This window comes from Mitsuokella jalaludinii DSM 13811 (genome assembly GCF_000702905.1).
Classification (GTDB): Bacteria; Bacillota; Negativicutes; order Selenomonadales; family Selenomonadaceae; genus Mitsuokella; species Mitsuokella jalaludinii.
Genome location: NZ_JNKR01000007.1, coordinates 1 through 85,299, shown reverse-complemented (window position 1 = coordinate 85,299; position 85,299 = coordinate 1). Strand labels below are relative to the sequence as shown.

At 61.0% G+C, this 85,299-nt stretch carries 64 protein-coding genes; 5 read left to right on the top strand and 59 right to left on the bottom strand.

Annotated features, from left to right (window positions below):
* The 5 genes from T518_RS05705 to T518_RS05685 form a co-directional block, all read right to left on the bottom strand.
* The coding region (locus T518_RS05705) for a helix-turn-helix domain-containing protein (RefSeq protein ID WP_036376570.1) at positions 1-227 on the bottom strand (227 nt) is incomplete at its 3' end.
* Between the two features lie 67 nt (positions 228-294).
* Entirely contained in the window at positions 295-606 is a 312-nt protein-coding gene (locus T518_RS05700) for an ESPR domain-containing protein (protein WP_036376567.1), read from the bottom strand.
* Positions 607-917: 311 nt separating this feature from the next.
* Positions 918-1,616 (bottom strand): winged helix-turn-helix domain-containing protein, encoded by a 699-nt coding sequence (locus T518_RS05695; RefSeq protein ID WP_036376564.1) that lies wholly within the window; start codon positions 1,614-1,616, stop codon positions 918-920.
* A 122-nt stretch (positions 1,617-1,738) separates the two neighbouring features.
* Positions 1,739-2,335, bottom strand: a complete 597-nt coding sequence (locus T518_RS05690; RefSeq protein WP_036376561.1) for a hypothetical protein — start codon at positions 2,333-2,335, stop codon at positions 1,739-1,741.
* Positions 2,336-2,445: 110 nt separating this feature from the next.
* Complete coding sequence (locus T518_RS05685) at positions 2,446-3,855, bottom strand: GDSL-type esterase/lipase family protein (RefSeq protein ID WP_036376558.1); 1,410 nt, start codon at positions 3,853-3,855, stop codon at positions 2,446-2,448.
* A gap of 121 nt (positions 3,856-3,976) precedes the next feature.
* Here T518_RS05685 and T518_RS05680 point away from each other — a divergent pair, with 121 nt between their 5' ends.
* Positions 3,977-4,960 carry a site-specific integrase gene (locus T518_RS05680; protein ID WP_036376556.1) on the top strand — a complete coding sequence of 328 codons (984 nt, stop codon included), beginning with the start codon at positions 3,977-3,979 and terminating at the stop codon, positions 4,958-4,960.
* A 518-nt stretch (positions 4,961-5,478) separates the two neighbouring features.
* Here T518_RS05680 and T518_RS05675 read toward each other — a convergent pair.
* The 13 genes from T518_RS05675 to T518_RS05615 all read right to left on the bottom strand — a co-directional run bounded on the left by T518_RS05675 (position 5,479) and on the right by T518_RS05615 (position 17,982).
* On the bottom strand, positions 5,479-7,548 hold the full coding sequence (locus tag T518_RS05675; RefSeq protein WP_036376554.1) for a polyribonucleotide nucleotidyltransferase: 2,070 nt from the start codon (positions 7,546-7,548) through the stop codon (positions 5,479-5,481).
* A gap of 111 nt (positions 7,549-7,659) precedes the next feature.
* Positions 7,660-7,938: a 30S ribosomal protein S15 gene (rpsO, locus tag T518_RS05670; RefSeq protein WP_036376552.1), complete on the bottom strand. Its 279-nt coding sequence runs from the start codon at positions 7,936-7,938 to the stop codon at positions 7,660-7,662.
* 116 nt (positions 7,939-8,054) lie between these two features.
* Positions 8,055-8,993 carry a bifunctional riboflavin kinase/FAD synthetase gene (locus tag T518_RS05665; RefSeq protein ID WP_036376549.1) on the bottom strand — a complete coding sequence of 313 codons (939 nt, stop codon included), beginning with the start codon at positions 8,991-8,993 and terminating at the stop codon, positions 8,055-8,057.
* A gap of 14 nt (positions 8,994-9,007) precedes the next feature.
* Positions 9,008-9,901 (bottom strand): tRNA pseudouridine(55) synthase TruB, encoded by an 894-nt coding sequence (gene truB, locus T518_RS05660; RefSeq protein ID WP_036376547.1) that lies wholly within the window; start codon positions 9,899-9,901, stop codon positions 9,008-9,010.
* Positions 9,901-10,869 (bottom strand): DHH family phosphoesterase, encoded by a 969-nt coding sequence (locus T518_RS05655; RefSeq protein WP_036376545.1) that lies wholly within the window; start codon positions 10,867-10,869, stop codon positions 9,901-9,903. The genes truB and T518_RS05655 overlap by 1 nt, the downstream gene beginning before the upstream one ends.
* A gap of 1 nt (position 10,870) precedes the next feature.
* Positions 10,871-11,278: a 30S ribosome-binding factor RbfA gene (rbfA, locus tag T518_RS05650; protein ID WP_036376543.1), complete on the bottom strand. Its 408-nt coding sequence runs from the start codon at positions 11,276-11,278 to the stop codon at positions 10,871-10,873.
* Between the two features lie 98 nt (positions 11,279-11,376).
* Positions 11,377-13,860, bottom strand: coding sequence for a translation initiation factor IF-2 (gene infB, locus T518_RS05645; protein WP_036376541.1), 2,484 nt, complete (start codon positions 13,858-13,860; stop codon positions 11,377-11,379).
* A gap of 28 nt (positions 13,861-13,888) precedes the next feature.
* Entirely contained in the window at positions 13,889-14,206 is a 318-nt protein-coding gene (locus T518_RS05640; protein WP_036376537.1) for a L7Ae/L30e/S12e/Gadd45 family ribosomal protein, read from the bottom strand.
* A 3-nt stretch (positions 14,207-14,209) separates the two neighbouring features.
* A complete protein-coding gene (gene rnpM / locus T518_RS05635) occupies positions 14,210-14,491 on the bottom strand; it encodes an RNase P modulator RnpM (RefSeq protein ID WP_036376534.1) in 282 nt (93 codons plus the stop codon).
* 4 nt (positions 14,492-14,495) lie between these two features.
* Positions 14,496-15,632: a transcription termination factor NusA gene (gene nusA / locus T518_RS05630; RefSeq protein WP_036376531.1), complete on the bottom strand. Its 1,137-nt coding sequence runs from the start codon at positions 15,630-15,632 to the stop codon at positions 14,496-14,498.
* A gap of 65 nt (positions 15,633-15,697) precedes the next feature.
* Positions 15,698-16,150 (bottom strand): ribosome maturation factor RimP, encoded by a 453-nt coding sequence (locus T518_RS05625; protein WP_036376528.1) that lies wholly within the window; start codon positions 16,148-16,150, stop codon positions 15,698-15,700.
* A gap of 169 nt (positions 16,151-16,319) precedes the next feature.
* Positions 16,320-17,510 (bottom strand): MFS transporter, encoded by a 1,191-nt coding sequence (locus T518_RS05620; RefSeq protein ID WP_036376525.1) that lies wholly within the window; start codon positions 17,508-17,510, stop codon positions 16,320-16,322.
* A 55-nt stretch (positions 17,511-17,565) separates the two neighbouring features.
* On the bottom strand, positions 17,566-17,982 hold the full coding sequence (locus T518_RS05615; protein WP_036376523.1) for a MarR family winged helix-turn-helix transcriptional regulator: 417 nt from the start codon (positions 17,980-17,982) through the stop codon (positions 17,566-17,568).
* Positions 17,983-18,119: 137 nt separating this feature from the next.
* Here T518_RS05615 and T518_RS05610 point away from each other — a divergent pair, with 137 nt between their 5' ends.
* Positions 18,120-19,151 (top strand): aldo/keto reductase, encoded by a 1,032-nt coding sequence (locus tag T518_RS05610; protein ID WP_036376520.1) that lies wholly within the window; start codon positions 18,120-18,122, stop codon positions 19,149-19,151.
* 58 nt (positions 19,152-19,209) lie between these two features.
* On the opposite strand, the gene T518_RS05605 is transcribed toward T518_RS05610, so the two are convergent.
* The 21 genes from T518_RS05605 to T518_RS05510 form a co-directional block, all read right to left on the bottom strand.
* On the bottom strand, positions 19,210-19,641 hold the full coding sequence (locus T518_RS05605) for a YbjN domain-containing protein (protein WP_036376517.1): 432 nt from the start codon (positions 19,639-19,641) through the stop codon (positions 19,210-19,212).
* 112 nt (positions 19,642-19,753) lie between these two features.
* Positions 19,754-37,144, bottom strand: coding sequence for a leukotoxin LktA family filamentous adhesin (locus tag T518_RS05600; RefSeq protein WP_036376515.1), 17,391 nt, complete (start codon positions 37,142-37,144; stop codon positions 19,754-19,756).
* Positions 37,145-37,175: 31 nt separating this feature from the next.
* Positions 37,176-38,858 (bottom strand): ShlB/FhaC/HecB family hemolysin secretion/activation protein, encoded by a 1,683-nt coding sequence (locus tag T518_RS05595; RefSeq protein WP_036376512.1) that lies wholly within the window; start codon positions 38,856-38,858, stop codon positions 37,176-37,178.
* Positions 38,859-38,918: 60 nt separating this feature from the next.
* Positions 38,919-39,752 carry a LuxR C-terminal-related transcriptional regulator gene (locus tag T518_RS05590; RefSeq protein ID WP_036376509.1) on the bottom strand — a complete coding sequence of 278 codons (834 nt, stop codon included), beginning with the start codon at positions 39,750-39,752 and terminating at the stop codon, positions 38,919-38,921.
* Positions 39,753-39,890: 138 nt separating this feature from the next.
* The gene (locus T518_RS12205) at positions 39,891-40,673 is read right to left on the bottom strand and encodes a CYTH domain-containing protein (protein WP_051652209.1); all 783 of its coding nucleotides are present in this window, start codon (positions 40,671-40,673) and stop codon (positions 39,891-39,893) included.
* 191 nt (positions 40,674-40,864) lie between these two features.
* Complete coding sequence (locus tag T518_RS05580) at positions 40,865-42,052, bottom strand: pyridoxal phosphate-dependent aminotransferase (RefSeq protein ID WP_036376506.1); 1,188 nt, start codon at positions 42,050-42,052, stop codon at positions 40,865-40,867.
* A 281-nt stretch (positions 42,053-42,333) separates the two neighbouring features.
* The gene (gene ahbB, locus T518_RS05575) at positions 42,334-42,837 is read right to left on the bottom strand and encodes a siroheme decarboxylase subunit beta (protein WP_051652208.1); all 504 of its coding nucleotides are present in this window, start codon (positions 42,835-42,837) and stop codon (positions 42,334-42,336) included.
* 35 nt (positions 42,838-42,872) lie between these two features.
* On the bottom strand, positions 42,873-43,328 hold the full coding sequence (gene ahbA, locus T518_RS05570; RefSeq protein ID WP_036376503.1) for a siroheme decarboxylase subunit alpha: 456 nt from the start codon (positions 43,326-43,328) through the stop codon (positions 42,873-42,875).
* A 110-nt stretch (positions 43,329-43,438) separates the two neighbouring features.
* A complete protein-coding gene (gene yihA / locus T518_RS05565) occupies positions 43,439-44,113 on the bottom strand; it encodes a ribosome biogenesis GTP-binding protein YihA/YsxC (RefSeq protein WP_051652210.1) in 675 nt (224 codons plus the stop codon).
* Between the two features lie 7 nt (positions 44,114-44,120).
* The gene (gene lon / locus T518_RS05560) at positions 44,121-46,472 is read right to left on the bottom strand and encodes an endopeptidase La (RefSeq protein ID WP_036376585.1); all 2,352 of its coding nucleotides are present in this window, start codon (positions 46,470-46,472) and stop codon (positions 44,121-44,123) included.
* A 151-nt stretch (positions 46,473-46,623) separates the two neighbouring features.
* Entirely contained in the window at positions 46,624-47,922 is a 1,299-nt protein-coding gene (gene clpX / locus T518_RS05555; RefSeq protein WP_036376500.1) for an ATP-dependent Clp protease ATP-binding subunit ClpX, read from the bottom strand.
* A gap of 11 nt (positions 47,923-47,933) precedes the next feature.
* Positions 47,934-48,548, bottom strand: coding sequence for an ATP-dependent Clp endopeptidase proteolytic subunit ClpP (gene clpP / locus T518_RS05550; protein ID WP_036376497.1), 615 nt, complete (start codon positions 48,546-48,548; stop codon positions 47,934-47,936).
* 24 nt (positions 48,549-48,572) lie between these two features.
* Complete coding sequence (gene tig, locus T518_RS05545; protein WP_036376494.1) at positions 48,573-49,862, bottom strand: trigger factor; 1,290 nt, start codon at positions 49,860-49,862, stop codon at positions 48,573-48,575.
* Between the two features lie 184 nt (positions 49,863-50,046).
* Positions 50,047-50,640 (bottom strand): GerMN domain-containing protein, encoded by a 594-nt coding sequence (locus tag T518_RS05540; RefSeq protein WP_036376491.1) that lies wholly within the window; start codon positions 50,638-50,640, stop codon positions 50,047-50,049.
* A 112-nt stretch (positions 50,641-50,752) separates the two neighbouring features.
* On the bottom strand, positions 50,753-51,850 hold the full coding sequence (locus T518_RS05535; RefSeq protein WP_036376488.1) for an N-acetylmuramoyl-L-alanine amidase family protein: 1,098 nt from the start codon (positions 51,848-51,850) through the stop codon (positions 50,753-50,755).
* A 29-nt stretch (positions 51,851-51,879) separates the two neighbouring features.
* Positions 51,880-52,083, bottom strand: coding sequence for a DUF3006 domain-containing protein (locus tag T518_RS05530; RefSeq protein ID WP_036376485.1), 204 nt, complete (start codon positions 52,081-52,083; stop codon positions 51,880-51,882).
* Complete coding sequence (locus T518_RS05525) at positions 52,080-53,078, bottom strand: ComEC/Rec2 family competence protein (protein ID WP_051652207.1); 999 nt, start codon at positions 53,076-53,078, stop codon at positions 52,080-52,082. Before T518_RS05525 ends, T518_RS05530 begins: the two co-directional genes overlap by 4 nt.
* A gap of 76 nt (positions 53,079-53,154) precedes the next feature.
* Entirely contained in the window at positions 53,155-53,964 is an 810-nt protein-coding gene (locus T518_RS05520; protein ID WP_036376479.1) for a Cof-type HAD-IIB family hydrolase, read from the bottom strand.
* A gap of 26 nt (positions 53,965-53,990) precedes the next feature.
* Complete coding sequence (locus T518_RS11970) at positions 53,991-54,236, bottom strand: hypothetical protein (RefSeq protein ID WP_155948078.1); 246 nt, start codon at positions 54,234-54,236, stop codon at positions 53,991-53,993.
* A gap of 102 nt (positions 54,237-54,338) precedes the next feature.
* Positions 54,339-54,953, bottom strand: a complete 615-nt coding sequence (locus T518_RS05515; protein WP_051652206.1) for a hypothetical protein — start codon at positions 54,951-54,953, stop codon at positions 54,339-54,341.
* A gap of 88 nt (positions 54,954-55,041) precedes the next feature.
* Complete coding sequence (locus T518_RS05510; protein ID WP_081828431.1) at positions 55,042-56,883, bottom strand: acyltransferase family protein; 1,842 nt, start codon at positions 56,881-56,883, stop codon at positions 55,042-55,044.
* Between the two features lie 165 nt (positions 56,884-57,048).
* On the opposite strand from T518_RS05510, the gene T518_RS05505 reads away from it, so the two are divergent.
* Positions 57,049-58,155 (top strand): SGNH/GDSL hydrolase family protein, encoded by a 1,107-nt coding sequence (locus tag T518_RS05505; protein WP_162177208.1) that lies wholly within the window; start codon positions 57,049-57,051, stop codon positions 58,153-58,155.
* A 176-nt stretch (positions 58,156-58,331) separates the two neighbouring features.
* On the opposite strand, the gene argH is transcribed toward T518_RS05505, so the two are convergent.
* The 7 genes from argH to argC all read right to left on the bottom strand — a co-directional run bounded on the left by argH (position 58,332) and on the right by argC (position 66,647).
* Complete coding sequence (gene argH / locus T518_RS05500; RefSeq protein ID WP_036376473.1) at positions 58,332-59,759, bottom strand: argininosuccinate lyase; 1,428 nt, start codon at positions 59,757-59,759, stop codon at positions 58,332-58,334.
* Positions 59,756-60,967, bottom strand: a complete 1,212-nt coding sequence (locus T518_RS05495) for an argininosuccinate synthase (RefSeq protein ID WP_036376470.1) — start codon at positions 60,965-60,967, stop codon at positions 59,756-59,758. Before T518_RS05495 ends, argH begins: the two co-directional genes overlap by 4 nt.
* Positions 60,968-61,087: 120 nt before the next feature.
* A complete protein-coding gene (argF, locus tag T518_RS05490) occupies positions 61,088-62,020 on the bottom strand; it encodes an ornithine carbamoyltransferase (protein WP_036376467.1) in 933 nt (310 codons plus the stop codon).
* Positions 62,021-62,186: 166 nt separating this feature from the next.
* Entirely contained in the window at positions 62,187-63,395 is a 1,209-nt protein-coding gene (locus T518_RS05485; protein ID WP_036376464.1) for an acetylornithine transaminase, read from the bottom strand.
* Positions 63,396-63,426: 31 nt separating this feature from the next.
* Positions 63,427-64,314 (bottom strand): acetylglutamate kinase, encoded by an 888-nt coding sequence (argB, locus tag T518_RS05480; protein WP_036376460.1) that lies wholly within the window; start codon positions 64,312-64,314, stop codon positions 63,427-63,429.
* 32 nt (positions 64,315-64,346) lie between these two features.
* Complete coding sequence (gene argJ / locus T518_RS05475) at positions 64,347-65,558, bottom strand: bifunctional glutamate N-acetyltransferase/amino-acid acetyltransferase ArgJ (RefSeq protein WP_036376457.1); 1,212 nt, start codon at positions 65,556-65,558, stop codon at positions 64,347-64,349.
* A gap of 54 nt (positions 65,559-65,612) precedes the next feature.
* Entirely contained in the window at positions 65,613-66,647 is a 1,035-nt protein-coding gene (argC, locus tag T518_RS05470) for an N-acetyl-gamma-glutamyl-phosphate reductase (protein WP_036376455.1), read from the bottom strand.
* Positions 66,648-66,839: 192 nt separating this feature from the next.
* Here argC and T518_RS05465 point away from each other — a divergent pair, with 192 nt between their 5' ends.
* Positions 66,840-67,676, top strand: coding sequence for a transglycosylase domain-containing protein (locus T518_RS05465; protein ID WP_036376452.1), 837 nt, complete (start codon positions 66,840-66,842; stop codon positions 67,674-67,676).
* 69 nt (positions 67,677-67,745) lie between these two features.
* Here the strand turns inward: T518_RS05465 and T518_RS05460 are convergent, their stop codons facing one another.
* From T518_RS05460 to T518_RS05435, 6 genes are all read right to left on the bottom strand, one after another.
* Positions 67,746-68,312, bottom strand: coding sequence for a hypothetical protein (locus tag T518_RS05460; RefSeq protein WP_036376450.1), 567 nt, complete (start codon positions 68,310-68,312; stop codon positions 67,746-67,748).
* A gap of 626 nt (positions 68,313-68,938) precedes the next feature.
* Positions 68,939-69,817 (bottom strand): L-serine ammonia-lyase, iron-sulfur-dependent, subunit alpha, encoded by an 879-nt coding sequence (gene sdaAA, locus T518_RS05455; protein ID WP_081828429.1) that lies wholly within the window; start codon positions 69,815-69,817, stop codon positions 68,939-68,941.
* Between the two features lie 15 nt (positions 69,818-69,832).
* Positions 69,833-70,495, bottom strand: coding sequence for an L-serine ammonia-lyase, iron-sulfur-dependent subunit beta (gene sdaAB, locus T518_RS05450; protein WP_036376447.1), 663 nt, complete (start codon positions 70,493-70,495; stop codon positions 69,833-69,835).
* Positions 70,496-70,617: 122 nt separating this feature from the next.
* Positions 70,618-71,505, bottom strand: coding sequence for a 4-hydroxy-tetrahydrodipicolinate synthase (gene dapA, locus T518_RS05445; protein ID WP_036376444.1), 888 nt, complete (start codon positions 71,503-71,505; stop codon positions 70,618-70,620).
* Between the two features lie 137 nt (positions 71,506-71,642).
* Complete coding sequence (locus T518_RS05440) at positions 71,643-74,558, bottom strand: insulinase family protein (protein WP_036376441.1); 2,916 nt, start codon at positions 74,556-74,558, stop codon at positions 71,643-71,645.
* A gap of 42 nt (positions 74,559-74,600) precedes the next feature.
* Entirely contained in the window at positions 74,601-75,200 is a 600-nt protein-coding gene (locus tag T518_RS05435; protein WP_036376438.1) for a hypothetical protein, read from the bottom strand.
* 149 nt (positions 75,201-75,349) lie between these two features.
* Between T518_RS05435 and T518_RS05430 the strand changes: the two genes are divergently transcribed.
* Positions 75,350-76,132 (top strand): ZIP family metal transporter, encoded by a 783-nt coding sequence (locus T518_RS05430; RefSeq protein ID WP_036376435.1) that lies wholly within the window; start codon positions 75,350-75,352, stop codon positions 76,130-76,132.
* Between the two features lie 469 nt (positions 76,133-76,601).
* On the opposite strand, the gene murB is transcribed toward T518_RS05430, so the two are convergent.
* The 7 genes from murB to T518_RS05395 all read right to left on the bottom strand — a co-directional run bounded on the left by murB (position 76,602) and on the right by T518_RS05395 (position 84,786).
* Entirely contained in the window at positions 76,602-77,519 is a 918-nt protein-coding gene (gene murB, locus T518_RS05425; RefSeq protein WP_036376431.1) for a UDP-N-acetylmuramate dehydrogenase, read from the bottom strand.
* A 67-nt stretch (positions 77,520-77,586) separates the two neighbouring features.
* Complete coding sequence (trmL, locus tag T518_RS05420) at positions 77,587-78,078, bottom strand: tRNA (uridine(34)/cytosine(34)/5-carboxymethylaminomethyluridine(34)-2'-O)-methyltransferase TrmL (RefSeq protein ID WP_036376428.1); 492 nt, start codon at positions 78,076-78,078, stop codon at positions 77,587-77,589.
* A gap of 167 nt (positions 78,079-78,245) precedes the next feature.
* The gene (gene ilvD, locus T518_RS05415) at positions 78,246-79,898 is read right to left on the bottom strand and encodes a dihydroxy-acid dehydratase (protein WP_036376425.1); all 1,653 of its coding nucleotides are present in this window, start codon (positions 79,896-79,898) and stop codon (positions 78,246-78,248) included.
* 107 nt (positions 79,899-80,005) lie between these two features.
* Complete coding sequence (gene cobO, locus T518_RS05410; RefSeq protein ID WP_282723681.1) at positions 80,006-80,653, bottom strand: cob(I)yrinic acid a,c-diamide adenosyltransferase; 648 nt, start codon at positions 80,651-80,653, stop codon at positions 80,006-80,008.
* Positions 80,650-81,954 carry a sensor histidine kinase gene (locus T518_RS05405; protein WP_036376422.1) on the bottom strand — a complete coding sequence of 435 codons (1,305 nt, stop codon included), beginning with the start codon at positions 81,952-81,954 and terminating at the stop codon, positions 80,650-80,652. The genes cobO and T518_RS05405 overlap by 4 nt, the downstream gene beginning before the upstream one ends.
* Positions 81,954-82,631 carry a response regulator transcription factor gene (locus T518_RS05400; RefSeq protein WP_036376419.1) on the bottom strand — a complete coding sequence of 226 codons (678 nt, stop codon included), beginning with the start codon at positions 82,629-82,631 and terminating at the stop codon, positions 81,954-81,956. The genes T518_RS05405 and T518_RS05400 overlap by 1 nt, the downstream gene beginning before the upstream one ends.
* Before the next feature lie 97 nt (positions 82,632-82,728).
* Positions 82,729-84,786 carry an EAL domain-containing protein gene (locus tag T518_RS05395; RefSeq protein WP_036376416.1) on the bottom strand — a complete coding sequence of 686 codons (2,058 nt, stop codon included), beginning with the start codon at positions 84,784-84,786 and terminating at the stop codon, positions 82,729-82,731.
* Between the last annotated feature and the right edge of the window lie 513 nt (positions 84,787-85,299).

Here is an 85,299-nt window from a genome sequence, read left to right as displayed (position 1 = left end):
TTATGCGGACGACAGGCTTTCCTGCGCTGCTTGTAGAGCGCTTGCGCGGTCAACGGGCAGTACGACATAGGCTGGTCCGCAGGGGCCGCATTGCGGAGAAGCTCACGCGAGATGGTCGACTTGCTCCGGTTCAGCAGATGGGCAATCTCCGTGATGGATTTGCCCTCAGCAAGAAAAAAGAGTATCTTTTCTCGCTCAAATGGTGTAAGATGTGTGTAGTGGCACATAGGCTCTCCTTTTGTTATAGGTAGTTCTCTTCAAACACCATTATAGCAAAGAAGTCTATGTGTCATTTTAATTTGGTTGTCTAGGAGCTGTTGCACTTAGATTGTAAATCCATCTCTCATTATCCGTGACAGCGGTAGTCCCATCTTCCGATTGCAGGTTCGCACCGATATTGGATGCATCGACTTTTGCATCGGCTGCCCAGCCGACTGGCAGGCTGGTGCCCATGGCGAACAGGGCGATGAGGATGGCGGTGGTTAGTCGCTCGTGCTGGTGCTGGGCGGTGAGACTCTTTGTCTTGCCGCGGCTGTGGACTATCTCGGAGACGACTTGGTAGAGATTTCTTGCGCGATTGTAGATGACTTTATAAACTCTGTTCATATTGACCATCCTTTGCCATTGGATTTTGCTCTGGCAGGAATTGCCCTGTGCGGACTGAGTGGAAGATGCAGGGCTCTCATATTCACATCACACTTTCTCGGTGCTGTAAGATTTGCTACATCTTCCTGCCATGATGCCTATATACTGTAATTAAGTTCTATTATAACACAAATATAACACAAATTGTTATTATGTAATTACCTGTACTTCACAAGATTCGCAAAATTAGAATCAAAACAGGAGGTTTTCACATAAAAAAACATCCACCCATGCAAGATCTTTGCAAAGTGGGCGGATGTCTTGTCCGTGTGTCAGGCTGTGCGGCGCGCGAAACGGTAGCCGACGCCGCGGACGGTCTCGATGGCGTCGCTGACGGCGGGGGCGCCTTTGAGCTTGGCGCGCAGGTGGCGAATGTGGACGTCGACGGTGCGGGTGTCGCCGTAGTACTCGTAGCCCCAGATGCGCTCGAGCAGTTCGTCGCGCGTAAAGGCGCGGCCGGGATTCGTCACGAGCAGCTTTAAGAGCTCGTATTCCTTCGGGGTCAGGGCGATGGGCTCGTCGTGGAGCCATGCCTGATAGGAGGAAAAATCGAGGCGCAGGCCGCCAATCTTCAGCGTCTCCTCCCTCCCCTTCTCGCTCTGGCTGTCCTTGGCGGAGCGGCGCAGCACGGCCTTGACGCGCGCGAGCAGCTCGCGCATGGAGAAGGGCTTGACGACGTAGTCGTCGGCGCCGAGCTCGAGGCCGAGCACGCGGTCGATCTCCTCGGCCTTGGCGGTCAGCATGATGATAGGGATGCCGCTCGTCTGCGGGTCGGCCTTGAGCCGGCGGCAGACTTCGAGGCCATCGACTTCTGGCAGCATGATGTCGAGCAGCACGAGGTCCATACCCGCGGCCTTGGCGAGGGCTTCGCGCCCGTCGGCGGCCGCCGTGACCTCGTAGCCATTCTTCTTGAGGTTGAAGGTCAAGAGTTCGCGTATGGAGGCTTCATCGTCTACAACGAGGATCTGCATGATATCATCCTTCCTGTTTCTTTCTGGTTCTCTCTTTGTCAATTGGGTAGTCGGGTCTTTTCTTTGTTGTGCCGGTCAAAAAAGCGGCAGTCTCCCCGCTTCGGGGATGCTGCCGCATCTGCTCAGTAGAAATGCTCGGTCAGGTCGATGAGGTTGTCGCGGACCTGGCGCAGGAAGTCCCAGCGGTTGACGTTCTCCGCGCCGACGGAGAAGCAGACGCCGTCCTTCGTCCAGTAGGCGACGAAGGCGGACTCGCTGACTTCGGCCAGCTGGACTTCGGTGCTCCCGATGGTCATGGTCTGCCAGTTGGCGCCGTAGACGCCGCTCAGGGCTTCGGCCGTCATCTCGGACGGGTCGGCCACAGCCGTGCGCACGGTGAACTGCGCGCGCTTCTCGGGCGCACCGTAACGCGAGGCATAGCGGAGGTCTGCGACCGTGCCGCCGATGAGGAAGCGCTGCTGCAGCTCGAGGCCGGAGCTCAGCGGGAAGTAGAGCGGATGGACGCCGAGCGCCTCGGTCAGCTCGCCGTAGCTTGCGGCGGGGACCATCGGGTTTGGCATGCCGACGGCTGACTGCGCGGCTGCGCTGTCGTCTGTGGCCTGCACCGGTGTGGCGGCCATCTGCGCGGCTTCGCTCGCGGCATCGGCAAAGCTCGTGGCGGGAGCGAGGAAAATGGCACCGGCAGCAGCCAGGGCCATGAGGTTATGATGAAGATGCATCGAAATTCCTCCAGAATCAAAGTATTCATGAGTCGTACTATCAAGAAATGAGGGTCAAACGCCCCCATTTCATTATAGTACAGATGGCAGGCGTAGTACAAGTCCCCTGCTCAGTTCTCTGCACCATCCTGCGGCGTGCTCTCATATTCCTCGAGTTCCTGGTCGGCGGCGGCCTTGACTCCAGGCCAGACGCTGTTGACGTAGGCACCCATCAAGGCCTTGCCATTGGCATCGGGGTGAAGGCCGTCGAGGGCGTACTGGGTCGGCAGCAGGCCGTCCTGTGTCGGGATGGCGGCCGCCATGTCGATGTAGGTGTGCGTGCGGATGTAGGCGTTGACCGCGTCGAAGCGCTCCTGCCAGTCGTCGGCCGTCGGCTCCGCAAAGACGTGGTCGATGTTCTCGGGATTGATGGCCGGCAGTGTCACGAGAATCGGGCAGATGCCGTTTTCCAGGCAGCGCTGGCGCATGGTCTCGAGGTCGGCGATGACGGCGTCCGTGTCCTCCCCTGCCCGCAGGCTGTTGCTGCCCGTCATGATGATGAGGTAGCGCGGATGGAACGGCAGGACATCGCGGTCAAAGCGCTCCACGGTCATGCCGCTCGTGTCACCGCTCTGCGAGAGGTTGATGGCGGGGAAGTCGAGGTAGTGGAGCCAGCTGAACGAGAAGACGGCCGGGCTGTAGGAGAAGTGGCCGCCGCCGTGGCTGATGCTGTCGCCGAGCACGGCGACCTGCCAGTCGTCGGCAGGATCCGTGCGGAAGGAGCGCACGCGCGACCACTGCCCCATGGGATTGCCCTCGCCGTCAAATGAGCGCACGCGCCAGTAAAAGGGCGCGGACCCGTAATGGGCCTGCGGGTCGTAGATCTCGGCCATATCGCTCGTGAGCGTCTCAATCGGCACGGCATCGGGTTCCGCTTCGGGATTCACCGCGTAGATGGCGACTTCGTAGCTTGCGGCCGTGGTCTGGCCGATCCAGGTGTAGACGGGGTAAAGAAGCGTCTCCCCTCGCCTGCCGCCATACTCTGCCGTCAGCACGGGCGCATCCATCGGCGGCAGGTCCGGCGAGGTGTAGAGCACGGCAAGGTCGCTGTACGGCGTGTAGGGCGTGCCGTTGAAGTCGAGGGCGCGCACGCGCCAGTAGATGGGCTCGGTCTTGGAGCCGAGCTGGTCTGCCACAAATTCGCGCAGGGGCGCGTTGTAGGCGTTCTGGTAGATGCTGCGCGTGCGGAAGACGGATTCATCGGAGTTCTTGGCGGGCGACAGATGCCCGGGTTTCTTGGTAAAGAATTCGATCTCGTACATGACGGCCTCGTCGTCCGTGTCCCAGGTCAGTATTGGCGAGTATGAGAGCGGCGTCTCGGCCGTCGTCGCGCTGAGTCCGGAGGGCGGCGGCGTCAGGAGATGCGAGGATGCCTCATGGCGCGGCGTCAAGAGGAGCGCCGTGAGCACGATGACAAGGCACGAAAAGCCGAGGATGGCCGCGAAGAGATGGCGGCGGCTATGGTGATGGAGATTCTTCATGAGAGCTCCCCCCTTTCTTGTGGTAACTGTTGCATCACAGATTGCATTATAGCATAGAATTGTCCTATAATAGAAGAAAATTTACGGTATACATGAATGTACATCAGGATGAGGATGAAGTATGCGAGCAAAGAAGAATTTCCTGCTGGTCAAGAATCAGCGCATCGAGCAAAACGAGCGCCTCTCGGAGAAGGCGAAGGCGCGCCTCGGGAAGTCGAAGGCGGACAATACGCTCAAGGCGTACTGTGCAGACTGGAGTGACTTCTCGGACTGGTGCTGCTATCACGGCGAGCGCGATCTGCCGGCGCGGCCGGAGACGATCGTCAACTACCTCAACGACCTCGCGGACGATGCGAAGGCGAACACGGTGGCGCGGCGCGTGACGGCGATCTCGGAGAACCACATGGCGGCAGGCTACACGGGCAAGAACAATCCGGCAAAGGACGCGCTCGTGCGGACGGCGATGGAGGCGATCCGGCGCGAGAAGGGCACGTTCCAGCAGGGCAAGGCGCCGATCCTGATGGAGACGCTCTACGTGCTGGCGGACTGCTTCGGCGACGACATTGTCTCGCTGCGCGACAGGGCGCTGATTTTCCTCGGCTTTGCGGGGGCGTTCCGCCGCTCGGAGCTCGTGGCGATACAGGTGGAGCATCTGACGTTCACGACGCAGGGGCTCGTGATCCTCGTGCCGCAGTCGAAGAGCGACCAGCTCGGGCGCGGCACGGAGATCGCGGTGCCGTATGCGCCCGACCCGGAGGTCTGCGCCGTGCGGGCGGTGCGGGCCTGGCTGCAGGCGGCGGACATCCACACGGGGCCTCTTTTCCGGCCGTTCACGCGCAGCCATACGCTCAGGGACTCGCAGCTGACGGACAAGTCGGTGGCACTGATTGTGAAGAAGTACGCGGCGCTTGCGGGGTTCAACCCAGCGAGCTTCGCGGGGCACAGTCTGCGCCGGGGCTTCGCGACGAGTGCGGCGCAGCACGATGTGGATGCGCTGACGATCATGCGGCAGACGCGGCATCATTCGGAGAAGATGGTGCACCGGTATATTGAGCAGGGCAATATCTTCAAGGAAAACCCGCTCAACAAGATGTTCAAGAAATAAGGTTCGGCAAAGGGCGAGGGCATGCATTCCGGCTTCGTCGCTCCGTTAAATGAGCCCCATGCGACGGATGACGTATCTAGATATTTCGCCGCCCGACGCGGCGTTCTGGCATCGCTGTTTCTAGGTACGGCAGCTCGGGGCTCAGCCTGCGGCAATCACTTCGCTCCTGCAGGCGGAATGCATGCCCTCGCCCAAAGTTTATGCCTGCAGAGGAGATCTGGCTTCGTCGCTCTGTTAAATGAGCCCCATGCGACGGATGACGTATCTAGGTATTTCGCCGCCTGACGCGGCGTTCTGGCATCGCTGTTTCTAGGTGCGGCGGCTCGGGGCTCAGCCTGCGGCGGTCACTTCGCTCCTGCAGGCGGAATGCATGCCCTCGCCCTGAAGTGGATGTCTGCGGACTGAGCTTCTGCGTGGCGCGGCCGATTGCTTCGCTCCGGCCTTAGGTTTTGGGATTGTTGCTTGTACAAAAAAGGCTTCCCCTCTCATTTGAGATGGGAAGCCTTTTTATTGCGCGCTTAAAGCACGGCTTTGTGGCTGAGGTTGATGCGGCCTTTGTCATCGATCTCGACGACTTTGACCTGGAGCTGGTCGCCGACCTGGACGACGTCTTCGACTTTCTCGACGCGGTGGTTGGAGAGCTGGGAGATGTGGCAGAGGCCTTCTTTGCCTGGCAGGACTTCGACGAAGGCGCCGAATTTCATCAGGCGGGTGACGCGGCCGGTGTAGACTTCTCCGACTTCGACTTCGCGGACGATGTCTTCGATCATCTTCTTGGCTTTCTTCATGCCTTCGGCGTCGCTGGAGGTGATGAAGATGTTGCCGTCTTCGTGGATGTCGATGTCGACGCCGGTCTCGTCGATGATCTTCTTGACGACTTTGCCGCCGGTGCCGATGACGTCGCGGATCTTGTCGACCTTGATCTTGATCGTCTCGACGCGCGGTGCGTACGGGGAGAGCTCGGCGGCCGGCTTGTCGATGCACTCGAGCATCTTGCCGAGGATGAAGGCGCGGCCGCGCTTGGCCTGCTGGAGGGCGGAGGACAGGATCTCGCGGGAGAGGCCGTCGACTTTGATGTCCATCTGGATGGCGGTGATGCCTTCCGTCGTACCGGCCACCTTGAAGTCCATGTCGCCGAGGGCGTCTTCCATGCCCTGGATATCGGTGAGGATCGTGTACTTATCCCCTTCTTTGACGAGGCCCATGGCGACACCGGAGACGGGGCGCTTGATGGGCACGCCGGCGTTCATCAGCGAGAGCGTGCTGCCGCAGACGGAGCCCATGGAGCTCGAGCCGTTGGACTCGAGGACCTCGGAGACGAGGCGGATGGTGTACGGGAACTCCTCGATGGAGGGGATGACGGGCACGAGGGCGCGCTCGGCAAGGGCGCCGTGGCCGATCTCGCGGCGGCCGGGGCTGCGCATCGGGCGGGCTTCGCCGACGCTGTAGCCCGGGAAGTTGTAGTGATGGATGTAGTGCTTCGTCGTCTCAGGTCCGAGGCCGTCGATGATCTGCTCGTCACCGAGAGAGCCGAGCGTCGTGACCGTGAGGATCTGGGTCTGGCCACGCGTGAAGAGGCCGGAGCCATGCGTGCGCGGCAGCAGTCCGACTTCGCACGAGACGGGGCGCACTTCTTCGACTTCGCGGCCGTCCGGGCGTATCTTCTCGTGGGTGATCATGTGGCGCACGACGGACTTCTCGAGGTCGTGGATGGCGATGGCGATCTCTTTATCCATCTCCGGGTAGAGCTCGAGGAAGTGCTCCATCGTGTCGGTCGTGACCTCGGCGATGTGGGCGTCGCGGTCGAGCTTGTCCGGGTTGCGGACGACTGCGTCGAGGCGGTCCTTCGCGTAGTCGCGGATGGCCTCCTCCATCTCCTGCGGGACGAGGAAGAGCTTCGGCTCGCTCTTCTCTTTGCCGCAGTCGGCCTGGATGCCCTGCTGGAATTCGACGAGGCGCTTGATCTCCTCATGGCCGAACAGGATGGCGTCGAGGATGACGTCCTCCGGCAGCTCGTTGGCGCCGGCCTCGACCATCATGACGGCGTCGTGGGAGCCGGCGACGGTGAGGTTCAGCGTCGATACCTTGCGCTGCTCTTCCGTCGGGTTGATGACGAATTCATCGTTGACGCGGCCGACGCGCACGCCCGCAATCGGTCCCATGAACGGGATGTCGGAGACAGTCAGGGCGCACGATGCGCCGATCATGGCGGCGAGTTCCGGTGCGTTGTCCTGCTCGACGGAGAGGACGGTCGCGACGATCTGGACGTCGTTGCGGAAGCCCTTCGGGAACAGCGGGCGAATCGGGCGGTCGATCAGGCGCGCGCAGAGGATGGCGTCGCTCGACGGGCGGCCCTCACGCTTGATGAAGCCCCCCGGGATCTTGCCTGCTGCATACATCTTCTCTTCGTAGTCGACCGTCAGCGGGAAGAAGTCCACGCCTTCGCGCGGCTCAGCCGATGCCGTGGCCGTGACGAGCACGACGGTGTCGCCGTAGCGCACGAGCACGGCGCCGTTGGCCTGCTTCGCGAGCTGTCCGTTCTCGATGACGAGCGGGCGGCCTGCGAGTTCCATCTCAAAGCGATTCATAAAAACCTCCTTGTATCTCTACTTCATTCGTATCTCTTGTTCTATGTTTATTTTTCCAGAAAAAAAAGCGGGATTGCTCCCGCTTTCCGCTTCAGGATCGCTCGCCAGCAATCAGCGCTCAACCGTGGAACGCAGACCAAGCTTTGCGATAATCGAACGATAACGCTCAATATCCGTCTTGTAGAGGTAGCTGAGCAGACGACGGCGATGGCCGACCATCTTCAGCAGACCGCGACGGGAATGATGATCCTTCTTGTGCTGCTTGAGGTGCTCCGTCAGATAGTCGATACGTGCGGAGAGGACAGCGATCTGTACTTCCGGCGAACCCGTATCACCCTCGTGAACGGCATACTTCTGCATGATTTCCTGTTTTGCTTCCTGAGTCAGCATGTTGGTAATTCCTCCTGTATCATGTAACAATCTCCATCAGCCAAGAATACGTCGGAGTTCTTCGCAATCTGGGCTGAGGTCTGCCATTTGGCACTTTCAATAGTATATCACAGCCGTCAAGCGCTTGTAAAGCAATGGCGCCAGATTTCTTTGGCCCGCTCGCGGTCCCTGTGCATCTGCGCGACAAGGGTCGCGACTGAATCGAACTTCTCTTCATCGCGTATCTTCTGCAGGAAGCGGACTTCGAGCAGCCTGTCGTAGATGTCCTTGGAAAAGTCCTGGATGTTGACCTCGATGCGGCGGTTGCAGCCCGGGAAGGTCGGGTTGTTGCCGATGTTGGCGAGTGCAGCGTAGTCGCGGTCGCCGTAGTGGGCCGTCGCGGCGTAGACGCCGTTCGGCAGCATGACCTGGGCGTCGGGGATAGCGAGGTTGGCCGTCGGGAAGCCCAGCGTGCGGCCGCGCTTGTCGCCGTGGATGACGCGGTCGAGCACAGTGAAGGGCCGGCCGAGGCACTCCTCTGCCGCCGCGAGGTCACCGCCCGCGATCAGGCCGCGGATGCGTGTGCTGCTGACGGGGCGGCCGCCGAGCTGGACGGCCGGGCAGATCTCGGCGCGGAAGCCGTAGTCGCCCGCCACGCGCTGCAGCATGCGATGCGTGCCCTTGCCGCGGCTGCCGAAGGTGTAATTCGGCCCCGTCACGAGGATGTGCGGCGCAAAGGAGTCGCGCAGGAGCGCGAGAAAGTCCTCCGGCGTGCGGCGCGCGAGGTCCTTCGTGAACGGGATGGCCATGAGGATGTCGACGCCGAGTTCCTCGATGAGCTGGCGGCGCAGTGCATTGTTGCCGATCTGCGGCGGCACGGCCTGCGGCGCGAGGACGGCGAGCGGATGGTTGCTGAAGGTGAAGACCATGCTCTCGCCGCCAATCTCATGCGCGAGGTCGACCGCGCGCTTTATGATGCTGCGGTGGCCGCGGTGGACGCCGTCAAACATGCCGAGCGCGATGACGAGGCGCGGGTGGTCCTGTCGTAGCGTGGTGAGTCTGGAATAGAATTGCATCGCTTGTTCCCCTCTCATGGTTTTGCCGCCAGCTCGCGGTGGATGACCTTGGCCGGGATGACCTCCTGGCTCGCCCGGTCGTAGCGGCCGATGCCGAGGAAGCGCCCCCCGCAGTAGACGCGCAGCGTGTCGGTCTCCGGCACGCGCTGCCGCTCGCCCGTGCCGAGGCCGTTGCAGAAGGCCTTCTCGCGGCGCGGGTCGAGGTCGTAGCGCTCGAGGTGACTCAAAAAGTGCGCGGGCTCCAGGACGGCGCCCTCCCCCGCCCCGACGAGCTCTTCGAGCGTCAGCGCATCAGCGAGCGCAAAGTCGCCGACGCGGCTGCGCACGAGGAAGCTCATCGTCGCCGGCAGGCCGAGCGCCGCCCCGATGTCGAGGCAGAGGCTCCTGATGTAGGTGCCCTTCGAGCACTGGACATCGAGGAGCACCTTGTGCGCCTCCGGCTGATAGGCGACGAGGTCAAGCGAATGGATCGTGACCTCGCGCGAGGGGACCTCGACCTCCTTGCCCTCGCGCAGGAGGTCGCAGGCGCGCTTGCCGCCGATCTTGATGGCGGAGTGTGCCGGGGGCGTCTGGCGGATGCGACCCGTGAAGCCTGCGAGGACATGCTCGATGGCTTCCTGCGAGGGCATCATGAAGTCCGTGACCTCCTCCGTGATTTTCCCCGTATCGTCGCCGCTGTCCGTCGCAAAGCCGAAGGTCAGCTCTGCGCGGTACGTCTTGTCGGCGAGCTCGAGGTATTCGATGAGCCGGGCGGCCTGCCCTACCGCAACCGGCAGGACGCCTGCCGCGGCGGGGTCGAGCGTACCGGCATGGCCGACGCGCTTCATGCGGAGCACCTTGCGCACGGCGCCGATGACGTCGTGCGAGGACATGCCGGGCGGCTTGAGGATGTTGAGGAATCCGTCCATCATTTCGCCCCCTGGCAGTGGTAAGCGCGGATGGCCTGCGAGATGGCCTCGCAGATCGTGCGCTTGGCTTCCTCAAAGCTCATCAGGAGCGTGCAGCCGGCCGCGCGCGTGTGGCCGCCGCCGCCGAACTGTACGGCAATGGCGCTGACGTCGAGCCCCTTGGAGCGCATGCTGACGCGGCAGATGCCCTCCTCCTTCGTCTTGAGCACGACGGCGATGTCGACGCCCTCGATGACGCGGATCATGCCGATGAAGGACTCTGTCGACTTCATGCGCGCCGTCGTCTCGGCGTTGAGGAAGATGCCGGCCGCATGGCCGTCGGCGAAGAGCTCGGCGCGCTCGATGGCCTCGCCGATGTCGCGGACAGTCTGGTATGGCTTCTGCTCGAGCGCCTCTGAGATGACGTTCGGCTCGACGCCGTGGTCTAAGAGCTCCGCCGCCGCGCGCATCGTGTGCGATGTCGTGTTCGAGAAACGGAAGAAGCCCGAGTCCGTCGCGAGGCCCGTGTAGATGCACATGGCCATCGCCTTGTCGAGGTGGACGGGGAGCTCGTGCATGAGGTCGTAGATGATCTCCGCCGTCGCCGCGCGCGTCGGCGCGATGTAACTGTATTCTGCCGAGCCGTCGTTCGTCTGATGATGATCGATATTGAGGAGGTGCTCCGCATGGACTGCCTTGAGCACATCGCCCGTGCGGTCCGTGGCCGTGTCGAGCACGACGAGGAGGTCGGCCTCTACGGGTCTCTCCACCTCCGGCCTGCCAATAATATCATATCCCGGCAGCACCGAAAAGATGGCCGGGATATCATCATCGAGCAGAACGAGAGCTTCCTTGCCGAGCGAGCGCAGGATGTGCATGAGGCCGAGCGAGGACCCGATGGCGTCGCCGTCGGGGTTCTGGTGGGCCGTGATGACAATCCGCTGAGCGCTGGCCAGGATGGCTGCTGTTTCACTCAATGTCACTATCATGTCAATGTTCTTCTTTCTTGTCGTCTTCGATCTCTGTCGACTCTGTCGAATCGTTCTTCGCCTTGTCCTCGGCCTCGATCTTCAGCAGCAGCTCTTGGATGTGCGCGCTGTAGTCGAGGGACTTGTCCACGACGAAGGAAAGCTCAGGCGTGAAGCGCAGGCGGATACGCTTGCCGATCTCGCGGCGGATGAAGCCGAGCGAACTCTGCAGTCCTGCCCAGCAGTCCTTGACCTGCTGTTCACTGCCCATGAGGCTCACGTAGACCTTGGCCTCGCGCAGATCGCCCGTACACTCGACGGACGTGACCGTCACGAAACCGATGCGCGGGTCCTTGAGCTCACGCAGGATGATCTTTGAAATCTCCTGCTTCATGAGCTCCTGGACCTTCTCTACCCGGAGCTGGCTCATGGCATTCCCTCCTTTATGTCTAGTATGTCTATGTCTGTTGCGTATGTTGATTGTTGGTCGTTATCGCTTGTCGCGCCTCGCGATGTGCTTCGTGAAGCTCAGTCCTTCTCGGCGTCTTTTGCCTTGGCGGCAGCAGCCTTGGCCTGCTCTTCGCGCTTCTTGGCAGCAGCCTTGTTGGCATCGGCGATCGTCGTCGCGATCTCTTCCATCGTGTAGGCCTCGATGATGTCGCCTTCCTTGAAGTCGCGGAAGTCGACAATGGAGATGCCGCACTCGTAGCCTGCGTTGACTTCCTTGACCTCATCCTTGAAGCGGCGCAGCGAGTCGATCTCGCCATCGAAGATCTCGATGTTGTCGCGGATGATGCGGATCTTGGAGTTGTTGCAGATCTTGCCTTCGAGCACGTAGGAACCGGCGACGAGCGCCTTCGAGAACTTCATGACCTGGCGGATCTCGACGCGGCCCTGGACGACTTCCTTGTACTTCGGCTTGAGCATGCCGCTCATCGCATCCTTGACGTCGTTGATGGCGTCGTAGATGACGCGGTACGTGCGGATGTCGATGTTCTCCGTGTCGGCGAGCTTGCGCGCGTTGGCGTCCGGGCGGACGTTGAAGGCGATGATCAGCGCGTTCGAAGCCGATGCCAGCATGACATCCGACTCGTTGACGGCACCGACGCCCGAATGGACGATGGAGACGCGGACCTCATCGTTCTTGTTGAGCTTGAGGAGCGAGCTCGAGAGCGCCTCGACAGAACCCTGTACATCGGCCTTGATGACGATGTTGAGGTCCTTGATATCGCCTTCCTGGATCTGGTGGAAGAGGTCGTCGAGCGAGACTTTCTTGCTCTTGATGAGGTTGTTGCGCTGGCGCTCGATGCGGGCCTCGGCAATGGAGCGGGCCTGCTTCTCCTCGAGCACGGCGAGGATGTCGCCGGCTTCCGGCACATCGTTGAGGCCGAGGATCTCGACTGGTACGGACGGGCCGGCCTTCTTGACGTTCTCGCCGCGGTCGTTGACCATGGCGCGGACCTTGCCGTACGTCGTGCCGCAGACGACAGAGTCGCCGATGCGCAGCGTGCCGTTCTGGACGAGGACGGTTGCGACAGGGCCGCGGCCCTTGTCGAGCTTGGCCTCGACGATGACGCCGCGCGCATCGCGGTTCGGGTTGGCCTTGAGCTCCTTGACCTCTGCGACGAGCAGGACCATCTCCAGGAGGTCATCGATGCCGATCTGCTTCTTGGCCGAGACAGGGACCATGATCGTGTCTCCGCCGTATTCCTCCGGCACGAGGCCCTGCTCCATGAGCTCCTGCTTGACGCGGTCCGGATTGGCACCCGGTTTATCGATCTTGTTGATGGCGACGATGATCGGCACGCCTGCCGATTTCGCGTGGTGGATGGCCTCGATCGTCTGCGGCATGACGCCGTCGTCAGCAGCGACGACGAGGATGGCGATATCCGTGATCTGGGCGCCGCGCGCACGCATGGCCGTGAAGGCCTCATGGCCCGGCGTGTCGAGGAAGACGATCTTCTTGCCCTTGCAGTTGACCTGGTAGGCACCGATGTGCTGCGTGATGCCGCCGGCCTCGTGCGTCTGGACATGCGTATTGCGGATGCAGTCGAGCAGCGACGTCTTGCCGTGGTCGACATGGCCCATGACCGTGACGACAGGCGGGCGGAGCTTCAGCGACTTCGGATCATCCTCGATTTCCGGGATCTCCGTCGGGTCTACCTCTGGCGGCAACTCTTCGCACGTCACGCCGAATTCGGAAGCCACGAGGGCGGCCGTATCAAAGTCGATTTCCTGGTTGATCGTCGCCATGACGCCCATCATGAAGAGCTTCTTGACGACTTCGGCGGCCGTGTAGCTCATCTTGGACGCGAGATCCTTGACGGCGATCGTCTCCGGCAGCTTGATGTGCTTCGGATGCGCGATTTCGACCTTCGGCGCCTGCTGGCCGCGCTTGTTGTTGCGGCCGCGGCGGTTATTGCGGTCGTTGCGATTGCCGCCGAAGCGGTTTGTGCGGTCGTTACGGCCACCGCGCTCATTGCGGCTGCCGCCGTTGCGGCGGTCGTTGCGGTTGCCGCCGCGGTTATTGCTGCCGCCGCCATTGCCGTTGCGGTTGCCGCCGTTATTGCTATTGCCGCCATTCGTGTGGCTCGGGCGGTTGCTGCTCGACGCTGCCGCGCGGCTGTTGCCATGGCTGCCCGCGTTGCCGCTGTTGCTATTGTTGCGGCCGGCATCGCTGCGGCGGTCATGGCGGCTGTTATTGCTGTTATTGCTGTTATTGCCGCTGTTGCTATTACTGCCGCCGTGGTTCGGCTTGGCGGCCTGCGGCTTCTCGGCGCGCTTCTCCGCTGGCTTTGCGGCCGGCTTCTGAGCAGGCTGAGCGGCCGGTGCCTTTGCCTGCGGCTTGGCGCCCTTATTGTTCAGCGAATTCTTGATGGCCGTGCGCTCTTCTTCGCCGACGCTCGAGAAATTATTGGCAGCCTTGAACTTGTTGCGCTTGAGGATATCCAGAATGACTTTGCTATCCGTGTTGAACTCTTTGGCGAGCTCGTAAACTCTGTATTTGGACATTGATCCACCCCCGGTTATTATTTCATACTCATGGCTCCTTCATCAACTCGCGCAGCTTCTTCGCAAAGCCTTGGTCCGTCAAGGCTGCGACAGCGCGGTACTCCTTGCCGAGGCAGTGGCCGAGCGTCTCCCGGTCAAGCCCCTCAAGGCAGGGAACCTTGTATCGATCCGCTAGGATCGCGTAATCTTTCTTTGTTTCATCTGAGGCATCCGCGGCCACGAGGACGAGTACGGCCTCGCGGCTCTTGAGAGCCTGCTCCACAGCGAAGGCGCCGGATACGATGCGGCGCGCCCGCTGGGCCATGCTCAAAAGATTCGTGATGCGCTCTTCTCTGGTATGCGCCATGGCTCAGCCCTCAGCCTCATCCTCGAACAATTCGCGCTCGAGGAGATCGTAGACGGCCGCGTCAATCGGCGACTTGAAGGAACGCTCGAGGCCATGACTCTTCTTGGCCTTGTCGAAGCATTCGCGCTTGTGGCAGATGTAGGCGCCGCGCCCAGGCTTCTTGCCCGTGAAATCCACGGAGAATTCGCCCTCGGGGCTGCGCACGATCCGCACCATTTCCTTTTTGGGACGGCTTTCCTGGCAGCCCAGGCACATCCGCTGCGGTATCTTCTTGATCTTCATCATGCAATCATTCAACCTCAGCCGTGAAGGACTCGTCCCCCGTGACTTCGACCTCATTCATGTTGGCATCGAGCTCTTCGTCAGCAGCCTGCGACTCGCTCTTGATATCGATCTTCCAGCCCGTGAGCTTAGCGGCGAGGCGGGCGTTCTGCCCTTCCTTGCCGATCGCGAGCGAGAGCTGGTAGTCCGGCACGACGACGCGCGAGACTTTCTCCGTCTCATTGACAGCGACGGAGACGACCTTGGCCGGGCTCAGCGCATTGGCGATGAACTTGGCCGGATTCTCGCTCCACTTGACGATATCGATCTTCTCGCTGCCGAGCTCATCGACGATTGACTGGACGCGCAGGCCGCGGTGGCCGACGCAGGAGCCGACCGGGTCGACGTTCTCGTCCTTCGAGTAGACAGCGATCTTCGAGCGGTTGCCCGGCTCGCGGGCGACCGACTTGATCTCGACGATGCCCTCCTGGATCTCCGGCACCTCGAGTTCGAAGAGGCGTTTGAGGAGGCCCGGATGCGTGCGTGAAACGACGATCTGCGGTCCCTTGTTCGTCTTCTTGACCTCGACGACGTATGCCTTGATGCGGTCGCCGTGCGCGTACGTCTCCGTCGGGATCTGCTCAGCCGGCGTCAGCACGGCTTCCGTCTTGCCGAGGTCGATGTAGACGTTGTGGTTCTCGACGCGCTCGACGAGGCCCGTCAGGATGTCACCCTCGCGGCTCATGAACTCCTCGTAGATGATGCCGCGCTCTGCCTCGCGGATGCGCTGGACGACGACCTGCTTCGCCGTCTGAGCGGCGATGCGGCCGAAGTTCGCCGGCGTCACCTCGATCTCGATGACGTCGCCTACCTCGTAGTCCGGCTTGATCGTGCGGGCCTGAGCCAGCGAGATCTCCGTGATCTCGTCCTCCGGGTCCTCGACGACCGTCTTGATCGCGTAGACATGATAGTGACCCGTCTCTCTGGAAAGCGTGACGCGGACATTCTGCGCCGAGCCAAAGTTGCGCTTGTAAGCCGAGATCAGGGCAGCCTCGATGGCCTCGAAGAGGACCTCTTCATCGATGCCTTTCTCCTTGCCGAGCTCTTTGAGCGTCATCAGGAATTCCTGACCATTGTCCTTCGCTTTCGTCGTTTTTCTTGCCAAAATGATATCCTCCCAAATGAACGGGGGAATGCCCCCTTTTTTTGCTGTATCAGATGCTTGCGCCGTCAGAAGTCGATATGCAGGCGGACCTGTGCGATATCCGCCAGCGCAATCTTCGCCGCGCCGTCGAGCTCGATGGCATCGCCGTCAAAGCCCGTGAGCTCGCCCACGAGGAGCTTCTTGCCCTCGCGCGGCGCGTAGAGCGTGACGTCGACTTTCTTGCCCTGCTCGCGCACGAAGTCGCGCGGCTTGCGCAGGACGCGGTCGATGCCCGGCGAGGACACCTCCAGAATGTACGAATCCGGCACAACATCGCCCTTGTCAAGTTCCGCTTCGAGTTTCTCGCTCAGGGCCTGACAATCCTCGATATCGATGCCGCCTTCCTTATCGATGTAGACGCGCAGATACCAATCGTGCTCCTTGACATACTCGACATCGACGAGCTCAATGACGTCCTGATCCTTCAGGAGCTCCTGCGCGATTGCCTCCACGGCATCTTCAACCTGCTGCTTTGCCATACATCCACCTCCAGATTTCTGCTTGTGCTTCACGGTGACCCTGTCATCCGTGTCTTTCTCGCATAAGATTAAAGAGTGGGTTCGCACCCACTCTTCACTAAACAACCTTAAATTAACTATTTCATCTTAACACAAAAGACAAGGCTTGTAAATGGTATCTGAAAAAAAGTCACGTCATTGTTGTGCTCTGCTTCTTCCGATGCGTGCGGCGCCAGATGAAATAGAGCACGGCGTTGAAGAAGATGATGGCCGTGCAGCAGATGCCGTACATGAAAGCGTAGCCAAACTGGGCGGCGACGAAGCTCAGGAGGACGGCGGCGAGGCCGACGCTGATGTCGAGCGACCAGAAGTAGGTGGCCGTCGCGACGCCGGCGCGCGCGGCGGGCGCACTCTCGACGGCGAGCGTCTGGAAGGCTGGCGAGAGCGCGCCGAAGCCGATGCCGAGCACGGCGGCCGAGATGAGCAGGCCCGCCGTCGTCCCGACCTGGCTGAAGAGCAGCATGCCGGCGGCGAAGCAGGCAAAACCCGGATAGACCGTCCAGTCGGGGCCCTTCTCGTCGAAGAGGCGGCCGATGACGGGGCGCGTCAGGATGATGACGAAGGCAAAGACGACGAAGAACAGGCTCGTCTCAGCCTGAAGGCCGAGGCTCTTGGCGTAGAGCGGGATGAAAGTCAGGATGCCGCCGTAGGCGAAGAAGACCATGCCGCCTAGAAGTGCCGGCGCGAGCGAGCGCCGCTCGATGAAGTCCGAGAGATGGAAGCCCTTCTTCTGACGCCCGGCCGGGCGGACGACCTCATCGGGCAGCCGGCGCGCATTGGCCGCAAGGAAGGTCAGCGCCGCGAGCGCCGTCAAAAAGGCAAACAGCGCTATGCTGCCGAAATTGCCGATGAGCACGAGGCCGATGAGCGGGCCGACGACCATCGCGAGGTTCGTCGAGAGCGCGAAGTAGCCGATGCCCTCGCCCTTGCGCGAGGCCGGCAGCACGAGCGCAGCCATCGCCGCCGCAGCCGTCGTCGCGAGCGCGAAGATGCAGCCGTGCAGGAAGCGCAGCGCATAGATGGCCTGCTCGGAATGCAGCCAGTTGAAGGCGAGCATGACGAGAAAGAACGCGATCGTTGCGGCGCGCATCAGGCGCTGCTTGTTGACAGCATCGATGATGCGGCCGGCCAGCGGGCGGCAGCTCACCGCACCGATCTGGAAGGCCGTCATCGCGAGGCCCGCCTCCATGTCGCCGCCGCCGAGCGTCTCCATGATGAATATCGGCAGCGAAGCCACCATGATGTACTGCGACATGAACAGGAAGAGGTTGCTCCCTCCCATCCCTAGGAATTCCGGCGTCCATAGCTTCTCTCTCTGCATGTGATCTTCCTTTCCAAACCATTCCACACCAATAACGGGCAGTCGTGCGCCGCACTCAGAGCCTTTCCTCGATCTTGCGCAGCATGCGGCGCAGGTCCTCCTGCTCCGCCTCGCTGAGCGCCCCGAGGAAATCGAAGTTCTTGTGCTCGTCGAGCTCGGTGAGCCGCGCGACGAGCGCTCTGCCCCGCTCCGTCGTCCGCAGCATCATGTGGCGCATGTCATCCGGATTGGGTGTGCGGTCGATGAATCCCTTGTCGTCGAGATGCGTGACGAGCGCCTTGACCGTGTTCTGGTTCTTCTCGATCTTCTCGGCGAGCGCCTTCTGGCATAACGGTTCATATTCTGCAATCGTCTTGAGCGCCACCCACTGCTCCACCGTGATGCCATACGCCTTGAACACCTCGTCGACCGCATAGTGAATCTTGCGCGCCACGCGGCTGATCATGTACCCGATCGTATTGTCCAAAATCATGCCATATCCTTCCTTTCTCGTTCTCTTACATTCCGCCTATTATAGTACGGCCTCGTACAATTGTCAAACAGAGCGCCCTCACCCTGTCAAACCGATCGATTTTTGTATATAATAGAAGCAGACTGGAGGATGATACAATGGATATCTGCAAGACATACACGGCTGCCGCATCGCGTTACGAGGCGATGGCTTATCCGCACTGCGGCAGGAGCGGGCTGCGCCTGCCGCGCGTTGCGCTGGGACTCTGGCACAACTTCGGCGACACGGCAGACTACGCTACGATGAAGGCGCTCTGCTGCACAGCCTTCGACCACGGCATCACGTACTTTGACCTCGCCAACAACTACGGGCCGGCCTACGGCAGCGCCGAGCGGAACTTCGGCCGCCTCATGGACGACCTCTTCCGCCCCTACCGCGACGAGCTCGTCATCGCGACGAAAGCCGGTTACGACATGTGGCCCGGCCCCTACGGTAACTGGGGCAGCCGCAAGTACCTGATCGCGAGCCTCGACCAGAGCCTCAGGCGCATGCACCTCGACTACGTCGACATCTTCTACCACCACCGCATGGATCCCGAGACGCCGCTCGAGGAGACGATGGGCGCGCTCGCGCAGATCGTCAGGAGCGGCAAGGCGCTCTACGTCGGCCTCTCGAATTACGACGGCCCGACGCTCCTGCGCGCTGCGACCATCCTGCACGAGATGCACGTGCCGCTCATCGTCAACCAGAACCGCTACTCCATCTTCGACCGCACGATCGAGAAGAACGGCCTCAAGAACACGTCGGCAGACCTCGGCCTCGGCATCGTCGCCTTCAGCCCGCTCTGCCAGGGTCTCCTGACCGACCGCTACATGAGCGGCATTCCCGAGGACAGCCGCATCCGCCGCGACGGCCGCTTCCTCAAGGAGAAGTCCCTGACGCCCGAGAAACTCCAGGCCATCCGCGCGCTGAGCAAGCTCGCCGAAGAACGCGGCCAGACGCTCGCCGAGATGGCCCTCGCCTGGGACCTCAAGGACGCGGATGTCACCACCGTCCTCATCGGCGCCTCCAAGCCCGAGCAGATCCTCGACAACATCAAGGCCATCGAGAACACCCACTTCACCGCTGAAGAGCGGCAGGAGATCGACGCCATCTCCCTGGCCCCCGGCGTCCAGGGACTCGTGCGCTGAACATGTTCCTGCACACAAAAACCGCTTCGCAGCAAGATTGCTGCGAAGCGGTTTTCTGTCAGTCCCAGACGATCTTCATCAGCTCTGGATAATGGTCCTCAAGTTCCTGCAGGAGGACGCGGAACATGGCGTAGACGAGGTCGCCGTCAATCTTCTCTTCGCCGCAGAGGATGCAGGTGTCGAGCACGACGTTCTCTTCGTCGTCAATGTAGTACTTGCATGTCTTGTACTTCTTGTTGTAGCGGTTGAGCGTCTCGAGCAGTTCCTCGCGGTTCTGGCTACGCACGGCGCGCGGCACGACGAGGATGCGGATCATCGCGTAGATGCTCGTGTCGAGGATGACGACGAGCGGCAGCCGGTTGCCGCGGACCTCCGCAAACGACCGGAAGGCCACCGTTTCGTAGTTGTCATCGGGGATCTCCTCGATCGTGAAGGCCAGAGGACGCGTCTTCTCGACGTATGCTTTGAATTCTTCTGCTTTCTTGTTCATGATGCTCACCTTTCCTTATCTGTATCTTCATCTGTATCTTCTGGAATGATTTAACAGTCCGCCGGGGCACCACGGAACTCGATTAGTGTGTCCCGGCTTTCCTGTCATGACGTCATGCCTTTTCGCTTTCTGCTTCATCAACGTCCGTCACTCCTGGCTTTGCCTTGGATGCGCCGAGGTAGTCCGACGCATCGACGAGGCCGAAGCGGTCGTGGAGCGAGAGTGCCGGATGGTAGTACGTACGATAGAAATCGTAGCGGTCCTTGTTCTTCATCATGCGCATCCAGTCCGCCTCCGTGTAGCGCTCGCGGTTTACCCGGTAGTGGTCGGCGAGGTCCAGGAGGTTGCCATTGCTGTGCTGCGCATTGACCTGGCCGTAGAAGCGCAGGAACATCCAGCGCTTCTCGTCCGGCTCACCATTGAGCCAGGACGAGAGTGCCTCTTTCGGGTCGTTGATGGCCGTGTCGTTCCAGTATGCGCTCGTCACGCCTTCCTCATAGACCGGCGCCGTGCCGAAGACATTTGTCGTCATGACGCCATTGCTGAACCGTGCCTTGTTGAGGACGTAAAGCTTGTCGAGCAGGAGCTGTCCCTTGCTGACCGAGACGTCGCCGTTCTCCAGCCAGAGGTGCTTGAAGCGGACGCCGCTGCCCTCGTTCGTGCGGATGTCGCCGATGTGGAGGTTCTTGATGGGCGCATCGTCCGACGCACCTTTCGGCGTGATCGTCAGCAGCCCCTCGGCACCTTCGCGCTGCAGGATGTCGTCGATGCCGATGTCGGCACCGGCGACCGCGATCTCCTGCCCCGCCGTGATGTGCTTGACATTCATGACCTTGTCCGGGTTGCGGACAAACATGGCCACGAGGTCGCCGTCCATCGTGTCGAGGTAGAGGCTGCCGTTCTTGAGCTCGGTCGCCGCCTCTTTCTTGGCATAGAGGCCGTAGAGGTCGACATTGCCCGTTCCCTCATGGCGGATCGTGACATTGCCATTCGTCGCATTGACAAAGGCGCGGTCACCGTTTGCCTGGCGGTGGCTGTCCTTGATATCGCCCGTGCCCGTCGTGCGCAGCTCGACATTGCCGCTGACTGCGGTCAGGCGGATGTCCTCGGCCTTGCCCGCATCACGGCCGTCGAAGACCATGCTGCCGTCGTGCGTGTGCATCTTGATATCCCGATTTGCTGTGACGTCCCGGCGCAGCGTGATCGTGCCCGACTGAGCCGCATCCGCGATTGCATCGCGGTCGGCATTGACGAAGCCGTCAATCGTGATATCACCGTCATCTGTCGTCATCTGGATGTCATGCGCGGAATCGACAGAGCCCGTCACGCGGATGTTGCCCTTGCCTTCAAGCTTCTGGCTGTCCGATGCCGAGAGCACCGTGTCGCCGTCCTTCGAAGTCAGCGAACCGTCGACTGTGACATTGCCTTCCGTCGCCTTTGCCTCGGTGAACGTGCCGCTCTGGACATTGCCCGTCACAGAGACATCGCCGCCGGCTGCCGACAGGTCTGCCGACGTGCCGCTTGTGATATCACCCGTGACCGTGACGCTGCCATTATCGGCCTGTACCGCAGCAGAGGTACCGCTCTGGACATCGCCGTGGATCGAGACATCGCCGTCAGTCGCTTTGGCAAGCGTCGCCTTGCCGCTTGTCAAGCTGCCTTCGACCGTGACACTGCCCTCATCGGACTGCACTGTGACGTCGGTGCCGGCCTTCATCTGGCCTTTGACCTTCACATCGCCGCGCGCCGTGCGGGCCGTGGCATTGCCGTTATCGGCGACGAACTCGCTGTCAATCGTGACAGCACCGTCGCCGGACTCAGCTGCAGCGTCCTGGGCCGCGTGCATCTTGCCGCTGACCATCACGCTGCCGCGCTGCGTCTTGACTGTGGCCGCACCCGTCTTCGAGTCGACCTTGCCCTGGATCTCGATGTCGCCATCTTTGCTCAGGGCTTCGGTATTGCCGCTTTCCGTGGCGAGCAGGTCGCCCTTGACCGAGATAGCGCCCAACTCAGCCGCCTGGAGCTTCACGCCGTTCTTGGCCGTCACGAGACCGCGGACCGTGATTGGCCCACGGAGAGTCGTCAGCGCTGCCGTCGTGCCAGCATTGACCGTGCCGTCCTTCACCGACGTGCCGACGGTGATTGCACCGTCTTCCGTCGTGACGTCAACAGCCTTGTCGGCCTTCAGCGTGCCGTCGACTGCAATCGCACCGTCATCTGTCGTCATCTGGATGTCATGCGCGGAATCGACAGAGCCCGTCACGCGGATGTTGCCCTTGCCTTCAAGCTTCTGGCTATCCGATGCCGAGAGCACCGTGTCGCCGTCCTTCGAAGTCAGCGAGCCGCCGACTGTGACATTGCCTTCCGTCGCCTGCGCCGTGACCGACGTGCCGCTCTGGACATTGCCCGTGATAGAGACATTGCCGCCGGCTGCCGACAGGTCTGCCGACGTGCCGCTTGTGATATCGCCCGTGACCGTGACGCTGCCATTATCGGCCTGCGCCGCAAAAGAGGTGCCGCTCTGGACATCGCCGTGGATTGAGACATTGCCGTCAGTCGCTTTGGCAAGCGTCGCCTTGCCGCTTGTCAGGCTGCCTTCGACCGTGACACTGCCATCCGCAGACTCAGCTGTAGTGTCGGTGCCAGCCTTGGCATCGCCCTTCTGTTTGATGTCATGATAAGCGTTCAGGGAAATCGCACCGGTATAGGCCGTTGTTGCGGCACGGTTCTCGATGGAATCGCCAGCCTTCATGGTCACATTGCGCTTTGCTGTGATGGCTGCGTCGTTGATGATGCTACCATCTGTTGCCGTCAGGACGATATCCTGCTCGGCGTGAAGTGCATCGCTGTTATTGAGGCTGCCCTTTGCCGTTTCGCGGATATCCGCTTTGGCATCCAAGCCGCCCGTCGTGACCAGCGAACCTTCGTCGTTTATGAGCGCAATGCCTGCTGCGGCTGCAATCGGGCCGTGGATATCGAGGTCGTTGGCCTCGCCGTTCGCATAATTGCGGACGGTGACATCCTGGGCCTTGCTGCCGTCGGCGAAGATGACTTTCAGGTCCTCATCGCCGCCGTTGCCGAGCACGATGTCCGTCGCCTCGCTGGCGTTATTCAGCGTCACCTCCTTGAACGCATTGAACATCTTGGATTCTGCCTCTGCTCCGCTGTTCAGGCTGATGCCTGCCGCTGCGTCCACAGAAACATCCGAAGCCGTGATGGCATGAGCTGCCGTCTGGTTGATGGAACCGTCGGCCTTCAGTTTCAGCGTGCCAGCAGTGAGCGTGCCGTTTTTCAGGTTGATTTCCCTGTCACTTGACAGGTTCACCGTATCTGCCTGCACCTGGCTCACAAGCAGCGACGCGTTTTCGTTGCTCCCAAGGCCCAGGCTGGTTTCAGCCGCCACATCAATCATATGGCCCGGATTCGTCTTCACCATACCGAGCAGGAGAAGACCGTCCTGTTCCCCGGCCTTTCTCTTGCCGGCCAGGTAAATATTGCCATCTTTTGCTTCAGCATTGATGGTCGCGCCATTTCCCAGGATGCGTACGCCGCTGTCCTTTGCACCGATGCCGCCCTCTGCCTTCAAATCAAGTAGTCTGCCGGCATTGAGGTAAGCCTGTGCCGATGCGTCAGGACTCATGGCGATATCCTTCCTGGAGGCCAGCACCATATCCTTGCCGGCATAGAGCCCGGAAAGCTGCAGATTGTGATTGCCCACACTGCTGATATACATGCTGCCGTCCGTCAGAGCAGACAGGCTGCCCGTAAGGTCGACGTCAATGGGTTTGTCCGCTGCCCCGATGTCGGAACTGCCGCCTTCGAGGATCAGATTCTTTCCGTTCAGGTTGGCACTGCCATCCTTCAGGGAGTTGGTCACACCGGCTTTGCCCAAAACGCGGATATCACCCGTGCTGGTCGTTACTTTGCCCAGTTTCAGGACTGTATCCTTATTTTCACCGGACGCACGGCCGGCCACATAGATATTGCCGTCGGACGCGATGTTCAATTCACCTCTAGCTTCGATGCCCACAGGCACCTTGCCGTAGATGCGGAACACATTCTCACCCTTGTCATTCTTGGTATAGCCCACATCGGAAACGTTGGCATTGACGACTTTCTTCAGGTCATCGAGACGTTCATCCGTGGTGATATCCTTGACCAACACATCTTCGGCCGCCTTGTCCGAGCCAATGTTCTTCGCGTGGATCGTGATATTCTGACCGGAAATGTTCGCTTCCTTCAGTTCTGTATCCGTACTGCCCTGAGCCTTGTTGACGATGGCATCGCTGATGGCATAGAGAAGCTCATTTTCCGTCCAGCCGGCACCGGCCTTCTGCAGATTGGCCAGATGATTTTTGGCTGTATCGCTTTTAGCCAGATAGTCGTCAGCACTTGCATAAGCGCCATAGCGGTCTTTCAGGGTCTGATAATTGACGTCATTTTCAGCTGCTTCTTCCTTGTTTGCATAAGCAGTCTTCAAATTTAGGTACTGCGCAAATTCAGACTGGACACCGTCCTTGTATGCGGCCACGTCTTCTGCCTGTTTCTGCTTGTACTGTCCTTCACCGTCGATCAGGCCCAGGTCTTTCCAGCCCTGAACGAGATCTGCCGTATTGCCACGGTCGATGGTCTCGCCGCTGGGCAGGGCATCGATGAGGCTGCCTGCAGTGGTCAGCGTCACATTGCCGCCCGTCGATTTGATGGTACCGACGCGCAGATTGCTGTCTTCTGCTGCATAGATATCGCCCTTAGCCGTAATGTTGACACTGCTGGAAAGCGGGTTCAGCACGTCGACAGCGTGATCCGGTGTTTCCACCTTCAAAGCCGTCGCGGCCGTACCAACGCCTCCCTGCCGGCTGACGATGTCGATGCGATTGCCTTTGACAGCCTCAGCCGTGCTCTGGGTCAGATTGCCCAAAACAGTCAGGCTGACATCGCCATTCATGTTCTCCGCTTTTACCAGATTGACATGGCCCGCTTTGCCATAGGCACCGTCAACGGTGATGTTCATATTGCCTCTGCCGGTATTGGCCGCGTCGAGCTTCACCGTATCGCCAAGGGACTCGATGGCAATATTCGTCAGGCCCTTTTTGGCGCTGAGCTTGATGTTGTCGCCCTTGAGCAGGCCGCCATTCTGATTGATGGCACCTTCCTGCGATGTGATGGCAATGGTCGAGCCCGCCCCGCTCTGGCTGGACTGGATTCTGCCGGCCAGGGTGACCCCGGCTTTGCTCGTCACATTGATGGCCGAATTGCCATTCTGATTGCCGAGGAAACCAATATCGATGCCGTGATCCGCTTTGACACTGCCCACATACTGCTGGGCCGTACCCGTGTTGGTATCCCATTCGGTGCGTTCCCAATGGAACCAGCCCAGGAAGCCTGTCTTCCAGCGCTTGGTGACCACTGGCTGCGTCCGGGAATTATTCAGGACCACATTGTCGTAGACAAAGACATACTGCTTGTCCTTATTCGTAAGGTTGCTCGTATCGATATAGACGCCGTTATCATTGGTAAAAGTCTTATGACCCATATCCTGTGGCGTAATTTCCTGTTCATACTTCGTCAGTTCCGTTTCATTCAGCGTCGTGACAGCTCCCCAGAGGCCGGCTTTATGGTCATGCTCGTAATGTTTCTTCGTGGTGACTTTTTGGCCACTGGTCCAGTTGTAGCGCAGGTCTTTCTGTGGATTGTACACGGAAGAAGCACCGCTGGTGCTGAGGACTTTCCAGTCGCCGGCAGCTTTGTCCCAGTTTGTCAGGTCCTTGACCACCGTACTATTGCGGGTATATTCCGTGACTTGATTCCTGGAGGAATCGGCAATGCTGATCAGGCCGTCATTTTTGTTGCTGATAAGCTTGCCCACCTGCAGAGCCGTGTTCGTATTGTTAGTCACGCTGATGTCATAGGCACCGTCGAGGGCCACAATTTTGCCATTGCCCGTGCTGGAAATGCGGCCGCTCAGATAAATCTTGCCGCCGTGGGCATCGATATCGGGGATGACCAGTTTCTGCGTCGACGGATTGTAGTAGACATCAGGCTGGTATTTGTAGGTACCGTCCGCCTGCAGGACTTTGCCGCCTTCCTGTACAAGATAATACGTTCCTGTGGTGATGACCGCATCGGACAGATTCTGTTTGCCCATGCGCGCCCAGCTGCGGTCTAGCTTCTGGACTTGCGGCGTCACTGTGCTGGCAACGGTAACTTCGTATTTGCCGTAGCCGCTCTGAATCAGGCCGTTGAAGTTGATGTCCGACGCGTTGATGTAGATATTGTCGCCGGCAATGCGCGAACCGCTGCCGTTCAGTACATCATCATGCGTCCGGTCTTCCGCATGAACGCGCTCAGTATGCTCAAAGCCATAAGCTTTGTTGTATTCCTGGACTTCACTGTTGAAATATTTGTCTTTGTACAGCTGTTCCGGGTTGCCGCCGATGTTGACGATGCCCTGGGTAAAGCCCTGGCTGATGCTCTTGCCGGCGGTCAGGTGGATTTCCTTGCCGTTGACTTCCGCCGTGCGGCTGCCTTCGCCCTGCAGGAGAATGTTGTAGTTCTTGTCTTCTACCGTAACGACGCCATTTTCCGCCTCGACATTGCCGTTAATTTCAATATCGGCCTTCGGGACGAGCTCGGCATCGACCTTTTTGCCCGTCTTCTTGTTATTGGCATCGACTTCGTCGATTTTCGCTTTGATGGCAGCCTTGCCGTAGTCGCTCTTGATGGTGACCGTGCCACCGGTACTGGTGGCAGCGTCGGTGCTGACCGTCAGATTGACGGCAGAGGACTTGTCCTGATTGGCATTCTTGATGATCGCAACGGCATCTTTGGCCAGAGACTGGCCATTGTAGTGGATTTCACCGCCCGGATTGACGGCTCGCACATCTCCCACTTTCAGATAAAGATTGGTATGGTTTTCCACAGTAGCTTCCGGACTGCCCTGGGCTTTCAAGGTACCTGCGCCTTTCAGGCTGCCTGCTTCCACCGTGATATTGCCGCCCGAAGCGACGATATCCGGCAGCGTGATGGTATCCACCGTAAGGCCGCTGACAGGCACCAGATATTCCTTGCCATCTTCTCCGATTGCCTTGGACAGAAGGCCCAGGTCGTTGAGTTCGTTGTAGATGCGCGTCTGCTCATCCTGATAGCCTTTCAGCGCCGTCAGGTCCTTGCTGTCACTGTACTGGCTGATCAAGTTAGCCAGTTCATAGTAGCGTGTCACCAGGGCATTGGCGTAATCGATGCGTGCATAGGTGATGTTTGCCGTATCGATGCCGCTCGAAGCGTCGATTGTCGGATGCTGGACAGCATTTTCCTGCCCTTTGACAGCTTTGACAGCAGCCAGTTCATCTTGGTCGAGAACGACAATCTGTCCCGTCCCGCCGATGACGACTTTTTGCTTGTTCTGCGTGCCGGCCGTCACCTTGCCGTCAATCTGTACATAGTTATCTGTCTTGTCGTTGATGCTGTCGGACTTCTTGCCAACGGACGTGCTGGTGAAGTTTTCATTGGCATCGCTGTGATACCAGGTATACTTCACAGACTGTTCGCGCAGGTATTTGCCGGCTTCATCGGCATAAGCACTGACATGACGGACACCGGCGACATCTGCATCCTTGCCGACGATGACCTGATTGGCCTGAGTCAGCGTATCCTTGAATTTCGGGACGGCGACAGAAAGCGCCGTCTTGTTGTAGGCTTCCGACTCAACATTCAGGTCCAGGTTATCCAGGGCGCCGTTTTCATCTTTGCCCGCATAGAGATTGACATCGTTCAAGCTGTAGACTTTGCCCTGGACATCGACTTTGTTCGTCCGCTGCAGGGTGTTCTTGACATCCGACGAAGCACCGCCGACGGCGCCGCCCTGGGTAACGGCCACACCTTTGGCCGTTACATTCCAGTCGTCCGAAGCCGCGAGGGTGATATCGCTGTCCGCCGTATCCGTGCGCAGCGAAGTCTTCCCATCGGTCGTGATGGTATTCTGGCTGGTCAGGTTGTTGTCCACATCCACCCAGGTAGCCGCGCCGGCACCGGCTGCTTTGATATAGCCGGCCGCGTTGATCTTGCCGCCTGATTCTGCTGCCAGGATCTGACTGCCGCTGCTCGTAAGGGACGCATTGCGGGCATCTACATTGGCCGTGCGGTTTACCGTGTTATTGAGCTTAGCGCCCTGCACGGCGACACCGCCATAACCGCTGCCTTCCACGGCATACGCCTTGTTCTGGCCAAAATTTACCTTGCTGTTTGCCTTGGCCGTGAGCAGGCCGCCACTGGTAATCTGACTGCCCGTCAGCACGACATCAGCAGCCCCATTGGCCGTATTGTCGGCCTTGGTGGCACTGGCACCGACGACGGCTGCCTTCGTGGCATCGGCGTTCAGGTCCATATGGTCCGTCTGGGCCGACTGGATGGCCACGTCACCGTTCACATCCCAGCTGCCCTTGAGGGTAACCTTGCTGCCCGTATACGTCTTGTTGTCTACAGCACCGGCCAGGTCGCCGCTGATCATGCCGCCGCCGCTGCCGTCGGCTGTCGTCAGATTGTGCGTCGTGCCGCTGGCATTGGCGGACAGCGATTTCAGCTGCGTCTTATTGCCCTGCAGCGTAATCGTCGCAGTATTGGCATCTTTTTCCGTGCCGCTTCCCGTATAGGCCAGATTCGTGCCGCTGGCGAAAAGGCCGCCGACGGTAATGCCGCGGGCATCGGCTGCAGTCTGCGTCGTGTTGGCCGATATCACGTTCAGAGCCGTTCCCCTATTCTTCTTGAAGGAAACCTTGCCCATCGTCACGTCCGTATCGATATCCGTATTGGCTATCGCCGTATTGATGACGGCCGTACCGCGGCCGGCTGCTGCAAAGCCCTTGACCTTGGCTTCACTGTTGTTTTTTCCATTCTGGCTTTCGGCGCTGGCTGTGATTTCTGCCTTGTCAACATCGAGAGTCGTGCCGTCAGCTACCTGGACGCGGGCCTCGCCTTTAGCAGAGGCCGTTGCCACAGACGCACTGGCACTGCCGAGAAGGGCAACAGAGAGGCTGCCCGTCTCCGCCGTGACAGCCGGACGGGTCGTGGCCTGCAGGCTTGCCGTCTGACCAATGAAGGAGCTGTTCTTGCTATTGCTCTGCGCGACGAGAATCTTGGATGCACCCTCGTCACTTGCCAGGGCGACGACACCGTTGGCACCGACCAGGCCAAAGGCACCGCCATATGTTTTGGCCGTGACCACATTGGCCTTATCGGCCTGCAGGCTGGCCGTTCCCTGGGCCGTATGCAGCGCACTTCCCTTGACTGCAAGATTCACATCACTGGTATTGTCTGCCTTGGAAACAAGGGCTCCGGCCGTCACGAGGCCTGCCGTCGCGCCGTAAACCGACGACGCCGTCTGGGACTTGTCCTCTGCCTTCATTGTGATACCTTCCTTGTCGGAAGTCAGCGTAGAACCCACGGCTTCGATTTTAGTCTCACCGCTGGAGCTGCTCTGGGCATAGGCCGCGCTGACAGCAGCCACACCGGCGATATTCGCCTGATACGCATCGATGCCCGTCTCGCCACTCTGCGCAGCTGCCACAGAAAGGGCCTTGCCCGCCTGCAGTTTACTGCCACTGATGCTGACGCCGGCATCTTTCTTCGCATCGAGGACGGCAACCGTCGCACTGAGCCCTAGCGAACCCGAAACGCTGGCCGAAGCTGCTGTAATCTGGGCATCGGTCTTGCGATCAGCTCGGAGGGCCATCGTATCTGTCGTGGTGATATCAGAGTTCGTCACTGCCACCTGGGTCCCCTTGGCGTCGCTCTTGCCGGAAGAAACGGTCACGCCAGAAGCATCGGTGGCCGCGACGCCCGTATCCCTGTTGTGGAGGGTGTCCTTGACCACCTTGCTGCTCTCATCCCCGTCATCGGTGGTAGCCGTCTTCTGGGAATCCAGGGCCGTATTGGACCTCTTCAACGCAGCGGTCGTATCAAAAGAAGCCCCGTTATTATCGCTGCTGCCGTAGGTATCCGCCAGTTCGGTGCCGATGGAGGTCACCATCACGTTGGCATTGATACCGAGGCTGCCCGCCGTAGCGCCCACCAGGTTCTGATCCACATCCATCTCTTCCCGGGAGGTGATGGCCGCCTTCTGAGCCTTGATGGTGCTCTTGTTCACCTCGGCCAGGGTAGAGGTGCCGATGGTGTTGACGCCCACGCCCGTGGCGATGGCGGCGCCGCCCGCACCAAGCGTAGCCGCGTTGAACTTCGTGGTCACCCGGTTATGAGCATCCACGGCAAAGTCCTGGTCGGCTGCCACGGTGCTGTTATCCACGACCGCTGCAGTCTGGCTGTTCAAATTGTTGACGGAAATCGTCGAAGCCGCCGCACCCATGGAACCAGCCACACCGGCCACGACCGTTGTTACAGAAGTGCTGCTGTCGGCTGCCACGTTCACGGAACCGGAACCAGTCTGGCCGTCTTCCTTACTTGCCGTGACATCACTGTTTATAAGTTCTGCATTGGTGGTGAAGTCATCGTTGACCACGCCCACACCAGCTCCCACGGCGCCGGAAACCATAGCCGCCGACATTGCTGCCGAAGCGCTGACCAGAGTGGTCTCATGGTCGCGTTTGGCCGAGATGTCCAGGCCCTTGTTGTTGCTGATGATGTTCTTCATGGTGGCGGTCACGGAGCCGTCCAGTTTGGTGGCGGCTGCTGTTGCCGCTACTGCGCCTGACCCGTAGATCCCGCCGGCACCAGCCACGCCGTCCGCATTGGTGACGACTGTGGACTTCTGGTCTGCCGTTACGGCCAAGTTCCGGCCGTTGACCGTCTTTTTCGCCGCATCCGTGCCGCTCAGTTCCGCAGCCGTCTCCCGGTCAAGGAGCAGGGTATCCGAAGCCGCGCTCACACCGGCCCCGCCATCGGCGCCGATGCCCACAGACAGGGAGCCCACATGGCTTTCGCTCTTGGTCACATCGTGGGCTTTCACGGCCACATCACCGGCCATGCTGTTATCCAGCTCGGCATTGATGTCCGTGCCGGTCACGGCTGCCCGGGTGGTCCCGCCGATGTTGTTCACCGTCACCGTGCCGGCGGCACCCACGGCCACCGTGTCAGAACCGGCCAGACCGGCTGTCAGGGCCACGCTCTTCAGGTTATGCTGACCGGACGCGGTCACAGCCACGCCCTTCTGCGCGTCGCCCACCGTCTCGGTCTCCTTGCCCCGGGCCTCCAGGGAACTTTCTCCCACAGTGCTTTCCACATTGCCCGTGATGGCATTGTAGCTGACGCCCATGCCGAGACCGGCATTGCCGGCTGCACCGCTCACCGTCCCGGCATAGTTCGTCAATTTTTCTCGCCCATTGGCCAGTACGCCGATGTTGCCGCTGCTGGTCAGGGTGCTGCCCGTCACAGCAGCCTTCACGTTGTTGCCAATCTGGTTCACGGCGATGTTCCCCGCAAGAGCTACCTTGCCGGCCAAAGCTGCGCCCACACCAATGGACGTAATGGTGGAATTCCCGTCTGCCTGCACGGTGGTATGCTTGTCTTTGACCGTGCTGCCGCTCATGGTGGCCGCAGTATCCTGATTGATGCGGTTGACGGCTACGCCGGCGCCGCCGGCAAAGGTGCCACTGCCTGCGCCTACCACAGCCGTACTGTTGATCTCGCTGTTGCTCGTTGCCTGTACGCTCACAACAGCAGCCTTGTCTTCATCCTTGTCGATGGAGCTGTCCTTGATTTCGGCCAAAACAGCCTTGTTGACGAGCGACGTCGCCGCTGCGCCCTGCACGGCCACCTTGCCGGCGCCGCCGACGCCCACGCCAACTGTCGTCAGGGTGGAGTTATCCGCGGCCTTCACGGTCACCGTGCCATTCTTGACATTGGTCAGCGTGGTGGAGACGAGTGCCGCACGCGTCTTCTGCTTGGCATTCTCTGTGCCGGAAGAAGCGCCGCCCACATCGTTGTAGGCTACGGCACCGCCCAGGGCCACCTTGCCGCTGGCACTGACATTGCCGGCAACAGCCACCCGCACATCGTCGCTTTCGGCTTTCACTTTCACAGCTTCGGCATTGGCCACTGCAGTATCTTTTACCGTATTGGTCCCGTCTTCAGGGCGCACTTCCCCTACTGCGGCTTCCGTGTCACTGCCGCCATGGTTCATCACCACGGTACCGTTCACGGCTGCATTCTGGCTGGCGGCCACAGCAGCCCCGATGCCATAAATCTTGCCCGTATTCTTGCCTTCCACATCCACGCTCACACCGGTGGACGGCGTTTTCGCTGTCACGCTGCCTCCGGCCAGGTAGGCACCGATGTGATTGTCCAGGCCATTGTAGGCCAGGGCGGCCCCAACGCCTGCCGTCTTGCCGTAGGCCACGGAACCGGCCACGTTCACAGCCTGTGAATTGCTGGCCGCTTTGACCGCCAGGGAGTCTGCCGTGATGTCCGAATCACTGGCCTTGGCAAGGACCGTGTTGTCCATATCCTGCCAGGTCACGCTGCCCATGCCGCCGAAATCCTTGGAACCGGCGGCCACACCGGCCGATACGTTGACGGCCAGGGAATCCGCATCCGCCTCGGCCGAGACGGAATTGGCTGCAAGGGTGGCGTCGGCGATGGCTGCCGTGAAATCATTGTCGACATTGGCCACGTTGACCGCCGCTCCGGCCGCATTGCCGCTGGAGCCGGCCACCACAAAGGCGGCGCCCACGCTCAGGCTGCCCTTGTTGCCGTCGAAGTCCACTTTTTCACCGGCCGTATCCAGGCCGTTGCTGCTGTCGGAGGTCTTGTAATAGGAAGAACCGTCCGTATCCACGCCGGCATCTTCGGCAAACTGCTGATGCTCCTTGTAGTTCCCCAAAAGGTCCTGATACGGCTTGGCTTCTGCCGAACCGCTGGTGGTATCGTGCGCGCGGACCGCGATGGAATCCGCCGTCACCTTGGCACGGCCATCGATGCCGGCCTTCACCGTATTGTGCAGCCCGTTGTAGACCATGGCCCCGGTAAAGGCGTTGTTCGTCCCACTGCCGCCCACGGCGACGCCTGTGGAGATGGCCGCCGTGATCTGCTTGGTGGCCAGGAGGCTCTCAGCATCAGCCGTTTTGATATTCGTATACATCCCGCCGCTGATGCGGGCATCGAGATCGTTGTTGATATCCGCCACGGTGATGCTGCCGCCCACGGCCGTACCGCCGCCGGTGGCCACATTGGCATTGACGCCGCCCGTGACCTGGAGGTCGCTCTCATAGGCCGTCAGCTTGACAGCGGCCTTCTCGTCAGCCGAAACGCCGGAAACGGTATTCTTCTCGGCGAGAGCCTTCACATCCTTGTCGATGAGGTTGACGGAAACAGATGCGCCGCCCGCGAAGTTGTTGCCGGGCTGGCTGTTCTTGGTCAGGGACAGACCGGTCCCCACTGCCACGGAAGTGCCGCCGGAAAGGGCCGTGACGTCCATGCTCTTGAGGCCCTCGACCGTGCTGTTCTTTACGGCAGATTCGATGGTATTGTCAATCTTGTTGACGCCCACGGCCCCGCTGAAGGCCGCACTCGTCCCGCTACTCTGACCCTTGCGCGCCGAGATGGCCGCACCGCCGCTGAAGGCACCGACAAAAGCAGTATCCCGGGCACCTGCCTGCAGGACGCCGTCATTGTTCAGATTGACATGTGCCCCGTCGATGACGGCCTGCGTCGTATCGCTGACGAGGTTCAGCGACACACTGCCAGCCCCGGCAAAGGCAAAGGACGGAGCCGTCTCGGATTTTGTTGGCACAGCACTCTGCGTCCCGCCCTGGGATGCTCCGGCCCCATTGACGGTGCTGATGACATTCTGTACCTTTTTCGAGACGTCATTGATTTTCCCGTTGACGGTATCCGTGAGGCTCGCCAGCTTGCCAAAGCCGTCGCCGAGCTTGTCAAGAGGCCCTTTGTCCGCTTCTGGTTTTTCGGGATCCTTGCCACTGGCCGTCACGCCGCCAGCCACACTGATGATGTTGATGAGGCCGGTGGTCTCCGCGCTCACGCCCAGCTTGGAAGCCTGGATGCTGCCGCTTTTTTCATCATCATCGGCTGCATCGATGTTCTCCACCGCCGCCCGGTTGACCACATCCACCTTGTTGATGGCCGCCGCAATGCCGGCAGCAGCCGCACCACTTCCTGCCGAGAGCGACAGGATGGCATTGTTCACATTCGTATCGTTATAGCCAGTAATGGCAATGCTGCCCTTCTTGTCCGCATCTTTAACGGCCTTCAGGACAGCGTCTTTGTCCACGAGGGTCTGATTCTTGCTGTCCGAATCGGTCATGGCCAGCATGCCGCTGATGGCGCTGCCTTCCGCCTTGCCCGCCGAGAGCATGACGCCCGTATGGAAGATGTCCGAGCTGCTCGCAAGCTCCATGTCACCGGCCGTCAGGGCTGCGCCCTTACCGACCTTGACAAGTGTATCCGTATCGAAATTCTGATAATTCACGCTGCCGCCGATGCCGACGCCGCCGGCTGCTTCCGCATCATTCTTCCAGACTTTGTTCTTGCCGGTGATGTTGACATCCTTGATGGCTTCTTCGGCCCTCAGGTCCAGCGCATTCCCCGCCGTCAACGACGCATGCTTGCCGACCGTCACATGGCTGCCGTAATCGAAGTCGGTCGCCGTGACCGCCGCGGCCAGGGATGCCTTGGTGTCACTGCCGCCTCTCGAGACAGCAGCTGCCGAGACATTGGCATACTGATTCGGCTCCGTGAAAGCCACGGCATTCGTGACGACGGCCAGAGCATTCGTGACCACTTCACCAAAAGGCGAGGTCACATCCTGCAGCTGCGCCACAGACTGCTGGATTTTCGTGACAGCATTGAGGATTTCCCAGCCTGTCCCGGCGACGTTGCCGATCTTGTTCAGCGTGCCCTCTGCCGTCAGGTTCTTGACATTGGATGTATCCTGCAGATAGTCCGTCGTAAAGGCTGCAGCCATTCCCGTCATGGATGTCTTCAGCTTCTCCAGCTGCTCCAGGATTTCCTTGGCCTGTTCTTGCTTGGCTTCCGGCATGTTTGCAATGGCATCAATCGCCGTATTGAGCTTCTCGATGCTGCGGTCGATCTCGCGTTTCATGCGCTCCGGGCGGTGGTATTCCATGATATTGCTGCTCTGGAGGTTCAAGTTGCCGTTGGCCTTCAGCGTGGCGTGCTGATCATCCGTTCCGTCTGCTACCGTGACATCGGCCTGATTGTCCATGCCGGCGTAGACGACGCCTGTTGCGATGGTCACGGTATCCGAGCTATTGTCGCTGTTCTTGAACGAGCTCGTAGCTCCTGAAGCCGTCATCATCGTGTCGTAGACCTTCGATTCCGCCTTGGCCGTCAATTCCTGCCCGGCCTGGACGGAAGCCTTGCTGCCGATATTCACTTTGGCCTTGTTGGTTTCATCCGCCACCGTCACGGCAGCACCGGCCGAGAGCGTCTGGCCAAGCGTTGTGCTCAAGGGAACGTCGGTATTTCCGCCGTCCTTCTGAAGCTTGCTCAAGATGCCGGCGACAACCTTGTTCTCCTTGACTTTATTGCTGATGCCCGTGAGGTCTGCCGCCTTCATAGCTTCCGCTTGCAGTTTCCCCATACCCAAGTTGTTGTTGCTCACATGGGTGTTCTCATCTGTAGTATTTGTCGCCTTGATCGTGACATCGTTTTTTGCGTTGACCGTCCCCTGCACATCTACGGCACTCGTGCTCGCGTGGACCACTACATCCACGGCAGCCGTGCCCACTGTCTCATCGGTAGCTTTGGCCGTGGCCGAGGTGTTGAGCTTATGGACCGTGTCCGCCGTGACAGAAGCCGAGCCCTGCTCCGCCTCTGCCATCCCGTTGAGATTGACCGTGGCATCGTTCGTGTGGTCCGTAATGGCCACAGCAGCTGCCAGAGAGGCCGAACCTGCCCCAAGCGCACCCTTCTTGACCGTCGTGCTGGCGGAATGATCCACAGCTGACTGGGCATTGGCCTTGATCTGGAGGGCTTTATCCTTGACATTGCCCTTGTCATCCACGGTATCGGCCCCGGTGGCCTTGACGTTGCCGTCAATCTGCACCGTCGCCTCATTCGTGGCCTTGGCATAGCCCATCCCCACAGCCGGAATGGCGCTGGGGACCTTGCTGACCAGCTTGCGCCCCGCAGCCATCACGCCGGCAGTGCCATCGAGATTGGCCTCGGCCGAAACAGCCACCTGGCTGCCTTCCACCTGGGCCTCTTTTTCCACCGTCACACTGGCCTTGTTGTCGAGGATCATGACATTGGCACCGACAGGCACCACATAGCTGAGAGTATCCCCCAGATTATCCGTAACGGAATTGCCACTGTCCACATAGGTGTTGTCAGCCTTTGCTGTCAGTTCTACCTGGCCCGCTGCCTTGACATCCCCCTGGACTTTGACGTCAGCCACGGTCTGGGCAAAGGCGCTGGCACCAGAGGCTGAGTCCTTATTGCCGTTGGTGGCTTCTGCCTTGAGCACAACATCTCCAGTCGCCGTGCTCGTCTTGATGGTGCCGTAGTTCTCCACGCTGGCCGTGATGGTCTTGGGCACATTGATTTCCGGGGTCTCCGTGGTCCCGAGGAGGCCTGCCAGTTTGCCAAGGTCGTTGAACGCCTTGTCATAGGCATTGGCGTATGCCGCCTTGGCTGCCAGCACGATGTCGCCATTGCCCGTTTGCGTGGCCTGCAGATTGCCAAGACCGGCTGCCGTTTTCTGGTCATCGGTCAGATTGACCAGCGAGGCAAAATCCGTCACGCCCGTCTCGATGGCCGCTGCCTTCTCGACGCCGCCCGCTGCTGTGCCGTCAATCGCTTGCCCTGTCAGATTCCTGCCCACGGCAATCTGCGCAGCGTAGAGCTTCACATCGTCTGCCGCGTTGATCTTGCCCAGCACGCTGATGGTGCCGCTGGGATTGAGCGGGATGAGCGGACTGCCATTCTTGATGGCATTGAGATGATCCTCAGTGGCCGCTCCTTTATCAAAAACGCCTTTCAGCGATCCATAATTCGATTCGCCAGGCAGGGATGTCGTAGCCGGTGCCATGACATAGAGGGCCCCCGTATTGATGACGCCACTCTTGCCGACGGCCATGCCCTCGGGGCTCAGGAAGAAGAGATTGCCGCCGATCGTGCCGTTCCTGATGGCATTGACCGTGCCGTTGATGTCGATGCGCGTGTTGACGAAGTTCAGGAGATTCCCGGCATTGATTGTCTCGCCTTGCTTGTGGAAGTACAGATTGGCGATATCATTGGCATCCAGCTGGAATTTCGCGAATTCATTGATGGCAATATCGCCGTGGAGTTTCTGGGCATAGATGTTGTAGACGCCACTCTCCGCAGATACCGGCTGGTTATTGACGTCTTTGATCTCCGAAGCATCCACCGCCGTGGGGCTCATCACGAGTCCTGCTGCCATCAGGGCCGAGAGGACCTTATCGGTCAGCCGATTCGCTTCGGTGCGGGTCATGCGGGCCGCATCCTTGGTGCTTGCACGCTCATTCTTTCGATTCGTATAACGTGTATAACTCATGATGATTACCTCCTTCTTGATGGTCTAGCAGTCAGAACTGGCTGTTGAACGAGAAGTGGACGCGGGCTCTGCTCTGCTCCACTTCATTGACCGTGCGGATCAGCGGGAAGCCGAGGCCGACGTTGAGGTAGGCGTGAGCGCCGAGGCTGCCCTTGAGGCCGAAGCCTGTGCCGGCGAGGCTGCGGTCGCCGAAGGCGCTGCTGCCCCAGACGCGGCCGCCGTCGAGGAAGAGATATGCCTCGAGTCCTTTGGTGACGGGCACGCTGTATTCAAGGCCCATCGAGAGGCCGCCGTCACCGCCGAGCAGGCTCTCGGTGTAGCCGCGCACGCTGTACATGCCGCCGATGTAGAACATCTCGGCGGATGGCAGGTACTGCGTGCTCGAGAGCTGGCCGTCGACGCGCATGGTCCACGACTGGCCGTGCGCAAAGTGCTTGCGAAAGAGCCCATTCATGTTGTATTTGCCGAAATTGCGGTCGCCCTGCATCGTCTGTGCCTTGCCGATGGCGTAGGCGTGCTTCTGGTACCAGATGGTCGAGCGGCCGTAGTCGAGCTGGTCGTAGAACGCCTGCAGCGTCTGCACCGTGTCGTCGACCCAGGGCATGCCGAGGAAGTCCGTGCGCGAGTGCTGGTAGCCGTAGTCGAGGCCAATCTCGGAGCGCACCGTCTCGCTCGTGACGACGGGATTCGTCACGAAAAGGTCGTAGGCATACGAATGGCCGCGGACTTCGAGCGGCTCGAGCGCTCCATCCGTGATGTGGACGCTGTTCGTCGTGTAGTTGACCCCGATCTTGCTGCCCATGCGGTCGAGCGGCGCCGTGTAGCCCGCGGCAAACGACTTTGTGCCCTGCGAGGCCATCGTGCTCAGGAACAGCACATCGCGGTTACCCGTCAGGCTGCGGTCCTGCCAGAAGAAGCCGCCGCGGTAGAGGCCGCTCGACTTATTGCCGGCATTGTCGGCAACGATGCCGAACTGGTACAACTGCGGCTCGCGGACGGCGATGACGTAGTCCGTCGTGCCGACCTCGGCGCCCGCCTTCATCACGATGTGCAGCTGAGCGTCGTTCGTTGCGTTGAAGCGCAGCAGCTCTTCGTTGAGGTCATGGATGTTCGCGACTTCGCCCTTCTTCAGCGAGAGACGGTGGCGGACGTAATCCTCGCGCGTCGTGCGGTTGTCCGTCAGACTGACCTGCCCCGTCCGCCCCTCGATGAGCTCAATCTTGACGACGCCGTCGTGGATCGTCTGCGGCCCGAGGAAGGCCCGGCAGGTCATATAGCCTCTTTTCTGATAAAGCGCATTTATCTGATTTATCAAGGTATAGAGGTCCGCTAGCTTGACCTCATGGCCGACGTACGGCGCGGCGAGCTGCTGCAGCTCGTCATCCGTCAGCACGGACGAGGCGCTCCACTCGATCTTCTTGAGCGGAAACGAGATATTGCCGCCCTGCTGCGCTTCCGGCACATCGGCACCCTCGACGCCTGCTGTGTTGTTCTCCTTGGCCAGGCGCTCGCGCGCCTGCTGTTCTTCGAGATACTGGCGCGTGCGGCTCAGCTGTGCGCCCGAATCGTTGTAGCCCGCCGGGCGGGCGGCCGGCGGCTCCGTGCCATCCGGCGCCGCCTCGGCCGCCATCGGCAGGGCCAGCAGCACGGCGAGCACCAGTGCGCATCTGCCGTGTGCGCGCATCGCCGCACGGTTATGGGAAGGATGTATCATCAGAGGTTCCCCCTTCTATCATGCATCGTCGTGTCCATTGGTATTCCTTCTGGTATTCGTTTATTTTTTCTTCTGTTCTTTGTCATGCGGAGCCCTCTCCACCTGCCCGTCCTCGCATTTCTTTGCCACGCGGTCCAGGACTTTCAGGACATCATGGCTGGCATCGCCCTCGCTGTCGAGCAGGGGGCCTGTCGTGCAGAGTGCGCGGATGAGCTTGGCGAAGAGCATCTCCCGACAGTCGACGTTGAACTTGTTGAAGATCATGCGCACGTGGTACTGCACGGTGCGGTAGGTGATGCCGATTGCGGCGGAGATCTCCTGATACGTCTTGCCGTGCATCATGAGCACGAGCACCTTGCGCTGCTGGGAGCTCAGGTGCGGGATTTCCTTGAGCTCGAGCTCGGAGAGCAGATTGAGGAAGTAGGTATAGGTCTGCCGCCCGAATTCTTCGGGCCAGCGCTCATCGCCCTTCATCGCATGCCAGGGGTTCGAGGTATGGACCTGGCAGATCTTGAATTTGCCGCGCTCCCAGCGGATCGTGACGGTCGAGCGCTGGCGCTCCTGCATGACGTTCTTCTTCTCCTCGAGCTGGACAGTCAGCAGGTATTCGCAGAGCACGACACAGGCGCGGCTGCCGATGGGCTGCGCATCGTAGCGTTCCTCGGAGATGGCGATGAGCGGCACGGCTCCTGACTGGCGCTGCTCCGCAAAGTAATGAAGCGCCTCGTCATAGCTGCGCAGGTATTCCTCCGGGCCCGCGCCGATCCAGCTGAAGTTCTTCTCGTCCATCTGTTCCATGATTTTCCAGATGCTCTTGCGCTTCTGGTAGAAATCCCAGACGAAATCATGCACGATCTCTTTTGCTTTATCTAAGAATGCATTTTGTTCGACCATTGTCATCACCTCTTCTTCTACTAGCTCTATTCTACCAAAAATAAAACGGGATAACCCTGTCATATCCGACAGGGTTATCCCGAAATTGCACAAAAAATACCATAAACGTACAGGAACGTGCACGAAATGGCAAAAAAATCAGCGAGTCATCTCATGGCCGTCCTCTCTGCCCCGCTCTGCACCGGACAGCTGTTCTTGCTGCTCATCAGGCGCAGTCTGGACATCCTGTGTATCCTCTGCATCCTTTACATCCTTTGCATCCTTTGCATCATCTGCATTGTCAGCGGAATCGCCAGCCTCAATCATCTCTGCTTCCTCTGTTTCCGCTGCACTTTCGGCAGAGGCCGTCTGTTCACGAATCTCCTCCGCCTTCGGCGCCGCGTTCTCGTCCGGCATCACCATGGCGTACGGCGCCCACTGCTCCGGCGGCTGGCTCATGATCATCTTGGCCAGCTGGAAGCCGTTGACGCGCGCGAGTTTCCCGTACGTGAAGCGCGGATCATCCGTGACCTCGCGGCCGAACCAGTACGGGATCTCAAAGGCTCTCGCTTCTTCTTCGTTGTCGAACTCCACTTCGACGTAATCAAAGCCCCTGAGATGGCCGCTGTGCCGGTTGTACTCTGCAACATGACCGTCCGCAAGCGGCAAGTAGTAGCGGCGTTTCTCGATGAAGAAGGTGTTCTTCTCCAGGCATTCGACGAGATGTGAGAACTCGCGCGAGCTGATTGCAGTCTCCCACTCCTCGCGGACAAGCCCTGCGCCGCGCTTCACTGTCAGATAGAACTTCTCCTCCCCCTGCATCGGCCGGACCGCGCGGATGCGGATCTCCGGCTGCAGCGAGACATAACCCTGCAGGATGGAGTCGTATCCACTCGGCAGGGATGGAATGATATCAACGAGAAACTGACGTTCTATCTCCATATGACACCATCCTTCTTCCCTATCACGTTCCTTATCATATTCATGCTATAATCCCCTTCAGCATATCATACTTTCAATATGATTTATTTTAGTATAACTTGTATTCTAACACATCATGCCCTCGATTTCACTAAAAAAGAAACGGTTCTCCTGCTTTGCACAGAAGAACCGGGTAGACAAGAGTGTGCGCTTTATTTCCTGTATTCTTCTGCCAGCTTCTTGAAGAGCGGAAGCGAACGTTCAATCGTCTCCGTCTTGATGCAGTAAGCCGCGCGGAAGTAGCCCGGGCAGCCGAAATCCGTGCCCGGCACGAGCAGCAGGTCATACTTCTTGGCGCGCTCGCAGAACGCGTAGTCGTCCTCTTCGAGCGCTTTCGGGAAGAGGTAGAACGCGCCCTGCGGCTTGACGCAGGTGAAGCCCGCCTCGATGAGGCCGTCGTAGAGCAGCTGTCCGTTCTTGCGGTACGTCGAGATGTCGGACGGCTTGCCGGCGCAGCGCGCGACGACGAGCTGCCAGAGCGACGGCGCGTTGACATGCGTGAGCACGCGCGCAGCACCGGCGATGGCGCCGTAGACCTCGGCTGCGCCCTCGAGCTCATCTGGCACGACGATGTAGCCGATGCGTTCGCCCGGCAGCGAGAAGGACTTGCTGTAGGAGTAGCAGACGAGCGTGTCGCGGTAATAGCACGGGATGTACGGCACCGTGTTGCCCTCATAGGCGATCTCGCGGTACGGCTCATCGGAGATGATGTAGATCGGGTGGCCGTACTCCTCCTCCTTGCGGCGGAGAATGGCAGCGAGCTCCTCGATCGTCTCTTCCGAGTAGATGGCACCGCTCGGGTTGTTCGGCGAATTGACGATGACGGCCTTCGTGTGCGGCGTCAGCAGCGCCTCAAAGGCCGCAAAGTCAATCTGGAAGTCCTCGACGCGCGCCGGCACGACGACGAGCTTGCCGCCGACCGATTCGACGAAGCAGCGGTACTCGGGGAAGAACGGCGCGAACGTGATGAATTCATCGCCTTCCTCGCAGAGCGCCTTGAAGCAGATCGTGATGGCAGCGGCAGCGCCGGCCGTCATGAAGAGGTTCTTGCCCGCAAAGTGCGTGCCGAAGCGGTCGTTGATGCTCCTGGCCAGCGTCTCGCGAACCTGCGGGTTGCCCGGCGCGATCGTGTAGCCGTGGACAGCCTCCGGCGGCATCGTCTGCAGGATGTCGATGGCCGCCTGCTTGACGAATTCCGGCGTCGGCACATTCGGGTTGCCAAGGCTGAAATCGTAGATATTCTCCTCACCGACCTCCGCCGCGCGCTTGCGGCCAAACTCAAAGATCGTGCGGATCGTCGACTTCTTCGTACCGAGTTCATACATCTTCTTTGAAACCATATGATAACCACCCTTTATCATGTTCTTGTCATAATGTTCTTTTACGATGCCACATGTCACGGACACCATGGACAGAGTTCTTTCAGTCCAGAACGCAATTAACATTTTACCACAACGATCGGCGAAATGCACGAAAAAAGATGCCGGACAGAACGTGCTAACAAGTGATTATTGGTGCTTATCCGTACAAATAACGAGCAGAACGAGACGTATAGAAAAAGACCCCAGATAAGCCAGAAGCATTGATATCGTTGGCTTTCTGAGGTCTTTTGTCTTTGTGGTCATTCCTGGAAGTATTTCATGGAAATCTTCTTCCACTCGCGTTTGGTGTAGAGCATGGCGCGCTCTTTGACGCCTGTCTCGTCGGCGAGGCCGGCGACAATCTGCTCGCACTCTTCGCGGCTGTGGCCGTGGACCATCGTGTAGAGGTTGTAGGGCCAGTCGGGTGCGGTCGTGCGGTCGTAGCAGTGCGAGACGGACGGCGACTCGGCCATCTTGCGGGCGACTTCGTCGAGGCGCTCGGGCTCGACCTGCCAGGCGACGAGGACGTTCGACGAGAAGCCGACCTCGCGGTGGCGCAGGACGGCGCCCATCTTGCGGATCTTCTTTGAATCGGCCATGGCCTTGACGCGCGCGAGGAAGAGCTCCTCGCTGACGCCGATCTGCTCGGCCATTGCCTTGTAGGGCTCGGCGACGAGCGGGAAATCGCCCTGCAAGGCGCAGATGATTTTCTTGTCTAATTCGTCGATTGTAGGATTACCGGTACTTGTGCGATGTTCTGACATTGGCGGGGTCCCCTTTGCTTGCATTGCTTGTCTCATCAGGCCAGCTTGAACTGGACGTTGATCTTGTATTTCTTCTGCGATTTGAGGTTGAGCATGCTCTCGACGCCGGGCAGGGCGCGGATCTCCGTGAGGATCTCGTGCTCCTTGTCGAGGCCCGGCGTCAGCAGGGTGAACCAGAGGTTGTAGCGGCCCTCGCGCTCGTAGTTATGGGTGGCGCCGGGGTAGCGGTTGATGGCCTTGGCGACGGCCTCCATCTTCTCGGGGTCGACGCGCAGGGCGACGAGCGTGCCCTTGTAGCCGAGGCGGCCCGAATTGAAGAAGGTGCCGATGCGGCGCAGGTAGCCCTCCTCTTTGAGGACCTGCAGGCGGTCGATGACGGCTTCTTCCGTTGTGCCGAGCTTTTCTGCCAAGGCTGCGAACGGGCGGCTGCAGACGGGCAGGCTGCCCTGCAGCAGGTTCAGTAAGTCTTTGTCAAACGTTGTCAGCTCCATGATGATTCCCCCAAGATTCTTCTCTACACATTCCCTTATGCTCGTATATGCTCCTAAAAAAAATCGGATTCACGCGAAACGTGAATCCAATTCATCTTTCGTTATTTCTATTATACTAGAGTTTCACGGATGACGTCAAGTAAATCTGAACGTCCTTCATTTTTTACGGAGGAATACGGCAGGATGGAAATCTCCTTGACGCCGAGGGCGCGGCGGATGGCCGCGATGTTCTTCTGGCGCGCGTTCTTGCCGATCTTGTCGGCCTTCGTCGCGACGATCAGCACGGGGACATGGTGCTCGACGAGCCACTGGAACATCTCGACGTCCGAGGCCATGGGCTCGTGGCGGATGTCGATGAGCTGGCAGACGAACTGCAGATTCGGCGAGGTCAGCAGGTACTCGTCGATGAACTTCTTCCAGATCTTGCGGCGCTCCTTGCCCGTCTTGGCGTAGCCGTAGCCCGGCAGGTCGACGAGGTAGAAGTCCTTGCGGCCCTCTTCTTCGCCGGTCTTCTCGTCGCGCAGCTTGGCCGTCAGCTCGAAGAAGTTGATCGTCTGCGTCTTGCCCGGCTGCGCGGAGACGCGCGCGAGGCCGCGGATGCGCGTCAGCGAGTTGATGAGGGATGACTTGCCGACATTCGAGCGGCCGATGAAGACGATCTCCGGCAACTCGCGCTCGGGGTACTGGTCTTTCCTGACGGCCGAGGCGATGTACCGGCCCTGCGTGATGACGACCGGCTCGGAAGCAGGGGCTCCCGCGGCGCGCCTCTCTGTCTGCTTCTCCATCGGCTGGTCAGGCTTCTGCTCCGTCATGGCTCTCGCTCCCTTCATGCTGTATCTCTTCCTTTGGCAATAGCGCGGTCTTCAAGACCTCGTCCATGTGCGAGGCAGGCACGAAGGTCAGCTTCTCGCGCACGCTCTCGGGGATCTCCTCGATGTCGCGCGCGTTCTTCTTCGGCAGGACGATGGTCTTCATGCCCTCGCGGTAGGCGGCGAGCACCTTCTCCTTGAGGCCGCCGATCGGCAGGACGTTGCCGCGCAGCGTGATCTCGCCGGTCATGGCGACGTCGCTGTGGACCTTGCGCCCCGTCAGGGCCGAGATCATGGCCGTGGCCATCGTGATGCCGGCGGACGGGCCGTCCTTCGGCACGGCGCCTTCTGGCAGGTGGATGTGGATGTCGTCCTTCTCGTAGAAGTCCTCCGGCAGGCCGAGGGCATCGGCGCGGCTGCGGATGTAGGAGAGCGCGGCCTGCGCCGACTCCTGCATGACGTCGCCGAGCTGGCCCGTCAGGATGAGCTTGCCCTTGCCCTTGAGCACGGTGACTTCAGTCGGCAGGATCGCACCGCCGACTTCGGTCCAGGCCATGCCCGTCGCGACGCCGACCTGCGGCTTCTTCTCCGACTTCGTCTCCAGGAACTTCACGCGGCCGAGGAAGTCCGTCAGGTTGCGGCGCGTCACGCGGATGGGCGGCTCTTCGCCCTCGACGATCTTGCGCGCGGCCTTGCGGCAGACCTGGCCGATGAGGCGCTCGAGCTCGCGCACGCCCGACTCGCGCGTGTAGTGCTCGACGATGTCCTGCAGCACGCCTGCGCCGAAGCGGATGTCCTTGCCGGAGAGGCCGTTCTGTTCACGCTGACGGCCGACGAGGTAGCGCTTTGCAATCTCGAGCTTCTCGTACTCGGTGTAGCTCGAGAGCTCGATGATCTCCATGCGGTCGCGCAGCGGGCGCGGGATGGTGCCGAGGTTGTTGGCCGTGACGATCCAGAAGACCTTCGAGAGGTCGAACGGGATGTCGATGTAGTGGTCGCTGAACGCCTTGTTCTGCGCGGGGTCGAGCACCTCGAGGAGTGCCGACGACGGGTCGCCGCGGTAGTCGGCCGCGAGCTTGTCGACCTCGTCGAGCAGGAAGACGGGGTTGCGCGTGCCGGCGTTGCGGATGCCCTCGATGATGCGGCCCGGCATCGCGCCGACGTAGGTGCGGCGGTGGCCGCGGATCTCGGCCTCATCGCGCACGCCGCCGAGCGAGGCGCGGATGAACTGGCGCCCCGTCGCGCGCGCGACGGATGCCGCGAGCGACGTCTTGCCGACGCCCGGCGGTCCGACGAGGCAGAGGATCGGCGCATTCTTGTCGGGTGCGAGCTGATGCACGGCGAGGAAGTCGAGGATGCGTTCCTTGACCTTCTGCAGGCCGTAGTGGTCGTGGTCGAGGATCTTGGCCGCCTTCTTGACGTCGACCGTGTCCTTCGACTCCTTGTTCCACGGCAGAGCGAGCAGCCATTCGACGTAGTTGCGGATGACGCTCGTCTCGGTGTTCATGTTGTTCATGCCCTCGAGGCGGTGGAGCTCGCGGTTCACGACCTCCTGCACGCGCTCGGGGTAGCCGCCGACGGCGAGCTTCGTGCGGTACTCGGCGATGTCGGAGACGATGTCGTCCTTGTAGCCGAGCTCCTTGCGGATGACCTTGATCTGCTCGCGCAAGTAGTAGTCGCGCTGGGCCTTGTCCATCTGCTGGCGGACCTTGCCGTCGATGTTCCGCTCCATGCGCAGGAGCTCGATCTCGTGCGAGAGGTCATACGAGAGCAGCTCGAGGCGGTCCCGGATGTTGATGCACTCGAGCAGGTCCTGGCGCATGTGGACCTTGAGGTTCAGGTGGCTCGCGATGAGGTCGGCCAGGCGCCCGGCATCGTCGATGATGGCGACGGAGACGAGCGTGTCGGCCGGGATGCGCTTCGAGAGCTTGACCCAGTCCTCAAAGCGGTGGATGAGGGAGCGCGTCGCGACTTCCACATCCGTCGAGGTGTAGATCGGGTCGGTGTAGACCTTGGCCTCGACCTCGTCGTAATTCTCGAGCCGGTGATAGTCGCTGATGCGCGCGCGCTTCTCGCCCTCGACGAGCACGCGGACCGTGCCGCCCGGCAGCTTGAGGATCTGGTTGATCACGGCGACTGTGCCGTAGTTGTAGAGATCCTCGCGCCTCGGGTCGTCCTTGTCGGCATCAATCTGGCAGACGAGCAGGATGCGGTGGTCCTCCATCATCGCCTTCTCGAGAGCCGCCAGCGAGCGCTCGCGGCCGACGTCGAGGTGGATGATCATGTAGGGAAAGACCACCATGCCGCGCAGCGGCAGCATCGGCAGCGTCTTCATCTCTGGCGGTGTGCGTTTCTTCGGGGCGGCAGGTGCCGTTTTGTTCTCGTTCCTTTCTGGTGCTTCTGACATATATATCCCTCCCCTTGTCGTTATCTTGTGGATAAAAAGACAAGGCGCTGCAAGCTGCAGCGCCCTGTCTTGCATCGTATCAGGCCGATGCTTCCTTGTTGCCATCCTTGGCTTTATCTGCTTTGTCGGCGGACTTTGCGTCCTTGTCGACGGTCAGGATGGGTTCTTTCTTGGATGTGATGACGTCCTTCGTCACGCGGCAGGCGGTCACGCCCTCGATCGACGGCACATCGTACATGACGTTGCGCATGATGCCCTCGATGATCGAGCGCAGGCCGCGCGCCCCTGTCTTGCGCTTGAGCGCCTCCTTGGCGATCTGGCGCAGCGCGTCGTCGTCGAACGTCAGCGTGACACCGTCGAGCTCGAGGAGCTTCTGGTACTGCTTGACGAGCGCGTTCTTCGGCTGCGTCAGGATGTTGACGAGTGCGTCCTCGTCGAGTGCGTCGAGCGTCACGACGACGGGCAGTCGGCCGATGAATTCCGGGATAAGACCGCTCTTCAAGAGGTCTTCCGGCAGGACCTTGCGCAGCGTGTCGCCGATGTTCCTCTGGCGCTTCGACTTGATCGACGCGCCAAAGCCCATCTGCTTCTGACCGAGACGCGACTCGATGATCTTCTCGATGCCGTCGAAGGCACCGCCGCAGATAAAGAGGATATTCGTCGTATCGATCTGGATGAGCTCCTGGTGCGGGTGCTTGCGGCCGCCCTGCGGCGGCACGGAAGCCGTCGTGCCCTCGAGGATCTTCAAGAGCGCCTGCTGGACACCCTCGCCCGACACGTCGCGCGTGATGGACGGGTTCTCGGACTTGCGCGCAATCTTATCGATCTCGTCGATGTAGATGATGCCGCGCTCAGCCTTCTCGACGTCGTAGTCCGCCGCCTGGATGAGCTTCAACAGGATGTTCTCAACGTCTTCGCCGACGTAGCCGGCTTCCGTCAGGGCCGTCGCATCGGCGATGGCAAACGGCACATTGAGGATGCGTGCGAGCGACTGCGCGAGCAGCGTCTTGCCGCTGCCCGTCGGGCCGATCATGAGGATGTTCGACTTTGCGAGTTCCACATCCTCATTGTTCTTGCCCTGCCCCATGTTGATGCGCTTATAGTGGTTGTAGACAGCCACGGACAAGGTCTTCTTGGCTTCGTCCTGGCCGATGACGTACTGGTCGAGGATTGCGCGGATGTCCTTCGGTTTTGGGACGTCCTTGAGCTCGACCTCGACATCGTCGCTGAATTCCTCTTCGATGATCTCATTGCAGAGCTCGATGCATTCATCACAGATGTAGACACCTGGACCAGCTACCAGCTTGCGCACCTGATCCTGCGTCTTGCCGCAGAACGAGCACTTGAGCTGGCCTTTCTCATCCCCAAACTTCAACATGACATCACCTCTTATGCCTTGGTCTCCGATTTCTTGCCCTTCTTGACCGGACGAGTGATCACCTCGTCGACCAGGCCGTACGCCTTGGCTTCCTCTGCCGTCATGAAGTTATCGCGCTCCGTATCCTGCACGACCGTCTCGCGGTCCTTGCCCGTCGACTCCACGAGGATGTCATTGATGACCTCGCGGATGCGCTGGATCTCGCGCGCCTGGATCTGGATGTCCGTCGACTGACCCTGTGCGCCGCCGAGCGGCTGATGGATCATGATGCGGGCATTCGGTAGCGCGTAGCGCTTGCCCTTGGCGCCTGCCGTCAGGAGCAGCGCGCCCATGCTCGCTGCCTGACCGATACAGATCGTCGATACGTCCGGCTTGATATACTGCATGGTGTCGTAGATGGCAAGGCCTGCCGTGACGACGCCGCCCGGGCTGTTGATGTACAGATGGATGTCCTTGTCCGGGTCTTCCGACTCGAGGAACAAGAGCTGCGCAACAACCGTATTGGCGACAGCGTCGTCAATCGGGCCGCCCAGGAAGATGATGCGGTCCTTGAGGAGGCGCGAGTAGATATCGTACGCGCGCTCGCCCGTATTGGAACGCTCCACTACCATTGGTACATAACTCATAGGTATACCCCCATATCAGGGATCTTATTTGGCGATGTTATCGATGATGAACTGAGCCGTCTTCTTGCGGAGTACGGATGCAGCCAGATCGCCAATACGACCCTGCTCCTTGATGATCTTCTGGACCTGCTGCGGCGTAGCGCCGTAAGCAGCTGCCATAGCAGCGACTTCTTCGTCGAGGTCCTTGGCTTCTACTTTGATGTCCTCTGCCTTGGCGACTTCCTCGAGCATGAGGTCCGTCTTGACGTTCTTCTCAGCCGTCTCGCGATACTGCTCGCGGAGCTTCGCGATGTCCGTGCCGGCGTACTGCAGGTACTGCTCGAGCTTCATGCCCTGCTGCTCGAGGCGCATCGCCATCTCCTGGATCATGGCCGTGACGCGGTTGTCGATCATGACAGCCGGGATGTCGACCGTGATGTTGTTCGTAGCCATCTCGATGGCAGCGCTCTTCTGGTCGTTCTCAGCCGTGCGCTCAGCGTTCTCCTCGAGGTTCTTGCGGATGTCAGCCTTGAGCTCGTCGAGCGTCTCGAACTTGCTGACCTTCTTGGCGAGTTCATCGTCGATAGCCGGCAACTCTTTCGTCTTGATGCTGCGGATCGTGCACTTGAACGTAGCGTCCTTGCCGGCGAGCTCTTTTGCATGGTACTCTTCCGGGAACTTGACGTTGACGTCGCGCTCCTCGCCGATCTTCGCGCCGACGAGCTGGTCCTCGAAGCCCGGGATGAAGCTGTTGGAGCCGATCTGCAGCGGGTAGTCCTTGCCCTCGCCGCCATCGAATGCCTCACCGTCGACAAAACCCTTGAAGTCGAGCGTCGTGAAGTCGCCGTCTTTTACCTCAGCGCCTTCCGGAGCGTCGACGAGCTTGCCCTGGCGGTCCTGGAACGTCTTGAGCTGCTTCTCGACATCCTCGTCCGTGATGTTGACTTCGTTCTTCGGGACATTGAGGCCCTTGTAGTCGCCGAGCTTCACCTCAGGACGCGGCGTGACCGTAGCCTTGAAGACGAGGTCCTTGCCCTCTTCGAGCGTCTCGATGTCGACGCTCGGGCGCGTCACCGGGTCGATCTTCTGCTCGTCGAAAGCCTTGCTCAGGGCCTTCGGAGCGACGATATCGAAAGCTTCCTGCAGGACAGCGTCCTTGCCGACGTGGCGCTCGACGATCATGCGCGGAGCCTTGCCCTTGCGGAAACCCGGGATGCTCACGCGGTTTGCGAGACGCTTGCATGCCTGATCGACTGCCTTGTTGACTTCTGCTGCTTCGACCTCAATCGTCAGAGTGACCTGCTGGTTCTCTCCATTTTCTACCGTAACTTTCATTGTGTGAAATGACCTCCTGTATCATCTTATTGCATCATGATTGGCCAGTTCCGGCTTGTCAGCCTCAAAAACATGCCATATGGATTTTATCATAACATAAAATGCGCAGGAATACAAGGATTTCTGCGCATTGCTGGACCAAAAAGTCAAAATATCAAGTTGTCTGGCACGGAGAAGCCCCGAATCACTTCAGGAGGTCTGCCATGCGTCCCATCGGCTGCGAGAGGTCCATGTGGCCGCTGAGCGATTCGACTTTCTTGCCGTCGATGAGGATCTGGACCTTCTTGACCTCCGGGAATTCCGTCAAGGTGTCGACGACGGAGCCGACGAGCATCGTCTCGCCCGTCGAGCCGCCGACGAAGTCCTTGCGCAGGTCGCCCGTGAAGTCGACCGTCGCCGTGCCGTTCTCGACCTTGACACTGCGGAGCTTGGTCTGCTTCGGGATGATGTTCGTCTGGCCCTTCTCCTTCGTGCCTTCGAGGAGCGACTCCATCGCCGCCGTGTACTTCTCCTGCCCGTCGAGCGTGACCGTGCGCTTGTCGGCAATGAGCTTCATGCCCTGCTCATCGGGGTAGTAGACCTTGATCGTGAGCTTCTGCGGCTTCTTCTCGGCGCCCTGGCTCGAGGACGTGGCTGCCGGTGCGCTCTCCGCCTGGATGGCAGATGACGAGCTGCCGTCTGCCGTGCCCTTGCCAGCCGTCTCTGAGCCGCAGCCGGCGAGAAGGGCGAGCGCGAAAATCGCGAGCCCCAGCATTGCGTAACGGACGTATTTCTTCATGATCCTTCATCTCCTGTTCCGTCTATTCCGTCTGCTTCATGTCATTCATGTTTTCATGCATATCCTTGCTTCTACACGTCTAGATTCGAGATTCGCCCTGCGATTCCCTGCCTCAGTTGCCGCTGAAATAGCGGCCGATGGCGCGCGCGATGGCCTCGGCGAGCTTCATCTGGTACTGGGCATTGCTGAGCAGCTGCTCTTCGTGCGCATTCGTGATGAAGGCGAGCTCGGCGAGCGTCGCCGGCATGCTCGAGTGCTTGATGACATAGAAGTTCGCCGTCTTGACGCCGCGGTTGAAGAGGCCGCCGGCCTTCTCGAGCTCCTCATTGACCAGAGTCGCGATGCGCTCGCCCCTCGGCGAGCCCGCGTAGTAATACGTCTCCATGCCGTGCGAGGCCGGATTCGAGAAGGCGTTGCAGTGGATCGAGACGAAGAGCTCCGCACCCGGCGTGTACTCGCCGACGTTGACGCGCGCTTGGAGCTCCTGGCGGTCCGATGCGTTCGGGCCGTAGACGTCGACGTCCTTGTTGCGCGTCATCGTGACGCGTGCGCCCGAGTTCTCGAGGATGGACTGCAGGTCCTTCGAGACGGCGAGCGTCACGGAAGCTTCCGTCACGCCCGTCGGGCCGACGGCACCCGTATCGCTGCCGCCGTGGCCCGGGTCGATGACGACCGAGTGGCCGCTGACGCCCGCGACGCGCGAGGAGCTCGCCGTGCCGCCCGTCGCGAAGATGTCGATGACGAGGCGGTACGGCTTCTTGGCCTTGCGGTCCGCCGGCTCTGCGTGCACGGCGTAGCTGCCGTCGACGACAGGGTTCTTGCAGTCGATGCGGATCTGCGTGTGGCGCGCCTCGAGCTCACGGATGTGCAGGTGCTTGGCGTACTTGGCGAGCAGCGTGTAGTCCGGCTTGAGCTTGCCCGGCTCCGTATTCGAGAGGTCGATGATGAGCTGCTTCTCGAGGTAGGGGCGCGTCGTGACATCGTACGTCACATTGTCCCGGTCCATGCCGACCTCGATGCGCAGGGCCTGGCGACCGTCGACCTCCGTCTCATACGACTGGAAGTAATTGAGTCTGTGCACCGCTTCGCGCCTTGCCGCCTCACCATTCTGCGGCAGGATGGCCGCCGCACAAGCGAGCAGCATCAAGAGCATGGCGGCTCCACGGCATATCTTGCTGAACAAAAAGAGTTCCTCCTTCTTCATTCTCATCTTGATCTATCAATCGTCTTTAATCGTCTTTAATCGTCTTTGAGGAGGTCGAGCGCTTCCTGCTCGGCCTTCTCCGTCGCTTCCCTGTCGTAGGCGATGTCGATCTTGAGGTAATCGCCCTCGCCGACGCCCTCTGGCAGGAAGCGCTTCGGGAAGTTGACTTTCTTCATCTCCTCGCCGAGCAGAAGCACGGCGAGGTCGCCCTCAAAGCGGTCGAGATAGGCTGAGATCATTGTGCCTTCCCCTCCTCTGCCTTGATGCTGTAGTCCTTGCCATCCGTCGTGATGGTGATCGTGCCGTTCTTGTCGGTCTCATAGACCTTGCCCTTGTAGACTTCGCCCTTGTCGTTCTTGACGAGCTTCGTCTTCTTCTGCGAGCCGTCGCGGCGGTCCTTGTAGGTGCTCTGGCCGAGGTAGCGCGCGAGCACATCCGTGTGCGGGTGGCCGTAATCATTGCCCTGGCCGCACGAAATCAATACCGCCTCCGGCCAGACGGCCTTGAGGTACGGCACGGACGAGCCCGTGCTGCTGCCGTGATGCGGGCTCTTGAGGATGGTGCTCTTGAGGTCCTTGGCATCCGCCTTCAGGAGCTGCTCCTCGACCGGCTGCTCGGCATCGCCCGTGAAGAGCATCGAGAAGTCGCCGTAGACGAGCCTACCGACGACGGACTCATTGTTCGGGTCGTGCTTGTAGCCCTTCTGCGTGCCCTTCTCGACGAGTTCCTTCGTCGGGTAGAAGACCTTGAACGAGACGCCGCCGCCGAAGTCGAGCACATCGCCGGCCTTGAGCGCCTGGTGCTTGATGCCTTTCGCCTTGAGCTGCTTCATGTAGCCGATGTAGAGCTTCGACGTCGACGGCATGCCGTTGTCGTAGACCGTGCCGACTTGGTAGTCCTTGAGGAGGACGTCCATGCCGCCGATGTGGTCGGCATGCGGATGCGTCAGGATGACCTTGTCGATCTTCTTGACGCCCGCCTTGTCGAGCTCGCGCTTGAACTTGTCGCGCTCGTCGACATCGCTCGTGTCGATGAGCACCGTCTGCTCCGCCGTCTGGATGAGGATGGAGTCACCCTGGCCGACGTTGAGCATCTTGATCGTGACATCCTTGCCGGCCGTGGCCGTCGCCGAGGACTTTGCAGCGCCCGAAGAGGCACTCGAAGAACTCGTGCCCTGGCTGCCGCCGCAGCCCGTCAGCACGGCGATGGCCAGCATGACGATGCCGAGTATCATACCGATTTTCTTTCTCACGTTTTTTCCCCCTGATACAATCAATTCCTATCTTTATATCTGCATATCTGCGCCTGCCTCAGAGCAGGTACTCTGCGATGCCCGCAGCCACGCCGTCCTCGTCGACGGACGGCACGATGTGGTCGGCCAGCGCCTTGAGCTGCGGCCGCGCATTGTCCATGACGAGGCTCGTGCCGACCGTCTGCATCATCTCGATGTCATTGAGCCCGTCGCCGAAGGCGAAGCTCCTCGAGACGGGGATGCCGAGATACGAGAGCGCGTGCAGGATGCCCGAGCCCTTCGTGACGTCTGCCGCGTAGAGCTCCATGTTCTTCTTGTGGTACGGGTCCATGAGGCCCGCGAGCCCCGGCCAGGAAAGCAGCTTCGCAAAGAGGCCGTGGCCGCCCGGGTCCTCCGAGGCGAATTCCATCTTCGCGACAGGCACCTTCTCGAGGTCGTAGTCGCGCACGAACTGCGTGACATCGACCTCGATGCTGCGGTAGAACGCCTCCGTCAGCTTGTACTCCGGCTTGAGGTAGACGCTATGCGGCCCCTCGAGGATGTACTCGACGCCGTGTGCTTCTGCAAGGTGCGCGATCTCTTCGACCGTCGCCTGCGGCAGCATCTTCTTGTAGATGGTCTTGTCGCCGAGCAGCACGACGGCGCCGTTCATGAGCACGTAGCCGTCGAACAGGTCCTGCTGCACGAGCTCCGGGTCGAGGTAGGCATACGGCCTGCCGCTCGCGATGAACGTGCAGTGGCCTGCCGCGCGCAGTGCGCGGATGGCCTCTTTGACGGGCGGCGCGATCTGCGTCTGCCCTTCCATGATGTTGATCAATGTGCCGTCGATGTCGAAGAAGACGGCTTTTCTCTCTTGTTTCACAGGCATTCCCCCATAGACCGATTGACCGGTATTCAACGCGACTTGCGGTAGTAGATGCAGCAGCGGACGATGGTCAGCACGAACCAGATGGCGAACGTCACCGTAAAGATCCAGTCGACCGTCTCCATCTTCGAGAAGTCCATCACCGAGAAGATGCAGATCGCTGCGATGGCGATCACGCCGTCCATCGGTTTGACCGCTGCAGAGAGCCAGCTCTCCTGCCCCTCCCGCTCCATTTTCGTTCTGTCCGGCTTATTGTTCTGATACGGTTTACGCAAAGTAAAGACTCCAATCTCGTGTATTCTTGCTTTTATACTACTCGGGATTGGAGTCAGATTCAAGTTATTTCAGAACCTCGATGGTACATTTTTTTGCAGTTGTCAGCGGTACTCGAGGTCGCGCGTGCCGCGGCGGATATCCTCCGACACGGGCAGGCTCGCCTCGTAGCGGCGCACGATGACGGACGTCGTCAGCACGCCGGCGAGCAGGACGATGGCGACAAGCAGGATGACGCGCGCCGTTGAGTTGTCGCTGTCGCCGTCATCCGAGAACAGGCCGCCGAGCCCCTGCTGCACGCTGTCGAGCGCCGGGCCGAAGCTCTGGATCGCGTTGTAGGTGTTGTAGGCCTGCGCGAACGTGTTCCAGCCGGCAACGCCGAGGTTCGAGAGCGACTTGTCGCGCGCGAAGGCGATCCACGACTGGATCGTGATGAAGATGCCCGAGCCGATGAGCGGCACGATGATCATGATGTAGATGAGGTTCATCATGACGCCGAGCATCGCGGGCGGCAGGTAGCCCGTGCTCACGGCGATGTAGCCGACGACGACCGCGTAGACGAAGGTGAAGCCGGCAGCCGACTGGATGGCGCCGCACCAGGCCAGCAGGCGGATCCAGCCGCCGACGGCCTTCGACTCCGCCCAGACGCGCCCGACGTTGCGGGCGTTGAGGAAACTGATGACGAGGTTGAGCCCTAAGACGAGAACAAGCATCAGCATGATTATCACTCCTTTTCAATCTGGATACCAGTATAAGCGGGCATTCTGAAAAGTAACGGAAAACGATAGAAAATCCATGGAAGCGTCATCAGTCGGCCGCGGGATGCGCGAGCGTCTCTGCCATCGTGTCATGGATGAGCTTGGCATAAGCGGCCGTGCCCTCGTCGTTCGGGTGGATGCCGTCGCCGCCGAGCCATTCCGGATGCTTGGAAACGAGGCCGTACCAGTCGACGATCGTCACGTTCGGATGGTCTTTGGCCATATTCGCGAGGTAGTCGTTGTTCGTCTGCTGCCACGAGAGCTCCGGGCAGTAGACATTGACCCAGAAGATGTGGCGGTCGGGACCGAGATACTCGAGGAGCGCGCGCGTCTGGACCTCGTACTTCTCGTAGCCGGCAATCGGGCCGTTCGTGCCGAGCGCGATGACGACGTTCTTGCCGAGGCGTCCCTGCGCCGCCATCTCTTTCGCCGCGTCGAGGCCGCCGCCGACGTAGCGCGAGACTTCCGCATCGATGATGCAGCCCGGCAGCACCTTGCGAAGCTCGCCCGAAGAGCCGAGCATGACGGAGTCGCCGATACAGGCGACGCCCGAGAGGTCGACCGCGGCTTCATCCTCCGCTGCCTTCTGCTCGGCGGCCTCTGCTGCCGCCTGGTCATTGGCCGCCTGCTGCTCCGCGGCATTGGCGGCGAGCCTCTCCTGCAGCTCACCCGTGTCGCTGACCTTCTGGTCGGCCGAGACGGCAATCGCGTGGCCGCCGAAGCCCATGAGCGCGAGGCCCGGCAGCGTGAAGGCCGTCAGGAAGATGCAGGCCGTGACGATGTGGCGGCCGCGGATGGCCGGCAGGCGGCGGCTCGTGATGACATGCGCGAGTGCGTCCGACCAGATGGTCAAGACGAGGATGGCTGCGATCTCGAGCGCCGCGTAGTACGGCAGCTGCGTCCAGCCGAGCTTGGCGAAGAGGTAGATGACCGGGTACTGCCAGAGGTAGATGCCAAAGCTGCGCTTGCCGAGCCAGCCGAGCCAGCGAAGCTTCGGGCTCTCGAGCGCGGCGCCGACGAAGAAGCGGTCGTCGGCCGTCAGCAGCAGGAGCACACAGAAGAGCGCAGTCATCGCGAGCATGCCCCACTCGTAGACGTAGGCAGACTGGCCGTCAAAGAGGAAGTAGGCGGCAATCGATACGCCGACGAGTACGGGCCAGGCGAGATAGCCGAGCAGCATCCTGTATTTGCCGAGGCGCGCACGCGGGTGGTCGACCCACCAGAGGCCGAGCACGGCGCCGAAGAGCAGCGCGTAGACGCGCGTGTCCGTGCCGTAGTAGAGGCGCGTGACATCCATGTCCGGCTCGTACATCATCGGCATGACGGCCGCCGAGCCGAGCGCGAGCAAGGCGAGTACCACGAGGCCTGCGCGGCGCCCGGCGAGGATGTCGAGAAAGGCGTAGAGCGCGAAGAGCAGCGGCCAGACGAGGTAGTACTGCATCTCGATGCCCATGAACCAGAGGTGCGTGAACGGCGAGGCATTCGTCAGGCGCGTGAAGTAGTCGGCATTCTGCGCGATCTGCCACCAGTTGTTGTAGCCGAGGACGATCGAGAGGAACTCCGGCCGGATGGCCGCGACGGCCTTCGGCAGCACGAAGGAAAAGACGCCGATCGTCGTCAGCAGCACGATGAAGAGCGATGGGTAGATGCGCTTGATGCGCTTCCAGTAGTACGCCTTCACGCGGAAGCGGTGCTCGAGCCAACTGCGCTTGCTCGTGTAGGCGAGCAAAAAGCCCGTGAGCACGAAGAAGAGGGAAACGCCGAGATAGCCGCCCGGCAGCCGCTCGGGGAACATGTGGAAGAGCGTGACGCCGACAATCGCCAGCGTGCGCAGCACATCGAGCCCGTCGATGTGCCGCCTGCCCGCCGCTTCACGTCCAAATAACGACAAAATGATCAACTCCTAAACCATGATATGTATAACTAATAATATAGAGTGCAGAGAAGGAAAAAACAAGCCCAAAAGCGAAAACCGATAGAAAGAGATGCATGGAGAAAGGATGGAACCGATTTGACTGCACACACGACTCAAACGACTCGAATGAGAATAACTCAAATGAGAATGAATGGAAAGAAAACAATACGACAGAAGCTGCTCACCGTGAGCCTCGCCCTCGCCTGCCTGCCGGGCACCGCCCTTGCCGCCTCCTTCCCCGCCACAGCCCCCGCCATCCACTATGAGGGGCGCTGGCAGGAGAACGGCGGCTGCTATGAAGCCGCGCAGGGGGCCGTCTACCTTGAGACGGATTTCACGGGCACGCGCATTGCCGCCGATCTCCAAGACCACGAGAACCGCTGGCTCGTCTCCATTGACGGCGGCCCTTCGCGCAAAGTGCGCGCCGCAGCAGACGGTCCGACCGTGCTCGCCGAGGGCCTGACCAATGGCCGCCACACGCTCAGGCTCGAGCGCGCGACGGAGGGCTCGTACGGCATCAGTCACTTCCGCGGACTCGAGGCTGACTCACTCGAAGCTCCCGCAAGACAGGCAGAGCGCCTGCGCCTGGAATTCGTCGGCGACTCCATCACGGCGGGCTTCCGCAACGACGGCATAAAGCATGGCCACAACGACGCTGCCATCGAGGACGGCTCAATGGCGTTTGCGCCGCAGCTCGCGCGCCTGCTCGGCGCCGACTACAGCGTCGTCGCCAAGTCGGGCGAAGGCGTCGTCCACAACTGGGGCACCCCCTGGCCTGACCGCGGCCTCCACACCGAGGAGCGCTACCGCTGGACCCTCTACGGCGCGCACAAGACGCCCGGCAACACCATCTGGCAGAGTGAGAAGCTGCCCGTCTCCGCCGTCATCCTCGCACTCGGCACGAACGACTTCAGCGACAAGAAGCGCCGCCCCTATCACGAGGAATACGTGCAGGCCTGGACGAGCCTCATCCGCCAGGTCCATGCGATGAACCCAGAGGCACCCATCATCTGCCTCGAGCCGCTGCCCGCCGCTGTCTCGCCGCTCGCGGGCCTCTGGATTGAGGAGGCCTGCCAGCGCGCACAGCGAGAAGGCATCCCGGCCCACTACATCGCACTCAACGCAGACGGCCCGCTGCTCGCCCCCGGGGACTTCGTCGGCGACGGCACGCACCCGACGAAGTCCGGCTCAGCCCGCCTCGCCCGATACCTCGCCCCGCGCCTCGCGCCCTTCCTACCCCATCATTGACAGGACCAGGCCATCGCCGCGTCCCCGCGCCCAATCCCCGCGCCGTCGTCCACGAGACGTATTACCTCGACAACGGCCAGCCGTTCCATTCTACATAGACACAAAGACGAGGAGCCCGCTTCCCCATCGCACAAGAGCGATGGGAGAAGCGGGCTTCTCGTTTCTTGTCTTTTTATTTACTTGACCTGGATCTGCTGGTCGGCTGCCCTGTCGGAAATCGTTTCCTCGGCTGCGAGCAAGTCCTTGGCGGCGTGGAGCTGGAGCTCCACCTGCTTGTAGGACGTGCCGCCGAGCGAGTTGCGGTTCTTGACGCACGTCTCGGGGCTGATGGCCTCCTTGATGTCGGCGCCGAAGAGCGGCGAGAGCTTCTGGAAGTCCTCGAGGCTCATGTCCTCGAGGTAGATGCCCTTCTCGATGCAGTCGTGGACGGCCTGGCCCGAGACGGCATGCGCCTTGCGGAACGGCATGCCCTTCTTGACGAGGTAGTCGGCGAGGTCGGTCGCATTGGAGAAATCCTCCGTCACGGCCTTCTTCATGACGTCCTTGCGGACCTTCATGCCGCGGATCAGCTGCGCGTAGACGGCGAGGCTGAACTTGACGGTGTCGATCGCGTCGAAGATGCCCTCCTTGTCCTCCTGCAGGTCCTTGTTGTAGGCAAGAGGCAGGCCCTTGACGGTCGTCAGCATGGCCATGAGGTGACCGATGACGCGGCCCGTCTTGCCGCGGACGAGCTCGGAGACATCCGGGTTCTTCTTCTGCGGCATCATCGAGGAGCCCGTGCAGTGCGCATCGTCGAGCTCGACGAAGTGGAACTCGCGGCTGCACCAGAGGATCGTCTCCTCCGAGAGGCGCGAGAGATGGACCATGAGAATCGAGGCCGCCGCGAGGAACTCCATGATGTAGTCGCGGTCGCTGACGGCGTCGAGGCTGTTCGTGTAGATGTTCTCGAAGTTGAGCTGCTTCTGCACGAATTCGCGGTCGATCGGGAACGTCGTGCCGGCGAGCGCGCCGGCGCCGAGCGGCATGATGTCCGCGCGCTTGTAGACGCCCTCAAAGCGGGCGAAGTCACGCGAGAGCATGCCGAAGTAGGCGAGCAGGTGATGCGAGAACAGGATCGGCTGTGCGCGCTGCAGATGCGTGTAGCCCGGCATGATGACGTCGCTGTACTTCTCCGCCGTCTCGACGAGCGCGCGCTGCAGGTTCTCGATCTCCTTCTGCACGGCCACGACCTCGCGGCGCACGTACATGTGCGTGTCGAGCGCGACCTGGTCGTTGCGGCTGCGCGCCGTGTGCAGGCGGCCGCCGGCCTCGCCGATGGCGTCGGTCAGGCGCTTCTCGATGTTCATGTGGATGTCCTCAAGGTCGACGGAGAACTCAAAGTTGCCCTGCTCGATCTTCTGGAGGATGTCCTTGAGGCCTGCGATGATCTTGTCGCGGTCCTCCTCTGTGATGATGCCGCATTTCGCGAGCATCGTAGCGTGCGCGATGGAGCCCGCGATGTCCTCGTGGTACATGCGCTTGTCGAAATTGATGGAGGCCTGGAACTCGTTGATCATCTCATCGGTCGACTTGGAGAAACGGCCTCCCCACATAGCCTTGCTCATTTACTGTTCTTCTCCTGCATCAGGGCGCGTACCTTGAGCGGCAGGCCGAAGAGGTTGATGAAGCCCGTGGCGTCAGCCTGGTTGTAGACATCATCGTGCTCGAACGTGACGTATTCCTTGCTGTAGAGGGAATACGGGCTCGTGGAGCCAGCGGAGATGATGTTGCCCTTGTAGAGCTTGAGCTTGACCGTGCCCGTGACCGTCTGCTGCGTGCTGTCGACGAAAGCGGACAGCGCCTCGCGCAGCTGGCAGAACCACATGCCATCGTAGACGAGCTCGCCGAAGCGGACAGCGACGTGCTGCTTGAAGTGGTACGTCATGCGGTCGAGGCAGAGGTACTCGAGCTCGCGGTGTGCGTAGTAGAGGATCGATCCGCCCGGGTTCTCATAGACACCGCGGGACTTCATGCCGACGAGGCGGTTCTCGCAGATGTCGACGATGCCGACGCCGTTGCGCGCGCCGATCTCGTTGAGCTCCGTCAGGAGAGCGACAGGATCCATCTTCTTGCCGTTGACGGCAACCGGCTCGCCCTTCTCGAAGTCGACCGTGACGTATTCCGGCTCATCCTTCGCGTCTTCCGGTGCCTTGGAGATCAGGAACATGCTGTTGTGCGGCTCGTTGGCCGGATCCTCGAGGTCGGAACCCTCATGGGAGAGGTGCCAGATGTTGCGGTCCATGGAGTACGTCTTGTTCTCCGTCGCGATGGGGATGCCGTGCTTCTTGGCGTACTCAATCTCAGCGGAACGGGAATCGAGGTCCCACTCGCGCCACGGAGCGATCAGCGTGATGTTCGGTGCGAGTGCCTTGACCGTCAGCTCGAAGCGGACCTGGTCATTGCCCTTGCCCGTAGCGCCGTGCGCGATGGCGTCAGCGCCTTCCTGCTTGGCAATCTCGACGAGCTTCTTCGCGATGATTGGGCGCGCAAAAGACGTGCCGAGCAGGTACTTGTCCTCGTAGACAGCACCGGCCTTGAGCGTCGGCCAGACGTATTCCTTGAGGAACTCCTCCTTGAGGTCTGCGATGTAGACCTTGGAAGCACCGGACTTCAGGGCCTTGTCGTGTACGGCGTCGAGCTCGTCACCCTGTCCGACATCGGCGCAGCAGGCGATGACTTCGCAGCCATCGTAATGCTCCTTGAGCCACGGGATGATGACGGAGGTATCGAGACCGCCCGAGTATGCGAGTACGACTTTCTTGATCTTAGCCATGGTAAAAACCTCTCTTCCTATACTCCTCCCCGCCCATCACGCGTTCATGCTTGCCATGGGCATCTGGAAGGGATAATGCACAGTCATAAAATTACAAGTCACCGATTACAGAATGCGTGTTCAGTCTGCCATCGTCAGAGCCATGATGGCCTTCTGCGTGTGCAGGCGGTTCTCCGCCTCGTCGAAGATGACATCGGCGTTGGCCTCGAGGACCTCCTCCGTGATCTCCTCGCCGCGGTAGGCCGGCAGGCAGTGCATGACGATGACGCGCTTGTCGGCGCCCTCGAGGAGCTCCTTGTTGACCTGGTACGGTGCGAAGATCTTCTTGCGCGCCTCGTGCTCGGCCTCCTGGCCCATGCTGGCCCAGGTGTCTGTGACGACGATGTCGGCATCTTTGACGGCCTCGTGCGGATCCGTGACGAGGCTGAGCGAAGCGCCCGTCTCCTTCGCGTCCTCGAGGGCGTTCTTGAAGACCGTCGCATCGGGGCGGTAATCCTCCGGCGTCGCCGCGACGAACGTCATGCCGACCTTCGCACAACCGTAGAGGAAGGAATTCGTCATGTTGTTGCCGTCGCCGACGTAGGCCATCTTGAGGCCCTTGAGGTTCTTGCCCTTGTACTCCTCGATCGTCAAGAGGTCGGTGAGGACCTGGCAAGGATGCAAGAGGTCCGTCAGCGCGTTGATGACCGGGATGTCCGCCCACTTCGCGAGCTCCTCCACGCGGTCATGGCCGAACGTGCGGATCATGATGCCGTCGAGGTAGCGCGAGAGCACGCGCGCCGTGTCGCGGATGGGTTCACCTCGCCCGAGCTGGAGGTCACGGTTCGAGAGGAAAAGCGCCTGGCCGCCGAGCTGGTACATGCCCGTCTCAAAGGATACTCGCGTTCGCGTCGAAGACTTCTCGAAAATCATGCCGAGCGTCTTGCCCTCGAGGATCTTGTGCGGCACACCCGCTTTCTGCTTTGCCTTGAGCTCCTTGGCGAGTGCCAGGATCTCCTGTACCTCATCCACGGATAAGTCGTGGATGGATAGCATGTCTTTCCCTTTCAACATATGATGACCTCCCTGCTGGAATCACTAGAACATCTGTAGTCTTGTAACTTCCGTAACTATTGCATATTATACATCAAATCCAGCCGCTTGAAAAGTGTAGATATGCATTTTTTTTGTATTTCTATACATATCACCCCGAACGGCTGAATTTTTTTATTTGTCGTACTTATTTATCGTATTTTGCGAGCACATCGTCGAGCGTCAGGATGACCGTGTCGACCTGCTCCTTCGTGATGATGAGCGGCGGGATGAAGCGCAGCACCTTGCCGGCCGTGCAGTTTATGATTGCACCCTCGGCGAGGCAGTCGTTGACGATGTCGCGGCCGTGCTCAGCGGAGGCGAGCTCGGCGCCGAGGATCAGGCCCGTGCCGCGGACATCCGTGATGAGTGCGGGGTGCTTGGCCTTGAGGTGCTCGAGCTGCTGCTTGAAGTAGCTGCCGACCGCCTCGACGTGCGCGAGGAACTCCGGCTTCGGCACCGTGTCCAAAACGACGTTGGCCGCCGCGCAGGCGAGCGGATTGCCGCCGAACGTCGTGCCGTGGTCGCCGGCGTGGAAGGCCTTGGCCACCGCATCCGTCACGATGAAGGCGCCGATGGGCACGCCGCCCGCGAGACCTTTTGCCAGCGTGACGATGTCCGGCTTGACGCCGTACTTCTCGTAGGCGAAGAACTTGCCGCTGCGGCCGATGCCGGCCTGGATCTCGTCGAAGATCAGGAGCGCGTGGTACTTGTCGCAGAGCGCGCGGACCTTCTTGAGGTAGTCGCCCTCCGGCGTGTAGACGCCGCCCTCGCCCTGGATCGTCTCGAGCATGACGGCAGCCGTCTTCTCGCTCATCATCGACTCGAGCTCCTCGATGTCGTTGTAGTGGACGTAGTCAAAGCCGTCGGGCAGCGGGCCGAAGCCCTCGTGGTACTTCGGCTGGCCCGTCGCCGTCAGCGTCGCGATTGTGCGGCCGTGGAAGCTGTCCCAGGCCGTGATGATCTGGGATTTCTCGGGGTCTATCTGGTGCGCGTACTTGCGCGCGATCTTGATGGCGCCCTCGTTGGCCTCGGCGCCCGAGTTGCCGAAGAACGCCTTGTCGAGTCCCGAGAGCGCGACGAGCTTCGCCGCGGCGTCGGCCTGCGGCTGCGTGTAGTAGAGGTTCGAGCAGTGGATGAGCTTCTTCGCCTGCTCGGAGATGGCCGTGACGAGCGGCCCGTAATCGTGGCCGAGCACGTTCACGGCGATGCCGCCTAAAAAGTCGAGGTACTTCTTGCCGTTATTGTCCCAGAGGTACGCGCCCTCGCCGTGATCGAGCACGATCTTGTAGCGGTTGAAGACCGGCAGGTAGTCCTTCGCGTCCTTCTCAAATATCTCTTTATCCGTTTCCTGCATGAAATCGCATCCTTCTCTTTTATCGTGATTGTCAGCGCACGACCTGCGTGCCGATACCCTGCGAGGTGAAGATCTCGAGGATGATGGAGTGGTCGAGGCGGCCGTCGATGATGTGCGTCTTGCCCGTGCCCTTCTCGAGGGAGGTCAGGCAGGCCTCCACCTTCGGGATCATGCCGCCCTGGATGACGCCCGACTTGATGTAGTCGCGCGCCTCCTGCATGTGAAGCGTCGAGAGGAACGAGGACTTGTCGGAAAAGTCCTTGTAGATGCCCTCGACGTCCGTCAGTAAGAGCAGCTTCTCCGCGTGCAGCGCCCCGGCGATCTCCGCCGCGACGTAGTCGGCGTTGATGTTGTAGCTCTCGCCGTTCGCGCCGACGCCGATCGGCGCGATGATGGGCACGTAGTCCTGGTCGAGGAGGTCCTCGATGAGGGCCACGTTGACCTTCTGGACGGCGCCGACGTAGCCGATGTCGACCTTCTTCTTTTCATCGCCCTCGTAGACTGTCGCGAGCTTCTTCTGGGCGCAGATGAGATTCGCATCCTTGCCCGAGAGGCCAACGGCGCGCACGCCGCGGTGATTGAGCAGGTTGACGATCTCGGAGTTGACCTTGCCGTCGAGGACCATCTCCGCGATCTCGACCGTCTCCGCGTCCGTCACGCGCAGGCCGGCGACGAACGACGACTTCTTGCCGACCTTCTTGAGGAAGCCCGTGATCTCCGGGCCGCCGCCGTGCACGATGACCGGGCGGATGCCGACGTACTTCATCAGCGCGACATCCTGCATGACCTTCTCTTTGAGGTCCTCATTGATCATCGCATTGCCGCCGTACTTGATGACGATGGTCTTTCCGTAAAATTCCTGGATGTAGGGCAGCGCCTCGACGAGGATGGCTGCCTTATCCTTGGCTGTGAATGTCATACTATCCTTCCCCTATCTCTTGCGCCAGTCTATCAGGTGTGATACTCGCCGTTGATCTTGACGTACTCGTAGGAGAAGTCGCAGGTCCAGACGGTCGCCTCTTCCTCGCCCTGGCCCATGTCGATGGAGATGGTGATGTCGTGCTGCTCCATGACCTTGGCGAGCGCCTCAGCGTCGTATTCGGCGCCGACACCGTGTGCGTAGACGGGGATATCGCCGAACTTGACGACGACGTCTTCGGGGTTCATCGGCACGCCGGCATAGCCGACGGCGCAGATCACGCGGCCCCAGTTCGGGTCAGCGCCGAAGAAGGCCGTCTTGACGAGCGGGCTCTTGGCGACGCTCATGGCGATCGTCTTGGCGTCGGCGAACGTCTTCGTGCCCGTGACGTGGACCGTCAGGAACTTCGTCGCGCCCTCGCCGTCATCGGCGATCTCCTTGGCGAGTTCCTTGCAGAGCTTGTCGAGCGCCTCGACGAACTTGGCGTAGTCCTCGCTTCCCTCCGCGATCGGCGCATTGCCGGCCGCGCCGTTGGCCATGACGATGGCCATGTCGTTCGTGCTCATGTCGCCGTCGATCGAGATCATGTTGAAGGACGTCGCGACGACCTTGGAGAGCGCCTTCTGCAGGAGCTTGCTGTCGATGGCGGCATCCGTCGTGATGAAGCAGAGCATCGTGGCCATGTTCGGCTGGATCATGCCCGAGCCCTTGGCGATGACGCCGAAGCGCACCGTCTTGCCGCCGAGCTCAATCTCGAGCGCCGCCGTCTTCGGATGCGTATCCGTCGTCATGATGGCCTGGCTTGCCGCGCTGCTGCCGTCCGCCGAGAGCTTGCTGACGGCGTCCTTGACGCCCGCTTCCAGCTTGTCCATCGGCAGCGGCACACCGATGACGCCCGTCGAAGCGACGACGACATCTTGTGGCGTGCAGCCGAGCGCCTCGGCAGCGATCTCCTGCGTCGCCTTGGCGTCTTTTTCGCCCTGCTCGCCCGTGCAGGCATTGGCACAGCCGGCATTGGCGACGATGGCGTGCGCCGTGCCCGTGGCGACGACGGCCTTCGAGGCAAAGACCGGCGCAGCCGCTACGGCGTTCTGCGTGAAGGTGCCGGCGACAGCCGCCTCCTTCTCCGTGTAGATGACGGCGACATCGAGGTTGCCGCTCTTCTTGATGCCGGCCTTGACACCGGCGGCCTTGAAGCCCTGCGGGAACGTGACGCCCGCCTCATTGTGGAATGCGTTGATCATATGGGATTCCTCCTAAATGTAAATGGTTTCGATTTCGTATGCGCCTCGCGATACTCAGGGGTACATCGGCACGAAGTCAAGGCCCGTCTTCTCGTCGAAGCCGCAGGCGATGTTGAAGTTCTGGACGGCCTGCCCCGCCGCGCCCTTGACGAGGTTGTCGATGGCGGAGAGCACGATCACGCGGTGCGTGCGCTCGTCGATGTGCCAGGCGATGTCGCAGAAGTTCGAGCCGCGGACTTCCTTCGTCGAGGGGTAGCCGCCGCGGCCGAGCAGCCGGATGAAGAACTCCTTGCTGTAGGCCTTCTCGAAGGCGGCGTCGACGAGCTCCGGCGTCACGCCCTCCTTGAGCGTCGCGTAGCACGTCGCGAGGATGCCGCGCGACATCGGCACGAGGTGCGGCGTGAAGTTGATAACCGTCGCCTCGCCCGAGAGATCCGTGACGGCCTGCTCAATCTCCGGCGTGTGGCGGTGATGCGCGACATTGTAGGCGCGGAAATTGTCGTAGAGCTCCGGGAAGTGGTTGGCCTGCTTCGGCGAGCGGCCCGCGCCCGAGACGCCTGACTTCGCGTCGACGATGATCGTATTGACATCGATGAGATGCGCGCGCGCGAGCGGCGCGAGCGCGAGGATGCTGGCCGTCGTGAAGCAGCCGGCGTTGCCGATGATCTTGGCATCGCGAATCTCGTCGCGGTAGAGCTCGGCGAGGCCGTAGACGCGCTCGGCTTCAGGATCCGTGTGCGGCACGTGGTACCACGCCTCGTAGACACTCGTATCGCGGAAGCGGTAGTCAGCGCCGAGATCGATGATGCGCACCGGCAGGTCCCGGAGCGCGCGGCCGACCTTCATCGCATGGCCGTGCGGCAGGCCGATGAAGACGAAATCGCTGTCCTTGCCGATGGCCTCGATGTCCTTCATGCTCTCGAGCACCATGTCGTAGCAGCCTCGCAGGTGCGGGTAGAGATCCGCGATCTTCTCGCCCGTGTGGCTCTCGGATGTGATGTGCACGACTTCTGCCTGCGGATGATTGTAGAGGATGCGCAGGAGCTCCGCTCCCGCGTATCCCGTTGCTCCCAGGACACTGACTTTCATACTAGTTCCTCCTCCGGGGCTCGGCCCCTTGAATTGATGTTTATAATTATACATCTATGCTGTATAATATTGCAAGCCTTTTCTTTACAATTTTACAGATTTTTTTGTGGACCCTCTCATCGCATTTGGCGATGCGGTTGCTGACGAAATAAACCGTGCGTGTTATAATGAGGACAAAGGAGTGTTTATTTCATGGCAACAAGACGACGGCGGTCACCAAAACGGCTAATCCGCTTTCTTTTTTTCCTCTTGATCCTGTTCCTCGCCGCCTTCTTCGTATCGGGCGGGCTGGCCGTCTTCTCCGCAAAGACGTGGCAGAGCGCAGGCGGCTTCCTGCCGCGACCGACGCAGAGCGTGCCCGCCAACGAGATGACGGACGAGGTGCACCATCCGGGCTTTTCCGACCGGCTGAGCCGCGTCATCTTCCTGCGGCGCGCCGTCGAGAGCCGCGTCAATGTGCGCGACCCGCACTACGTCAAGCTGCAGGACACGCCCGACTCCCTGCAGCAGGCCATCGTCGCCGTCGAGGACCGGCGCTTCTACAGCCACCACGGCTTCGACTTCGAGGGCATCGCGCGCGCCACCCTCGTCAACCTGCAGTCCGGCGAGATCGAGGAGGGTGCGAGCACCATCACGCAGCAGCTCGTCAAGAATCTCTTCCTCTCGCACGAGCAGTCCTTCGGCCGCAAGGCCGAGGAGTTCGTGCTGGCGCTCGACATGGAGTGGAACTACTCGAAGGACGAGATCCTCGAGATGTACCTCAACACCATCTACTACGGCTCGAACTACTACGGCATCGGCGCCGCCTCCGAGGGCTACTTCGGCAAGCGGCCGCGCGATCTCGCCCTGCCCGAATCGGCCATGCTCGCCGGCCTGCCGAACGCCCCCTCGCTCTACTCCCCCTACGTCGACTTCATGATGGCCAAGAAGCGCCAGTTCATCGTGCTCGACGCGATGGTCAGCTGCGGCTACATCGACAAGACGATGGCCGAAGACGCCAAGATCAAGCCGCTCTACCTCGCACACTGAGCCCATCCCCCCGACAACCCGTCGGCCAATCAAAAAAGACAAGGCATTGTGCCTTGTCTTTTTTATGCATCATTTCTTTTTGCTGTTTTCCTTCTGCTGCTCGACAGCGGAGCGCTCGAAGTGCTTGTAGAACTGCTCTGCCATGTTCGTGTAGGTGGCAACCGTATCGCCCTCGCTGCGGTTGGCCTGGATTTGGTACGTGTAGAGGAGCTCGTTCGTGCCGGCCTTGTAGACGTCGAAGAAGAACGTCGTGCGGCTGTCATTGGCGACCGTCAGGATGACGTAGGCATCCGCGTAATTAGCGACATACTGCTTGAAGTCCTTGGCTGCCGTGCGGCGGTCGAGCGCCTTGATGTCGATGTTCTGGTCCGCCTTGATGTTCTGTGCGACCGTGTCATACGAGATGACATAGCAGCGCGCCACGCGGCTCGACTCATAGACGATCTGCGTGAGCATGTCCTTGTTCGGGGATTTCGGGTCGACCTGCATGTAGAGCGGCGAGCCGATGGCCAGACGGTGGATGGCCGTGAGATCAGCCCCCTCCTGGACCGTGACCTTGTCGGCATTTGCAAAAGCAACCTGCGTGCCGAGCACGACCATGCAGGCGATGAGCAGCATCTGGATGATTTTCTTCATATAATAATCTCTCCTTGCACTATATTTTGCGAATCATCTCGCATTGTTATTCTCATTTTACACTGCCTGGCAAAGATACGCAAGGAAAAAAGCACAGACCCGCCATCAGACTAGTCTGCAGCAGGCGAAGTCCGCAGCGGGCGGAGAGGACTGCCCAACGGCAAGATCCACCGTCAGCAGGAGAGGGCTGACCATAAGCGGAGCTTTGGCCGCCTGCGTCAAGAACGCATTTTTTTGCCGACCAGATTCCCTGCTGGGAAGCGTCGTCCAAGCGAAGCGCGTTTCGCTCCCCGGCAAGGATGTATTCCAGGGCAAAACATGCGTTTAGCAGCCGGTCATGCGGAGCGTTGGGCAGTCCTCTCCGCCTTGCCAGGCTAAGTCTCTCCGGCCCGACGGCAAGATTCACCGCTAGCAGGAGCGGGCTGACCATAAGCGGAGCTTTGGCCGCCTGCGTCAAGAACGCATTTTTTTGCCGACCAGATTCCCTGCTGGGAAGCGTCGTTCAAGCGAAGCGCGTTTCGCTCCCCGGCAGGGATGTATTCCAGGGCAAAAACATGCGTTTAGCAGCCGGCCATGCGGAGCGTTGGGCAGCCCTCTCCTGCGGCCGGGCTAAGTCTCTCCCCCCCTCAGTCGGGATAGACGCGCTTCTCGATGGCCTTGGCCGTCGGCGTGACGGCGAGGCCTGCTTCGCTCGTCTCGCGCAGCGACTTCGGCAGGAGATGGCCGACCTCGTTCATCGCGGCGATGACCTCATCGACAGGGATGACCGACCGGATGCCCGCCATCGTCATATCAGCGGCCGTCATGGCGACGACCGTCGCGAAGCCGTTGCGCTTGACGCACGGCACCTCGACGAGGCCGGCGACGGGATCGCAGACGAGCCCCATGAGATTCTTGATGGCGAGCGCCGTGCCATTGCCGATCATCGCCGGCGTGCCGCCCGCGAGCTCGACGAGCGCTGCCGCCGCCATGCCGGCCGCCGTGCCGCATTCCGCCTGGCAGCCGCCCGCTGCGCCCGCGATCGAGGCGTTCTGGTCGACGACCATGCCGATGCCCGCCGCCGTCAGCAGCGCGAGCACCACATCCGCATCCGCAAGATGGCGCTGCTTCTTGGCCGCGTAGAGCGCCGCCGGCACGATGCCGCACGAACCGGCCGTCGGGCACGCGACAATGCGCCCCATGACCGCGTTGACCTCACTGATGCCCACCGCACAGGCCGCCGCCTCGATGGCCGCCTCCCCCATGTACCCGCTCGTGCGGTACGCGTAGAGCTTTTTCGCGTCGCCGCCCGTCATGCCCGAGAGCGACCGCTCCGTATTCTGGATGCCGCGCACAATCGACTCCTGCATGACCTGCCAGTTCTTCAGCATCGCCTGCAGGACCTCGCCGCGCGAGCGCTCCCTGTCGTGCATCTCGCGCGCGAGCACGATCTCGTGGACCGGCACATGCTGCGCTTCGGCGAGCGCCACGAGCTCCGCGACCGTATTGAAATTCACCTGTATCATCTCGTACTCCTTTCGCTAGATGGCCGGAATGGCAAAGGCCGTCTCGACCTCGTAGACCGCGCAGCACTCCGCGACGACATCGCCGGAGAGCGGCTCGTCGAGCTCGAGGATCATCATGGCCATCTCGCCGCGGCTCTGGCGCGAGACGCGCATGAAAGCGATGTTGTACTCGTAGCGCGCGAGGATCTGCGTGACCTTCGTGATGATGCCGGGCTTGTCGTGGTGGATCGTGATGAGAGCCGGGTAGATGCCCGTGAGCTCGACCTCGTAGCCGTCGATGTTCGTGATGCGGATGTTGCCGCCGCCCACAGACGCGCCGCGCACGCGCACCGTGCGCCCCGAAGCCCCCGTCAGGTGGATGACCGCCGTATTCGGATGCGCCTGCTCTAGATTGACCTTCTGGAACGAGAAGACGAGCCCCTGCTCCTCGGCAATGGCCAGCGCCTCGCGGATGCGCTCGTCGTCGGGCGCAAAGCCCAAGATGCCCGCGATCAGCGCCTTGTCCGTGCCGTGGCCGCGGTACGTCTGCGCGAACGACCCGTGCAGGTTGATGTCCGCGCGTACGGCCGGCTCGCCGAGGACCTTGCGGGCCATGAGGCCGAGCCGCACCGCACCCGCCGTGTGCGAGCTCGACGGGCCGATCATGACCGGCCCGACTATGTCAAATACACCGTGCATATACTCTCTCTTTCTCTGCTCCATGCAGATACATACAGAAATACAGAAAGCCTTCAAGACCTCGACTGCATCGTCTCGGGTTCTTGAAGGCTTTTGCTCAAAAATCAGCGGCTATTGCCAGCTCACTTAATCAGGCCGTGGTTGCGCAGGGCCGTCTCGAGCTGCTTCTTGTGCTCCGGCTCCATCTCGGAGAGCGGCATGCGCAGCGGGCCGGCTGCATAGCCGAGCTTGCGCATCGCGACCTTTACAGGGATCGGGTTGACCTCGCAGAAGAGCGCGTCGATGAGGTCCGCATAGGCAATCTGCATCTTGCCGGCTTCCTCAGCCTTGCCGTCGAAGTAGAGCTGGCACATGTCGTGCGTCTCCTTCGGCGCGACGTTCGAGAGGACGGAGATGACGCCCTTGCCGCCGAGCGAGAGGATCGGGACGATCTGGTCGTCGTTGCCCGAGTAGACATCGAGGCTGTCGCCGCAGGCAGCGCGCAGGCGCAGGATCTTCGAGAGGTCGCCGTTGGCCTCCTTGACCGCAACGATGTTCGGGATCTTGGCGAGCTCGACGTACGTCGGGATCTGGATGCCGACACCCGTGCGCGACGGCACATCGTAGAGGATAATCGGGATGTTGATGCTCTCCGCGATGGCCTTGTAATGCGCGATCAGGCCCTTCTGCGTGCACTTGTTGTAGTACGGCGTGACGACGAGCACGGCATCCGCACCGACGCTTTCCGCGTACTTCGAGAGTTCGATGGCGTAGGACGTCTCGTTCGAGCCCGTGCCGGCGATGACCGGGATGCGGCCCTTGACCGTGTCGACAGCGCACTTGATGGCCGCTCTGTGCTCCTCGTCCGTCATCGTGGCCGACTCACCGCTCGTGCCCGTGATGACGATGGCATCCGTACCGCCCTTGATCTGGTCCTCGATGATGCGGCTGAGTTCTTCGAAGTTGATACCATCCTCCGTGAACGGCGTGATGATGGCGACACCTGCACCTTTGAAAATTGTCTTCTTCATCCAGAAAGCCTCCCATACTCCTGTCCTGCTATGCCGCCCGCGGCAGCAGGACATCGACTCATATTATGATATCTCCTTCATTATCCCATGTCCACAGAGGAAAGTCAACGCCTTCTCCAGAGGACAAATGTTGCATCTCAGAGCGCCGGCTTGATGGAGCCGAAGGCGTCCTTCGCCGCGGCGATCTTCTCGTCGTTGCCGAAGACGCAGAGGACGTTCTCCTTCATGCAGTCCGCGATGAGCGGGGCGAGTGCGCGGATGTCCTCCTGGCGCGTCGCGAGGATCTCCGCGCGGCGCTGCTGGCGGTCCGCCTCCGTGATGCCGCGCAGGTAGCACGTCGCGGCCGCATCGCCCTTCATCATCGGCGTCAGCGGCGTGTCGACGCCGCTCATCGTGCCGATGATGAACTTGTCCATCTCGCGCTCCGACGCCTCAAAGTGCGCCGCATAGTCCGCCGTGCCGTCAAAGACGGCGAGCGTCTCGCGGAGGTTCGGGTCGCGGTAGGAGCCGAAGTACATGAAGCCGTTGCGGTTGAAGCCCGTGAAGGCGCCGTAGGCACCGCCCTGCACGCGGATCTTCGTCCAGAAGTAGTCGTAGCGCAAAAGCGTCTCTAAAACGGCCATGCTGCCCGTGTAGCGGTAGCCGAGGCGCAGGAAGTTCGCGCCCTTGCCGACGTACTGCACGCGGCTCGAGGACGTCAGGCCCTCGTTCTCCGGCTCGACCTTCCAGTCAAACGAAGCCGCCGGGAACACGTCCTGCGAGAAGCTCTGCTGCAGGGCGCCGAAGGCCTCGGCAAAGGCCGGGTACTCCTCTTCCCTGAGCGTGACGCTGACGATGAGGCCGTTGCGGTTGAAGAGCTTCGGCAGCAGCGTCTTGAACACCTGCTGCATCTTGGCGAGACTTCCCGCAAAGTCCGCCTCAAACGCCTTGAGGAACGGATAGAACGGCAGGCCGCCCTCGTCGGCGTAGCGGCCCGCGCGCGAGAGGTAGGCCGCGAGGCGCGAGACGATGATCTGGTTGGCGGCGCGCTGCAGATTGAGCTCGATGGACGTCTCCTCCTGCTCGACGAGCTCGCGGATGCGCTTCTCATCCGTAAAGCGGCTCTCGGTCAGGATCTCCTGCAGGAGCGCCATGAGCTCCGGCAATCTCTTGACGAGCGCCTTCGCGCGGACGCGCAGCTTCGGCAGCAGCGAGTCTGGCTCGCCGTTTCGCGTGTAGACGACGACATCCGACGCGATGCCGCCCGTGTGCAGGTTGCGCAGGTTCGCGAGCTCCGCGTACGTGTGCTTCTCCGTATCGACCATGCCGAGGAGCTCACTCAAGAGATAGAGGTACGGCAGCTCCTCCTGCGTCACGGCGCTCGCGTCGAAGTAGAGATTGAGGTAGGCGATGCCGTTCGTGTGGACATCGCTGAAGAGCACCTTCGTGCCGCCAAGATTGCGGACCTCGAGCGGCAGCGGGTACGACTCCTTGCGGATGTCTGAGAGCTTCAGCACCGGGATCGTGTGCAGGGCCTCCTCCGTCTCCGGGCTCTGCTGGCGCTCCTTGAGCGCCTGCGTCGCCGCGATCGTCGCCTCGATCTCCGCGTCGCTCATCGCCGCCTTCTTCGCGGCGAGCTTCTCCTGCTGCTCCTTCTCGCGGCGCGCGGCCATCTGCGTGTCCGGCACCATCGCGAGCAGGCTGCGGTGCGGGTTCGCGAGGAAGTACGTCTCGACGAGCGACTCGAAGTAGCGCCCCGAGAGCCCGTCCTTCATCTCTTGCAGCAGGTCCTCATAGCGCAGGTACGTCTCGGGAGCGCCGCCGTAGAGCCAGCTCTTCATGATGCGGATGCCGTAGATGAGCCCCTTCGGCGCCGAGCCGAAGTCGGCTTCGCGCAGGCGGAACTCCATAAGGTTGATGGACGCCTCGAGCAGCTCGCGGTCGATGCCGTTCTCGGCGAGCTGCTGGAGCTTCGTCATCGTCAGGTGGTAAAACTTGTCGAGGCGCTCCGGCTCTGCGTTGTTGACGATGATGCTGAAGAACGGCTGCAGCATGTCCGTCTCGAAGATGGAGTCGACGTCGCGGCCGAGCTTCGCGTCGATGAGCGCCTTGCGCAGCGGTGCGGCCGGCGTGCGCAGGAGCGCGTGCTCGAGGATCTCGAGGCCCATCATCGCCTTGTGGTCGAGCGACTGGCCCGTCGTCCAGCTCAGCGCGAGGAACGTCTTCTCATCGGTCCCCTCCTCTTCGCTGACGGGATACGGCACCGTCTCGCGCTTGAGGTGCGAGAACGCCGGCTGCAGGTCGATCTTCGACGGCACGGGGATGCGGTCGAAGTGCGAGAGGTATTCCTCGTCGAGGTAGCGCAGCTTCTCCTCGATGTCCATCGCGCCGTAGAGGTAGATGTAGCTGTTCGACGGGTGGTAGTACTTCGCGTGGAAGGCGATGAACTTCTCCTGCGTGAGGTCCGGGATGGCCTCCGGGTCGCCGCCCGACTCGTGGCCGTACGTCGTCTCCGGGTAGAGCGCGTGCATGATGCGGCTCTCGAGCAGGTCATCCGGCGAGGACAGCGCGCCCTTCATCTCGTTGTAGACGACACCGCTGTACGCGAGCGGGTCCTCCTTCTTCTCGATCTCATAGTGCCAGCCCTCCTGCATGAGCACCTGCGGGTTCTCGCGCATGTCCGGGTAGAAGACAGCGTCGAGGTAGACGTCCATGAGGTTCTGGAAGTCCTTGTCGTTGCGGCTGGCCACCGGGTACATCGTCTTGTCGGGGTACGTCATCGCATTGAGGAAGGTGTTCAAGGAGCCCTTGACGAGCTCGACGAACGGCTCCTTGAGCGGGTACTTGCGCGAGCCGCAGAGCGTCGAGTGCTCGACGATGTGCGCGACGCCCGTGTCGTCGACAGGCGGCGTGCGGAACGAGATGGAAAAGACCTTATTGTCATCGTCGTTGGCGAGGAAGAAGAGGCGCGCGCCGCTCTTCTCGTGCTCGAACGTGTAGGCCATCGAGTCGACTTCGTGGATGTACTCTTTATGTTTCAGGCAAAAGCCGTGGATTCTGTCGTTTACTTCCATAAAAATAAATGCTTCCTTTCGTTCTGTCGGATTTATTCTCTGTCACTGTATCGTCTCGAGCAGCTTTCGCTGCAGGAGATGGAGGTTGTTGTTGGAGGTCATGATGATGGATGCCGACTTCGGCGCGGCATTCTTGGCCTTCTCGGTGCAGGCGTGCGAGACGGCATTCGTGTTGATGATGATGTAGTCGGCCTGCGCGAGCGCGGAGCGATCGAAGTTCTTCTCACTGCCGAGGAAGTGCATCGTCGGGAAGACTTCTGCGGCCTTCTTCTGCCACTTCTCCGTGCCGCCGACGACGTAGATGCGGAAGGAATCGAAGAACTCCTGCTCCTCCCGCGTCCGGGCCGGTTCGGCTGGAGAATCTTCTACCGGGACGCCTGCCGCATCGGCAGGCGGTTCATCCTGTGCGGGAGGCTCATACATTGCGAGCCTCTTCCGCAGCTGCCGATTCTCCTCGCGCAGGGCGTCGAGCTCGTCCCGCTGCCTGATGCGCGCGACGATCGCGTCCTCGATCTCCCGGCGGCAGTCGGCGAGCTTTGCCGCCTGCTCCTCTAGCTTCGCCTGCAAAGCGGCAATCTCCTGTTCGAGTGCCGCCTTCTCGGTGAAGACATTGCGCGTCTTCTTCTCTCTGCTGTTTGCCATACCAACACACTCCGCTCCAAACCATACGTATACACTATTATAGCACAGATCCGTTTTCTTTCTCAATGTCGGACAGCCGCGGGCCACCATTTCCTTTTGGGCATCTTTCCTGTATAATAGAAAGAAACGAAAGAAAAGGAGGGATTCTCATGCCGATTGAGATCCTGCAGGGACTTGCCATCCCGTTCCTCGGCACGACGCTCGGCGCGGCCTGTGTCTTTTTGCTGCGCGGGGAACTCGACCACCGCATCCAGAAGGCGTTCACGGGCTTTGCGGCGGGCATCATGGTCGCGGCTTCGGTCTGGAGTCTCCTGATCCCCTCGATGGAAGAGAGCAGCGCGCTCGGCGCCTACGCCTCGCTGCCGGCCGTCGCGGGCTTCTGGGCGGGCACGCTCTTCTTGCTGCTGCTCGACCACATCATCCCGCACCTCCACCTGAACAGCGAGGAGGCCGAGGGCCCGAAGAGCGCGCTCTCGAAGAACCTCAAGCTCGTGCTCGCGGTGACGCTGCACAACATCCCGGAGGGCATGGCGGTCGGCGTCGTGCTGGCGGGCTGGCTCACGGGCGGCGCGGACCTCTCGCTCGGCGCGGCGCTCGCGCTGTCGCTCGGCATCGCGATCCAGAACTTCCCGGAGGGCGCGATCATCTCGCTGCCGCTCGCGGCCAACGGCGAGGGACGCGTGAAGGCGTTCGTGCTCGGCACGCTGTCGGGCGTCGTGGAGCCGATTGGCGGGGCGCTGACGATCGTCGCGGCGAGCGTCGTCGTGCCGGTGCTGCCGTACCTGCTGGCGTTCGCGGCGGGCGCGATGCTCTACGTCGTCGTGGAGGAGCTCATCCCGGAGATGAGTGCGGGCCATCACTCGAATATCGGGGTGGTCGCGTTTTCGGTCGGGTTCACGCTGATGATGGCGCTGGATACGATACTGGGATGAGGAGTTTGGGTTTACATCGTGGCGTGGCCGGGGCGCAGCTGTTTCGGCTTCGTCGCTCCGTTGAATGAGCCCCATGTGGCAGAGTATGTGTCTAGGGGGTTCGCCGCCTGCCGCGGCGTTCTGACATCGCGAGGTCTAGGCGCGGCGGATTGGGGCTCAGCCCTGCGGGCGGTCACTGCGCTCCTGCAGGCGAAACAGCTGCGCCCCGGCCCGGTGTTGCTCGCGTTTTGGGACTTAGCCAGGCCCTGCTGCGGGCGGACGCTTCGCTGCGCCCTGCTCGGTGCTCTGAGCAGGGACTTAGTCCGGACTAAAGTACAGAGACGAGTTCGAGGGTAGTTCTTAGGGGCGATCGCTTCGCTGCGCCCCTCTAGTTTGCACGATTTTTCTTCTATGACGAAAAAAGACTGTCACTTTGTTGTGGCAGTCTTTTTGTATTGTTTATTTCCTTGCTCGATTCGATTTTCAGGGATCATGCATCGCCGATGATGCGGACTTCGGGGTGGAGCATGACGCCGTGTTTCTGGTAGACGCGCTGCTGGACTTCGTGGATGAGGCCGCGGACGTCGGCGGCGGTGGCGTTGCCGGTGGCGTTGACGACGAAGCCGGCGTGCTTGGTGGAAACCTGGGCGCCGCCGACCTGGAGGCCTTTGAGGCCGGTCTCCTGGATCAGGGTGCCGGCGAAGTAGCCTTTGGGGCGCTTGAAGGTGCTGCCGGCGCTGGGCATCTCGAGGGGCTGTTTGCTCTCGCGGCGCTGGGTGAAGTCGTCCATCTTGGCGCGGATGGCTTTGCTGTCGCCGGGCTCGAGGCTGAGCTCGACTTCGACGATGGCCTCGCCGTTATCCTGGAAGCGGCTGTGGCGGTAGCCGAGGTCGAGTTCGTCGCGGCTGTAGGTGTGGATCCTCCCCTCGCGGTCGACGGTGCGCACGGTGTCGGCGACGTTCTTCATCTCGCCGTCGTAGGCGCCGGCGTTCATGAAGATGGCGCCGCCGATGCTGCCGGGGATGCCGCAGGCGAATTCGAGGCCGGTCAGGCTGCTCTGCGCGGCGGCTTCGGAGACGTCTTTGAGGAGGGCGCCGGCGCCGGCGATGATGCGCGTGCCCTCATGGCGGATCTTGGCCATCGGGCGCGCGAATTTCACGACGACGCCGCGGATGCCCTTGTCCTGCACGAGGACGTTGGAGCCGTTGCCGAGGATGGTCAGCGGCAGCTTGTACTCGTTGACGAGGGCGAGGACCTTCTCGGTCTCCTCCATGGAGGCGGGGAAGATCAGGCAGTCGGCAGGGCCGCCGATCTTGAAGGTCGTGTGGAGTTTCATCGGCTCATCGAGGCGGAAGCGGTTCGGCTCGATGAAGGCCTGGCATTTCTGGACAAAGCTTTTGTCAATCATCAGTCATCATTCCCATCTGTACTATGGTCTTCACTATGGTCTTCTCGTCGTCTTGACGCGCGGCGCGTCAGCGGTGGTCCATGCGGAGGCCGGGGCCGGCTTCTGCGAGGTTCTGGAAGTCCATCTGCCGCATGGCCTCGTAGGCCACGACGGCGACGGAGTTGGAGAGGTTCAGCGAGCGTGCCTCAGCGATCATCGGGATGCGCACGCAGTGATCCCAGTTCGCCTTGAGGATGGGCTCGGGGATGCCGGCCGATTCCTTGCCGAAGACGAGCATGTCGTCCATCGTGTACGAGACTTCCGTATAGGAGCGCGGTGCCTTCGTCGACAAAAAGTAGAAGTTGTGGCCGGCGTAGCGCTCCTGGACTTCCTCGAAGCTGTCGTGGTAGTGGACCTTGACGAGCGGCCAGTAGTCGAGGCCGGCGCGCTTCAGGTGCTTGTCATCCGTCGAGAAGCCGAGCGGCCGCACGAGATGGAGCTCGATGCCCGTGCCGGCGCAGAGCCGCGCGATGTTTCCCGTGTTGCCCGGGATCTCTGGTTCAATCAATACGATATGCAATGGTTCTAACACCTCGGAATTGGAAGAAAACCCGCAGGAAGCGGAGTCTCATTGATTTCTTATAACTCATTCATTATAGCGAATCCCGAACGAAAATACAAGGTATCTCCCCCACGACAAAAAGAGAAGCAGCCTCGGCTGCTTCTCCTGTAGAGTCGCTTATGGGATTACTTGAGCACAGCGCCCGTGCTGGCGGACGTCGTGAGCTTTGCGTAGCGGGAGAGATAGCCCGTCTTGATCTTCGGCTCCGGCTTCTTCCAGTTCGCCTTGCGCTTGGCGAGCTCTTCGTCGCTGACGGCGAGCGAGAGGCTGCGGTTCGGGATGTCGATCGTGATCTCGTCGCCGTCCTCGATGAGGGCGATCGGGCCGCCTTCCATGGCCTCCGGCGAGATGTGGCCGACGCAGGCACCCTGGCTGGCGCCGCTGAAGCGGCCGTCGGTGATCAGGCCGACCTTGAGGCCGCGGCCCGTGATGACAGCCGTCGGGTTGAGCATCTCCTGCATGCCCGGGCCGCCCTTCGGGCCCTCGTAGCGGATGACGACGACATCGCCGTCGTGGATCGCGCCGGCCATGATGGCGTCGCAGGCCTCCGTCTCGGAGTTGTAGCACTTCGCCTTGCCCGTGTACGTCAGCATGTCCGGTGCGACGGCCGATGCCTTGACGACGGCGTAGTCCGGTGCGAGGTTGCCCTTGAGGATGGCGATGCCGCCCTCCTTGCGGTACGGGTCGTCGACGCTGTGGATGACCGTGCGGTCGAGGACTTCGGCGTTCTTGATGCGGTCGCCGACCGTGCCCGTGATCGTCAGGGCGTCGAGGTGGATGAGGTTCTTCTTCGCGAGCTCATGCATGACAGCCGGGATGCCGCCGGCCTCGTTGAGGTCCGTCATGTGGTGCTTGCCGGCCGGGCTGAGCTTCGTGATGTACGGCGTGCGGCGCGAGATCTCGTCGAAGAGCGGCGCCGGCAGCTCGATGCCGGCCTCGTGCGCGATGGCCGTCAGGTGAAGGACGGTGTTCGAGGAGCCGCCGATGCCCATGTCGACCGTGATGGCGTTCTCGAAGGCCTCGCGCGTCATGATGTCGCGCGGCTTGATGTCCTTCTTGATGAGGTCCAGGACGGCAGCGCCGGCGCGCTTGGCGAGCAGGCGGCGTGCGCCCGTGTAGGCAGCCGGGATCGTGCCGTTGCCCGGCAGGCCCATGCCGAGGACCTCCGTCAGGGAGTTCATCGTGTTGGCCGTGAAGAGGCCGGCGCAGGAGCCGCAGCCCGGGCAGCACTTCGACTCGAGGTCTGCCATCTCAGCGGCGTCCATCTGGCCGGCAGCGAACTTGCCGGCTGCCTCGAAGGCCTGGCTGACGCTGACATCGTGGCCGTGGAAGCGGCCCGGCAGCATCGGGCCGCCCGAGACGACGACGGCCGGGATGTTGAGGCGGGCTGCTGCCATCAGCATGCCCGGGACGACCTTATCGCAGTTCGGGATCAGGACGAGGCCGTCGAAGCCCGAGGCCATCGCGACGGCCTCGATCGAGTCCGCGATGAGCTCGCGGCTCGCGAGCGAGTACTTCATGCCCGTGTGGCCCATGGCGATGCCGTCGCAGACGCCGATGGCCGGGAACTCGATCGGCGTGCCGCCGGCTGCCGCGACGCCGAGCTTGGCCGCCTGCGCGATCTCGCGCAGGTGGATGTGGCCCGGGATGATCTCGTTGAAGGAATTGCAGATGCCGATCAGCGGCTTCTGGAGGTCCTCCGGACCATAGCCCATGGCATGGAATAAGGAACGGTGCGCACAGCGCGTGGCGCCTTTTTTGACAATATCACTTCTCATAAAGCAACTCTCCTATCTATTCTGTATCGCCTGCCTGCAATCTGTCTACACACAGCAGACAATCCGATGCAAAGATTCATGTGATACCTAGTTTACAACATTACGAATCAAAATTCAATGCCTTTTTGCGCTTTTATCCCCGCGGCGAACGGATGGCGCAGGCTGCGCATCTCCGTGATGAGGTCGGCCCGCTCCAGGAGCAGCGGGCAGGCCGCGCGGCCCGTGCAGACGAGGTGCACTTCTGGCGGGCGTCGTTCGAGCAACGCGCCGAGCTCCTCCTCCGTGATCAGGCCGAATCTGACGGCGTAATTGACCTCGTCGAGGATGACCATATCCCAGCGGCCGCTCTGCAGCTCGTCCGCGGCCATCTTCAGGGCCGCCTCCGCCGCCCGCCGGTGCTCCTCTTTCGGCTTCTCGCCCTTTCTCGTGAAACCGAGGCCGAGCGGCCGGAGCTCGATGCGGCCCTCGGCACGCGCGAGGACCTCGATGGCATGGCGCTCGCCCGTCTGCCAGCCGCCCTTGATGAACTGCAGGATGAGCACGCGCAGGCCGTCGCCCCAGGCGCGCACGGCGAGCCCCATGGCCGCCGTCGTCTTGCCCTTGCCATCCCCCGTGTGCACGATCAGCAGGCCGTGGCGCTCCATGCGCTCTTCCCGTCTCGCTTTCTCCATCTCCATGATTTTTTCTCCTGTTCTCTTGCAGAATGCCAGCAAAAAAGCCCGCCGGACGCGATAATCCGGCAGGCTCAGACTCATTTAAACTTCGTGCGCAGCTCGACAAAGAAGGTCGTGCCCTTGCCGAGCTCGCTCTGGATCCAGATGCGGCCCTTGTGCAGGTGGACGATCTCCTGCGCGATGGCGAGGCCGAGACCGTTGCCGCCCATCTCGCGCGAGCGCGCCTTGTCGACGCGGTAGAAGCGGTCGAAGACCTTTGCCTGGTCCTCCTTCGCGATGCCGATGCCCGTGTCGCTGACGGCAAAGCGCACCCTGCCCTTCTCCGTGCTCTCGTAGCGCACGGAGACGCGGCCGCCGTCCGGCGTGTATTTGACGGCGTTGTCGACGAGGATCAGCACGAGCTGGCGGATCTTCTGCTCGTCGGCCTGGATCTCGACCTTCGGCAGGTTCTCCGCCTGCAGGTCGATCTTCTTCTGCTCGGCGAGCGGCTGCATGAGGCGCGCCGTCTGCTCGATGAGCGCCGAGAGATTGAACTTCTGCGGCTTGAGCTTCAGCGCCTTGTTGTCGCTGCGCGCGACGACGAGCAGGTCGCTGACGAGCTTCGTCATCTTCTTGACCTCGTCGCGCACATCGTCGATGACCTGCCGCAGGAAAGGCGACTGGATCGACGGGTCGTTCTGCAGGAGCTCCGCCGAGGCCATGACGACGGCCAAGGGCGTCCGGAGCTCATGCGAGGCGTCCGCCGCGAACTGGCGCTGCTTCTCGTAGGCCTGCCGCAGCGGGATCATCGCCTTGCCCGAGAGGATGTGGCCGACGATCGTCGCGATGACCAGCGCGATGGCGCCGAGGAAGGCCAGCGCGTACGTCGCCTTCTCCATGCCGTTGTACATCGCCGTGACATCCTTGCCGACGTAGACCGTCTGCGTCGCATTGCCCTCATCGTCGCGGACCTGCTGGGCCGTCAGCATGATGCGGGCCTTGCGCGTGTTCTCCGAGCCGGGCTTCGAGAAGACCGTCACGCCGCCCGGCTCCACCTTCTCCTGCGCGATCGTGTCGAGGATGAAGGGCTCGATGCGGAACGAGGCGCGCGCGAAGTTCAAGAGGCGCCCCTCGTTGTCGAAGACATAGAAGAACAGGCGGTCATTCGTGCTCTTGTAGGCGATCGTATCGTCGAGCACGATCTCCGGGTGCTGGTTGAAGTACTCCTGCGCCTCCGCCACATTGCTCGCCGTGTCCATGAGCTCGCGCGCCTGCTCCGACGTGATCGACCACTCCATCGTCTTGTGCATCGCGAAGATCAGCACGACGAGGAAGATGATCATGACGATCGAGTAGAGCAGCGTGAGCTTGCGGCGGCTGCTGCCAAAGATGTTCTGCGCCATCAGCTCTTGGCCTCCAGCTTGTAGCCGACGCCGCGGACCGTCTTGATGACCGTGCCGCCGTCGCCGAGGTCAAGCTTCTTGCGCAGGATCTTCATGTAGGAGTCGATGTTGTTCGAGCTGACGTCCGACTCGAGGCCCCAGATGCGGTCGAGGATGATGTCGCGCGGCACGACGATGCCGATGTTCTGCGCGAGCAAGTCGAAGATCTGGAACTCGCGCGGCGAGAGCTGGATGACCTTGTCCTTCTTCTTGAGGACCTTCGCCGTGCGGTTCAGCGTGAACTCGCCGACCTCGACGATATCCTGCTGGATCTTCTGCGTGCTGCGGCGGCCGAGCGCGCGCAGGCGCGCCATGAGCTCCGCGAACTCGAACGGCTTGACGAGGTAGTCGTCCGCGCCCGCGTCGAGCCCCGTCACGCGGTCCTCGACCGAGTCGCGCGCCGTCAGCATCAGGATGGCCTTCTCATAGCCGTCCTTGCGCAGGCGGCTGCACGCCTCCACGCCCGTCTCCCCCGGCATCATCCAGTCGAGGATCAGGATGTCGTAGTCCGTGTACATCGCATACTCGTAGATATCACTGCCGTTCGTCACCCATTCGACCTGTATGTCATTCTGCTCCAGCATGTACTGGATGAGCTTGCCCAGGCGCTTGTCGTCCTCTGCCAGCAAAACCCGCATCGTCACCACTCCTCAAAAATCAAATGCTTTCTATATATATACACGCCTTCCGTGAAAAAAGACTGAAGCCCGCCAGGATGCGGCAGGCTCCAGCCTCTTACTTCTCTGCCTGCACCGGCTCGCTCCACGGGCGGGCCAGGCCGTCCGGGAAGCGCTCCTCAAAGTCTGCGACCGGGACGGGCCGCGAGTAGTAGAACCCCTGGAAGATATCGCAGCCGATCTGCGTGAGATCGCGGACCTGCTGGCTCGTCTCGACCCCCTCGACGACCGTCGGCATGCCGAGTTCGCGCGCGAGCGCCACGATTGAGCGCAGGATGATGCGGCTGCGCTCCTGATGCTCCGTCTTGCGCAAGAACTCCATGTCGATCTTCAGGATGTCCGCCTGGATGTCCTTGAGGAAGCTCAGGCTCGAGTAGCCGCTGCCGAAATCATCGATGGCGATCGTGAAGCCGTACTCCTTGAGCCGCTGGATGAGAGCGATGGCCTCCTTCGGCTTGTCCATGAAGACCGTCTCCGTGATCTCGAGCTCGAGATGCTCCGGGTCGATCTTGTACTCCTCGACGAGATGCGTGAAGACCTCGTAGAGGTCGAGGTAGTAGATGTCCTTGACCGAGATGTTGACCGAGATCCTGTAGCTGCCGAAGACCGGGTCATCCTTCCATGACTTCAGTAGGCGGCAGGCCATCTCCCAGATGTGGTAGTCGAGCTGCCAGATCTTGCCGTGCTCCTCGATGATTGGGATGAATACCGCGGGCGGGATCACGCGGCCGTCCTCGCAGACCCAGCGCGAGAGCGCCTCCGCGCCGATCACGTGCCGGTCCCCCGCCCCCACCTGCGCCTGCAGGTAGAGCTGGATCTCCCCGCGGCCCAGCGCATCCGAGAAGCGGCTCAGCACCGCGCGGTCGCGTATCTTGTCGGACATCATGTGATCCGAGTACCAGACAAAGCCGTTGCTCTCCTGCGTCTTCAAGACGCTCGCCGCCAAAAACGCGCGGTCGCAGAGCACCGAGATCGGCATGCGCCGGTCCGTGACGCGGCAGATGCCGATTGCGATCTGCAGGTCGAAGTGGATCGAGGTAAGCTCGTGCATGACCGTCTCGACCGTCTTGAGGTATTCCTCCGGCACGAAGTCCTCCGCCGGGATCAGCATGGCGAAGCGGTCCGCGCGGATGCGCCCGTAGGCCGTCCGCCGGTTCTGGCCGTAGCGCCGGCGCAGCATGCCGCCGACGCGCACCAGGAGCTCATTGCCCTTCGTCATGCCGTAGAGCCCGTTCAATAGCTTGAAGTCCCCGAAGTTCAGGCAGACCATGAGGTATTCCACATGCGGGTTGTCGTCCATGACGTGGCGCGCCTGCCGGTAGAAGCCGTACTTGTTGTAGATGCCCGTCAGGGCGTCGTGCATCGTGCCGAAGTGCTCCAGGTCGAGGTTCTTCTGGTCCTGCGTGCAGTCGCTGATGAGGAAGTACATGCCGACATCCATGCCCGTGCCGTCGTTGAGCGGGTAGCGGCAGATCTGCAGCGACCGCGGGCTCTCCTTCTCCCCGTACTGCTGCAGCCAGACCGTAGCCTCCGGGCTCGAGAGCGCATCCTCCTGGAACCAGTCCTTGAGGATGACCTCGAGCTTTGCCAGGCTGTCCGGGACATCGAAGAGGCGGAACGCCTCGCTGTTCGCATAGATGCAGTGCCCGCTCATATCAAACCAGACGACACCCGTCGGCAGGTTCTGCATGGCCATGCGCAGCGTCTCCTCAAACACCTTCCGGTCAAATCCCTTTTGCAGCATCGCGTGATGCCCGTCCTTCTTCATGCCCCGGCCCCTCTCTATGCGAATCAGCTCCATGACACAGGAAAACGTCGTGCCGTCCGCGAGCAGAAGCTCGATGGGGCGCGACGTGATGAAGTAGAGATCGCCGTCCTTGATCTCCGTCTTGTGCAGCTCCATGCCCGTCTTGAGTGCGCGCAGGCTCGTGCAGTTGCGGCAGCGGTTCGTGCTGCGCCAGACCGAATAACAGCCCTCGCCGTACTTGCACGAATGGTCCGCCCCGACCGAAAACGCATGGCATTCCTCCGGGTCGACGAGCCGCACGATATCGTACTCCTTCGAGAGCCGCGCCATCTCTGCCTTCACCTCGCGTTCCGTGAATTGCAGCGTCATGTCCATTCCTCCTCGGCTCCAAGCTCCTGCATCCAGCCGGAGCCGCCTTCTCTTCTCCCGTCACGTGCCCGCGCCAGAGCCACGGTAGACCTCCGCGCAGCACATCCGTAAACGATTCCATTCATAATTATAGCATTCGCCCTGCCAAAGTCAAAATCCTGCCGCGTCATGAAAATACGCCGTTTCGTCATGAACAGCCGCCGTTCCCCCTTCGCCTCCATTACGCCTTCCATGCTCTCTATACGGAGAGCGACGTTACATGGATGGTGTAGACGTGCCATTTCAATCCACGCTCCCTACATAGGGAGCGACGTGGAGCATATCCCAGATGCACCGCTGTGCAAGGTTTCAATCCACGCTCCCTACATAGGGAGCGACTAATTTTACGCTTTTACCGTTTTAATCTCAATAGTTTCAATCCACGCTCCCTACATAGGGAGCGACACGACATCGAGCACCCATTTGCCGAGATCCTCGTTGTTTCAATCCACGCTCCCTACATAGGGAGCGACG

What these genes read in the sequence shown, in the direction of transcription:
- T518_RS05525 (WP_051652207.1), bottom strand. Translation starts at nt 53,078, where the DNA reads ATGATACTCGGCATCGTCATGCTGGCCATCGCCGTGCTGACGGGCTGC.
- T518_RS05535 (WP_036376488.1), bottom strand. Translation starts at nt 51,850, where the DNA reads ATGAGAATGAAGAAGGAGGAACTCTTTTTGTTCAGCAAGATATGCCGT.
- yihA (WP_051652210.1), bottom strand. Translation starts at nt 44,113, where the DNA reads ATGGAGAAGCAGACAGAGAGGCGCGCCGCGGGAGCCCCTGCTTCCGAG.
- T518_RS05600 (WP_036376515.1), bottom strand. Translation starts at nt 37,144, where the DNA reads ATGAGTTATACACGTTATACGAATCGAAAGAATGAGCGTGCAAGCACC.
- T518_RS05495 (WP_036376470.1), bottom strand. Translation starts at nt 60,967, where the DNA reads ATGGCTAAGATCAAGAAAGTCGTACTCGCATACTCGGGCGGTCTCGAT.
- truB (WP_036376547.1), bottom strand. Translation starts at nt 9,901, where the DNA reads ATGGACGGATTCCTCAACATCCTCAAGCCGCCCGGCATGTCCTCGCAC.
- T518_RS05465 (WP_036376452.1), top strand. Translation starts at nt 66,840, where the DNA reads ATGGCAACAAGACGACGGCGGTCACCAAAACGGCTAATCCGCTTTCTT.
- T518_RS05440 (WP_036376441.1), bottom strand. Translation starts at nt 74,558, where the DNA reads ATGGAAGTAAACGACAGAATCCACGGCTTTTGCCTGAAACATAAAGAG.
- sdaAB (WP_036376447.1), bottom strand. Translation starts at nt 70,495, where the DNA reads ATGCACGGTGTATTTGACATAGTCGGGCCGGTCATGATCGGCCCGTCG.
- T518_RS05435 (WP_036376438.1), bottom strand. Translation starts at nt 75,200, where the DNA reads ATGGCAAACAGCAGAGAGAAGAAGACGCGCAATGTCTTCACCGAGAAG.
- T518_RS05520 (WP_036376479.1), bottom strand. Translation starts at nt 53,964, where the DNA reads ATGCCTGTGAAACAAGAGAGAAAAGCCGTCTTCTTCGACATCGACGGC.
- T518_RS12205 (WP_051652209.1), bottom strand. Translation starts at nt 40,673, where the DNA reads ATGGAGATAGAACGTCAGTTTCTCGTTGATATCATTCCATCCCTGCCG.
- T518_RS05680 (WP_036376556.1), top strand. Translation starts at nt 3,977, where the DNA reads ATGCGAGCAAAGAAGAATTTCCTGCTGGTCAAGAATCAGCGCATCGAG.
- T518_RS05400 (WP_036376419.1), bottom strand. Translation starts at nt 82,631, where the DNA reads ATGCGGGTTTTGCTGGCAGAGGACGACAAGCGCCTGGGCAAGCTCATC.
- T518_RS05460 (WP_036376450.1), bottom strand. Translation starts at nt 68,312, where the DNA reads ATGAAGAAAATCATCCAGATGCTGCTCATCGCCTGCATGGTCGTGCTC.
- rnpM (WP_036376534.1), bottom strand. Translation starts at nt 14,491, where the DNA reads ATGATGAAGATCAAGAAGATACCGCAGCGGATGTGCCTGGGCTGCCAG.
- T518_RS05590 (WP_036376509.1), bottom strand. Translation starts at nt 39,752, where the DNA reads ATGGTCGAACAAAATGCATTCTTAGATAAAGCAAAAGAGATCGTGCAT.
- T518_RS05515 (WP_051652206.1), bottom strand. Translation starts at nt 54,953, where the DNA reads ATGCTGATGCTTGTTCTCGTCTTAGGGCTCAACCTCGTCATCAGTTTC.
- T518_RS05700 (WP_036376567.1), bottom strand. Translation starts at nt 606, where the DNA reads ATGAACAGAGTTTATAAAGTCATCTACAATCGCGCAAGAAATCTCTAC.
- cobO (WP_282723681.1), bottom strand. Translation starts at nt 80,653, where the DNA reads ATGAGTCTGAGCCTGCCGGATTATCGCGTCCGGCGGGCTTTTTTGCTG.
- T518_RS05655 (WP_036376545.1), bottom strand. Translation starts at nt 10,869, where the DNA reads ATGATAGTGACATTGAGTGAAACAGCAGCCATCCTGGCCAGCGCTCAG.
- lon (WP_036376585.1), bottom strand. Translation starts at nt 46,472, where the DNA reads ATGAAGACGCTGCCGATGCTGCCGCTGCGCGGCATGGTGGTCTTTCCC.
- rbfA (WP_036376543.1), bottom strand. Translation starts at nt 11,278, where the DNA reads ATGAGCCAGCTCCGGGTAGAGAAGGTCCAGGAGCTCATGAAGCAGGAG.
- T518_RS05640 (WP_036376537.1), bottom strand. Translation starts at nt 14,206, where the DNA reads ATGGCGCATACCAGAGAAGAGCGCATCACGAATCTTTTGAGCATGGCC.
- T518_RS05685 (WP_036376558.1), bottom strand. Translation starts at nt 3,855, where the DNA reads ATGAAGAATCTCCATCACCATAGCCGCCGCCATCTCTTCGCGGCCATC.
- T518_RS05540 (WP_036376491.1), bottom strand. Translation starts at nt 50,640, where the DNA reads ATGAAGAAATACGTCCGTTACGCAATGCTGGGGCTCGCGATTTTCGCG.
- ahbA (WP_036376503.1), bottom strand. Translation starts at nt 43,328, where the DNA reads ATGGAGCTGACAACGTTTGACAAAGACTTACTGAACCTGCTGCAGGGC.
- T518_RS05430 (WP_036376435.1), top strand. Translation starts at nt 75,350, where the DNA reads ATGCCGATTGAGATCCTGCAGGGACTTGCCATCCCGTTCCTCGGCACG.
- T518_RS05665 (WP_036376549.1), bottom strand. Translation starts at nt 8,993, where the DNA reads ATGCAATTCTATTCCAGACTCACCACGCTACGACAGGACCACCCGCGC.
- argF (WP_036376467.1), bottom strand. Translation starts at nt 62,020, where the DNA reads ATGTTGAAAGGGAAAGACATGCTATCCATCCACGACTTATCCGTGGAT.
- ahbB (WP_051652208.1), bottom strand. Translation starts at nt 42,837, where the DNA reads ATGTCAGAACATCGCACAAGTACCGGTAATCCTACAATCGACGAATTA.
- T518_RS05395 (WP_036376416.1), bottom strand. Translation starts at nt 84,786, where the DNA reads ATGACGCTGCAATTCACGGAACGCGAGGTGAAGGCAGAGATGGCGCGG.
- murB (WP_036376431.1), bottom strand. Translation starts at nt 77,519, where the DNA reads ATGATTGACAAAAGCTTTGTCCAGAAATGCCAGGCCTTCATCGAGCCG.
- T518_RS05690 (WP_036376561.1), bottom strand. Translation starts at nt 2,335, where the DNA reads ATGCATCTTCATCATAACCTCATGGCCCTGGCTGCTGCCGGTGCCATT.
- T518_RS05530 (WP_036376485.1), bottom strand. Translation starts at nt 52,083, where the DNA reads ATGATCTCAGCCTATCTCGACCGCTTTGAGGGCGACCTCGCCGTGCTT.
- T518_RS05485 (WP_036376464.1), bottom strand. Translation starts at nt 63,395, where the DNA reads ATGCAGGAAACGGATAAAGAGATATTTGAGAAGGACGCGAAGGACTAC.
- sdaAA (WP_081828429.1), bottom strand. Translation starts at nt 69,817, where the DNA reads ATGATACAGGTGAATTTCAATACGGTCGCGGAGCTCGTGGCGCTCGCC.
- T518_RS05625 (WP_036376528.1), bottom strand. Translation starts at nt 16,150, where the DNA reads ATGGCAAAGCAGCAGGTTGAAGATGCCGTGGAGGCAATCGCGCAGGAG.
- T518_RS05405 (WP_036376422.1), bottom strand. Translation starts at nt 81,954, where the DNA reads ATGGCGCAGAACATCTTTGGCAGCAGCCGCCGCAAGCTCACGCTGCTC.
- T518_RS05695 (WP_036376564.1), bottom strand. Translation starts at nt 1,616, where the DNA reads ATGCAGATCCTCGTTGTAGACGATGAAGCCTCCATACGCGAACTCTTG.
- T518_RS05595 (WP_036376512.1), bottom strand. Translation starts at nt 38,858, where the DNA reads ATGATACATCCTTCCCATAACCGTGCGGCGATGCGCGCACACGGCAGA.
- dapA (WP_036376444.1), bottom strand. Translation starts at nt 71,505, where the DNA reads ATGAAGAAGACAATTTTCAAAGGTGCAGGTGTCGCCATCATCACGCCG.
- rpsO (WP_036376552.1), bottom strand. Translation starts at nt 7,938, where the DNA reads ATGCTGACTCAGGAAGCAAAACAGGAAATCATGCAGAAGTATGCCGTT.
- ilvD (WP_036376425.1), bottom strand. Translation starts at nt 79,898, where the DNA reads ATGAGAAGTGATATTGTCAAAAAAGGCGCCACGCGCTGTGCGCACCGT.
- argJ (WP_036376457.1), bottom strand. Translation starts at nt 65,558, where the DNA reads ATGATCAACGCATTCCACAATGAGGCGGGCGTCACGTTCCCGCAGGGC.
- infB (WP_036376541.1), bottom strand. Translation starts at nt 13,860, where the DNA reads ATGTCCAAATACAGAGTTTACGAGCTCGCCAAAGAGTTCAACACGGAT.
- T518_RS05505 (WP_162177208.1), top strand. Translation starts at nt 57,049, where the DNA reads ATGAGAATGAATGGAAAGAAAACAATACGACAGAAGCTGCTCACCGTG.
- T518_RS05615 (WP_036376523.1), bottom strand. Translation starts at nt 17,982, where the DNA reads ATGATTTTGGACAATACGATCGGGTACATGATCAGCCGCGTGGCGCGC.
- T518_RS05675 (WP_036376554.1), bottom strand. Translation starts at nt 7,548, where the DNA reads ATGAATCGCTTTGAGATGGAACTCGCAGGCCGCCCGCTCGTCATCGAG.
- T518_RS05605 (WP_036376517.1), bottom strand. Translation starts at nt 19,641, where the DNA reads ATGAACAAGAAAGCAGAAGAATTCAAAGCATACGTCGAGAAGACGCGT.
- T518_RS05580 (WP_036376506.1), bottom strand. Translation starts at nt 42,052, where the DNA reads ATGGTTTCAAAGAAGATGTATGAACTCGGTACGAAGAAGTCGACGATC.
- argH (WP_036376473.1), bottom strand. Translation starts at nt 59,759, where the DNA reads ATGAGCAAGGCTATGTGGGGAGGCCGTTTCTCCAAGTCGACCGATGAG.
- T518_RS05620 (WP_036376525.1), bottom strand. Translation starts at nt 17,510, where the DNA reads ATGCAGAGAGAGAAGCTATGGACGCCGGAATTCCTAGGGATGGGAGGG.
- tig (WP_036376494.1), bottom strand. Translation starts at nt 49,862, where the DNA reads ATGAAAGTTACGGTAGAAAATGGAGAGAACCAGCAGGTCACTCTGACG.
- argC (WP_036376455.1), bottom strand. Translation starts at nt 66,647, where the DNA reads ATGAAAGTCAGTGTCCTGGGAGCAACGGGATACGCGGGAGCGGAGCTC.
- T518_RS05610 (WP_036376520.1), top strand. Translation starts at nt 18,120, where the DNA reads ATGGATATCTGCAAGACATACACGGCTGCCGCATCGCGTTACGAGGCG.
- argB (WP_036376460.1), bottom strand. Translation starts at nt 64,314, where the DNA reads ATGACATTCACAGCCAAGGATAAGGCAGCCATCCTCGTCGAGGCGCTG.
- clpX (WP_036376500.1), bottom strand. Translation starts at nt 47,922, where the DNA reads ATGTTGAAGTTTGGGGATGAGAAAGGCCAGCTCAAGTGCTCGTTCTGC.
- clpP (WP_036376497.1), bottom strand. Translation starts at nt 48,548, where the DNA reads ATGAGTTATGTACCAATGGTAGTGGAGCGTTCCAATACGGGCGAGCGC.